99 protein-coding genes, 3 pseudogenes and 1 riboswitch (1 of these 103 only partly in view) are annotated in these 114,921 nt (G+C 73.6%); of the genes and pseudogenes, 47 read left to right on the top strand and 55 right to left on the bottom strand.

From position 1 onward, the window contains the following. Positions 1-2,312 carry the 5' portion of an AAA family ATPase gene (locus tag ABZS77_RS21270; protein WP_354825336.1) on the bottom strand. The gene continues 589 nt to the left of window position 1, outside the view, so 2,312 of the gene's 2,901 nt are visible here — the first part of the coding sequence; its start codon is at positions 2,310-2,312; its stop codon lies beyond the left edge, outside the window. A 191-nt stretch (positions 2,313-2,503) separates the two neighbouring features. Between ABZS77_RS21270 and ABZS77_RS21265 the strand changes: the two genes are divergently transcribed. Further along, positions 2,504-4,567, top strand: a complete 2,064-nt coding sequence (locus ABZS77_RS21265; RefSeq protein WP_354825333.1) for an adenylate/guanylate cyclase domain-containing protein — start codon at positions 2,504-2,506, stop codon at positions 4,565-4,567. 44 nt (positions 4,568-4,611) lie between these two features. Here the strand turns inward: ABZS77_RS21265 and ABZS77_RS21260 are convergent, their stop codons facing one another. The 4 genes from ABZS77_RS21260 to paaK all read right to left on the bottom strand — a co-directional run bounded on the left by ABZS77_RS21260 (position 4,612) and on the right by paaK (position 8,101). Then, complete coding sequence (locus ABZS77_RS21260) at positions 4,612-5,160, bottom strand: YciI family protein (RefSeq protein ID WP_354825330.1); 549 nt, start codon at positions 5,158-5,160, stop codon at positions 4,612-4,614. Between the two features lie 59 nt (positions 5,161-5,219). Further along, entirely contained in the window at positions 5,220-6,038 is an 819-nt protein-coding gene (locus tag ABZS77_RS21255) for a class I SAM-dependent methyltransferase (protein WP_354825327.1), read from the bottom strand. Positions 6,039-6,051: 13 nt separating this feature from the next. Next, positions 6,052-6,654: a dienelactone hydrolase family protein gene (locus ABZS77_RS21250; RefSeq protein WP_354825325.1), complete on the bottom strand. Its 603-nt coding sequence runs from the start codon at positions 6,652-6,654 to the stop codon at positions 6,052-6,054. Positions 6,655-6,793: 139 nt separating this feature from the next. Beyond that, positions 6,794-8,101 carry a phenylacetate--CoA ligase PaaK gene (paaK, locus tag ABZS77_RS21245; protein WP_354825322.1) on the bottom strand — a complete coding sequence of 436 codons (1,308 nt, stop codon included), beginning with the start codon at positions 8,099-8,101 and terminating at the stop codon, positions 6,794-6,796. 244 nt (positions 8,102-8,345) lie between these two features. On the opposite strand from paaK, the gene ABZS77_RS21240 reads away from it, so the two are divergent. Genes ABZS77_RS21240 through ABZS77_RS21215 form a run of 6 tightly spaced genes read left to right on the top strand, consistent with a single transcriptional unit; the run spans position 8,346 to position 13,351 of the window. After that, positions 8,346-9,104 (top strand): class I SAM-dependent methyltransferase, encoded by a 759-nt coding sequence (locus ABZS77_RS21240; protein WP_354825319.1) that lies wholly within the window; start codon positions 8,346-8,348, stop codon positions 9,102-9,104. Positions 9,105-9,110: 6 nt separating this feature from the next. Further along, positions 9,111-9,587, top strand: coding sequence for a CrcB family protein (locus tag ABZS77_RS21235; protein ID WP_354825316.1), 477 nt, complete (start codon positions 9,111-9,113; stop codon positions 9,585-9,587). Further along, positions 9,584-9,946 carry a fluoride efflux transporter CrcB gene (gene crcB, locus ABZS77_RS21230; RefSeq protein WP_354825313.1) on the top strand — a complete coding sequence of 121 codons (363 nt, stop codon included), beginning with the start codon at positions 9,584-9,586 and terminating at the stop codon, positions 9,944-9,946. Before ABZS77_RS21235 ends, crcB begins: the two co-directional genes overlap by 4 nt. A 50-nt stretch (positions 9,947-9,996) precedes the next feature. Continuing rightward, the gene (locus tag ABZS77_RS21225) at positions 9,997-10,521 is read left to right on the top strand and encodes a PadR family transcriptional regulator (RefSeq protein WP_354825309.1); all 525 of its coding nucleotides are present in this window, start codon (positions 9,997-9,999) and stop codon (positions 10,519-10,521) included. After that, positions 10,518-11,198, top strand: a complete 681-nt coding sequence (locus ABZS77_RS21220) for an ABC transporter ATP-binding protein (protein WP_354825306.1) — start codon at positions 10,518-10,520, stop codon at positions 11,196-11,198. Before ABZS77_RS21225 ends, ABZS77_RS21220 begins: the two co-directional genes overlap by 4 nt. Further along, a complete protein-coding gene (locus ABZS77_RS21215) occupies positions 11,195-13,351 on the top strand; it encodes an FtsX-like permease family protein (protein WP_354825303.1) in 2,157 nt (718 codons plus the stop codon). Before ABZS77_RS21220 ends, ABZS77_RS21215 begins: the two co-directional genes overlap by 4 nt. Positions 13,352-13,354: 3 nt before the next feature. Here the strand turns inward: ABZS77_RS21215 and cobA are convergent, their stop codons facing one another. The 13 genes and pseudogenes from cobA to ABZS77_RS21150 all read right to left on the bottom strand — a co-directional run bounded on the left by cobA (position 13,355) and on the right by ABZS77_RS21150 (position 30,394). After that, entirely contained in the window at positions 13,355-15,028 is a 1,674-nt protein-coding gene (cobA, locus tag ABZS77_RS21210) for a uroporphyrinogen-III C-methyltransferase (RefSeq protein ID WP_354825300.1), read from the bottom strand. Next, positions 15,025-15,621, bottom strand: coding sequence for a precorrin-8X methylmutase (locus tag ABZS77_RS21205; protein ID WP_354825298.1), 597 nt, complete (start codon positions 15,619-15,621; stop codon positions 15,025-15,027). The genes cobA and ABZS77_RS21205 overlap by 4 nt, the downstream gene beginning before the upstream one ends. A 23-nt stretch (positions 15,622-15,644) precedes the next feature. Beyond that, positions 15,645-15,815, bottom strand: a pseudogene (locus tag ABZS77_RS21200) (4Fe-4S binding protein); the annotation flags it as partial. Next, on the bottom strand, positions 15,803-17,530 hold the full coding sequence (cobJ, locus tag ABZS77_RS21195; RefSeq protein WP_354825295.1) for a precorrin-3B C(17)-methyltransferase: 1,728 nt from the start codon (positions 17,528-17,530) through the stop codon (positions 15,803-15,805). The gene cobJ and the pseudogene ABZS77_RS21200, both read right to left, overlap by 13 nt. Next, positions 17,527-18,726 (bottom strand): annotated as a pseudogene (cbiE, locus tag ABZS77_RS21190) (precorrin-6y C5,15-methyltransferase (decarboxylating) subunit CbiE); the annotation flags it as partial. The gene cobJ and the pseudogene cbiE, both read right to left, overlap by 4 nt. Positions 18,727-18,731: 5 nt before the next feature. Next, complete coding sequence (locus ABZS77_RS21185; RefSeq protein ID WP_354825292.1) at positions 18,732-19,883, bottom strand: cobalt-precorrin-5B (C(1))-methyltransferase; 1,152 nt, start codon at positions 19,881-19,883, stop codon at positions 18,732-18,734. After that, positions 19,880-20,713 (bottom strand): precorrin-4 C(11)-methyltransferase, encoded by an 834-nt coding sequence (gene cobM, locus ABZS77_RS21180; RefSeq protein ID WP_354825289.1) that lies wholly within the window; start codon positions 20,711-20,713, stop codon positions 19,880-19,882. Before cobM ends, ABZS77_RS21185 begins: the two co-directional genes overlap by 4 nt. Further along, positions 20,710-21,483 (bottom strand): precorrin-2 C(20)-methyltransferase, encoded by a 774-nt coding sequence (gene cobI, locus ABZS77_RS21175; protein WP_354825286.1) that lies wholly within the window; start codon positions 21,481-21,483, stop codon positions 20,710-20,712. The genes cobM and cobI overlap by 4 nt, the downstream gene beginning before the upstream one ends. After that, a complete protein-coding gene (locus ABZS77_RS21170) occupies positions 21,480-22,838 on the bottom strand; it encodes a cobyrinate a,c-diamide synthase (RefSeq protein WP_354825283.1) in 1,359 nt (452 codons plus the stop codon). The genes cobI and ABZS77_RS21170 overlap by 4 nt, the downstream gene beginning before the upstream one ends. Next, positions 22,832-23,443: a cob(I)yrinic acid a,c-diamide adenosyltransferase gene (cobO, locus tag ABZS77_RS21165; RefSeq protein ID WP_354825280.1), complete on the bottom strand. Its 612-nt coding sequence runs from the start codon at positions 23,441-23,443 to the stop codon at positions 22,832-22,834. The genes ABZS77_RS21170 and cobO overlap by 7 nt, the downstream gene beginning before the upstream one ends. A gap of 87 nt (positions 23,444-23,530) precedes the next feature. Next, positions 23,531-25,720, bottom strand: a complete 2,190-nt coding sequence (locus ABZS77_RS21160) for a VWA domain-containing protein (RefSeq protein WP_354825277.1) — start codon at positions 25,718-25,720, stop codon at positions 23,531-23,533. After that, positions 25,717-29,385 carry a cobaltochelatase subunit CobN gene (cobN, locus tag ABZS77_RS21155; protein WP_354825274.1) on the bottom strand — a complete coding sequence of 1,223 codons (3,669 nt, stop codon included), beginning with the start codon at positions 29,383-29,385 and terminating at the stop codon, positions 25,717-25,719. The genes ABZS77_RS21160 and cobN overlap by 4 nt, the downstream gene beginning before the upstream one ends. Positions 29,386-29,683: 298 nt before the next feature. Beyond that, a riboswitch (cobalamin riboswitch) is annotated at positions 29,684-29,813 on the bottom strand. 245 nt (positions 29,814-30,058) lie between these two features. Next, entirely contained in the window at positions 30,059-30,394 is a 336-nt protein-coding gene (locus ABZS77_RS21150) for a hypothetical protein (protein WP_139582023.1), read from the bottom strand. A gap of 128 nt (positions 30,395-30,522) precedes the next feature. On the opposite strand from ABZS77_RS21150, the gene ABZS77_RS21145 reads away from it, so the two are divergent. From ABZS77_RS21145 to ABZS77_RS21125, 5 genes are all read left to right on the top strand, one after another. Continuing rightward, positions 30,523-31,098 (top strand): RNA polymerase sigma factor, encoded by a 576-nt coding sequence (locus tag ABZS77_RS21145; RefSeq protein ID WP_354825272.1) that lies wholly within the window; start codon positions 30,523-30,525, stop codon positions 31,096-31,098. Next, a complete protein-coding gene (locus ABZS77_RS21140; protein ID WP_354825269.1) occupies positions 31,091-31,798 on the top strand; it encodes a hypothetical protein in 708 nt (235 codons plus the stop codon). The genes ABZS77_RS21145 and ABZS77_RS21140 overlap by 8 nt, the downstream gene beginning before the upstream one ends. Before the next feature lie 74 nt (positions 31,799-31,872). Then, positions 31,873-32,403 carry a hypothetical protein gene (locus tag ABZS77_RS21135; protein WP_354825266.1) on the top strand — a complete coding sequence of 177 codons (531 nt, stop codon included), beginning with the start codon at positions 31,873-31,875 and terminating at the stop codon, positions 32,401-32,403. 142 nt (positions 32,404-32,545) lie between these two features. Next, positions 32,546-34,693, top strand: a complete 2,148-nt coding sequence (helR, locus tag ABZS77_RS21130; protein WP_354825263.1) for an RNA polymerase recycling motor ATPase HelR — start codon at positions 32,546-32,548, stop codon at positions 34,691-34,693. 17 nt (positions 34,694-34,710) lie between these two features. Beyond that, positions 34,711-35,376: a hypothetical protein gene (locus ABZS77_RS21125; protein WP_354825260.1), complete on the top strand. Its 666-nt coding sequence runs from the start codon at positions 34,711-34,713 to the stop codon at positions 35,374-35,376. Positions 35,377-35,382: 6 nt separating this feature from the next. Here the strand turns inward: ABZS77_RS21125 and ABZS77_RS21120 are convergent, their stop codons facing one another. Then, entirely contained in the window at positions 35,383-36,279 is an 897-nt protein-coding gene (locus ABZS77_RS21120) for an aldo/keto reductase (protein WP_354825257.1), read from the bottom strand. Between the two features lie 73 nt (positions 36,280-36,352). Then, positions 36,353-37,606: an MFS transporter gene (locus ABZS77_RS21115; protein WP_354825254.1), complete on the bottom strand. Its 1,254-nt coding sequence runs from the start codon at positions 37,604-37,606 to the stop codon at positions 36,353-36,355. A gap of 163 nt (positions 37,607-37,769) precedes the next feature. Here ABZS77_RS21115 and ABZS77_RS21110 point away from each other — a divergent pair, with 163 nt between their 5' ends. Continuing rightward, a complete protein-coding gene (locus ABZS77_RS21110; protein ID WP_354825251.1) occupies positions 37,770-38,759 on the top strand; it encodes a LacI family DNA-binding transcriptional regulator in 990 nt (329 codons plus the stop codon). A gap of 9 nt (positions 38,760-38,768) precedes the next feature. Here ABZS77_RS21110 and ABZS77_RS21105 read toward each other — a convergent pair whose 3' ends face one another. After that, the gene (locus tag ABZS77_RS21105; protein WP_354825248.1) at positions 38,769-39,893 is read right to left on the bottom strand and encodes an FUSC family protein; all 1,125 of its coding nucleotides are present in this window, start codon (positions 39,891-39,893) and stop codon (positions 38,769-38,771) included. 303 nt (positions 39,894-40,196) lie between these two features. Here ABZS77_RS21105 and ABZS77_RS21100 point away from each other — a divergent pair, with 303 nt between their 5' ends. The 16 genes from ABZS77_RS21100 (at position 40,197) to ABZS77_RS21025 (ending at position 54,509) form a co-directional block, all read left to right on the top strand. Further along, the gene (locus ABZS77_RS21100; protein ID WP_354825245.1) at positions 40,197-40,970 is read left to right on the top strand and encodes a DUF3153 domain-containing protein; all 774 of its coding nucleotides are present in this window, start codon (positions 40,197-40,199) and stop codon (positions 40,968-40,970) included. Between the two features lie 146 nt (positions 40,971-41,116). Next, complete coding sequence (locus ABZS77_RS21095; protein ID WP_139583366.1) at positions 41,117-41,461, top strand: hypothetical protein; 345 nt, start codon at positions 41,117-41,119, stop codon at positions 41,459-41,461. A gap of 12 nt (positions 41,462-41,473) precedes the next feature. Further along, on the top strand, positions 41,474-42,082 hold the full coding sequence (locus ABZS77_RS21090; protein WP_354825242.1) for a glycine zipper family protein: 609 nt from the start codon (positions 41,474-41,476) through the stop codon (positions 42,080-42,082). Then, entirely contained in the window at positions 42,079-42,777 is a 699-nt protein-coding gene (locus ABZS77_RS21085) for a carboxypeptidase regulatory-like domain-containing protein (RefSeq protein WP_354825239.1), read from the top strand. Before ABZS77_RS21090 ends, ABZS77_RS21085 begins: the two co-directional genes overlap by 4 nt. A gap of 24 nt (positions 42,778-42,801) precedes the next feature. Beyond that, entirely contained in the window at positions 42,802-44,034 is a 1,233-nt protein-coding gene (locus ABZS77_RS21080; protein WP_354825236.1) for a phage tail sheath subtilisin-like domain-containing protein, read from the top strand. Position 44,035: 1 nt separating this feature from the next. After that, on the top strand, positions 44,036-44,518 hold the full coding sequence (locus ABZS77_RS21075; protein WP_139583370.1) for a phage tail protein: 483 nt from the start codon (positions 44,036-44,038) through the stop codon (positions 44,516-44,518). A gap of 1,279 nt (positions 44,519-45,797) precedes the next feature. Then, entirely contained in the window at positions 45,798-45,977 is a 180-nt protein-coding gene (locus ABZS77_RS21070; protein WP_354825233.1) for a hypothetical protein, read from the top strand. After that, positions 45,977-46,864: a hypothetical protein gene (locus ABZS77_RS21065; RefSeq protein ID WP_354825230.1), complete on the top strand. Its 888-nt coding sequence runs from the start codon at positions 45,977-45,979 to the stop codon at positions 46,862-46,864. The genes ABZS77_RS21070 and ABZS77_RS21065 overlap by 1 nt, the downstream gene beginning before the upstream one ends. Further along, positions 46,861-48,453, top strand: coding sequence for a phage baseplate assembly protein V (locus ABZS77_RS21060; RefSeq protein ID WP_354825227.1), 1,593 nt, complete (start codon positions 46,861-46,863; stop codon positions 48,451-48,453). Before ABZS77_RS21065 ends, ABZS77_RS21060 begins: the two co-directional genes overlap by 4 nt. Further along, a complete protein-coding gene (locus ABZS77_RS21055) occupies positions 48,453-48,791 on the top strand; it encodes a hypothetical protein (RefSeq protein ID WP_354825224.1) in 339 nt (112 codons plus the stop codon). The genes ABZS77_RS21060 and ABZS77_RS21055 overlap by 1 nt, the downstream gene beginning before the upstream one ends. Beyond that, positions 48,788-49,222 carry a GPW/gp25 family protein gene (locus ABZS77_RS21050; protein ID WP_139583374.1) on the top strand — a complete coding sequence of 145 codons (435 nt, stop codon included), beginning with the start codon at positions 48,788-48,790 and terminating at the stop codon, positions 49,220-49,222. Before ABZS77_RS21055 ends, ABZS77_RS21050 begins: the two co-directional genes overlap by 4 nt. Continuing rightward, positions 49,219-51,852 carry a putative baseplate assembly protein gene (locus ABZS77_RS21045; protein ID WP_354825221.1) on the top strand — a complete coding sequence of 878 codons (2,634 nt, stop codon included), beginning with the start codon at positions 49,219-49,221 and terminating at the stop codon, positions 51,850-51,852. The genes ABZS77_RS21050 and ABZS77_RS21045 overlap by 4 nt, the downstream gene beginning before the upstream one ends. Continuing rightward, positions 51,833-52,348 carry a phage tail protein gene (locus ABZS77_RS21040; RefSeq protein ID WP_354825218.1) on the top strand — a complete coding sequence of 172 codons (516 nt, stop codon included), beginning with the start codon at positions 51,833-51,835 and terminating at the stop codon, positions 52,346-52,348. The genes ABZS77_RS21045 and ABZS77_RS21040 overlap by 20 nt, the downstream gene beginning before the upstream one ends. Beyond that, positions 52,345-53,274: a hypothetical protein gene (locus ABZS77_RS21035; protein ID WP_354825215.1), complete on the top strand. Its 930-nt coding sequence runs from the start codon at positions 52,345-52,347 to the stop codon at positions 53,272-53,274. Before ABZS77_RS21040 ends, ABZS77_RS21035 begins: the two co-directional genes overlap by 4 nt. Beyond that, complete coding sequence (locus tag ABZS77_RS21030) at positions 53,271-53,732, top strand: hypothetical protein (protein WP_354825212.1); 462 nt, start codon at positions 53,271-53,273, stop codon at positions 53,730-53,732. The genes ABZS77_RS21035 and ABZS77_RS21030 overlap by 4 nt, the downstream gene beginning before the upstream one ends. A gap of 21 nt (positions 53,733-53,753) precedes the next feature. Then, on the top strand, positions 53,754-54,509 hold the full coding sequence (locus ABZS77_RS21025) for a hypothetical protein (RefSeq protein ID WP_354825209.1): 756 nt from the start codon (positions 53,754-53,756) through the stop codon (positions 54,507-54,509). Between the two features lie 15 nt (positions 54,510-54,524). On the opposite strand, the gene ABZS77_RS21020 is transcribed toward ABZS77_RS21025, so the two are convergent. The 6 genes from ABZS77_RS21020 to ABZS77_RS20995 are packed head-to-tail and all read right to left on the bottom strand — an operon-like array spanning position 54,525 to position 60,378. Then, positions 54,525-55,376, bottom strand: a complete 852-nt coding sequence (locus ABZS77_RS21020; RefSeq protein ID WP_354825206.1) for a PmoA family protein — start codon at positions 55,374-55,376, stop codon at positions 54,525-54,527. Next, on the bottom strand, positions 55,373-55,996 hold the full coding sequence (locus ABZS77_RS21015; protein ID WP_354825203.1) for a hypothetical protein: 624 nt from the start codon (positions 55,994-55,996) through the stop codon (positions 55,373-55,375). Before ABZS77_RS21015 ends, ABZS77_RS21020 begins: the two co-directional genes overlap by 4 nt. After that, the gene (locus ABZS77_RS21010; RefSeq protein ID WP_354825405.1) at positions 55,980-56,870 is read right to left on the bottom strand and encodes a carbohydrate ABC transporter permease; all 891 of its coding nucleotides are present in this window, start codon (positions 56,868-56,870) and stop codon (positions 55,980-55,982) included. The genes ABZS77_RS21015 and ABZS77_RS21010 overlap by 17 nt, the downstream gene beginning before the upstream one ends. Further along, complete coding sequence (locus ABZS77_RS21005; protein WP_354825201.1) at positions 56,870-57,850, bottom strand: sugar ABC transporter permease; 981 nt, start codon at positions 57,848-57,850, stop codon at positions 56,870-56,872. Before ABZS77_RS21005 ends, ABZS77_RS21010 begins: the two co-directional genes overlap by 1 nt. Before the next feature lie 31 nt (positions 57,851-57,881). Beyond that, positions 57,882-59,228, bottom strand: coding sequence for an extracellular solute-binding protein (locus ABZS77_RS21000; protein ID WP_354825198.1), 1,347 nt, complete (start codon positions 59,226-59,228; stop codon positions 57,882-57,884). A gap of 19 nt (positions 59,229-59,247) precedes the next feature. Further along, positions 59,248-60,378 (bottom strand): LacI family DNA-binding transcriptional regulator, encoded by a 1,131-nt coding sequence (locus tag ABZS77_RS20995; protein WP_354825195.1) that lies wholly within the window; start codon positions 60,376-60,378, stop codon positions 59,248-59,250. Between the two features lie 238 nt (positions 60,379-60,616). Here ABZS77_RS20995 and ABZS77_RS20990 point away from each other — a divergent pair, with 238 nt between their 5' ends. From ABZS77_RS20990 to ABZS77_RS20955, 8 genes are all read left to right on the top strand, one after another. Then, positions 60,617-61,945 (top strand): Gfo/Idh/MocA family oxidoreductase, encoded by a 1,329-nt coding sequence (locus ABZS77_RS20990; RefSeq protein ID WP_354825192.1) that lies wholly within the window; start codon positions 60,617-60,619, stop codon positions 61,943-61,945. Between the two features lie 23 nt (positions 61,946-61,968). Then, complete coding sequence (gene uxaC, locus ABZS77_RS20985) at positions 61,969-63,402, top strand: glucuronate isomerase (protein ID WP_354825189.1); 1,434 nt, start codon at positions 61,969-61,971, stop codon at positions 63,400-63,402. Further along, positions 63,399-64,703, top strand: a complete 1,305-nt coding sequence (locus ABZS77_RS20980) for an enolase C-terminal domain-like protein (protein ID WP_354825186.1) — start codon at positions 63,399-63,401, stop codon at positions 64,701-64,703. The genes uxaC and ABZS77_RS20980 overlap by 4 nt, the downstream gene beginning before the upstream one ends. Continuing rightward, the gene (locus ABZS77_RS20975) at positions 64,694-66,187 is read left to right on the top strand and encodes a mannitol dehydrogenase family protein (protein ID WP_354825183.1); all 1,494 of its coding nucleotides are present in this window, start codon (positions 64,694-64,696) and stop codon (positions 66,185-66,187) included. Before ABZS77_RS20980 ends, ABZS77_RS20975 begins: the two co-directional genes overlap by 10 nt. A gap of 28 nt (positions 66,188-66,215) precedes the next feature. After that, positions 66,216-67,409, top strand: a complete 1,194-nt coding sequence (locus tag ABZS77_RS20970) for a Gfo/Idh/MocA family oxidoreductase (RefSeq protein ID WP_354825180.1) — start codon at positions 66,216-66,218, stop codon at positions 67,407-67,409. 14 nt (positions 67,410-67,423) lie between these two features. Next, positions 67,424-68,764 carry a polysaccharide lyase family 1 protein gene (locus tag ABZS77_RS20965; protein ID WP_354825177.1) on the top strand — a complete coding sequence of 447 codons (1,341 nt, stop codon included), beginning with the start codon at positions 67,424-67,426 and terminating at the stop codon, positions 68,762-68,764. A 59-nt stretch (positions 68,765-68,823) separates the two neighbouring features. Then, positions 68,824-69,582 (top strand): HD domain-containing protein, encoded by a 759-nt coding sequence (locus ABZS77_RS20960; RefSeq protein WP_354825174.1) that lies wholly within the window; start codon positions 68,824-68,826, stop codon positions 69,580-69,582. 149 nt (positions 69,583-69,731) lie between these two features. Next, positions 69,732-71,225 (top strand): FAD-binding oxidoreductase, encoded by a 1,494-nt coding sequence (locus ABZS77_RS20955; RefSeq protein WP_354825171.1) that lies wholly within the window; start codon positions 69,732-69,734, stop codon positions 71,223-71,225. A 282-nt stretch (positions 71,226-71,507) separates the two neighbouring features. On the opposite strand, the gene ABZS77_RS20950 is transcribed toward ABZS77_RS20955, so the two are convergent. The 18 genes from ABZS77_RS20950 to ABZS77_RS20865 all read right to left on the bottom strand — a co-directional run bounded on the left by ABZS77_RS20950 (position 71,508) and on the right by ABZS77_RS20865 (position 91,319). Further along, complete coding sequence (locus tag ABZS77_RS20950) at positions 71,508-72,272, bottom strand: BTAD domain-containing putative transcriptional regulator (RefSeq protein ID WP_354825168.1); 765 nt, start codon at positions 72,270-72,272, stop codon at positions 71,508-71,510. Between the two features lie 135 nt (positions 72,273-72,407). Further along, entirely contained in the window at positions 72,408-73,535 is a 1,128-nt protein-coding gene (locus ABZS77_RS20945; RefSeq protein WP_354825165.1) for a hypothetical protein, read from the bottom strand. A gap of 13 nt (positions 73,536-73,548) precedes the next feature. After that, positions 73,549-75,894 carry a hypothetical protein gene (locus tag ABZS77_RS20940; protein WP_354825162.1) on the bottom strand — a complete coding sequence of 782 codons (2,346 nt, stop codon included), beginning with the start codon at positions 75,892-75,894 and terminating at the stop codon, positions 73,549-73,551. 11 nt (positions 75,895-75,905) lie between these two features. Further along, the gene (locus ABZS77_RS20935; RefSeq protein ID WP_354825160.1) at positions 75,906-77,342 is read right to left on the bottom strand and encodes a baseplate J/gp47 family protein; all 1,437 of its coding nucleotides are present in this window, start codon (positions 77,340-77,342) and stop codon (positions 75,906-75,908) included. After that, positions 77,335-77,838, bottom strand: a complete 504-nt coding sequence (locus ABZS77_RS20930) for a hypothetical protein (protein ID WP_354825157.1) — start codon at positions 77,836-77,838, stop codon at positions 77,335-77,337. The genes ABZS77_RS20935 and ABZS77_RS20930 overlap by 8 nt, the downstream gene beginning before the upstream one ends. Position 77,839: 1 nt before the next feature. Continuing rightward, positions 77,840-78,163: a hypothetical protein gene (locus ABZS77_RS20925; RefSeq protein ID WP_354825154.1), complete on the bottom strand. Its 324-nt coding sequence runs from the start codon at positions 78,161-78,163 to the stop codon at positions 77,840-77,842. A 10-nt stretch (positions 78,164-78,173) separates the two neighbouring features. Next, on the bottom strand, positions 78,174-80,201 hold the full coding sequence (locus tag ABZS77_RS20920) for a hypothetical protein (RefSeq protein WP_354825151.1): 2,028 nt from the start codon (positions 80,199-80,201) through the stop codon (positions 78,174-78,176). Continuing rightward, positions 80,198-80,848 (bottom strand): hypothetical protein, encoded by a 651-nt coding sequence (locus ABZS77_RS20915; protein ID WP_354825148.1) that lies wholly within the window; start codon positions 80,846-80,848, stop codon positions 80,198-80,200. The genes ABZS77_RS20920 and ABZS77_RS20915 overlap by 4 nt, the downstream gene beginning before the upstream one ends. Then, positions 80,848-81,348 carry a hypothetical protein gene (locus ABZS77_RS20910; protein WP_354825145.1) on the bottom strand — a complete coding sequence of 167 codons (501 nt, stop codon included), beginning with the start codon at positions 81,346-81,348 and terminating at the stop codon, positions 80,848-80,850. Before ABZS77_RS20910 ends, ABZS77_RS20915 begins: the two co-directional genes overlap by 1 nt. Before the next feature lie 2 nt (positions 81,349-81,350). Continuing rightward, positions 81,351-82,835 carry a hypothetical protein gene (locus ABZS77_RS20905; protein ID WP_354825142.1) on the bottom strand — a complete coding sequence of 495 codons (1,485 nt, stop codon included), beginning with the start codon at positions 82,833-82,835 and terminating at the stop codon, positions 81,351-81,353. Continuing rightward, complete coding sequence (locus tag ABZS77_RS20900; protein WP_354825139.1) at positions 82,832-86,035, bottom strand: hypothetical protein; 3,204 nt, start codon at positions 86,033-86,035, stop codon at positions 82,832-82,834. Before ABZS77_RS20900 ends, ABZS77_RS20905 begins: the two co-directional genes overlap by 4 nt. Positions 86,036-86,037: 2 nt before the next feature. Then, complete coding sequence (locus ABZS77_RS20895) at positions 86,038-86,292, bottom strand: hypothetical protein (RefSeq protein ID WP_354825136.1); 255 nt, start codon at positions 86,290-86,292, stop codon at positions 86,038-86,040. A 32-nt stretch (positions 86,293-86,324) separates the two neighbouring features. Beyond that, on the bottom strand, positions 86,325-86,753 hold the full coding sequence (locus ABZS77_RS20890; protein WP_354825133.1) for a hypothetical protein: 429 nt from the start codon (positions 86,751-86,753) through the stop codon (positions 86,325-86,327). 17 nt (positions 86,754-86,770) lie between these two features. Next, the gene (locus ABZS77_RS20885) at positions 86,771-87,940 is read right to left on the bottom strand and encodes a hypothetical protein (protein ID WP_354825131.1); all 1,170 of its coding nucleotides are present in this window, start codon (positions 87,938-87,940) and stop codon (positions 86,771-86,773) included. Positions 87,941-87,977: 37 nt separating this feature from the next. Next, on the bottom strand, positions 87,978-88,919 hold the full coding sequence (locus ABZS77_RS20880) for a hypothetical protein (RefSeq protein WP_354825129.1): 942 nt from the start codon (positions 88,917-88,919) through the stop codon (positions 87,978-87,980). Between the two features lie 290 nt (positions 88,920-89,209). Continuing rightward, positions 89,210-89,548 (bottom strand): barstar family protein, encoded by a 339-nt coding sequence (locus ABZS77_RS20875; protein ID WP_354825126.1) that lies wholly within the window; start codon positions 89,546-89,548, stop codon positions 89,210-89,212. A 33-nt stretch (positions 89,549-89,581) separates the two neighbouring features. Then, positions 89,582-90,031, bottom strand: a complete 450-nt coding sequence (locus tag ABZS77_RS20870; protein WP_354825123.1) for a ribonuclease domain-containing protein — start codon at positions 90,029-90,031, stop codon at positions 89,582-89,584. Positions 90,032-90,089: 58 nt separating this feature from the next. Then, entirely contained in the window at positions 90,090-91,319 is a 1,230-nt protein-coding gene (locus ABZS77_RS20865; RefSeq protein WP_354825120.1) for a glycosyltransferase 87 family protein, read from the bottom strand. 201 nt (positions 91,320-91,520) lie between these two features. Between ABZS77_RS20865 and ABZS77_RS20860 the strand changes: the two genes are divergently transcribed. Then, positions 91,521-92,309, top strand: a complete 789-nt coding sequence (locus ABZS77_RS20860; RefSeq protein WP_354825118.1) for a hypothetical protein — start codon at positions 91,521-91,523, stop codon at positions 92,307-92,309. Positions 92,310-92,365: 56 nt separating this feature from the next. Here the strand turns inward: ABZS77_RS20860 and ABZS77_RS20855 are convergent, their stop codons facing one another. Next, entirely contained in the window at positions 92,366-93,181 is an 816-nt protein-coding gene (locus tag ABZS77_RS20855; protein ID WP_354825115.1) for a DUF559 domain-containing protein, read from the bottom strand. A gap of 480 nt (positions 93,182-93,661) precedes the next feature. On the opposite strand from ABZS77_RS20855, the gene ABZS77_RS20850 reads away from it, so the two are divergent. The 4 genes from ABZS77_RS20850 to ABZS77_RS20835 all read left to right on the top strand — a co-directional run bounded on the left by ABZS77_RS20850 (position 93,662) and on the right by ABZS77_RS20835 (position 97,428). Continuing rightward, entirely contained in the window at positions 93,662-94,225 is a 564-nt protein-coding gene (locus ABZS77_RS20850; protein ID WP_354825113.1) for a carboxymuconolactone decarboxylase family protein, read from the top strand. A gap of 91 nt (positions 94,226-94,316) precedes the next feature. Further along, positions 94,317-95,480, top strand: a complete 1,164-nt coding sequence (locus ABZS77_RS20845) for a M20 family metallopeptidase (protein WP_354825110.1) — start codon at positions 94,317-94,319, stop codon at positions 95,478-95,480. Positions 95,481-95,527: 47 nt separating this feature from the next. Further along, positions 95,528-96,679 carry a glutamate--cysteine ligase gene (locus tag ABZS77_RS20840; RefSeq protein WP_354825107.1) on the top strand — a complete coding sequence of 384 codons (1,152 nt, stop codon included), beginning with the start codon at positions 95,528-95,530 and terminating at the stop codon, positions 96,677-96,679. Positions 96,680-96,828: 149 nt separating this feature from the next. Continuing rightward, complete coding sequence (locus ABZS77_RS20835; protein WP_354825402.1) at positions 96,829-97,428, top strand: nitroreductase family protein; 600 nt, start codon at positions 96,829-96,831, stop codon at positions 97,426-97,428. On the opposite strand, the gene ABZS77_RS20830 is transcribed toward ABZS77_RS20835, so the two are convergent. Both ABZS77_RS20830 and ABZS77_RS20825 read right to left on the bottom strand, forming a co-directional pair. Further along, on the bottom strand, positions 97,412-98,956 hold the full coding sequence (locus tag ABZS77_RS20830) for an NAD(P)-binding domain-containing protein (RefSeq protein WP_354825104.1): 1,545 nt from the start codon (positions 98,954-98,956) through the stop codon (positions 97,412-97,414). The two genes, ABZS77_RS20835 and ABZS77_RS20830, sit on opposite strands and share 17 nt — an antisense overlap. 59 nt (positions 98,957-99,015) lie before the next feature. Then, the gene (locus tag ABZS77_RS20825) at positions 99,016-99,219 is read right to left on the bottom strand and encodes a hypothetical protein (RefSeq protein WP_354825101.1); all 204 of its coding nucleotides are present in this window, start codon (positions 99,217-99,219) and stop codon (positions 99,016-99,018) included. Between the two features lie 72 nt (positions 99,220-99,291). Between ABZS77_RS20825 and ABZS77_RS20820 the strand changes: the two are divergent. Then, a pseudogene (locus ABZS77_RS20820) lies at positions 99,292-99,509 on the top strand (DivIVA domain-containing protein). A 74-nt stretch (positions 99,510-99,583) separates the two neighbouring features. Here the strand turns inward: ABZS77_RS20820 and ABZS77_RS20815 are convergent. Continuing rightward, positions 99,584-100,219 (bottom strand): lipoprotein, encoded by a 636-nt coding sequence (locus tag ABZS77_RS20815; RefSeq protein WP_354825098.1) that lies wholly within the window; start codon positions 100,217-100,219, stop codon positions 99,584-99,586. A 213-nt stretch (positions 100,220-100,432) separates the two neighbouring features. Next, positions 100,433-102,211: an ABC transporter ATP-binding protein gene (locus ABZS77_RS20810; protein ID WP_354825399.1), complete on the bottom strand. Its 1,779-nt coding sequence runs from the start codon at positions 102,209-102,211 to the stop codon at positions 100,433-100,435. Positions 102,212-102,308: 97 nt separating this feature from the next. Between ABZS77_RS20810 and ABZS77_RS20805 the strand changes: the two genes are divergently transcribed. Next, on the top strand, positions 102,309-102,740 hold the full coding sequence (locus tag ABZS77_RS20805; protein ID WP_354825095.1) for a MarR family winged helix-turn-helix transcriptional regulator: 432 nt from the start codon (positions 102,309-102,311) through the stop codon (positions 102,738-102,740). Between the two features lie 190 nt (positions 102,741-102,930). Beyond that, on the top strand, positions 102,931-104,715 hold the full coding sequence (locus tag ABZS77_RS20800; protein ID WP_354825092.1) for an N-acetylglutaminylglutamine amidotransferase: 1,785 nt from the start codon (positions 102,931-102,933) through the stop codon (positions 104,713-104,715). Between the two features lie 4 nt (positions 104,716-104,719). Here the strand turns inward: ABZS77_RS20800 and ABZS77_RS20795 are convergent, their stop codons facing one another. From ABZS77_RS20795 to ABZS77_RS20785, 3 genes are all read right to left on the bottom strand, one after another. After that, positions 104,720-105,853 carry a glutamate--cysteine ligase gene (locus ABZS77_RS20795; RefSeq protein WP_354825089.1) on the bottom strand — a complete coding sequence of 378 codons (1,134 nt, stop codon included), beginning with the start codon at positions 105,851-105,853 and terminating at the stop codon, positions 104,720-104,722. 66 nt (positions 105,854-105,919) lie between these two features. After that, positions 105,920-107,128, bottom strand: coding sequence for a sigma-70 family RNA polymerase sigma factor (locus ABZS77_RS20790; protein WP_354825086.1), 1,209 nt, complete (start codon positions 107,126-107,128; stop codon positions 105,920-105,922). 2 nt (positions 107,129-107,130) lie between these two features. Further along, complete coding sequence (locus ABZS77_RS20785; RefSeq protein ID WP_354825083.1) at positions 107,131-107,487, bottom strand: YciI family protein; 357 nt, start codon at positions 107,485-107,487, stop codon at positions 107,131-107,133. Between the two features lie 263 nt (positions 107,488-107,750). Here ABZS77_RS20785 and ABZS77_RS20780 point away from each other — a divergent pair, with 263 nt between their 5' ends. Further along, entirely contained in the window at positions 107,751-109,091 is a 1,341-nt protein-coding gene (locus ABZS77_RS20780; protein ID WP_354825080.1) for an FAD-dependent oxidoreductase, read from the top strand. Between the two features lie 105 nt (positions 109,092-109,196). On the opposite strand, the gene ABZS77_RS20775 is transcribed toward ABZS77_RS20780, so the two are convergent. Beyond that, positions 109,197-111,830 (bottom strand): discoidin domain-containing protein, encoded by a 2,634-nt coding sequence (locus ABZS77_RS20775; RefSeq protein ID WP_354825077.1) that lies wholly within the window; start codon positions 111,828-111,830, stop codon positions 109,197-109,199. Positions 111,831-112,057: 227 nt separating this feature from the next. Beyond that, positions 112,058-113,257 (bottom strand): ROK family transcriptional regulator, encoded by a 1,200-nt coding sequence (locus tag ABZS77_RS20770; protein ID WP_354825074.1) that lies wholly within the window; start codon positions 113,255-113,257, stop codon positions 112,058-112,060. A 236-nt stretch (positions 113,258-113,493) separates the two neighbouring features. On the opposite strand from ABZS77_RS20770, the gene ABZS77_RS20765 reads away from it, so the two are divergent. Further along, positions 113,494-114,792, top strand: coding sequence for a sugar ABC transporter substrate-binding protein (locus ABZS77_RS20765; RefSeq protein WP_354825071.1), 1,299 nt, complete (start codon positions 113,494-113,496; stop codon positions 114,790-114,792). The last annotated feature ends 129 nt before the right edge of the window (positions 114,793-114,921 follow it).

Below are 114,921 nucleotides of genomic sequence, written 5' to 3'. Positions count from 1 at the left end.
TCGGCCACGTCCCGCAGCCGGCGGACCGCCGTCGGATCCACCGCCACCGTGCGGCTGGCGTGCGCCTCGGCCTCGGCGCGCAGGCCGTGCCAGACCAGCGCGGACAGGATCGTCACGTCGTCGGAACGGCTCTCGGTCAGGCCGCGCTGCACCGCCTGGCGCGCCACGTCGTGCCGGCCCTCCCACATGGCCAGCCCGGAGCGCAGGGTGAGCAGCGGGATGACGTGCCGCGCCCCGCCGCCCGCGAGCAGCGTCGCCACCGCGTCGAGATCGCGGCTGGCGGCCTCGATGTCGCCGTAGCCCACCGAGAGCCGGCACCTGGCCAGCAGCAGCTCCACGGCGTCCGCACCGGACGGTCGGCGCCGCAGCGCGGCGGCCACCACCTTCTCCGCCTCGGCCCACTGGCCGACCCGGAACAGCCCGTTGATGGCGATGGCGAGCAGCCGCGTCCCCCAGGTACGGCCCAACCCCAACTCGGCCACCCGCTCGGCGCCCCGCCGGGCCACCACCACGCCCTCCTCGAGGACGTTCAGCGGCCCGGTCAGCAGCTCCGCGAGGTGCAGGTACGCGCAGGCGACGTCCTCGGGCTGACCGGCGCGCTCGGCGGTGTCGAGGGCGTCGCGCATCACCGCCAGCCCGGCGTCCGGGTCCTCCAGGTAGGCGTCGCTGAAGCCGAGCGCGGAGCTGGCCAGCACCACCTCGGTGGCGGAGTCCTGTGCGTCGGCCGCCAGCGCCAGCGCCTCGCGGGCCCGCTGGCCGGCGTCGGCGTAGCGGCCCAGGTACAGCAGCAGCTCGGCCAACCGCGCGGCGGCGGTGGCCCGGTCGCGTGATGAGCAGTCGGCCGCCTCGAGGGCCCGCTGGTACTCCTCCTCGGCCAGCGCCGACCGCCCGGCGGCGGCCAGGTAGCGGGCCCGGCGGATGTGCAGCGCGCAGGTCGGCGCCCCGCCCTGCACCTCGGCCAGCTCCTCCAGCAGGGTCAGCGCCCGGGCGTGTTCCCCACAGTGGTGGGCCGCCTCGGCGGCGTTGCCGAGCAGCTCGACGCGGTCCGCGTCCGGTGAGCCGGAGTCGCCGGCCAGCTGCAACGCCACCGACCAGTGCCGGTGCGCCTCGGCGTAGCCGTGCAGCCGTTCGGCCTCCTGCGCGGCGGCCACCGCCGCCGGCAACGCCCGCGCCGGCTCGCCGGCCAGCCGCCAGTGGTGCGCCAGCCGGGCCTGGTGCAGCTCGCCCGGCGCGGCGGTCAACGCCTCGGCGTAGCGGCGGTGCAGGCCGGAACGTTCGGCCGGCAGCAGCTCGTGCGCCAACACCTCGGCCACCAGGCGATGCCGCAGCCGGTAGCCGTCGTCGGCGCCGACCAGCAGCCGGTGCGCCACCGCCGCCCGGGCGGCCTCGATCAGCTCGTCCTCCGGCAACCGCAACACCTGCGCCAGCAGCCAGTGCTGCACCGGCTCGACCCCGGCGGCCACCGCGTGCACCACCGCGTGCGCGTGCTGGGGAAGCGCGTCGACCCGGTCGAGGAAGATCTCCCGCACCGTCTCGGACAACCCGACCCGGCCGTCGCGCAGGTCGCGGGCCAGCTCCTCGATGACGAACGGGTTGCCGCCACTGCGCTGCCACACCTGCTCGGCGGCCTCCCCCGGCAGGGGTCGACCGACCACCGCCGCGGCCAGCTCCTCGGTGCCGGCCCGGTCCAGGGGTGCCAGGTCGAGCACCCGCACCGTGCGCAGCCGACGCAGCTCGGTGAGCACCCGACGCAGCGGGTGCGCACCCTGCAACGACTCGGCGCGGACCGCGGCCAGCACCGACAGTTGCAGGTCACCGAGGCCGGCGAGCAGGTAGAGCAGCAGTTGCCGGGTGCTGCGGTCGACCCACTGGAGGTCGTCCAGGATCAGCACCAGCGGCCGGCCCTCGGCGATCAGGTGCAACCCCCGGGAGACCCGCTCCAGCAGCGCGCCCGCGCCGTCCGGGCCGGCGGTCTCGTCGGCGAACATCTGCAACAGCCCGCGCACCGCCGAGGAGGTACGGGCCTGAGCGGCGGACAGGTCGGCGTCGAAGCGGCGCAACGCCTGCAACAGCGGGTGCAGCGGTGAGGCGTCGCCGATGTCCAGGCAACTGCCGGTCAGCACAAGGGCGCCCTGGTCACGCAGCCGGTCGCCGATCTCGCCGAGCAGCCGGGTCTTGCCCACACCACTCTCGCCGGTCAGGAAGACGGCGGCGGTCTGCCCGTGCGCGACGTCATCGAGCAGCGCGGACCGAACCGTCCGCACCAGCCCGTCCCGACCCACGAGCGGTGCGGTGTCCACATCGCTGGCCATGGCACGCAGCCTAATCACACGCCCCCGTACCGTTCTACGGCCATCCGCCGCTTGTGGTACTCCTCGCGTCGACATTGCGACTAAAGGTTGCGGGTGGCCGACATACGTCGTTCTGCCGATCCCCTGTCGGCCCAGGAGTGCCAATCTCCGATGGTCGTCAACCACCAGCGGGGAAAGGCCGGTGCGCAACCATGACCACCACCATCATCGACACGCACCGGAGCCCGGACGCACACTGGCCGGTACCGCAGGAGAGACGCACCGTCACCGTGCTCTTCGCCGACATCGTCGGCTCGACCGCGCTCGTGGACCGGCTGGACCCGGAGGACGTACGGGAGCTGCAACAGGCCTACTTCGACACCGTCGCCACCGTGCTGCACCGCTGGCACGGGGTCATCGAGAAGTACGTGGGCGACGCGGTGATGGCCCTCTTCGGCGCCCGGCACTCCGACGGCTTCGACGCGTACCGGGCGGTGCGCGCCGGACTGGAGATCCAGGCCGCGCTGGACCGCCGGCCGATGGTCGGGGACGTCCGGCTGCGCGTACGCGTCGGTGTCGCCACCGGCGAGGTCGTCGTCGACCTCGCCAGCGCGGTCAGCGGTGGCCACGGCGTGGCGAGCGGCGCGGTGATCACCACCGCGGCCCGCCTTCAGGAGTACGCCCCACCCGGCTCCGTCGCGCTCTGCGCGGGCACCGCCCGGGCCACCGCCGGCCTGATCGCCCAGCGCCCGCTGGCGCCGGTGCCGGTCAACGGCCGGGTGTCGCCGATGCCGGTCTGGCACGCCGTCGGCCCGGTCCGTGCCGGCGCCGACCGGCACGACGGTCCGCTGATCGGCCGCCGCCGCGAGCTGGCCGCCGTCACCGACCAGGTGCTCCGGGCGATCCGTGAGCGCCAGCCGCAGTGGGTCTCCCTGGTCGGCCCCACCGGCAGTGGCCGCAGCCGCCTTCTGCACGAGCTCACCGGTGCACTGCACACCGTGGACGGTCGCGCGGTGCGCTGGTGCGTGGTGAGCTGCCCGCCGTACCCCGACGAGGTGTTGGCTCCGGTCGCGGAGCTGCTGCGCGGCCTCGCCGGGATCCGCCACGGCGACGGCCCGGCGCTGGTCCGCGACCGGCTGATCGCCGCGCTGACGCCGCTGTTCCCGCCCACGGGTGTCGCGCAGGCGGTTCCGGCGTTGCGGCGGTTGCTGACCGCCCCGGACGGCTCGCCGGAGGCGCTGGCCGGCGCGGCGACCTGCCGTGACGTCCTGCTGCGCCTGGCCGCCGTCCGGCCGCTGGTCGTCGCGGTGGACGACGTGGACCGGGCCGCGCCCGAGGTGAGCCGTTTCCTGCACGCCCTGTTCACCGCCGCCACGAGACGGCGACTGCCGCTGGCCGTGCTCACCGTGCACCAGCCCCAGTGGGCCGACACCCGACCCGGCCCGGCGCGGCGGTTGCCGGTCCGTCCGTTGGCCACCGTGCAGTCCGGGCGGCTGCTGCGCCACCTGTTGACCCGGGCCGGGCAGCCGGTGGCCCTGGTCGACCGGCTGCTGCCCCTGGTGGGCGGCCGTCCGGGGCACGCCGCCGCGTACGTGGCGTCGGTCGCGGCGGGCGCGGACCCGGTGGCGCTCCCCGAGCCGGTACGTCGGGCGGTGGGCGCGGAGGTGGACCACCTCGACGGCGAGCGGCGGGCGGTGCTGATGGCCGCCGCGACGCTGGGCGGGACGGTCTCCGCGGCGACGCTGGACCGCGTGCTGGGTTGGCGGTCCGGGCGGTCCGCGTCGGCGCTGCGTCGCCTGGCCGGCGCCGGGTTGCTGCTCTCCAGGCACAGCGGCGGGTACGCGTTCGCCGCGCCCGCGCTGCGCCAGGTCGCCGCCGAACGGCTGCCCCGCGCGCTGCGGGCCGTCTTCGCCCGCCGGGCCACCGACGCCCCGCGCCTCGACGCGGTCGTCACGGTGTTGAACGCGACGCGGCCGGCCGATCCGACGACCCCGGCGCTCCCGGGCGGGCGCCTGCCCGCGGCGACGATCGCCACCCGACCGGCGGCGACGACACCCCCGGCCGACCGCCGGCTGCGCGCCGTTCCCTCGGCGGCTGACGGACCGCCGGGACGGCCCTGGTCGCCGGACGGTCGCCAGCCCGCGCGGGTCGGTCGGTTCCCGACGCCGATCCGGGCCGCGCCGGACACGTCGGGCGGGACGCGGGGGCTCGCCGAGGTCGGGTACCAGCCCGGCTCGGCGCGCGCCGAGCCACCGGCCCGGCGGGTCGCCGCCTGAGGCTCGGGCCGGTCAGCGGCGCGCGACCCGCCCGCGGGTGTCGGTCAGGGCCGCCCCCCGAACTGCCAGTTGTGCACCTCGACGTCGGCGTACCGGTCCGTGGTGAGGATGGCGCGTGCCGTGTCCGGGTCCGCCGCCCGCAGCAGCACGGCGGTGCCGAGCCAGGTGCCGCCGTCGTCGGACTGCAGGGGCCCGTACGCGACCAGCTCGTCCGTGTTCGACGGCACCGCCAGGTCGACGGGCTGGCCCGCGCCGAAGCCGAGCACCAGGTACCGGTTGCCGCCGGTGCGTCCTGCGGGGAAGTCCCACATCGTGCGGCCCAGCCTGTTGCGCCACCGGCGCAGCAGGACGTCGCGGTACACACCGGCCTGGTAGTTCGGCTCGTCGAAGGCGAACGTGCGGGCGGCGGCCGCGTCGGGGAGGTCGACGATGTGCACGCTGCCGGTGGCCGTGTCCCCGTCGCTGGAGAGGGTCGGGCCGCGGGCGATCATCTCGGCCGCGTACCGGTCCATGTAGGACCAGTGCTCCCCCAGCAGCTCGGCGCGCAGCGCCTGCGAGCCCGGACGGTCGCGGTGGTAGCACAGGAACTCCATGCCCCGCATTCTCGACGGGGTGCCGCGCACCCCTGCGGGCCGGGTGCCGCCGGGCCGTTCTACGGCACGGACGCCGAGGCCAGCAGCGCCGCCGTGGGCAGGGCGAGCAGGCCGTCCGGGGCACGGTACGCGGCGGTCAGCTCGTCGAACGCCGCGCGGATGCGGACGATCGTCTCCGGTGACTGGGCCTCCATCAGCAGGCCCGGCCTGCTGATGCCGTTCGCGGGGCCGCTCCACCAGGCCTCCGGGTCGGTGCGGTGCGCCCAGCTGACCGTCTCGCAGCGCACGTCGGACAGTCCGGCGGTGTGCAGCAGGCCGGACAGACCCTCGGGGGTACGCGCGAAGTCCCGGTCCGCGTCCACCCCGGGCACGACCGCCGGGCGACGTACACCGGCGGCGTCGAAGATGTCATTCCAGAGGCCCTGCGCACGCGGCGGCGGGTGCGGCCACGTCGTCACGGCGATCCGACCGCCGGACCGGACGACCCGTCGAAGCTCGCCGACCGCCGCCGCCGGGTCACCCACGTGATTGATCACGAAGTTCGCCACGGCCGCGTCGAAGCGCCCGGACTCGAACGGGAGGTCGGGCAGGGCCGCGAGGCGGACCTCCCGGGCGTCCGGCAGCCGGCCGCGCGCCATCTCCACCATGCTGGGCTCGGCGTCGACGGCCACGACGGCGGCGCCGCGCACACATGCCAGGGCGGCCACCGTTCCCGTGCCGGTGCCGGCGTCGAGCACCCGTGTGCCGGCACCGACGTCGGCGGCGTCCAGCAACAGCGGCGCGGGTCGCGCGCACAGGGCGGCGAGGCTGCCGGCGTACGCGCTCGCGCGGCCGGCCCAGCGCGACCGCTCATACTCGTCGAAGGCTGTCGTCGTCATGTCGCGCCCCCGCTCAACGGTCCTGATCGGGACGTCCCGAGACCGGACCCGGTGCGGCGCCGAGGAAGGCCAGCACCCGCGGCCAGAGCGCGGCGGTGGCGTCCGGGGAGTGCTCGGCCAGGTCCGGGTCGGTGAACAGGTGCCCCGCGCCCGGGTAGCGGAACACGGTCAGGTCGGCCCCGGCGGCGGTCATCGCCCGCTGCCACTCGTCGACCTCGTCGGCTGTGTCGTACGGGTCCGGGTCGGCGAGGTGCAGGTGCACCGGCAGCCCGGGGCGGACCGCGTCCGGTGCGCCACCGGTGCCGTGCAGCAGGAGCAGACCGGAGGCGTCGGGACGCTCCGCCAGCAACGCCCCGGCGACCCCGGCGCCCATCGAGAAGCCGGCGAGCACCGCCTCCGCCGGCAGGTCGCGCAGGGCGACCCGGGCCCGGTCGAGCACCGCCTCGTGGCCGATCTTGTCGAGCAGCGCGAAGCCGTCCTCGACGGTGTCGGCGGCCGGGACGCCGTACAGGTCGGGGGTGGTGACGCGGTGCCCGGCGGCGCGCAACCGGTCGGCGGCGACCCGTACGGCGGGCCGCAGCCCGTACACGGAGTGGAACAGCACGACGTGTCGCATCCGGTCATCCTGCCGCAGCCGGGCGCGGGCCCGGTGTGGCCACGCGGGACGAATCTCAGACCAGCGCCGCCAGCCGCGCCACCAGGTCTCCGGGCGCCGGCATCGCGGCCATTGTCGACGGCGGCTGTCCCCGGCTCGTTCAGCCGGCAGGGCGCTGGTCGACGATGCGGCGCATCTTGCCCATCGACCGCTCCACCGCGTCCGGGGCGAGCACCTGCACCGCCACGCTCACACCGATGGTGTTCTTCACCAGCTCGACGAGCGTCGCGCCGGCCTGTTCGGCGGCGTCCACGGCGACCCCGGCCCGCCGCTCGACCCGTACGGTGAGGGTGTCCAGCCGGCCCTGCCGGTCCAGGACGCACTGGAAGTGCGGTGACAGCTGCGGGGTCCGCAGGATCAGCTCCTCGATCTGGGTGGGGAAGACGTTCACCCCGCGCACGATCATCATGTCGTCCGTCCGACCGGTGATCTTCTCGATCCGGCGCATCGGTCGGGCGGTGCCGGGCAGCAGCCGGGTCAGGTCACGGGTGCGGTAGCGCACGACAGGCATCGCCTCCTTGGTCAGCGAGGTGAGCACCAGCTCCCCCCGCTCACCGTCGGGCAGCACCGCCCCGGTGACCGGGTCGATGATCTCCGGGTAGAAGTGGTCCTCCCAGACGTGCAGGCCGTCCTTGGCTTCGACGCACTCGGTGGCCACGCCCGGACCCATCACCTCGGAGAGTCCGTAGATGTCGACCGCGTGGATGTCGAGCCGCTGTTCCATCTCGTGGCGCATGTCCTCGGTCCACGGTTCCGCCCCGAAGATGCCCACCCGCAGCGAGGTGGCGCGCGGGTCGACGCCCTGGCGCTGCATCTCGTCGACGATGGCGAGCATGTAGCTGGGCGTGACCATGATGACCTCGGGCTCGAAGTCGCGGATCAGCATCACCTGGCGTTCGGTCATGCCTCCGGAGACGGGGATGACCGTGCAGCCCAGCTCCTCGGCGCCGTAGTGCGCGCCCAGGCCGCCGGTGAAGAGCCCGTAGCCGTACGCGACGTGCACCCGGTCCCCGGGACGGCCGCCGGAGGCCCGGATGGACCGGGCCATCAGACGGGCCCAGGTCCGCAGGTCGTCGCGTGTGTAGCCGACCACGGTGGGCCGGCCGGTGGTGCCGGAGGAGGCGTGCAGTCGGGAGACCCGCTCCCGGGGTACGGCGAACATGCCGAACGGGTAGTTGTCACGCAGCTCGGCCTTGCCGGTGAACGGGAAGCGGGCCAGGTCGTCGAGGTCGCGGCAGTCGTCGGGGTGCACCCCGGCCGCGTCGAACGCCCGGCGGTAGTGCGGCACGTTGTCGTACGCGTGCCGCAGCGACCAGCGCAGCCGCTCCCGTTGCAGGGCGCGCAGCTCGTCGACGCCGGCGCGCTCGACCGGCTCCAGCTCGTCGGGACGAGGGGTGCGGTCCTGCATCGCCTGTCTCCCTTGGCGCGACGGTCCCGGTGGGGCTGCGGGTACCGTACGCCGCCGTCGCCCCGGGTGGGCGGGGCGGCCGGGTGTCGACCGAGGGTGCGCGCGTGCGGGTGAGGGGCGCCGGACCGGGCGGGGTGCCCCGGCCCGGCGTCGCTCTGATCATCGCCCCGCCATCGTCCCGCAATTGCAAAAGATGTGCAACAAGGTCTGGACCCGGAATGATCGAGTAACTAGCCTGAGCATCATGAGTCCTTACATCACGGATCCGTCCGCGTGGCAGGAGAGCTGGGACCGCCAGCAGGAGGCCTACCTACCGGACCGGGAACACCGCCTCACCACGATGCTCGACGCCGTCGACGCCGTCCTCGACGGGCGGCCACCGCGCCTGCTCGACCTGGCCGGCGGCACCGGCACCATCACGCTGCGGACACTGGCGCGCTTCCCCGGCGCCGAGGTGACACTTGTGGACCTCGACCCGGCGCTGCTCGCCATCGCCGACGCCTCACTCGGCGACCGGGCCACAATCGTCACCGCCGATCTCGGCAGCCCCGACTGGAGGGCCGCGCTCCCCCACGACGGGTACGACGCCGTCCTCACCGCCACCGCCCTGCACTGGCTGCCGGCCGAGCGGCTCAGCGCGCTCTACGCCGAACTGCGCGACGTGCTGCGACCGGGCGGGGTCTTCGTCAACGCCGACCACATGCCCGAGGACACCCTGCCGGAGCTGACCAGGCAACTCATGGACCGGGCACGTGCCCGGCGCGACGCCCGGTACGCGGCCGGCTCGGTGCTGTCCTGGTCGGACTGGTGGCAGCGGGCCGGCGCCGACCCGGCGCTCGCCCCGCTGGTCGCCCAGCGGCACGTCATCTACCCGACAGGGCACAGCCCGGAGTGGAACCCACCGGCCTCCTGGCACCTGGCCGCGCTCACCGACGCCGGGTACCGCGAGGTGGGCACGCTGTGGCGCGGCGGCCCGGACGCCGCCGTGGCCGCACTACGCTGAGGACCCGTGTCACAGCCGCCGGACCCGCGCACCGACCCCGACGTCGACCTTCGCGTCCCCGCCGACCGGAGAGAGCTGACCGTCCGACCCGCGACGGTCCTCGCCACCATCGCGGCCGGCGGGGTGCTCGGCGCACTGGCCCGGGCCGGGCTGCAACATCTCGCCCCGCACGCGCCGACCGGTTTCCCGTGGGCGACGTTCGGCGTCAACCTCTCCGGCTGCCTGCTGATCGGCGTACTGATGGCGGCGCTCGCACACGTCGGGGGCGGGCACCCCCTGGTCCGACCATTTCTCGGGGTCGGGGTGCTCGGCGGTTTCACCACCTTCTCCACGTACGCGGTCGACGTCCAGCAGGCGCTTGTCGCGGGTGCGCCGGGCACCGCGCTGGCGTACCTGGCCGCGACACTTGTCGGGGCACTCGTCGCGGTCGGGTTGGGTGACGTCGGCACCGCCGGGCTGCTGCGGCGGCGGGCAGCCCGGTGACGGCACTACTCATCGCCCTGGGCGCGGCTGTCGGCGCGCCCCTGCGCTATCTCACCGACCGGGCCGTGCAGTCCCGGCACGACTCCGCGTTCCCGTGGGGCACGTTCACCGTCAACGTGACCGGGTCGCTGCTGCTCGGCGTCCTCGTGGGATGGCCGGCCGGGACGGCGGCCGGCGCCCTGCTCGGCACCGGATTCTGCGGCGCGCTGACCACCTACTCCACGTTCGGCTACGAGACCCTGCGGCTGGCCAGGGGCGGCCACCGGCTGCTCGCGCTGGCCAACGCGCTGGGCAGCGTGGCCGCCGGGCTCGCCGCCGCCTCGGTCGGATATGCCCTGGCCCGCGTCCTGACCGGCTGACCACACCGAGGGTATATATGCGAGGTATACCCTCGGTGTAGCCTGCTGGCATGAGCGTGCCACTGACCCTGCTCGGCCTCCTCGAACGAGAGCCCAGCCACGGATACGACCTCAAGCGCGACTACGACGCCTTCTTCGGCCGGGGCAAGCCACTGCCGTTCGGCCAGGTCTACTCCACCCTGAGCCGCCTGGCCCGGGACGGGAAGGTGGTGATCAGCGACGTCGCACCCGGCTCCGGCCCCGACCGCAAGCGCTACGTCATCACCGACGTCGGTGCGACCGAGGTCGAGCAGTGGTTGACCCAACCGGTCGACCCGGAGCCGCACCTGCAGACGGTGCTCTTCGCCAAGGTCGTGCTCGCGCTGATGCTCGACCGTCCCGCCGACGAATACCTCGACACCCAGCGCAGGGCGCACCTGCACCGGATGCGCGAGCTCACCGAGATCAAGCGCGCCGGCAGCCTGGTCGACGCGCTCCTCGCCGACCACGGCCTGTACCACCTGGAGGCGGACCTCCGGTGGATCGAGATGACCGGCGCCCGGTTGGACGCCCTACGGAAAGAGGTACGGCCATGAGCGTCATGATCGAGGCACGCGACGTGACGTTCGCCTTCGGCCAGACACCCGCCCTGCGCGGCGCCAGCGTCGACGTGGAGGCGGGCGAGATCCTCGCCGTCATGGGCCCCAGCGGCTCGGGCAAGTCCACTCTGCTGCACTGCCTGGCCGGCATCCTCGTGCCCGACTCCGGCGAGGTCCTCTTCGACGGGGTCCGGATCGACGCGCTGGCCGAGACCCAGCGCAGCAGCCTGCGCCGGGACCGGTTCGGCTTCGTGTTCCAGTTCGGCCAGCTCGTCCCCGAGCTCACCGCCGTGGAGAACGTCGCCCTCCCGCTGCTGCTCAGCGGCGTACGCCGGGCACGGGCGCTGCCGAAGGCCACCGCCTGGTTCGCGCGCCTCGGCCTGGACGGCCTGGAGCACCGGCGCTCGGGCGAGTTGTCCGGCGGGCAGGCGCAGCGCGTCGCCCTGGCCCGGGGCCTGGTCGCCGAGCCGCAGGTGCTCTTCGCCGACGAGCCGACCGGCGCGCTCGACTCGCTCACCGGCGAGCAGGTCATGGACCTGCTGGTCGGCGCCGCCCGCGAGCAGGGCACCACTGTCATCCTGGTCACCCACGAGCCGAGGATCGCGGCGTACGCCGACCGCGAGGTCATGGTCCGTGACGGCCGCGTCAACGCGCCGGACCGGATCGCCTCATGATCCGCTTCGGTCTCCGCCTCGCCGTGGCGGGCGGCCGGGAGGCGCTCACCCGCCTGCTCGTCATCGCCGCCGCCGTCGCGATCGGCAGCGGGCTGCTGCTGACCACCCTCGCCGGGGTCAACGCCACGAACGCACAGCTCACCCGGTTCGCGTCGATCTACCCCAACGCCTCGACGGGCGGTGACGCCGACCCGCTGTGGTGGTCGACCCGGGACGACTACTTCCAGGGCAGGCAGATCATCCGGATCGACGTCGCCGCCACCGGCCAACGGGCGCCCACCCCGGTCGGCGTCCCGACCACGCCCGGTCCCGGCGAGTTCTACGCCTCACCCGCGATGCGTGACCTGTTGGCCGCCCACCCGGCCGACCAACTGGCCGCCCGTTACCCGGGGCGCGACCTCGGCACCGTCGGCCCGGCCGGGCTGACCTCACCGGACACTCTGCTCGCCATCGTGGGTGGCACGCCCGAGCACGTCGCCACACTGCCGAACGTCAGGCGGGTCACCAGTGTCGGCGACACTCCCGCGCTGCCCGAGACCACGGTGAACCTCATCCTGGGCGTGATCGCCGGTGGGCTGCTGTTCCCGGTGCTGATCTTCATCGGGACGGCCACCCGGCTCAGCGCCGCCCGCCGGGAGCAGCGCTTCGCCGCGATGCGTCTGGTCGGCGCGACCCCTCGGCAGATCTCGACGGTCGCCGCCGTGGAGGCGGCCGCCGCCGCCGTCGCCGGCACCGCCGTCGGCTTCGCCCTGTTCTACGCCTTCCGCGGCCCCCTCGCCGGCATCCCGTTCACCGGCATGCCCTTCTTCCCCGACGACATGTCTCTCGGCCTGCTGGACGTCCTGCTCGTGGCGCTCGGCGTCCCGGCCGGCGCGGCGCTCGCGGCGCAGGTCTCGCTGCGCCGCGTACGGATCTCGCCGCTGGGCGTCACCCGCCGGGTCACCCCCCGGGCCCCGCGCGCGTACCGGCTGATCCCCGCCCTGCTCGGTGTCGCTGTGCTGTTCCTCGCCATCGGCTTCCGACCCGAGACGTCCGACGGCCAGGCTGCGGTGTTCCTGCCCGGTCTGCTGCTCATCATGGCCGGACTGGTCTTCGCAGGTCCCTGGTTGACGATGGTCGGCTCCCGGGTGATGGCCCGGTACGCCAGCCGCCCCGCCACGCTCATCGCCGCGCGGCGCCTCGCCGACAACCCGAAGGCCGGCTTCCGGGCGATCAGCGGCATCATGCTCGCGCTCTTCGTCACAAGCGTCGCCGTCGGCGTGATCACCACGATCGTCGACGAACGCGGCCCGGCGCCGGTCGGCTCGACCGACGCGGCAACGGTGACCACCGTCTTCGACGAGAAGACGACGTCGGTGCCGGACACGCTCTTCGCCGACCTGCGGGCGATCGGCGGGGTGCGGTCCGCGACCGCCATCCGCGAGAACCCGGAGTTGACCGCCTCCGGCGAGGTCGGCGTGATCGCGTGCACCGACCTGCCGAGCGTGTACGGCAGGTGCGCCGAGGGCGCGAGCGTCATCGAGGTGCCGTTGGGCCTGAGCCGCTGGCGGGAGTCGGCGTCGTCCGCGACGGTCTGGCCCGCCGCCTCGATCACCCTCGACGATCTCCAACGGGCGCCGGTGGTGTCGATGGTCGTCGGCACGGACGGCTCCGTCGCCGCCGTCGAACGCGTCCGCACAGTGCTCGAGGTCGCCTTCCCGACCTTCTGGGTCGGGCCGAACGTGCCCGGCGACTTCGAGTCGGACTTCGCCGACACGCTGCGCGGCTGGGAACAGCTGGCCAACGTCATCATCATCGCCAGCCTGGCGCTCGGCGGGTGCAGCCTCGCGGTCAGCGTCATCGGCGGCCTGACCGAACGCCGCCGTCCGTTCAGCCTGCTGCGCCTCAGCGGCGCTCCGGTGCGGGTGCTGCGTCGGGTGGTGGCGCTGGAGAGCGCCGTACCGATGCTCGCCGTCGCCGCGATCGCCATCGGGATGGGCCTGCTCGCCGCGCACCTGTTCCTGCGGGCGCAGATGGGCTACACGCTCGTCGCGCCGGAGCCGGGCTTCTACGTGATCGTCGTCGTCGGGCTGGTCGCCTGCCTCGGCGTCATCGCCTCCACGATGCCGCTGCTGGAACGCGTCACCGGGCCGGAGACCGCCCGCAGCGAGTGACCGTCAGTGCCCGGTGGCCGCGACGGCGACCACCGGGCCGACGACGAAGACGGCCGGCGGGCCCACGGACTCGCGGGCGGCGACCACGCCGATCTCGTCCAGCCGGGCCGACACCGACTTCTGGCCGGGTTGCCCGGCGTCCTGCACGGCCAGCACCGGCGTCTCCGGGGCGCGGCCGTGCTCGACCAGTACCGCCGCGATCTTGGCGATGGTGTCGACGGCCATCAGCAGCACGACCGTGCCCCGGGCGCGGGCCAGCGCCGCCCAGTCGACGAGCGAGTCGGGGTGCCCGGGCGGCAGATGCCCGGAGACCACCGTGACGTCGTGCGCCACGCCCCGGTGCGTGACCGGGACTCCGGCGAGGGCCGGTGCGGCGAGGGCGCTGCTCACCCCGGGCACGACAGTCACCGGTACGCCGGCCGCCGTGCAGGCCTGCACCTCCTCGTGGCCGCGTCCGAAGACGTACGGGTCGCCGCCCTTGAGCCGGACCACCCGGCGCCCGGCGCGGGCGTGTGCCACCAGGGCCGCGTTGATCGTCTCCTGGGCCATCGAGGGGCCACGGGGCACCTTGGCGGCGTCGATGACCAGCACGTCGGGGCGCAGCCCGGCGAGCAGCCCCTGCGGGGCGAGCCGGTCGACGACGACCACGTCCGCGGCGTCGAGCAGCGCCTGTCCGCGTACCGTGATCAGGTCGTCGGGCCCCGGCCCGCCGCCCACCACGGCGACCGAGCCAGCGTCGTGGTGGTGGTCGTGGCCGTGATGGTGATGGTGGTGGCCGACCGGGTCGTCGGGGTGGTCGTGCGGGCGTTGCGGGCGGCCCACCTTGTCGGCGAAGCCGGGCATCAGCACCCGGTACGCGCAGGTGTCGCAGTTCATTCGGATGTCCCCGCCCAGCGCCTCGGCGTGGCGTTCGAGGACCAGATCCGCGAGGGCGTCGCAGTCGCCGATCACCTCGGCGACCCGCACGTCGAGGTCGGGGTGCGCGGCGGCGAACTCCGCCGACTGGGCCACGATCCGGTCCGGCAGCACCCCGGCGAACAGGAAGTACGGCGCCACGACGATCCGCCGCGCGCCGAGCCGGCGCAGTCGTTCCAGCACCGCCGGCACCGACGGCTGGGCGAGGGAGACGAAGCCCGGCTCGACACCGGCGTAGCCGCGTCCCTCCCAGAGCAGCCGGGCGACCTTGGCCACCTCGGCGTTGGCGTCCGGATCGGTGGAGCCCCGGCCGATCAACGCGACCCACGTGCCGGCCCGGTCGACCCCCGCGTCGGCCCGCCCGCCGTCGGCAGGCGTCACGCCGGCCCGCCCGGCGTCCACCAACGCCGCGTCGACGCGTTCTTCGAGGGCGGTGTGCAGCAGCGGGTGCGGGCCGAGCGGACGGCCGTAGCGGTAGGTCAGCCCGGGGTGACGCTCCTGCTCACGGGCCATCGCGGCGGGGATGTCGCCCTTGCCGTGCCCGGCGGCGGTGAGCACCAGCGGCAGCGCCACCAGCTTCCGGTGTCCGCGCGCGACGAGCGCGCCGACCGCGTCGGTCAGCGGCGGGCGGGACAGCTCGATGAAGCCGCCCTCGACGTCGCCGACGTCGCCGCGGCGGCGGACCCGTTCGACGAGCGCGGCGAACTGGTCGACCCCGGCCGCGCTGCGCGTACCGTGTCCGACGATCACCAATCCGGTCATGACCTCTCCTCGACGTAGAGCAGGGCGTTGAGGGCGGCGGCGGCGACCGCCGAGCCACCCTTCTCCCCCACGTTCGACACGGCGGGCAGGCCGCTGGCCCGCAGCGCCGCCTTCGCCTCGGCGGCGCCCACGAAGCCGACCGGCAGGCCGACGACCAGCGCGGGAGCGGCGTCCAGGCCGAGCAGTTCGACAAGGGCGGTGGGCGCGCAGCCGACCACCCACACCGCGCCGGGGCCGACCCGGTCCAGGGCGATCCGCGCGGCCGCCGCCGAGCGGGTGATGCCGGCCGAGCGGCCCAGCGCGGCGGCGGCCGGCTCGGCGACCGGGCAGACAAGTTCCAGGCCGGCCCGGGTGATGCCGGCGGCGACCATCGCCACGTCCGTCACCACGGGTACGCCCGCGCGCAGCGCGGCCAGGCCCGACTCCAGGGCCGTCTCGTCGCAGACCAGCTCGTCGACGTACGCGAGGTCGGCGCTGGCGTGCACCACCCGTTCGGTCACGGCGCGGCTCAGCGGCGGCAGGTGCGACAGGTCGACGCGTTCGCGCAGGATGCGGTACGACTCGACCTCGATCGGGTGCGCGACCCGGCTCATCGGTTCTCTCCACTGTGGTCGGACCCGGCCACGCGGATCGCGTCGACCGGGCAGATCTCCAGGCACTCCAGGCAGCCGGTGCACCGGTCGGCGCGGACGGTGAGGCCGCCGGCGACCGGCCGGATCGCGTGCGTGGGGCAGGTGAGCAGGCAGGCGCCGCAGCCCTGGCACGCGCCGATGGTCACGTACGCCACCGGTACCCCCGGGGTGTGACCATCCGGCCGGCGACCAGCCGGGTGTCGGTGCTGCCGACGACCACGACGCCGTACATGTCGACCACGGACGGGTCGAGGGTGGCGAGCGTGGCCAGGTGCACCCGCTCGCCGGGGCGGCTGGCGTTGCGCACCACGCCGACCGGGGTGTCGGGTGGGCGGTGCGCGGCGAGGATGCCGAGCGCCCTACCGAGCTGCCAGTCACGCGCCCGGCTGCGCGGGTTGTAGAACACCGTCACGAAGTCACCCTCGGCGGCAGCCGTCACCCGCCGCTCGATGACCTCCCACGGGGTGTGCAGATCGGACAGGCTCACGTACGCGTGGTCGTGGCCGAGGGGTGCGCCCAGCAGCGCGCCGGCGGCGAGGGCGGCCGTCACCCCGGGCACACCCACCACGTCGACGCGCTCGTCGGCGTACTCCAGGGCGGGGCTGGCCATCGCGTACACCCCGGCGTCGCCGGAGCCGACCAGCGCGACCGCGCGGCCGGCGGCGGCCTCGGCCACGGCGGCACGCGCCCGCGCCTCCTCCGCGCCCAACCCGCTGGACAGCACCCGGGTGCCCGGGCGGAGCACGTCGCGGACCTGGTCGAGGTACTGGTCCAGGCCGACCACCACGGCGGCGCGGCGCAGCTCGGCCACCGCGCGCGGGGTGCGCAGGTCGGCGGCGCCCGGCCCGAGCCCCACCACCGCGAGCCGGCCGCGCGGCGCGTGCCGCGCCACGGCCACGGTCGCCATCGCCGACGCGGTCTTGCCGACCAGCAGCGTGGCGTCGTCGGGCCGGCCGTGCGGGCCGAGCAGCGCGGCGGCCTCCGCCACGCTCGGCGTGCCGACCGCGGCGCGGACCACCTCGCTGGGGTGCGGCACGTCGACCGCCGCGAGCCGCGTCGCCGGCCAGGTCACCAGGGGTACGCCGAGCGCGTCGGCGGTGTCGCGGATGCCCGCCTCGTCGGCCTTGACGTCGGCGCTGGCCAGGCAGCGCAGGCTCGCCGGGTCGAGGCCGGCCTCGGCCAGCACCCGGTGCAGCAGCTCGGCCACCTCGGCGGCCGGTACGCCCCGACTCGCGCCCACCCCGGCGACCAGGGACGGGGGCCGCAGCACGGCGGTTCGCCCGTCCGGGGGCACCACCCGGTCGGTGACCAGCAGCCGGTACCCGTCGTCCGGCGGGTCCTCGGCGGCGGCGCGCACGTTCGGGGGCAGGGCGGGCAGCGGCCAGTCGGCGTCGGCGACCAACCGGACCGGTTCACCGTCCAGGATGGCCCGGGACACCGCGGCGACCGCGCCCCGCACCGGCCAGCCGAGGGTGTCCAGCCCCGGCAGGCCGACCGCGTCGGTGGCGGTGGTGATCACCGGTCGGGCGTCCAGCACGGCGGCGACCCGCTCGGCGAGGGCGTTGCCGCCCCCGGCGTGCCCGCCGAGCAGCGCCACGGCGTGCCGGGCGGCCTCGTCGACGACGACAACTGCCGGGTCGGTGCGCTTGTCGGCGAGCAGCGGCGCGAGTATCCGTACCACCGCGCCGGTGGCCAGGAACGCCACCACGGCGTCGTACTGCGCCCAGGCGCCGCGCAGCGCGTCGGCGACGCTCTCCCCCTCGACCAGGTGGGCGTGCGGCCAGGCGGCGGTGACGGTGTCGGCGTGCCGCCGGCCGGCGGCGGTGGCCGCCACCAGGCCGATCCGGGCCGGCGGGTTCTGGTCGGTCACGGGCGCTCCCCGGTGAGGACGACCACCGGGTTGGCGGCCGCGAGACGGATCGACCCGCCGGGCAGGTCGGCGAGGCGGGCGGCGGAGAGCTGGCAGCCCTCGACCGTGTAGCCGGCGGCGCGCAGCAGGCCCACTGCCGGCGCGACCCGGTCCAGGGCGGCCAGGGTGAGGACCATCCGCTCGGGCCGGCGGGCCGTCACGGCGGTGAGGACGTCGACGCCGCCGCCACCGACGAAGACGGCGTCCGGTTCGGGCAGTCCGGCCAGCGCCTGCGGTGCCCGGCCGATGACCAGTCGGACGTCGACGGCGTGCGCTGTCGCGTTCGCCCGGATGGTCGCGGCGGCGTCGGCGTCCTGTTCGACGGCGAGTACGGCCGCGCCGAGCAGGGCGCACTCGATGCCGACCGAGCCGCTGCCCGCGCCGACGTCCCAGATCAGCCGCCCCAGCCGGGGACGCAGCCGGGCGACGACGAGGGCGCGTACCTCCGACTTGGTGATCATGGAGTCGCGGTGGGCGTACCGGGTCTCGGGCATCGCCCACCCGTGCACCGGGGCGGCGGCCGGCTGGTTGTCCGACCGCATGACGCCGGCGTCGATTCCGTCGGCGAGGCTGAGCAGCACGTGCGGGTCGGACCAGGCCTCGACGGCAGCCTGCTCGGGCGTCACCTCGCGGACCCGTTCGGCGTCGGTGCCCAGGTTCTCGGCGACGAGCAGGCGGCGGGACCAGCCGCGCAGGCCGGTGCCCAGCTCGGCCGCACCGGCGCCGGGCGCGGTGAGCACCGCGACCAGCGGCAGCGCCCGGCAGGCGTTCAGGGCCGACCGGGGGTCGCGCCCGTGCGCGGTGACCACGGCGGCGCCGTCCCAGGGCAGCCCGGCGCGGGCGAACGCGGCGGCCACACTGGACACCGCCGGCACCACCCGTGGCGCCAGCCCGGCCCCGCGCAGCCGCCGGACGATGCCGAACAGGCCGGGGTCGCCGCTGGCCAGCACGACGGCCGGCACGCCGGCGGCGACGGACTCGGTCAGCCGCCGCACGGCGGGCGCGAGGGGGCCGAGGGTGACGGTGTCCGCGCCGGCCGGTACGGGCACCGAGGCCAGGTGCCGGGCGGCCCCGACGACCAGCCCGGCCGCGGCCAGCACCGGCGCGAGCGCGGGGTGCGGTGCGGCGCCGGCGGTGTCCAGACCGACCACCGTCACCGGGGTCACCGGGACCACCGGCCGGACGAGGCGACCACCCGCGCACCGGCGAAGTCGACCATCGCCACGTCGACGGTGACCGTCGGTCCGGCGAAGCGCCGCAGCACCTGACGGACCCGTTGGCAGAGCAGGTCCCCGGCCGGGCCGAGCAGCCCGGCGGTCTCCCACAGCTCGTACGCGTGCCGTCCGGTGTTCGCCCCGGTCACGGCGGCGACAAGCGACGGGTCACCACCGGCCTCGGCGGTCACCGCGCCGAGCAGTGACAGGTCCACAGCGGAGCGGGTGTAGTGGGTCATCAGGATGCCCGCCGCGAGTTTGGCCAGCTTGCCGGCCATGCCGACGAAGACCACACCGGTCATCTCGTCGCCCACGGCGGCGGTCACGGCCGCTCCGGTGAAGTCGCCGACCTCGACGAAACACACCTCGGGCAGCTCCGGCAGCAACGCGCGGGCGGCCCGCTCGGTACGCCCACCCGTGCACAGCACCACGGTCCGCTCGCCCTGGGCGGCCATCACGTGCACCGCCTGCACCACGCTGGCCCGCCAGGAGGCGGTGGAGAACGGTCGGACGACGCCAGTGGTGCCGAGGATCGAGATGCCGCCCAGGATGCCGAGCCGCCGGTTGGTCGTCTTGCGGGCCATGACCTCGCCCCGGGGCACGCTGATCACCACGCGTACGCCGACCTCGCCCAGGTCGACCACCTCCCCCACCGCCTCGCCGATCATCCGGCGGGGAGTGTCGTTGATCGCCGGACCGCCGACGGTGAGCCCGAGACCGGGCTTGGTGACCGTGCCGACGCCCGCGCCGCCGGCCAGCCGCAGCCCGGGCACGTCGGTCCAGTCCACGGTGGCGGTCAGCTCGGCCCCGTGGGTGACGTCCGGATCGTCACCGGCGTCCTTGACCACCACCGCCTCGGCCCGTACCGGCGGGGTGCCGGTCACCTCGCAGCGCTCCACCGGGAAGCGCACCCGCCGCCCGGCCGGCAGACCGATCTCCACCTCCGGCTGGGGCTCACCGGTGACCAGCGCGGTGACCGCGGCCTTCGCCGCCGCCGTCGCGCACGCGCCGGTGGTCCAGCCGGTACGCAGCGCGGTCGGCCGGACCTTCGCGGTACGCGGCAGGTCCGGTTCGCGCAGCGGCGGCTCGGCGTACGTCATGGTGTGCTTGTCTCCCCGGCGCGGGCGCCGGCCTGGCGGCGCAGCTCGGCACGGGCGGCCGGCTCCGCCTTGCGGAAGGTGTGGAAGTGCCCGGGGTGGTACAGGTGTGAGCGGGTGCCCTCGGCGGCCAGCGCCGGCCCGACGAGGAATAGGGTGTGCTTCCACAGCCGGTGCTGCTTGACTGTCGCCTCCAGGGTGCCGACCGTGCACCGCACCACCAGCTCGTCCGGCCAGGTCGCCTGGTACGCCACGACGGCCGGGGTGTCCGCCGGGTAGCCGCCGGCCAGCAGCTCGGCCTGCACCTGCCCGGACCGGGCGGCGGACAGGAACAGCGCCATGGTGGTGCCGTGCCGGGCGAAGTCGCGGACCCGCTCGCCGGGCGGCATGGGGGTCCTGCCACCTTCGAGGCGGGTGAGGATCACCGACTGGGCGACCTCGGGAACTGTCAGCTCCCGCCCGATGATCGCCGCGACGGCCGTGAACGACGACACCCCGGGCACGATGTGGACGGCCAGGCCGAGCGCCCGGCACAGGTCCAGCTGCTCCTGCACGGCACCCCACAGCGCCGGGTCACCGGAGTGGATCCGCGCCACGGTCAGCCCCTGCCCGGCGGCCCGCTCGTAGAGCGGCACAACTCCCTCGATGGGCAGCTGCGACGAGTCGACGATCTCGGCGCCGGGGCGGGCATGCTCCAGGACGTCGGCGTGCACCAGGCTGGCCGCCCAGATGACGATGTCCGCCTCGGCGATCACCCGGGCGGCCCGCAGCGTCAGCAGGTCCGCCGCTCCCGGGCCGGCCCCGACGAACCACACGGTCCCGTCGCTGCTCACAGCTTTCCTCCTCGGTGCTCGCGGCGGGCCGGAACCAGCAGCGTCGACAGGTACGGCAGGTCGTTCCCGGTGGCGTCGACCGGGCCGATCCGTTCACCCGGCAACCCCAGGCTGCGGCCGAGCACCGCGTCGTCGAGCCGGCCCTGTCGGCGCAGCTCGGCGAGCAGTTCCGGGTGCCGCCGCCAGCCTTTGTAGGCGACCACGGTGCCCGGTCCGGCCAGGGCGTCGGTGAACAGCGCCAGGCCGGCGGTGGCCGGCAGCAGGGTGAGCGGTTCGCGTCCCTCGCAGAGCGGGACGCCGCTGCGCGAGGCCAGCTCCTGCATGGCGGTCACCCCGGGCACGGTCGCCACCCGCACCGTCGGGCGCAGCGCCCGGACGCTCTGCGCCAGGTAGCCGAAGGTGGAGTAGACGTTCGGGTCGCCGATGGTGGCGAAGGCGATGGACCGTCCGCCCGCGTCGATCGCCTCGACCACGCTGCGGGCGGCGGCGTCCCAGGCCGCCGCCCGGCGGGCGGTCACCCCGCCCCGGTCGTCCAGGGCGAACGGCAGCCGGCGCAGCCGGTCCGCCGCCACGTGGTCGCGTACGGTCGCCTCGGCCCGCCCGGCGTCCGCACCCGGCGGCGTCGCGGCGGCGGTCGCCGTGGGCTGCACCCGGTCCGCCATCACGGGTACGAAGACCAGGTCGGCCTCGCGCAGCACGCGGACCGCTTTGACGGTGAGCAGTTCGGGGTCGCCCGGCCCGACCCCGACCCCGGTCAGCGTGGCGGTCATCGGCACGCCTCGACGAGCCGGCGGGCCGCGTCGGGGTGCCCGGCCCAGTGGGTGTGCAGGTAGGACCCGTGCACCCGGCCGGTGACGAAGCCGTGCCGCGCGTCGTCCCACCGCCACGCCGGCGTGTCCCCGTGCCGGGGGTCGGTGGTGGTGCGGTGGAACTCGTGGCCGCGTACCTGCTGACCGGCGCGGGCCACCGGGGAGTCGGCGACCGCCACGGCCTCGCGGTAGCCGAGGGTGAGCCGGCCGGTCATCCGGGCGGTCAGGTCCAGCCGGCCGCACATCGGTACGCCGTCCAGGGACCGCCCGAGGTAGAGCAGCCCGGCGCACTCGGCCACGATCGGACCGTCGAAGTCGGCCAGCTCGGCGCGGAGGGTGGCGTTGCCGGCCAGCGCCTCGGCGTACGCCTCGGGGAACCCGCCGCCGACCACCACCGCGCGGGTGCCGGCGGCCAGCGTCGCGTCGCGCAGCGGGTCGACGGTGACCACATCCGCTCCGGCGGCGGTGAGCAGTTCGGCGGTCTCCGCGTACGAGAAGGTGAAGGCCGCTCCGCCGGCGAGCGCGACCCGTGGTCGCCCGGCGCCGGCCGGCCCGCCGACGGCGGCTACCGGGTCCCACGCCGGGGCGGTCAGCGGCGGGGCGCTGCGGGCGAGGTCGAGAACGGCGTCGAGGTCCACTGTGGCCTCGACCAGTTCGGCGAGCGCGGTGACGATCGCCAGGGACTCGGGCGCCTGCTCGGCGACCGGGACCAGCCCGAGGTGCCGGGCCGGCGCGGCCACCTCGGCGGCGCGGGTGACCGCGCCGAGCACCGGTACGCCCACCTCGGCGAGGGCGTCGCGCAGCAGGGTCTCGTGCCGGGGCGAGCCGACCCGGTTGAGGATGACACCGCCGATCCGCACCGCCGGGTCGAAGGCGGCCATGCCGAGGGTCAGCGCGGCGGCCGACCGGCCCTGCGCGGTGGTGTCGAGGACCAGCAGCACCGGCGCGTCGATGAGCCGGGCGACGTGGGCGGTGGAGGCGTGGTCGCGGCGGCCCACCGCGCCGTCGTGCAGGCCCATGACGCCCTCGACCACCGCGACGTCGGCGGGCGTGGGGACGCTCGCGCCGTGTCGCAGCAGGGCGGCGATCAGGTCGGCTCCGACCAGGAACGGGTCGAGGTTGCGCCCTGCCCGCCCGGCGGCGAGGGCGTGGTAGCCGGGGTCGATGTAGTCCGGGCCGACCTTGTGCGGGCTGACCGTCAGGCCCCGGCGGCGCAGCGCGCCGAGCAGCCCGGTGGCCACGGTCGTCTTGCCGTGCCCGCTGGCCGGCGCGGCGATCACCACCCGCGGCAGCGCCCACGGCTCGACGCTCACCATTCGATGCCCTTCTGGCCCTTCTGGCCCGCGTCCATCGGGTGCTTGACCTTGGTCAGCTCGGCCACCAGATCGGCGGCGGCGACCAGGCGCGGGTCGGCGTCCCGACCGGTGATCACGACGTGTTGGAAGCCGGGCCGGCCGGCCAGGGTGGCGACCACCTCGTCGACGTCCACCCAGCCCCACTTCATCGGGTAGGTGAACTCGTCGAGCACGTACAGCCCGTACCGCTCGGCGGCCAGGTCGCGCTGGATCTGCCGCCAGCCCTCCAGGGCGTCGGCGGCGTGGTCGGCGTCGCCGCCGCGCTGGATCCAGGACCAGCCCTCACCCATCTTGTGCCAGGTGACCGGGGCGCCCTGGCCGGTACGCTCGTGCACCTCGCCGAGCGCGCGGAAGGCGTTCTCCTCGCCCACCCGCCACTTGGCGCTCTTGACGAACTGGAACACCCCGACCGGCAGCCCGGCGGTCCACGCCCGCAGGGCCAGCCCGAACGCGGCGGTCGACTTCCCCTTCATCTGTCCGGTGTGGACGATCACCAGTGGCCGGCGCCGCCGCTGCCGGGTGGTCAACCCGTCGGTCGGCACCATGCTCGGCTGTCCCTGCGGCATCAGCCCGTCCCCCGTCCGTGTCCGCTGTCCGTGTCCGTGTGTCCCGCGATCGTGCAGTTTCTGTCGACCATCTGCGCGCTTGGTCCGTTATGCCGCGACAGCGGGTGCACGATCGCGGGGGTGGGTGAGGGCTTCCAGGGGGGTTTGCGGAGCGTTCAGCTGGGTGGCCAGGCGGGCGGCCAGGTTGAGGCGGATTGGGCCGGATTCGCAGTCGACGACCACGCACGACGCTCCGGTGCCCGCCAGGACCGCTGCCGCTGCTGCCGCCCGGTCCAGCGGACGGGTGCCCGCCGTGGCTCTGCCGTCGGTGACGATGAGGACCAGCGGGCGGCGCTTCGGGTCACGCAGGTGCTCCACCCGCAACAGATCCGCCGCGGCGAGCAGGCCCTCGGCCAGCGGCGTACGCCCACCGGTGGGCAGCTCGGCCAGCCGGGTCGAGGCGGCCAGCACCGACGAGGTGGCCGGCAACAGCGTCCGCGCGCCGGTGCCCCGGAAGGCGATCACCGCGACCTTGTCCCGCCGCTGGTACGCGTCGGTGAGCAGGGCGAGCACCGCGTCCTTCACTGTGGTCATCCGCTGCCGGGCGCCCATCGAGCCGCTCGCGTCCACAACGAACAGCACCAGGTTGCCCTCGCGCCCCTCGCGAGCCGCCTCGCGGAGATCGTCGCGGCGTAGTCGCAGCGGACCGGTCAGGCGGCCCCGGGCCGCCTGGTGCGGTGCGGCGGCGCGGACCGTGGCCGGCAGGTGCAGCGCCCCGACCCGACCCGCCGGCACCCGCGCGCCGGTGGTGCGGCCCCGCCCGGTTCGGGCCCGCGACCGCCGGCCGGGCACCCCGTCACCCACGCCGGGCGCGGTGAGCAGCCGCGCCGTCAACCCACCCCGGGGTACGGCCACCGGCTGCGCGCCGCGGGTCGGTTCGTCGCCCCCGGCCGCCGATTGCCGGTCGTCGGGCGTGCGTGCGTCCCGGCCGTCGCCGGCCGGGCGCGGCGGCCAGCCGTCGTCGCCCCGGTCGCCCGGCTGGCGCTGCGGCCGGCCGTCGGCACCGTCCGGCCCGTGGCCACGCGCGTCCGGGCCGGCACCGTCACGCGCCGTCGAGTGCCCGGCCGACTCGGACTCACCGAGGTCGCCGCCACTCGGGCCGGCTCCGTATGGCCCACCCCCGTTCGGGCCGCCTCCACCAGCCGGGCCGCCGCCCTGCGGGTCCCCGCCACCAGCCGGACCGCCGCCGTCGGGGCCGTCGTCGTCCGGGTCGTCGGGGTGGGCGTCCTCGGCCCGCCGTAACGCCTCGTCGAGACGCTTCTCGTCGAGCCCCGGCGTGTCGAACGGATCACGGCGGCGGCGGTGCGGCAGCGCCAGCCGGGCGGCCACCCGTACGTCGTCGATGGTGACCCGGTCCCGGCCGTGCCAGGCGGCGTGCGCGAGGGCGGTACGGGCCGTGACGATGTCGGCGCGCATCCCGTCCACGTCGAACGCCGCGCACACCTCGGCGATCTGCCGCAGCGCCGCGTCCGGCAGTCGTACCCCGGGAAGCCGGCGGCGGGCGGCGGCGACCTGCCGGGCGACGTCGGCGTCGGCGTCGGCCCAGCGGGCGGCGAAACCGGCCGGGTCGGCGTCGGCCGCGAGCCGGCGGCGGACGACCTCGACGCGGACCGCCGGGTCGCGGCTGGCGCCCACCTCGACTGTCAACCCGAACCGGTCGAGGAGCTGCGGGCGCAGCTCCCCCTCCTCCGGGTTCATCGTGCCAACCAGCAGGAACCGGGCCGCGTGGCTGACCGAGACGCCCTCGCGCTCGACGTGGCTGCGGCCCATCGCCGCCGCGTCGAGCAGCAGGTCGACGAGGTGGTCGTGCAGCAGGTTGACCTCGTCGACGTAGAGCACGCCCCGGTGGGCGGCGGCGAGCAGGCCCGGCTCGAAGGCACGTACCCCCTCGCCGATGGCCCTCTCCAGGTCCAGCGACCCGACCACCCGGTCCTCGGCGGCGCCGACCGGCAGCTCGACGAGCCGGGCCGGACGGGTCTCGGCGGGCGCGTCGACCGGGTGCGGGCCGTCCGGGCAGGCCGGGTCCGGGTCGGCCGGGTCACAACCGAAACGGCACCCGGCGACCCGGCGCACCGGGGGCAGCAGTGCGGCGAGGGCACGCACGGCTGTCGACTTGGCGGTGCCCTTCTCGCCGCGCACGAGGACCCCGCCGATCGCCGGGGCGACCGCGTTGAGCAGCAGCGCCAGCCGCATGTCGGCCATGCCGAGCACGGCACTGAACGGGTAGGTGACGCTCATGCCCGGTCCTCCAGGTCACCCTCGCTGGCCAGGTACGTGTCGCGGAGCCGGTCCAGGGTGGCCGGGTCGGGTTCGGCCCACAGCCCCCGGTCGGCGGCCTCGAGCAGCCGTTCGGTGATGCCGCGCAACGCCCACGGGTTGGACCGCTCCAGGAACTCCCGGGTCGTCTCGTCGAAGAGGTACGCGGCGGCCAGGTTCTCGTACATCCAGTCGTCGACGACACCGGCGGTGGCGTCGTAGCCGAACAGGTAGTCCACGGTGGCCGCCAGCTCGAACGCGCCCTTGTAGCCGTGCCGGCGCATCGCGGCGATCCACTTCGGGTTGACCACCCGGGCGCGGAACACCCGCCGGGTCTCCTCTCCGAGCGTGCGGGTCCGTACGTCGTGCGGCATCGCCGAGTCACCCACGTACGCCCGCGGGGCGGTGCCGGTGAGGTGGCGGACCGTCGCCACCATCCCGCCGTGGTACTGGAAGTAGTCGTCGGAGTCGACGATGTCGTGCTCGCGGGTGTCCTGGTTCTTGACGGCCACCGCGATCCGGGCGAAGGAGCGTTCCATGTCGGCGCGCGCCTCCCGCCCGTCCAGGCCCCGGCCGTACGCGTAGCCGCCCCACACCGCGTACACCTCGGCCAGGTCGGCGTCGTCGCGCCAGGTCCGGGCGTCGATCAGGGGCAGCAGACCCGCCCCGTACGCCCCCGGTCTGGAGCCGAAGATCCGGGCGGTGGCGCGCCGCTCGTCGCCGTGCTCGGCGAGGTCGGCGACGACGTGCGCGCGCAGGTAGTTGTCGGCGTCCGGCTCGTCGAGGGCGGCGACCCGCCGGACGGCGTCGTCGAGCAGGGCCACGACGTGCGGGAACGCGTCGCGGAAGAAGCCGGAGATGCGCACCGTCACGTCGACGCGCGGTCGGCCCAGCTCGGCGGTCGACACCACCTCGACGCCGGTGACCCGCCGGGACCGTTCGTCCCAGACCGGCCGGCAGCCCAGCAGCGCGAGTACCTCGGCGATGTCGTCGCCCTGGGTGCGCATGGCGCTGGTGCCCCACACGGTCAACCCCACCGAGCGGGGGTACGCCCCGGTGTCGGCGAGGTGCCGGGCCAGCAGCGAGTCCGCCAGGGCCACCCCGACGTCCCAGGCGTTGCGGCTGGGGATGGCCTTGGGGTCGACGGAGTAGAAGTTGCGGCCGGTGGGCAGCACGTTCACCAGGCCCCGGGTGGGTGAGCCGGACGGGCCGGGCGGCACGAACCGGCCGTCGAGCGCGCCGAGGGTGTTCGTCAACTCGTCGGTGGTCCGCGCGAGTCGGGGCACCAGTTCGGTGGCGGCGAAGCGCAGCACCGCGGCGGCGTCCGGGATCGGCTGGCCGGTCACCTCGGCGACGACGGCGTCGGCCGCGTCGGCGACCCAACCGAGGGTCTCCATGCCGACGACGAGCCGCCGGGCGAGCCCTTCGACGAGGTCGATCGCGTCGGCGGCGGTGTGGGCGGGCCCGTCCACCGCATCGGTCAGCGCGGCCGGCAGGGTGATCCGCTGACCGGGCGTCGCGAGCAGCGCCTTCTCGTCGAGGCCGTACGCGGCGGCGAGCGCCTGCCGCAGACCGGGCAGGGCGTGGGCGCCGCCCCAGATCTGCGGGGCGCGCAGCACCGCGAGGACCAGGTTGACACGGGGCTCGCCGGTCGGCGCGGCGGCGAGGATGTGCAGCCCGTCGCGGATCTGCACGTCCTTGACCTCGCACAGGTACCCGTCGAGGTGCAGCACGAAGTCGTCGAAGTCGTCCGCGTCCGGCATCGCCTCGGCGTGCAGGTCGTGGTGCAGTTCGGCGGCGCGTACGAGGTCCCAGATCTGCGCCCGCACGGTGGGCACCTTGGCCGGGTCGAGCGCCTGCACCGTCGCGTACTCGTCGAGCAGCTGCTCCAGTTTGGCCAGGTCGCCGTAGGTCTCGGCGCGGGCCATCGGCGGCACCAGGTGGTCGATGACCACGGCGTGCGCCCGGCGTTTGGCCTGGGTGCCCTCGCCGGGGTCGTTGACGATGAACGGGTAGACCAGCGGCAGATCCGCCAGGACCGCGTCGGGCCCGCAGTCGGCGGCCAGGCCCAGCCCCTTGCCGGGCAGCCATTCCAGGGTGCCGTGTTTGCCCAGGTGCACCACGGCGTCCGCGCCGAAGCCGCCGTCGGTGACCGGGGCGGCAAGCCAGCGGTACGCGGCCAGGTAGTGGTGACTCGGCGGCAGGTCCGGGTCGTGGTAGATGGCGATCGGGTTCTCACCGAAGCCGCGCGGCGGCTGGATGAGCAGCACCACGTTGCCGAAGCGCAGCCCGGCGAGGACGATGTCGCCGCCGTCGGTGTACAGCTCGCCGGGCGGCTCCCCCCAGTGTTCCCGCATCCGGTCGCGCAGTCCGGCCGGGATCTCATCGAACCACCGCCGGTACGTCTGCGCGGGTATCCGGGCCTCGACGGCGGCCAACTGCTCGGGGGTGAGCCATTCCACGTCGTGCCCGCCCGCGGCGATCAGCGCGTGGATCAGCGCGTCGCCGTCGTCGGGCAGGGGCGCGTCGCCCAGGTGGTAGCCGGCTTCGGCCAGCGCGGCGAGCAGCCGTACCGCCGAGACGGGGGTGTCCAGCCCGACGGCGTTGCCGACCCGGGAGTGCCTGGTGGGGTACGAGCTCAGCACCACGGCGATCCGCTTGTCGCCGTTGGGCACGTACCGCAGCCGGGCGTGGCGTACCGCGATCCCGGCGACCCGGGCGGCCCGCTCGGGATCGGCGGCGTAGACGGAGAGCCCGTCGGCATCGATCTGCTTGAACGAGAACGGCACGGTGACGATCCGGCCGTCGAACTCGGGGATGGCCACCTGCATGGCGGCGTCCAACGGGGACAGTCCGGCGGCGCTGTCGGCCCACTGCTCGCGGGTGCTGGTGAGGCAGAGCGCCTGGATGATCGGCACGTCCAGGGCGGCGAGGGCGCCGACGTCCCAGGCGTCCTCGGCACCGCCGCCGGAGGCCTCGGCGGCGACCGTGCCACCGGCCGCGAGGACAGTGACCAGCAGCGCGTCGCAGCGGGCGAACAGCGCGAGCGGGCCGGCGCTCGCGGTCAGCCCGCGCAGCGAGCCGCAGAAGATCGGCAGGGGGTTGCCGCCGGCCGCCCGCACCGCCTCGACCAGCACGTCGACGAATCCGGTGTTGCCGGCCAGCGCGTGTGCCCGGTAGAAGACGATCCCCACCGTGGGCCGGTACGGGTCGGCCAGGTGCGCGCCGTGCACGCCGTACGCGGGGGTGCGGGCGGGCGGGGCGAAACCCCGACCGGTGAGCAGCACCGTGTCGGACAGGAACCGGGCCAGCTGCCCGAGGTTGTCCGGCCCACCCTCGACCAGGTACGCCAGGGCGTGTGTGGCCACCCCGGACGGCACTGTGGACAGGGCCATCAGCTCCGCGTCGGGCACCGCCTCGCCGCCGAGCACGACAGTGGGCAGTCCGCTGGCGAGCACCGCGGCGAGGCCGTCGGGCCACGCCTGCCGGCCACCGAGGAGGCGTACGACGGCCAGGTCGACCCCGTCGAGCAGGGCGGGCACCTCGTCGGCCGTGAGCCGGGCCGGGTTGGCGAGGCGGTAGTCGGCGTCGCTGGCGCGGGCGGCCAGGAGGTCGGTGTCGGCGGTGGAGAGCAGCAGGGTGCGCACGGCAGGCTCCGGACAGTAACGTCGACACGCTCGCAGGAAGCGGCCTGGCGACGTGGGTGGGCGCGGGTTCGGCGGGTACCGCGATCCGGCCGGCTCACCGGCGCGGGGCCGGCGCCGACGGGCGACGCGGTACGGAACTCAGCGACGAACGGCGCGAGCGCGCGCGGGTACGTGTGCGGGTGCGGGTGCGGCGGAACGGTCGCCGCTCGGGTCACGACGGTGTGCGTCGGTGACAGAGACGTCCTGCGTCATCGGGTCCTCCTCGGGTGTCCACGCCCTGGGGTACATCCGACGGCCGAAGTATCCTGGCTTCCGGATCGACGCTCTCCCCCGGCCTTCCAACCGCAGACACACGGCCGTGACTCACGAGGGGGGATCGCTCCCCGGTGACAGTGGCGGGACCGCGTCGGATTCGCACCGACTTCCTTCACTGCCGTCAGGCCGCGAATGCTGCCACACCGCCGCGCCGCCGGTCAACGCACCCTGCAGGCCACGAGCCGTGGGTCAGTCCGACTCGCGCGGTCCTGCGGCGATGTCGTGAACGGTTCAGCACGCCGGGACGCGTGGTGCGTGACGCACGGCGCGGTGGCACCCGGCACCCGGCGCCCGGCACGGCGGCACAGCACGCGGCGCGCCGCGCGGCCCGGCGGGGCCTTCGCCGACGGCGGCCCGCTCAGCGGGCGTGGCGCTCCGGGTGTGCCCGACTCCACACCCGCATCCGCTCGGGGTAGCCGGTGCGTCCCGCCTCGTACAGCGGCACCGCGTGCTTGCGGGCGATGGCGCCCGCCGCCCGTGGCGTGCCGGTGCGGCGGCGGATCCACTCCCCGTCGTGGGCGATCGCCACCACTGTCGTGTCGGTGGCGGTGGTCTCCGGCTCCAGGTAGAACTCCACCCCCCGCCGGCTGGCGACGAACGCCTCCAGCGCGGCGAGGTCGTCGCGGGTCGCCTCCCGGTCCAGCTTCGTCGGGGTCGCCTCGGCGCCCCGTGCCCGCCGACTGAACCAGCCCATGGCCCCACCCCTCTCCTCGACGCTCCCCCCAGTGCAGCACCAGTTCCTGGCAAAGCCCTGCACGCCGGATGGGAGCAAGCTGACCCCGTACCGGATGGAACCCGCGATCCGCGTGCGGTGTCATGAGGGTGATCGAACCGGAGGTTCCCCTGGACGACCACGTGCTCGTCACCCGCGCCCGGGCCGGTGACCTGGAGGCGTACGACCTCCTGGTCGCCCGACACACCGCGTCCGCGTACCGGACGGCGGTGCTGCTCGGCGCGGGTTCGGACTCCGAGGACATCGTCCAGGAGGCGTTCGTGAAGGCGTACCGCAAACTCTCCCGCTATCGCGGCGACTCGTCCTTCCGGTCCTGGCTGCTGGCGATCGTCGCCAACGAGACGCGCAACCTGCACCGCTCACGCAGCCGCCGCGACGGCCTCGTCCTGCGGGCGGCGGCGGCCGGTCCGGCGTCGGAGGCCGTCGAGGACGGGGCGGTCGACGCGGTCCTCGCCGGGGAGCGGCGCACCGCGCTGGTACGGGCGCTGCGCCAACTGCCGGTACGCGACCGCGAGGTGATCGTCTGCCGGTTCTTCCTCGATCTCAGCGAGGAGGAGACCGTGCGGGCGTTGGGCTGGCCCCGGGGCACGGTGAAGTCGCGGACGTCACGGGCGTTGGCGAAGCTGCGGGGCCTGCTGGACCGCGAGGAGGTCCGACATGGGTGACCTCGAGAGGGAACTCCGCGACCTCTCCACCTGGCTGGAGACAACCGACCCGCCCGAGGTGACCGCACGCGTGCACGCCCGCCTCGCCGCGCCCCCGCGACGCCGGTGGCGGGCGTACGCCGCCGCGGCACTCGCCGCCCTGCTGGTGGCGGTGCTGCCGCCGACACGTACCGCCGTCGCCGACGCCGTAGGCGGCCTGCTGCGCTTCGCGGGCGTCACCATCGCCCCGTCGTCGGGTCGGCCCGCCGGCACTCCCTCGCCGTTGCCGTCGCAGCGGACGTCCGCGCTGGACGAGGCGCGACGGGCGGTGCGCTTTCCGATCCGCGTACCGGCGAAGCTGGGCCCGCCCGAGCGGGTGCTGGTCGCCGATCCGGACGCCACCGGCGCCCACCGGGTGGCGACGCTGCTCTACCGGGGCGGCGCGCTGCGCGTCGACGCCTTCGACGGCCGCCTCAACCTGTCCTTCCACAAGGAGACCGTCCGGCCGGACGCGGAATGGGTCCAGGTCGACGGGGACTTCGCCGTCTGGGTCGGCGGCCCGCACGTGCTGTCCTACGTGGACCGGTCCGGTCAGGTGCACGGGGAGACCGCCCGGCTGGCCGCCTCGACCCTGATCTGGCAGGCGGACGGCGTCAGTTACCGGCTCGAGGGGGATCTCACCAAGCTGGAGGCGATCGACATCGCCCAGTCGATGAGCTAGGAACCCGCCGACCCCGAGCGGTGTCGTGAAGGTGCGTCACACGACGCGGTTCCATCGACGTATCGGAGGGCGACATGGCTGCCTGGGTCAGGTTCACGTTGGGGTCGGTGCTCCTGCTGGCGGGGTGCACGACCGGCGACCGACCCGCCACGTCGGCGACGCCCGCCACCTCGGCCACCTCCGCCACGTCGGCCCCATCGGCGGCACCCGCAGCGGGACCGACAGGCGGGGGCTGCCACTCCCGGGTCGAGACGGGGGCGCTGCCCGACTGGGCGGACACCGGTTTCCACGGCGACGCCCGCGTCCCGCACGTCTTCGGCGCGAAGGGCGACATCGTGGCCGTGCTGTTCACCCACCCGCTGGCGCAGGCCCGGCGGGACGGATCGACCAACAAGATCCTCTGGGTCGCCCGGACCACCGATTCGTCCAGCCTCATGATCACCGCGACGCTCGACGGCACCGACACCCGGGTGACCCACGAGGTCGGCGGCGGCCCGGGGCCGTCGATCATCGACATGCCGCAGGCCGGGTGCTGGCACCTCGATCTGCGCTGGGCGGGGCGCACCGACACGATGGATCTGGTCTACGCCGAGCGGACGCCCTGACGAGGCCGCCGGGACAGGAGAGCGGGCACCGTTCTCCCCGCCATGTCCAACTTATACCGCATAGGGGGACTTGCCGCAAGGCCCGGTACCTGCCGCAGAATAGCGCCCGTCAAGGCCATGACCTGCGGAAACAGGAGACGGCGTGAGCCAGCGGAGCACCGTGTTCGACCTTCCCGACCACCTCTCCCCCAAGGCGGACCCGACGCTGATCGCCCGCGACGAGCAGCACTTCACGGCCATCGCGGAGAGTCTCGACCGGTCGATCACCGACCTGTCCGACCGGCTCGACGCCGAGCGCCGGGCACCCGCCGGCAAGGGGCGGCAGGCGGTGTCCCGGGACGAGGAGGTCCGCCGGCTGACCGCCCGCCTGCGGGCGCTGCGCCGCTTCGGCCTGGACCTGTGCCTGGGCCGCATCGTCCACGCCGACGACCCCGAGCCGGTGTACGTCGGACGCTTCGGCCTCACCGACGGCGCGGGGCGTCGGCTGCTGCTGGACTGGCGGTCCCCGGCGGCCGAGCCGTTCTTCGGCGCGACCCACGCCAACCCGATGGGACTGACGAGCCGCCGCCGCTACCGCTGGACGCGTGGCCGGATCAGCGACTACTGGGACGAGGTGTTCACCCCGGACGGCCTGGAGGGGCACGCCGCCCTCGACGACCAGTCGGCCTTCATCGCCACCCTCGGCGGCACCCGGTCGGCCCGGATGCGCGACGTGCTCGGCACCATCCAGTCCGACCAGGACGCCATCATCCGGGCGGGCTCCGCCGGCGCTCTCGTCGTCGACGGCGGGCCGGGCACCGGCAAGACCGTCGTCGCCCTGCACCGGACCGCGTACCTGCTCTACTCCGATCCCCGCCTGGGCCAACGGCGCGGCGGCGTGTTGTTCGTCGGGCCGCACCAGCCCTACCTGGCGTACGTGTCCGACGTCCTGCCCAGCCTCGGCGAGGAGGACGTGCAGACCTGCACCCTGCGGGACCTCGTCCCCCAGGGCGCCGCCGCGGTGGCCGAGGCGGACCCGGAGGTGGCCCGGCTGAAGTCCTCCGCCCGCCTTGTGACGGCGATCGAGGAGGCCGTCCGGTTCTACGAGGAGCCGCCGGACCAGCCGATGACGGTCACGACCGGCGACGCCGACATCCGGCTGGACGCGGACGACTGGGCCGAGGCGTTCCGGGCGCCCGGACCGGGCACCCCGCACAACGAGGCGCGCGACGAGATCTGGGAGGAACTGCTCACGATCCTGCTGGAGAGGTACGACGGCGACGACCCGGACGAGGTGGTCCGCGCGTCGCTGCTGCGCAACAGCGAACTCCGTACGACGGTCAACCGGGCCTGGCCGCTGCTCGACGCGACCGACCTCGTCGCCGACCTCTGGTCGGTGCCGGCGTACCTGCGCAGGTGTGCCCCCTGGCTCGGCCCCGACGACCTCGGCCGGCTCCGGCGGGCCGACACCCGGGCCTGGACCGTGGCCGACCTGCCGCTGCTGGACGCGGCACGACAGCGGCTCGGCGACCCGCAGGCGTCGCGGCGCAACCGCCGGCACGAGGCGATCGTCGCCGCCGAACGCGCGCGGATGGCCTCGGTCGTCGACGAGCTCATCGAGGCGCACACCTACGACGACGGTGAGGGCGTCCTGTCCAGCCTGCGTCAACTGGACCTCCAGGACGCCCTCGTCGACGAGTCCGCGCTGCCCGGCGTCGATCCGGACCTGCTGGCCGGCCCGTTCGCGCACATCGTCGTGGACGAGGCACAGGAGCTGACCGACGCCGAATGGCAGATGCTGTTGTCGCGCTGCCCGTCGCGGAGCTTCACCATCGTCGGCGACCGCGCGCAGGCCCGGCACGGGTTCACCGAGTCGTGGCAGGGCCGGTTGGCGCGGATCGGCCTGGACCGGGTCGAGGTGGCCTCGCTGAGCATCAACTACCGCACGCCTCGGGAGGTCATGCGGGAGGCGGAGCCGGTCATCCGGGCCGTCCTGCCGGACGCCAACGTCCCCACCTCCGTGCGCGGCAACGGGATCGCCGTCGTCCACGGGTCGGTCGCCGACCGGGACGCCGTCGTCGGCGACTGGCTCGCCGCCCACGCCGACGGGATCGCCTGCGTCGTCGGCGACCCCACGTTCACCGGGACGGCCCGGGTCCGGTCGTTGACCCCGGAGCTGGCCAAGGGCCTGGAGTTCGACCTGGTCGTCCTCGTCGACCCGGATTCGTTCGGCGACGGGATCGAGGGTGCGGTCGACCGTTACGTCGCGATGACCCGGGCGACCCAGCGACTGGTCGTCCTCACGGCGTGAGTTCTAGGCTGCGGGGCGTGCCCCGGGACGTACGGGAGGCGGCGGCCCGCGACAACGCCGAATGGTGCGCCGCCCTGTGCGCCAGTCACGGGTTGGCCGGCCGGATCGACGCCGACGCCTGGTCGGTCCCCCGCCGCTCCCCACAGTGGTATCCGGACGCGGTCACCCTGCGCCCCGGCGCCGACCCCGACGCCCTGCTGGCCCGGATCGAGGGCGGTCCCGGCGCGTCTGTGAAGGACAGCTTCGCCGACCTCGACCTCTCCGGCCACGGCTTCGAGGTGCTCTTCGACGCCCGGTGGATCCACCACCCGCCCACGGACGGACCGACCGGCACGCCACTCACACGGGTCGACACGGCGCGGCGGTTGGCCGTCTGGGCGGCGGCGCACGGCGGTGGGGCGCTGTTCCGGCCGGGGCTGCTGGCCAATCCCCGGGTACGGGTGCTGGCCCGCCACGACGAGCGGGGCGCGGTCACCGGCGGCGCGGTGGTCAGCGGGGACGGCGTCCACGGAGTCTCCAACGTGTTCAGCCGCACCGGGAACCCCCTGGACATCTGGCGGGGTGTGCTCGACACCCTGCCCGGCGTACCCCTGGTCGGCTACGAGTCCGGCCCCGACCTGGCCGTCGCGGTCGAGGCCGGCTTCGCCCCGCTGGGTCCGCTGCGGGTCTGGCACCACCCCTGACCCGGGTCAGCCGAGGCGGGTCAGGTCCTGCGGGGTCAGGCGCAGGGACGCGGCGGCGATGTTCTGCTCCAGGTGGGCCACGTCCCCGGTGCCGGGGATGGCCAGCACGTGGGAGCCCTGGTGCAGGGTCCAGGCGAGGCGTACCTGATGGGGGGTGACGCCGTGGGCGTGGGCGACCGCCTCGACGGCCTCGCCCTGGTCGGCGCTCGCGCCCTTCTCCCGGCCGGTGCCGGCGACCGCGAAGAACGGCACGTACGCGATGCCCCGCTCGCCGCAGGTCCGGACGAACGGGTCCTGCTCCCGGTACGCGTCGATTCCGTAGTTGTTCTGCACGCAGACGACCGGCGCGATGCCGGCCACCTCGTCCAGGTGCTCGGGCCGGACGTTGGAGAGCCCGAGGTGCCGGATCAGCCCGGCGGCACGCAGCTCGGCCAGCGCGCCGAACCGGTCGACAAGCGGCACCGCCCCGGGTCCCCGGCCGAGGCGCAGGTTCACCACGTCCAGCTGGTCGAGGCCGAGCCGGCGCAGGTTCTCCTGCACCTGCGCCCGCAACTGGGCGGGAGTGAACGCCTCGGTGAACCCGTCCTGCGGGTCGTACCCGAAGCCGACCTTGGTGACGATCACCAGGTCGTCCGGGTACTGGGCGAGCGCCGCGCGGATCAGCTCGGTGGCGTAGCGGGCCGGGCCGGTCCCGACGCGCAGCGTCCCACCGGGCGAGACGTAGAACGCGGCCGTGTCGATGTGGTTGACGCCCAGCTCCACGGCGCGGCGCAGCAGCGCCACGGCGCGGTCGCGGTCGGGGTTGGCGGTGATCCGCATGGAGCCGAAGCCCATCCGGTGCACCGTGCGGTCGCCGAGGGTCCAGGTGCCCGCCGCGGCGGCGGCGATCTCGTCGGTTGGCATCGGGCGACCGTAGCGAGGCGGGGGGCGCGGCGCAGTCGGCCGCGCACCCGATACCGCTGAGCTGCCGGCTCGGTTAGATTTCTGAGGTGGGACGGGCGTGCGGCGGACGCAGCACCGGCACCAGCAGCAGGGTCGGCACCAGCAGCAGCGGCACCACGATCAGCGCGCGCAGGGTGCCGACGTGGTCGCCGAGCAGCCCCAGCAGCGGAGGCCCCGCCAGGAACGCCGTGTAGCCGATCACCGCGACCACGCTGACCCGCACGGGCGCGTACGCCTCCTCGTCGGCGGCAGCGCTCATCCCCACCGGGAAGCCCAGCGACGCGCCGAGGCCCCACAACGCGACGCCGGCGATCGCCAGCGGCCCGGAGCCGGCCAGCACCGCCAGGCCCGCGCCGAGCACGGCGAGCCCGATGGTGCCGCTGAGCACCGGTACGCGACCCCACCGGTCCAGCGCGACGGTCCCCGCTGTGCGCCCGAGGGTCATGCCGACGACGAAGACGGCGAAGACCGCCGCCCCGGCCGCCTCGCTCAGGTCCCGTCCGTCCACGAACGCGACAGCCAGCCAGTCGTTGGCGGCCCCCTCGGTGAACGCCGCCACCAGCACGAACAGGCCGATCAACAGGGTGCGCGGCTCCCGCCAGGCGGCCAGCTGCGCCCGGCGACGGCCGGCCGGGGTGGCGTCCGCCGGGTCGCCGTCCGGGTCGTGGGCCGACGACGGCAGGTACGTCCGCGCGGCGAGCGCGGTGCCGGTCACCACCACCAGCGCCACCGCGCAGAGGTGCGCGCCGACCGCCACGTCCAGCCGGGCCGACACGGCGCCGAGGCCCGCGCCGGCCACCGAGCCGAGGCTCCACCCCGCGTGGAAGCGGGGCATGATGGTCCGTCCGAGCCGCCGTTCCACCGCCGCGGCTTCGATGTTCATGGCCACGTCGCAGGCGCCGGACCCGTAGCCGAGGGCCACCAGGCCGATCGCGACGACGACGAACGACCCGGTCAGTGTCGCGCCCAGCCCTGCCACGGTCAGGCCGATCGCGACCAGCACGGTGGCCAACGTCACGGTGCGGGCCGCCCCGAACCGCTGCGCGAGCAGGCCGGAGGTGGGCATGGCGAGCAGCGCGCCGACGCTCATCGCCAGCAGGAGCAACCCAAGCCGGCCGGCCGAGAGGTCCAACGCCTCGCGGACCGCCGGCACCCGGGAGAACCAGCTGCCGACGGCGAAACCGTTGAGGGTGAAGGTGACGGCCACGCCGTTGCGGGCGATCCGGACCGCCCGCGAGGGTGCCGGAGCGACGTCCGGGATGGCGGGTCGGCTGGTGGGGGCGCTCACGACGGCTGGTCCTCTTCCTCGACGGTGATCTCCTGGCACGATCGCACACCTGAGAGCGCTACCACCACAAGCGGCCACCGCCCCTCACCGGCGACGATCCGGACGGGGGATGATGCGAACATGCGTTCGTCCGCCCGGACGGACCGCGACGGGGAGGCGACGCATGACGACAGCGGCACAGCGGGCGGCGACCCTGGACGACGTGGCGCGGCTCGCCGGGGTGTCCCGATCCACCGCGTCGCGGGTGATCGCCGGCACCGGGTTCGCCTCACCGGAGGCCCGCGACCGGGTCGCGACGGCGGTCCACCGGCTCGGCTACGTGCCCAACCCGGCGGCCCGCGCACTGGTCCGCGGCGCCGGCGTACGCCTGGTGGTGGCGGTCACCGGGAGCAGTGCCGAGGTGCTTGACGACCCGTACGTGCACCGGGTGGTCGGCTCGGCGGCCCGGGTCTGCACGCCCGCCGGCGTCGGGGTGGCGTTGTACTGGCTGCCGCTCGACGATCCGACCGGCCTGGACCAGCTCGCCCGGGACCGCAGCGTGTGCGGCGTGGTGCTGGTCAACACCACCGAGGAGCTGCTGGACGCCGTACCCCGGTCGCTGCGTGGTCGGGTGGTCTCCATCGGCGTCGGCTCGCCGAGCGTGCCGTCGTTCGACGTCGACAACGCCGCCGGGGCGGGCGAGGTGCTGCGCCACCTGTACGACACGGGACGCCGCCGGATCGCCATGGTCACCGGCCCGCAGTGGCTGCCGTGCTCGCGACGCCCGGTCGAGGCGTACCGGACGCTGATGCGCCAGGCGGGTCTGCCGGAGCGGGTGCTGCCCGGGGACTTCTCGGCGGCGAGCGGGCGCGCGGCGGCCCAGGGCGTGCTGCGCCGCTGGCCGGACGTCGACGCCATCTACGCGATCAACGACGAGACCGCTCTCGGCGTGATCGCGACGCTGCGGGACGAGGGGGTACGCGTGCCGGGCGACGTCGCGGTGGCGGGCTTCGACGACATCCCCCTCGCGGCGATGACCGCCCCGTCGTTGACCACCGCCAGTCACCCGGTGGGGCAGATCGCGACCGCCGCCGCGACCGCCCTGCTTGACGGGCGCCCGGCCGCGCCGGTGACGCTCTTCCCGTCCGCCATGGTGGCCCGGGCCAGCGCCTGACGCCGACGGTCAGAGGGTGGGCAGGCCGAGGGCCTCGTCCACGCGGGTCAGGACGGCGACGTCGTCGTCCGGGTTGACCCCACGGAGCAGGTCGATGGCCGTGGCCCGCACCTGACCGATGATCATGGCGAGGGGGAGCGTCTGCGTCGGGCCGAAGAGCTGCCCGGCGGTGTGCACGGCGGCGAGCGCCGCCTCGTCCGCCCGCGCGGCGTGCCGGTCGGCCAGGTCGTCCTGCCCGTTCAGGTCCGCGGCGAGCGCCCCGCCGGCCTCGCGGACCGCCTCGGCGAGGCACCGCAGCGCCACGCCCAGCTCCGGCGACACCGGTGTGTGCAGCCGACTCAGCGTCACCCCGGCGCGGGCCAGCACCCGGACGTTGCGGACGGCGTAGTCGATCTGCCGGATGGACTCGTCCACCGACCGCAGCCGCCCGATGTGCCGACGTCGACGGACGTTGAGCCGCAGCGCCTCACCGGCGGCGAGCACACCCTCGCGGAGTCCGTCGACCCGCACGTCCATCCCCCGGGCCTGCGTCAGCGCGGCCATCGCGGCCGACTCGTCACGGTCGTCCAGGGCGTCGGCGATCCCGCCCAGCAGGCCGGCCAGTTCGTCGAACGTCCGGCGCACCTCGGCGACAAGCGGGGCCAGCGGACGCCGGGCGTCGACCAGCAGGCTGGCCGCGAGGGCGACGGTGCCGCCGATCAGGGCGTCGACGAAGCGGAACGGCACCAGCGACCCGTCCGGTGGTGCGACCACCACCAGGTACAGCGCGGACACGGCGGCCTGCACCAGCGTCACACCGGTGGCGCCGAAGGCGACCGCGAGCAGGACGGTGAGCAGGATGACCGTGAACACCGTCCAGGTGCTGCCCGGCCCCAGCGCCTGCACCACCAGGTCGGCGACCAGCACCCCGGCGGCCACCCCGAGGACGACCTCGACGGCCCGGCGGATGCGCTGCCCCCGGGCCTGACCGAGGACGATCAGCGCGGCGGCCGGCGCGAAGAACGGCTGCGGGTGCCCGAGCAGCCGGGTGGCGAGCAGCCAGGCCACGGTCGCGGCGACGGTGGCCTCCAGCACCGGCCGCCAGCCGTGCCGCAGCCGCCCGCCGGCCACCCGCAGGCCACTGAGCCGCAGCATCCACCCACCTCCCGTACGCGCTTCACCCGGCACGACAGGCGTCGCGCCACCTGGCTCACGCGACGTGATCGTCTCCCACGGCGGGGCGGGCCTGGTCACCGGGCTGCGGGGCAACGGCCCCCGGTACGCGGACCGGCGATCACCAACGGGCGGAGAAAACCGAGCTCGACCCAAAACTCCAGAGTAGTTCTGTGTGCCGTTGGCGGCATCGGGTGAAGCCGACAGTTCGCCGGTACAATCGGCGACTGCCTTGTGACTGATCGCTGACTGCTGATGGTGAAAGCGATCACACACACTGATCCCATGAACAGGAGAGTCAACCGCGGTAGGGCACTCCGCGTCGCGGTGTGTCTCGTTCTTCTCGCCGCGCTCAGCGGCTGCATGCAACTCAACATGGGGCTCACCGTCAACGCCGACGACACGGTCGACGGGCAGTTGTTGCTGACGGCCCAGAAGTCGGTGCTGACCTCGCGGAACAAGAACGTCGCGGTCGCCTTCGCGGAGCTGCGGCAGAACATTCCCGCGCTGCCCGCCGGAGAAGAGGTCGGGTACGAGGACGACAAACTCTTCGGCACCCAGATCGCCTACCGCAAGGCGCCGCTCGCCGGTTTCGACACGGAGAGCGTGAAACTGGTCCGCGACGGTGATCTGTACCGATTCTCGCTACCGCTGGATCCGAAGAAATACGGCGGAAAGGTCGCCGAGCAGAATCCACAGAACCAGCAGGCGTTCCTGAAGTTGATGTCGTTCGAGATCTCGGTGACATTTCCCGGCCGGGTGATCGACAGCAATGGCACGGTCAACGGCCGGTCGGTCAGCTGGAAGGTCGACTCCAACCAGGACAAGCCCGCCGAACTGCGTGCCGTCGCCGAGGCGCCGCCCCGGCCCTCGACCTCGCCGGCCGCCGCCGCTGCCGAGGGCGGGTTCCCGTGGCTGCTGGTCGTCGGCGGCGTCCTGGTCGTGGTGCTGCTCGCCGCGGTGGGCGTACTCCTGCTGCGTCGCCGCCGTCCGACGGCGCCGGCCGCGCCCGGTCCGACCTCGCCGGGCCCACCCCCGGGCGCGGCGGGGCCCGGCTGATCCATCCGGTGGCCGGCTCCGGCCGGCCACGCCCGGCCCCGGCCGCCCCGCGACGACGGCGACCGGCCCCGGCGCTCCCCCTCGGACGCGCCGGACCTCACCACCACCACATCCCGGTCGCACCATCGCAGAAAAGGGGGATCGCCGTGAACGATCTCTTCACCTGGGCCGCCCTGGGCAGCCTCGCCGGCGCGAGCGCCGCAACCCTGCTGGCCACCAACGTCATCGGCGGGCTGATCGGGCCCAGCGGCGACAAGCTCCGCAAGTGGATCGCCATCGCCATCGCGCTGCTGCTGTCCTACGTGACCGCCGCGTTCGCCGACGACGCCGGCGGCGAGAAGTGGATCATCGCGTTCTTCAACGCGTTGGTGATCTTCTCGGCCGCGCTCGGCGTCAACCAGTTCCCGCCCGGCAACCGGCAGGCGACCCAGGCGTCGCCGACCCAGGTCGCGCAGGGTCGTGAGCCCCGTGTCTTCCGCTCGTGGGTCTGAGGAGATGTCGTCATGATCTTCGGAATTCTCAGCGCGACGGTCCTGGTGGGCACCGGCGCCACCTTCGGTCTCCTGGCCGGCGGCCCGGTCGGCCTGCTCGTCGGCGCCGTCGTGGGCCTGCTGGTCGGCGCGGTGTTCGGCTGGGCGGTGGCCTCCGCCGGGGTGTACGCCCCGGACGCCCGCGGCATCTTCCTCTTCGTCGTCGACCACACCTGGAGCCTGCTGAACACCGTGGTCGGGGCCGTCTACCTGGCCGTGCACCTGATCTTCGGGCACTCGCTGGACCGACCCACCTCGCTGGGCAGCGGCCGGGTCAGCGTGGTGGAGGGCGTCTCACCGCGCTACGCCACCACCATCGGCACCGTCTGCGCCGGCTCCAGCTCCGGCATCCAGCGTCACGAGGACGTGCACATCTTCCAGGCGCGCCTGCTCGGGCCGCTCTACATCCCGCTGGTGCTGGCGAACTACGTGCTGTTCACCATCGCCCCGATCTGGCTGCTCTACCACGACCACACCAACGCGCCGATCAACCGGTTCACCCGCTACTTCGAGATCGGCGTCTACCCGCACGTGTGGAACGAGGCCATCGCGTACCGGATCCAGGGGACGCCGCCGCGATGACCACCGACGGGCGCGGACCGATCGGGACGGCCACCGCCGCGCTGGCCACCTGGCTGACCAGCGCGGCGGGGCAGGCCGTGCCGATCGGCCCGCCCCGCACCGGCGGCGACGCCGACGGGCTCACCCTCTGGCCCCTGGAACTGCGCCCGGCCCGACAGACCCGCTCCAGCGGCGCGGTCCGCGAACCCTACCGGTTCACGATCCGCTACCTGCTCTGCGTCACCGGGCCGGCCGGGCTGGACCGCCTCGACCGGGTACTCACCGCCGCGACCAGCGAGGGCAGCTACCCGGTGGTGCTGGAGGCCGGCGACGCCACCCTCTGGACCGCGCTCGGCGCCGCGCCCCGACCGGCGCTGCTCATCGACGTACCCGCGCAGGTGGACCATCCGACCCCGGCCGCGCCACCCGTGCTGCGTCCGCTGCGGCTACGCCAACTCGAGGTACGCGCCCTCACCGGCCGGGTGGTCGGCCCCGAGCAGCAGCCACTGGCGGCGATGCGCGTCGACCTTCCCGGCAGCCCGTCCGCCACCCACACCGACTCCGACGGCCGGTTCCTGATCGTCGGCGTCCCGCACGACCCGGACAACCCCGCACCGGTACGGCTGCGACTCACCGGCCGAGGACTCGTGCTCACCGCCGACGTCGACGCGGACGACGACGACATCGTCATCGTCTGCGCGCCACCGACCCACTGACGCCCACCCCGCACAGGAGGACCGATGCCCAGCTACTTCTCCCCCGGCATCTACGTCGAGGAGGTCCCCAGCGGCGCCCGACCCATCGGACCGGCGAGCACCAGCATCGCCGCGTTCGTCGGTGTCGCGCCGAACCGCGGCGCCCACCTGGGCAAGGCGGTACCGGTCAACAACTGGACCGAGTTCCTGCGGCTCTTCGCCGACGGGGACCAGGTGGAGAGCACCCCGCTGGCCCGTGCGGTCTTCGGCTTCCTCGACAACGGCGGCGCCCGCTGCTGGGTGGTCAACGTCGGCGACGGCGGCGCGATCAGCGGCACCGGCAAGCAACGCGGCGGCCTGCAACTGCTGGAGGCCATCGACGAGATCTCCATCATCGCCGCGCCCGGCTTCCACGACGTGGTGGCCCACGAGGCGCTGCTCAGCATGGCCGAACGCACCCGCACCATGGTGGCGATCTGCGACCCGGCCCCCGACATCGACGACATCTCCGCGTTGACCCGCGTCGCCACGCCGTCCTCCGGAAAACCCCCGAAACCCGCCGAGGGTACGGGCAGCGCCCCGGCCGGCCCCGGCGGCGGTGAGGGGCCGGCCGCGTACCGGCCCCGGCAGTCCGAGTTCGGCGCCTTCTACTACCCGTGGCTGCGGGTCCGTGACCCGATCAGCGGGGACCTGGAACTGACCCCGCCGAGCGGTCACCTGGCCGGCATCTGGGCCCGCACCGACGCCCTGCGCGGCGTGCACAAGGCACCCGCCAACGAACCTGTGCGCGGCGCCGTCGACCTGGGCTACCTCGTCACCCGACCCGAACACGACGTGCTCAACCCCAAGGGCGTCAACGTGATCCGCTACTTCGCCGGCGAGGGCATCCGCGTCTGGGGCGCCCGTACGCTCGCCGCCGAGGCCAGCGAGTGGCGCTACCTGAACGTCCGGCGGCTCAGCATCGCCATCGAACAGGCCATCGCCAACGGCACCCGCTGGATGGTCTTCGAACCCAACGACTTCACCCTCTGGCGCTCCATCCGCCGCGACATCGGGGCGTTCCTGACCCGCGTGTGGCGCGACGGCGCGCTGCTCGGACGCAGCCCCGAGGAGGCGTTCTTCGTCAAGTGCGACGAGGAGACCAACCCGCCGGACGTCCGCGACGCCGGAATGGTGATCGCCCACATCGGCATCGCCGTCGTCAAGCCCGCCGAATTCGTGGTGTTCAAGCTGAGCCAGTGGGCCGGCGGCACCGAGACCGAGACGATCGGAGGCTGACATGCCCACCACGGCCGCCCCGCAACCAGGCGCACCGGTCGACCCGTACCGGGCGTACAACTTCAGGCTGCTCATCAACGGCGTCACCAACGGCCACTTCACCGAGATGAGCGGGCTGGAGGTGAACATCCCCGGGCAGCCGTACCGGGAGCACGGCGTCGGCCGGATGCGGATGGTGCCGGGGCAGGCCGAGTACGAGCCGGTGACCCTGCACTTCGGGCTCACCACGTCCCGGGAGCTGTGGGACTGGGTCAACGCCACGGCCCAGGGCACCGTCAACCGCCGCAACGTCTCGGTGGTGCTGCTGGACTCCGTCGGCACCGCCGAGGTGCTGCGGTGGAACCTGATCGACGCCTGGCCCACCCGGTGGCGCGGGGCGCACCTCAACACCCTGAGCCACGAGATCGCCATCGCGTCGCTGACCCTGCGCTACGAGGGCCTGGAGTTGGAGACCGGCGGTGCGACCGCGCCGACACCCGCGTAGCTGGCTGGCCCACCGGCTGCGCTCGGCGGCGGGTGCGGCGCAGCGTCTCGCCGCCCGGGTCGAGTCCGCCGGTGTCGAGTCCGCCCGGGTCGAGTCCGCCCGGGTCGAGTCCGCCGGGGTCGCGGCGCGTCCGCCGGAGGTGCCGCGCCGCTTCGGGGAGCCGCCGCGGCACTGGCTGGACCTGGTGACCGCCCACGCGCCAGGTCTGCTGCGCGATGTCGACCTCGGGCCGCCGGCTGCCGACACCGAGCCGCGCGGTGACGGTGGGCCGCACGACGACCGGCTCGCCGGGTTCGGAGCGGCGGCACCGCTCCCGCACGGCGGCCCCGGTCTCCGGGCCGGTCCGTCCGATGCCGGGACCCGGCCCTTCGTCGACCGGCCACCCACGGTCGGCACGAGCGGCGTGTTCGGCACGAGCGGCCTGCCCGGCACGGGTACCGCGCCCGACACGAGCGGCGTGCCCGACGCGGGTGCGGCAGCCGGCGACAGGGGGACGTCGATTGTGTCCGCGCGACCCGCCCAGCCCGGTGCGAGCGACCGGCCCGTCTCCGGTGGGGCCAGCCGCTCTGCGCGGACCGACGCGGCGGGCTGGCCGGCGCGGACCGGCACGGTGAGCGGCCCCGCCCGGACCGGCGCGGCAAGCTGGCCCGCGCGGACCGGAGCGGTGGCCTGGCCCGCACGGACCGGAGCGGTGACCTGGCCTGCGCGGACCGGAGTGGTGACCTGGCCTGCGCGGACCGGAGCGGCGAGCGGCTCCGGGGAGGCCGACGCGGGCGGCGACCCGGGAACAGCGGGCGGCCCGGAGACGCGCGTCGTCGGGGCTGACGGGCCACGGCCGTCGGCACGCTCCAGCGTGGCGCAGCACGCACCGTGGGCGGGGCGGCCCGGAGCGTCGGACGCCGACCACGGTGTCGAATCCTCGCCGCCGGTGGATCCGGGCCGAGGGCGGACAGCGAGCGGGCCGGATCGGAGGCCTGGCACGGGGTTGCGAGAAGGCGGCTGGCGGGTCGGCGGTGCCGGCCCGATCAGCAGCGGCGAGGCCTCCGACGGGCACCGCCGAGGGACGCGGTCCCCCCACCCGGGGGCGGTGGTCCGACCCGTCACGAGCTGGCACCCCGACTCCCCGTCCCACCCGCCGGCCAGGCCCGCCGCAGTCATGGCGGATCCCGGCCTCCTCGACGACGGCCTCCCTGCACGATCTCCCACCGCCGTCGAACGCTCCGGAGGGCGCGGCGGAGGGCGCGACGCCGGCCCGCACGGCGGGACCGCGTGGGACGGCGTGGCCGTACCCGAGCCTCGCAGCGGGCAGTGGCCCGTCGGACCCGAGTTCACGCCCGGGGCGTCGGCCGTCGACCCGTGGCCGGCGCTGCCGGACGACGAACCCCTGTGGACGGTGGCGGCGTCGGCACCGGACGCGGCGCGGCTCGCCCGCCTCGATCGGGAACAGGCGGGCGACTGATGGAACGCGTGGCCTTCCTCATCGACTCCTCCGGCGAACGGGTGGACTGCCTGCTCAACCCGGAGACCGTGCAGGTGACCCGGCTCGCCGGTGTACGCCGTCGGGGTGTCGCCGACGGGCAGCTCACCGGGGTCGGGCTGGCCGACGACCCGCTGGTGTTCACCGGCGGTGGCCGTACCGAGTTGGTGCTCGACCTGCTGTTCGACGTCGACTTCGTCCAGGCGCAGGTCCGGCCGACCGACGTACGGGTGCTGACACGTCCGCTGTGGATGCTTGCGGAGAACTCCACAGCCGAGCACGGGTGGCTACGGCCGCCGCTGGTTCGGCTGGTCTGGGGCAAGACCTGGAACGTGCCGGGTGTGATCGTGGCGGTGGCGGAGCGGTTCGACGCGTTCACCGGCACCGGGTCGCCCCGGCGGTCGTGGCTGCGGCTCAAGCTCGTCCGGGCGGCCGAGACGGCCGACCAGGCGCAGGCCGGGTTCGCCGAGGAACTGGCCACCGCGGGCACCCCGACCGCCGCACCGGGCAGCGCGGTGGTCGCCGCCGGTGACGGCGCGGCCGAGCCGGGCCGCTCCGGAGTGCGCTTCGACCTGCTGGCCAACGACGCGCTCGGCTCGCCGTTGCGCTGGCGGCTGCTTGCCGAACACAACCGGATCACCGACCCTCTCGCGGTGCCGGCCGGCACCACCCTCGCCGTTCCGCCCCCGGCCGGCGGCACACCCACGGCGGCACCGACCGGATTCGCGCGGGCGGTCGCCGCCGGCACGTCGTTCGTGGGCGCCACGGTCGCGGCCGCCGTGGGCTGGGCCGGCGCGACGCCCGCCCCGGCCGGCGCCGCGCCGACCGGCACCGGTCCGACCGGCACCGCTCCGGGAGGTACGCCGTGACCAGCGTCGCGCCCCGGGCGCTCATCGTCCTGCTGGACGGCGTCGAACTGGCCGCCTCGGCCCACCAGCGGCTGCGCTCCCTGCGGGTGGCGGCACGGCTGGACCAGCCCACCCAGGCCGAGCTGGTGCTCGCCACCACCGCCGGGGTCGGTGCGTTCGACCCGGCGGTACGCCCCGGGACGACGCTCGACGTACGCCTCACCGACCATCCCGACGCCCTGTTCGCCGGGGAGGTCACCGCCGTCGAGGTCGAGTACGCGGCGGACGGCGCGGCGCTGTTGCGGCTGCGGGCGTACGACGCGCTGCACCGGCTGCGCAAGCGTCAGGGGTTGCGGGTCTTCACGTCGGTGACCGCCGCCGACCTGGCCGGGGAGCTGTGCGGCGAGGTCGGGTTGGACGTGGCGGCGCAGGCCGACGGCCCCCGGTTGGAGCGCCTGCTCCAGCACCGGCACAGTGATCTGGAGCTGCTGCGCGAGGTGGCCGGGCGGGCCGGGCTGCACCTGGCCGTCGACGGTGACACGGTCCGGCTGGTGACCCTGGCCGGCTACGGCGAGCCGGTCGCGCTGGCCCTCGGCGCGGGTGTGCACAGCCTGCGCCTGAGCACCAACGCCGACCAGGCGAGCGGTGCCAGCGCCGCGCTGGGCTGGCATCCGCAGCGGGCGGAGCCGATCAGCCAGCAGGCAGACGAGGCGCGCTGCGGCCGACCGGCCGGTGACCGTCCGGACCCGGCCGACGTGGGTGCCGGCGGGGTACGCACCGCCGTCGACCAGCCGGGGCGCAGCGACGACGAGTTGGCGGCGCTGGCCCAGGCGCGACTGGACACCCGGGCGGCGGCGCTGGTCACCGCCGAGGGGGTGGCCGAGGGCGATCCGGCGCTGCGACCCGGCCGGCGGATCGACCTGGGCGGGGTGCCCGAGTCGGTCGCCGGGGCGTACGTGCTGACCGAGGTGGTGCACACCGTGGACGGCGACGGGCACCTGACGCGGTTCTCCACGGTGCCACCGGCGGCCCCGCCGTCCGCCACGACAGGCGCGGTGGTCACCCTCGGCACGGTCACCGACGTCGCCGACCCGGACGGGTTGGGTCGGGTCCGCCTGACCCTGCCGACGTACGGGGACCTGGACGCCGGGTGGCTGGGCGTGCTCTGCCCGGGGGCGGGTCGCGGCAAGGGCCTGGTGGCGCTCCCCGACCCGGACGACACCGTGCTCGTGGTGCTGCCCGGCGGTGAGCCGGCCTCGGGCATCGTGCTGGGCTCGCTGTTCGGCGCCGTCGAGCCGTACGACGCGGGCATCGACGACGGCCGGGCCCGCCGCTGGACGCTGCGGACCGCCGGCGGGCAGTCGATCGTGGTCGACGACGTGCGGCGCAGTCTGCGCCTGGGCGTCGAGGGCGGCAGCTTCCTGGAGCTGACCCCCGAGCTGGCCACCCTGCACGCCGCGTCCGACCTGGTGATCTCCGCGCCCGGGCGGGCCCTGGTGGTACGCGCCCGCAGCGTGGACTTCCTGCACGCCGAGTCGACCGAGGACCCGAGCACCGCGGCGCGGCAGGCCCGTTCGCTCGCCCGCGCCCACCACGAAGGAGGCGGCTGATGCGCTGGATCCACCGCGACTCGGTGATCACCTGCGACCACGACGGCCGCGTGGAGAACCGGCCGTCGCAGCAGTGGGTGACGGTCACCGCCGTGCCGGTGCTGGTCGACGACGACCCGGAGGGACGGAAGATCATCGCCTGTCCGAACTACGGCCCGACCATCAAGCCGTGCACGAGGACGGAGTCCCTGCGCGTCGGCTACAGCGACTGGCTGCGCATCGACGGGCACCGGGTGGTGCTCGACAACCTGGAGGGATTCACCAACGGGACACCACCCAACGCGGTCCATCACACGGTGCGCGACCCCGCTCAGGGGTTCCTGGGGGCGGACCGGTGAGGGCCTTCCGGTTCGTCGGCGCCGGCTTCGACGCCGGCCGTACCGGTGGGTTGGCGCTCACCGCGGCCGGGGGCCTGGCGATGACCGACGGCGACGAGAGCGTACGCCAGGCGTTGTTCCTGCTGTTGTCGACGACGCCCGGTGAGCGGCTGATGCGGCCCGGGTACGGCTCGCGGCTGCACCGGCTGGTGTTCGCGCCGAACGACGACACGACCGCGGGGCTGGCCATCCACTACGTCCGGCAGGCCATCGCCCGGTGGGAACCCCGGGTCGAGGTCATCGACGTCGACGCCGGGCCGGACCCGGACGACGCGTGGCGGCTGGTGATCCGCCTGGACTACCGGGTGCGGGCCAGCCTCACCCCCGGACAACTGGTCTTCTCCGTGGACCTGCTGCCGGCCGACGAACCCGAGCAGGGAGGCTCGTCATGACGCTGCCCGTGCCGCACCTGGACGACCGTGGATTCCTCGACCTCGTCACCGAGGCCCGGGAACGGATCCAACAGTCCTGCCCGGCGTGGACCGACCTGTCCGCGCACGACCCGGGGATGGCCCTGGTGGAGGCGTTCGCCCACCTGACCGAGGTGATGATCTACCGACTGAACCAGTTGCCGGAGAAGGCGTACGTCTCGTTTCTGAACCTGCTCGGGGTGGCCCGGCACGCGCCGACGGCGGCCTGGGCGGACGTCCTGTTCACCCGCGCGGGCACCGACCGCGCGGCGGTGCGGATCCCGGCCGGGCTGCGGGTCGCGGCAGCCCGGGGCGCCGACCCCCGGCCCGTCGTGTTCGTCACCACCGAACCGGCGGTGCTGCCCGCCGGCGAGGCGTCGGTGCTCGTGCGGATGCACCACTGCGAGCCGGTCGAGGCCGAGTTGCTCGGCGTCGGCACCGGCCAGCCGGGACAGGTGCTGCGCGCGGCCCGCGCCCCGCTGGCGCACACCGCCGAGCCGCTGGACCTGCTGCTCGGCGTCGAGGTGCCGGCCGGCACGGTGGAGCTGGGCGCGGCGGCCCGGGAGCACGACGGCCGCACGTTCGAGATCTGGCGACCGGTGGACAGCTTCGCGGGTCTCGGCCCGCAGGCCAAGGCGTACCTGGTGGACCGGTGCTCGGGCACCGTCACCTTCGCCCCGGCCCTGGACCTGCGCTCCCCCGGAGAGGCCACCACGGGCGCCCCGGTCACCGTGGCGGCGGTGCCGCCGGCCGGGCGCCAGGTCCGGCTCTGGTACCGGGCCGGCGGGGGGCCGACCGGCAACGTGGCGGCGGGCACGCTGAGCAGCCTGCGCGACCCGCTGCCCGGGGTACGGGTGGACAACCCGGAGCCGGCCGCCGGTGGCCGGGACATGGAGGCGTTGGAGTCGGTGCTGCTGCGCGGCCCGTACGAGTTCTTCGCCCAGCAACGGGCGGTCACCGCCCGCGACTTCGAGGTGCTGGCCACCAGCTCCGGCGCGGTGGCGCGGGCGCGGGCGTTCACCCGGGCGGCGGTGTACAGCTTCGCCCGCCCGGGAGAGGTCGAGGTGGTGCTGGTGCCGTACGTGCCGGAGGCCGCCCGCCCGGGTGGTCGGCTGCCGGTGGCGGTGCTGCGCGAGCACGAGGTGCCCGAGGCGCGGCACCTGGTGGAGACGGACCTGGAGCAGCGCCGGATGGTCGGCATCCGGTCCCGGGCAACCTGGGCCCGGTTCAAGGCGGTGTCGGTACGCGCCCGGGTGGTGGTGCGGCGGGAGGAGGACGTCGACGCGGTCCGCCGGCGGATCCACGACCGGCTGCACCAGACGTTGAGCCCGCTGCCCACCGCGCTCAACCCGACCGGTTGGCCGTTCGGGGAGCCGCTGCGGGCGTCGAACGTGTACCGGATGCTGGAGCACGCCGAGCCGGGCGTGCGGTACGTCGAGTCGGTCCGGTTCGTGGTGGACGAGGCGCCGGACGCCGACGTCCGCGCCCTCGCGGTCGACCAGTACCAGCCCCGCACCTGGTACGCCGGCCGTGGTGCGGTGCTGTTCCGCTCCAGCAACGCCGGGGCGGGCTGGGAGCCGACCGGCCGGTTCGACGGCGAGACGGTGCTGCGGGTGGCGCCCGCGCCGGCGCCGGTGCGGCCGGGCATCGTGCCCCGGGCCGGCGCGGTGGCCGTGGTGACGCTGCGCGCGTCCGGCGGTTCCCGGGTGCACCTGAGCACCGACCTGGGTGAGACGTGGTCGCTGCTCACCGACCTGGACTCGCGCATCTCCGACGTGGCTTGGTTGGACCGCGACGGCGCGGGAGCGCTGCTGGTGGCCACCGACACCGGCCTGTACGAGGTGTCGCTGCTGCCCGGGGCGGTGCCGTTGCAGATCCTGGTGGACCCGTCCGACGCCGACCGGGGGTTCTACGCGGTGCGCGCGTTCGTCTCCGAGCGGGGCGCGCCAGGTGTGGCGGTGGCGGCGCAGGCCGGCTTCGGGGTGTACCTGTCGACCGCCGGCGGCCGGCCGGGCAGCTTCACGCACATCGGGCTGGCCAACGTGGACAACCGCGTCCTCGCCGTGCAGTACGACGGACCGGCCACGCTGCTGTGGAGCGGCGCCGGCGAGCCGGACCCGAAGAAGCCCGGTCAGGGCTGCCACCGCGCCCGGCTGTTCGAGTCGGACGTGAAGTGGCAGTCCGTGCAGGCCGGCTGGATCGGCGGCACCTGCCGGGAGCTGGCGTTCGCCGGCCAGCAGGCGGTGGCGGCCACCCAGAGCGGCGGTGTGGTGCGGCTCGACACCCTGGCCGCCCAACCGCAGTGGCTGCCGGTGTCGGTCAACTGCGGCCTGCCGCTGCGCGACCGCACCCGGTTCGTGCCGGTGGACGCCATCGCCGTGGCCGGCCCGGCGACCGCGACCGGCGGCACGGGCGGCGGGACGGCCGGCGGCGACCGGCTGATCCTGGCCGGCGGCGAGCGGGGTGTGCACCGCAGCGTCGACGCCGTCGAGTGGACGCCCAGCGCCAACCAGGCCACCGCCGACGTGGTGACCGTTCCGGACACGTGGCTGCTCTGCTCCGGCGAGCACGACATCGAGGTGGTGCGTCAGGATGCGACGCTCGGCGATTGAACGGCTGCTGCCCGCCGCCTACCAGCGGGCGTGCGTGCCGGGCAGCGTGCTGTGGGCGCTGCTGGACGTGATGGAGCACCTGCACGCCCCCGACGAGGCGATCCTCGCCGAGGTGGATGCCCTGTTCGACCCGTACCGGGCGCCGGAGCACCTGGTCGTGCGGTTGACCCGCTGGGTGGCGATGGACCACGTGGTGGCGTCACCCCGACCGGACGCCCCGCTGCCGCTGCCGGTGGGCCGGCTCCGGGACCTGGTGGCCAACGGCGCGTTGCTGGCCCGCTGGCGCGGCACCCCGTACGGGCTGCGTCGTGCCCTGGAGCTGGCCAGCGGGTCGACGGGGTTCGTCATCGACGAGCCCACCGAGCGGCCCTTCCACATCGTGGTACGGGTGCCGGCGTCCGCCGCCGGCCAGCTCGCCGTGCTCACCCGCATCGTCGAGGCGGAGAAACCCGCCTCGACCACCGTCGACATCGTCGTGGAAGAGGAGTCGTCATGACCACCGAGTGGGCGGTCGTCGCCGCCGCCGAGCAGTTCACCCTCGACCCGCGCAACAGCGGCGAGCTGACCTTCACCGTCTCCAACCCGGGCAACGCGCCGGACACCGTGGTGTTCGACGTGGCTCCCGGCGACGGTTCGCAGCGGGCGTGGTTCACGGTGGCCGAGCCGCAGCGGGTGGTACCCGGGCAGGGCTCGGTGTCGTTCCTGGTCAAGGTGGCCGTGCCGGCCGGCACCCCGCCCCGGCGCTACGACATGACCGGGTTCGCGTACTCGGCGAACACCGCGCCAGAGGAGAGTTCCCGGTCCAGCGGCCGGGTCACCTACGAGGTGAAGGCGGTCGCCCCGCCCCGGCGTACCCCGTGGTTGTGGATCGCCGTCGCGGCCGTGATGGTGCTGGTGGTGGTGACCGTCGGGGTGGTGCTGGTGACCCGCGACGGCGACCCGGCCCCCGGCGAGCCGCGGGTGGTCACCGTCGAGGCGGAGAGCCTGGTGGACGGCGCGGTGATCACGTCGCCGCAGAAGAGCAAGGCGGCCGTGGGTGCGCAGCCCAACTGCTGCGGGGTGACCTGGTCCGGGGACAGGCAGCTCTTCTTCACGGGCCTGGCGATCGGCGACCAGGTCACCGTGACGGTGCAGATCCCGGCCGACGGCACCTGGCGGTTCGCCACGGTGCGGACCACGGCCCCCGACTACGCCAACACCGTCTTCACCATCGACGGCAGCCAGGTGGGCGGCACGTTCCTCGGCTTCACACCGAAGGTGCAGAAGACGGACTTCCTGGACGTCGGAACGGTCCGGCTGGCCAAGGGACCGCACCAGGTCACGCTGCTGGTGGTCGGCAAGACACAGGGCACGAACTCCTACTTCGCCGGGGTGGACACGATCCGGTTCACCGAGCTCGTCGCGCAGGCCGTCGCGCGATGAGCGGACGGCAGAAGGTTCTGCTGGGGCTGCTCGCCGTCGCGCTGGTGGGCCTGTTCGTGGTCGCGGTCGGCGCGGGCGACGACGACCGGGGCGACCCGGGGGCGCGGCACGGCCTGGTGGACCGGTTGGGCGCGCTGGGCGGCGGACGCTCCGCGGTGGACCCGGCGACAGTCGACGCCGACTGCGCCGACGACGCGGGCCGGCTGGTGTTCTCCGGCGGCTGCGTGGTGCGGGTCGCCGACCCGGGCGGGCTGCGCACGCTGGTGCTACGCAGCGCGGCACCGTTCACGGTCGTCGCGCCGGCGCCCGGGGACGCCGACCTGACCATCCGCGACGACGTCGAGCCGGCCCCGGACGGCACCGGGGCGGTGGCGAAGGTCGCCGTCGACCAGGCCACCGAGGTGGGCCTGCGCTGTCCCGGCCTGGGCGGCTGCACCGTCCTCGTGGCCACCTCGTGACCGAAGGGGAGGGACACCGCCGTGGGTGACCTGCGCAAGCCGTTCCTGCTGCTGGCGATGCTCGCCATCGTCCTGGCCCTCGGGGTGGAGCTGGGCGCCGGGCTGCTGCTCGGCGGCGCCGACGCCGGTTCGGCGCTTGCCGACAGCGCTGGCGCGCTCGACGTGCAGATCGACGACGTGTCCGGGGTGAGCGAGCCGTCCGGTCGGGGCACCGGCTACCTGGCGCTGGTCGACGCGGTGGCGGTCTGGAGCACCGGGCTGTTCTGCCTGGGCCTGCTCCTGCCCGAACGCGTCCAGGGCCGGGTGCAGGGCGTCGCCAGCCTGATCTTCTCGATCATCCTGATCATCGTCGGGCTCGTCGCGCTGGTCGTCGCGTTCGTGGAGCTGTCCATCATGGTGTCGCTGTTCCTGGCCGTCCCGTTCGGCACCCTCGCGTACCTGGCCCTGTGGGGGTTCTTCCCGGTCGGCGAGGCGTCCGTGCTGCTGGGGCTGGTGCTGCTGCTCAAGCTGCTCTGGGCGGGGCTGCTGGTGCTGGCGCAGCCGCGCTTCCTGCAGAACAAGGGCCTCGTCCTGCTGATCCTCACCACGCTGCTGTGCACCGTCGTGCTGGAGTTCCTGCACAACCTCGTACCGGTGATCCTGGTCAGCATCGTCGACGACGTGGCGGCGCTGGTCTTCGCGGTGGTCGCCATCATCTGGGGGCTGGTGCTGCTGATCGGTTCGATCCCGGCGATCGTCAAGGCCGTCCGGGTGACCGCCGCCCTGCCCACCCGCTGAGGAGGGTTCGGTGTGTCACGGCGTACCCGCGACCAGGGCCCTGGCCCGGTCCCGGTCGATCGTCCCGTCCAGCACCCACACCCGGTAGCGGCCGTGCCGGGTCGCGCCGGCCGGCACCACCGCCGGCCGGTCGAACGCGAACGCCACGCAGACCCCCGGGTACATCGCCGTCCGCACGAACCACCGGTCGCCGGGACCGAGGCCCGCGAAGACCAGGGTGTACGCGCCGCCGCCCGGCCCGGTGCCGGTCAGCGCGAGCCACGGCGCCGCACTGCCGTTGACCGCCTCCTCCCCCGTGGCGTCGGCCGTGAACACCGTCGGCTCGCCGTCGGCGGCGGCCCGCCAGAAGAACCCCCCGTAGCCGGCCCCGCCGGGGCGACCATTGGTGGCCGGGCTGCCCAGGTGCACCGCCCGGTCGGCGGGGGCGGTCAGCGCGGAGTCCAGGTCGAGGCGCCAGACGTCCGGCGCGAGGGCCGACGCGGCGAGCCGACGCCGCTCGGTGAGCAGCACCCGTCCGTGCGGGTCGCGCCAGTGCAGCTCGTGCGCCAGCCGGTCGTCGGCCCGCTCCCACCAGCCGGTGTGGGCGATGACCCCGTGGTCGTCGCGCCAGGTGTAGCCGACGTCGCGGACGTACGTGCGCCCGCCCCAGAGGTTGGTGCCGTCGACGTCCTGCACGGCCAGGGAGGCGCCGAGGTGCCAGACGTGGTCGGCGGGCAGCGCGTCGGTGACCACGGTGCCGGCACGGGTGCGCACCGGGTGCAGGTACGGCCGGGGTCCGTGCCGCGCGTCGAGCGCCGGGTCGAGCACGTACCGGGCCACCTCCGTGGACCCGAGCAGGAGCAGCGCCGTCTCCCAGTCCCCGTTCATGGCAGGCCCGCGCGGGCGGGGGCCGCCAGCCGGCGGGCGACGGCGTGCAGGGCGGCCACGGTGTAGCCGGCGAGGATCGGCACCGCCACCGGCGTGACGAGGACGGCGAGCGCTCCGGCCAGCACCGCCACCCCGCTCAACGCCGCCCACCGCGCGGGCGCGTCCAGGCAGGCGCGGGCGGCGGTGCGCGCCGCGGTGCGCCAGCGGGCGCCGCCGCCCACCTCGACCACGACCAGCCCCGCGTACCCGGCCAGGGCGGCCGTGACAAGCACGGTCACCAGCAGCGCCGGCGGGCCGCCGGGCACCCGGCCGGTCGCCAGCGCGGCCAGGTCGGCGGCGAGCAGCCCGGCCACGGCCAGGGCGACGAGGCTCACCGGTACGCCTGGCAGCACCGCCCCGCCGAACCGGCGCAGGGTGGTGCGCGCCGACGGCCACCCGCCGGTACGCGTCCAGGTGTGCACGGCCGCGCTGGCTGTGCCCGCCGCGGCGGCCGCGGTGAGCAGCGGCGCCGCCGCGAGGGTCAGCAGGATGCCGAGCAGCGCCAGGTCGGCGGCGTCGCGGGCGACGTCGCGCCACTCCCGCCGCCCGCCGGCGTCGGCGGTTTCAGCCCTTGATGCCACTGGTGTTGATCCCCTCGACGAGCATCCGTTGGAACGCGACGAAGAACAGGAAGACCGGCAGCAGGGACAGCACCGACATGGCGAACATCGGGCCGACGGCGCTCTGACTCGTCGAGTCGATGAACAGGGTCAACGCGACAGGCACGGTGTAGTCCTCCAGTTGGGACAGGAAGACCAGCTGGCGGAAGAAGTCGTTCCACGTCCAGATGAAGGAGAAGATCGCGGTGGTGACCAGCGCGGGGCGGCTCAGCGGCAGGATGATGTGCCGGAAGATGCCGAACGGGCCGGCGCCGTCGATCCGGGCCGCCTCGTCCAACTCCCGGGGTACGCCCCGCATGAACTGCACCATGAGGAAGACGAAGAACGCCTCGGTGGCCAGGAACTGCGGGATGAGCAGCGGCAGGTACGGCCAGTCGCCGCCGACCAGCCCGAGCGTGCGGAACAGGATGTACTGGGGCACGATCAGCACGTGCTGGGGCAGCAGCAGCGTGCCGATCATGACGGCGAACCACACGCCCCGCAGCCGGAACCGCAGCCGGGCGAAGGCGTACGCGGCCAGCAGGCAGGAGAGCCCGTTGCCGACGACGGTGAGCAGGCTGACCATGGCGCTGTTGAGGAAGAACCGGCCGAAGCTGACGTCGAAGTTGGACCACCCGGCGGTGTAGTTCCCCGGGGTGAACCGCTCCGGCAGCAGCCCCACGTTGTTGACGATCTCCTCCTGGGACTTCACCGACGTGCCGATCATCCAGATCAGCGGGTAGAGCACCACGGCGACGATCGCCACCAGGATCAGCAGCCGAAGGAGGGGACGGCCGCCCGGCCGTCGGCGCGTGGTCGGCGTCGGTACGTCCGCCGTCGGGGTCACCGCCACCATCACCGGTCCTCCCCGTCGGAGTAGTGCACCCAGAACCGTCCGGTGCTGAAGAAGATCACGGTGATCACCGCGATGGCGAGCAGGAACACCCAGGCCATGGCTGACGCGTAGCCCATCTCGAGGTCGGTGAAGCCGGTGATGTAGAGGTTCAGCGTGTACATGAGGGTGGAGTCGACCGGGCCGCCGGTGCCGTTGCTGAGCACGAACGCGGCGGTGAAGCCCTGGAATCCGTTGATCGTCTCCAGCACCAGGTTGAAGAAGATGACCGGGGAGAGCATCGGCAGGGTGACGTTGCGGAACTGCCGGAACCGCCCGGCCCCGTCGACCGAGGCGGCCTCGTACAGCTCGGTGGGCACCTGCTTCAGGCCGGCCAGGAAGATCACCATCGGTGCGCCGAACTGCCAGATGGCCAGCACCATCAGGGTCTGAAGTGCCCAGTCCGGGTCGTTGACCCAGGGCTTGCCCTGGATGCCGAAGAGGCTCAGGAACGAGTTGAACGCGCCGTCGCGGTTGAACATGTTGACCCAGACGATGGCCAGCGCGACGCTGCCGCCGAGCAGCGACGGCAGGTAGAACAGCCCGCGGAACAGCCCGACGCCGCGCCAGGCGCGGTTGAGCAGCAGCGCCACGCCGAGCGCGGCGGCGAGCTTGAGCGGTACGGCGATCAGCGCGAACGTCGCGGTGACCCGTACGGCGTGCCAGTACGACGGGTCGGCGGTGAACATCCGCTCGTAGTTGGCCAAGCCCACCCACTGCACCTCGGAGAACGGGGTGAGGATGTCGTAGTTGGTGAAGCTCAGGTAGAGCGACAGCAGCATGGGGACCGCCGTGACACCCATCAGGCCGATGAGCCACGGCGACAGGAAGACGTACCCCGCCAGACCTTCGCTGTGCCGGAGGCCGGGCCCACGCCTCGCGGCGTGGGCCCGGTCGGTTCCGGGACCGCGTCGGGTCGGGTCGGGTGCCGTGGTCAGCGCCACGAGCAGCTCCTCTCCTCGCCTGGTGGGGCGGTCAGGCGATGGCGGCCTTGCACGCCTCGACGAACTGGGCGGCGGCCGCGGCGGGGGTGGCCCGGCCGTACTGGGCGTTCTCGGCGGCCTTGATCAGCTCGGACTTGACCTTGCTGTGGCCCTTGATCGGCACCTGCGGGGACTTGCCGAACTTCTGGGTCAGCTCCGCCTCGACGGCGATGGACTGCTTCATGGCCGGGTCGGTGGTGTCGTCGCTGACCACCCGCCGCAGGTCCAGGTTGGACGGCAGGCCGCGGTCGGTGCCGAGCAGCTTGACCGCCTCCTGGTCGTTGTTCAGGAAGTTGATCACGTCGACGGCGACGTCCCTGTGCTTGCTGCCCTTGAACACCGACCAGTACATGGAGGCCCGGGCCCACTGCGCGCTCGGGTCACCCGGGTAGGCGACCACGCCCAGCTCGTCCTTGGTGTTCTTCTTCAGATCCGGCATCTGGTTGGCCCAGACCCAGGAGGTGGCCGACTTGCCGGTGACCACCAGCTGCTTGGTGACGTCGCTGGAGTTGCCCTCGTGGATCACGTCGGCGGTCGGGGTGGCCCTGCGGTCCCGGGCGCCCTTCCACAGGTCGAACCACTTGGTCACGTCCTCGGCGGTGAAGCCCAGCTCCTTGCCCTGGTACAGGTCCTTGCCCTGCTGGCGCAGCCACACCCAGAACGCCTTGTAGTCGGCGCTCGGGTCCTGGGTGCCGGGCACCTTGGTCTTGGCGGTGACCTGCTCGGCCCAGGCGATGTGCTGCTCCCAGGACATCCCGGTGGTGGGCTCGGGCAGGCCGTTCCTGGTCAGCAGCGTCTTGTTGTAGACCAGACCCTGGGTGTTCTCCCCGGCGGCCAGCCCGGCGAGCTTGCCGTCGACCACGCCGTACTGCCAGAGGCTCTCGGGGAACTTGGAGGTGTCCAGCTTGCCGGACTTCTGGTAGGAGGTCAGGTCGAGCGTGGTGCTGCGGGCGGCGTACTCGGCCAGGTAGTTGTCGTCGATCTGGAACAGGTCCGGCGGGTTGCCGCCGGCGGTGAGCGTCGCCAGCTTGTCGAAGTAACCCTGGTTGGCCTGCCAGGTCGTCTCGAAGGTCACGTTCGGGTGCTTCTTGGTGTAGAGGGCGAGGGCGTCCTCGGTCAGCTTGGCCCGCGCGTCGCCACCCCACCAGAAGATGGAGAGCTTGACCGGGGCGTTCGGGTCGGCGGCGGAGCTGTCGTCTCCGCACGCGGCGGCGCCGAACATCAGCGGCGCGGCGACAGTGGCGGCGAGCAGGCCGCGCAGCAGCCGCCGCCTGGGCAGCGCGGTACGGTGATGACGCCCGGCGGGCGTGTCAGTGGTGGGGGGCGTTGCGGGGTGCATGAGCGCTCACTCCTCGGCATTAGGAGGCGACGGCGTCACCGGTGGCCGCGGTCGGGGTGCCCGGGCCCGCAGGGCAATGCGGGTCCGGGCCTTTCGATGCGGCCGCGGGACGTGCCGGTCGGGCCTGCGGGCCCGGGCCGGTCGAGTCGCGGATGACCAGGTCGGTCTGGAGCATTACCTGTGCGGTGGTACGACGGACGCCGAGTGCCGTGCCGGCGCCGAGCCCCCGCGCACCGCGCGGTGACTCGATGTCCTGTTGCAGCAGCATGTCGACGGCCGTTCGGCCGGCGGCCGCGGTGGGTGTGGCCACCGTCGTCAGTTTGGGTCGGGTGAGCCGGCTCAGGGCGATGTCGTCGACCCCGACGACGCTCACCTCCTGCGGCACCCGGACCCCGAGCGCGTCGAGCCCCTCGATGAGGCCGATCGCCATCAGGTCGTTGTAGGCGAGCACGGCCGACACTCCGCTGCGCCGTACCTGCTCGGCGACGGCGGAGCCGCCGGTCTCGGTGGGGGCGTTCGGGCCGAGCATGGTCAGCTCGGCGCCGCCGGCGCGGGCGGCCGCGCCGGCGGCGCGACGCATCTCCCGGTTGGTCCACGAGCTGCGCGGCCCGCCGAGCAACGCGATGCGGTGGTGGCCGAGGCCGATCAGGTGCTCGATCGCCGCGCGGGCGCCCTGCCCGACGTCCATCAGGACGCAGGGCAGGCCGGTCACCTGGCGGTTCACCACCACCAGCGGCACCTCGCGGCTGAGCTGTTCGATGAGGCTGTTGCTCATCCGCGGGCTGCACAGCAGCACCCCGTCCACCTGCTTGGCAAGCGCGTGGACCAGTTCCTCCTCGGCGGTCGGGTCCTCGTTGGTGTCGGCCACGAAGACGTGGTAGTCGCGGTGCCGCGCCTGGCTCTCCGCGGCCTTGATCAGCGGCGGGAAGAACGGGTTCGCGATGTCGGCGATGATCAGCCCGATGTTGTGCGTACGGCCGGTGATCAGGGCGCGGGCGGCCCGGTTCGGCCGGTAGCCCAGGTCCTCCGCGCAGGCCAGCACGCGGACCCGGGTCTCCGGGTTGACCAGGTGCGGGGCGGAGAAGGTGCGGGACACGGTGGAGATGTGCACACCGGACGCCCGGGCGACGTCCCGGATGGTGACTGGCACGGCGGCCCTTTCGTCCGATGTGGCGGCGGTCACGTGGGTGTCGCCAATTAATGCAAACGGTTGCTCCAGTGTCAACGGTGGATGATTACGGTTCTGTTGCGCCGACGCTCCCGGTGGTGATCTACGAGCCCACAAAGAGGGACATTTACCGCCGCTTGCGCGTCCGCCGTTGACGTCATCGGATCGACCGTGGTTACTTCACTGCAAACCTTTGCAGGATCACCGGGGAGGCCACCGAATGTCATCGAGAGCCGGCGGACGGATCCGGTACGCCGTCGTGGGCACCGGCGCGCGGGCCGAGATGTTCGTCCGCGCCCTGGTACTCGACCACCCCGACACCACCGAGCTGGTCGCCTTCGCCGACGTCAACCAGGCCCGGATGGACGCGCACAACCGCTGGCTGGCCGAGCTCGGCCACCGTCCGGTGCCGACGTACCAGGCCCGCGACTTCGCGGCCATGCTGGACTCCGAACGCGTCGACGTCGTCCTGGTCACCAGCGTGGACGTCACCCACGACGAGTACGTGGTGGCCGCGCTGCGGGCCGGCCGGGACGTCGTCACCGAGAAGCCGATGACCGTGGACGCCCCGCGCTGCCGGCGCATCCTCGACGCGGTGGCCGAGACCGGCGGCCGGGTGACCGTCGCCTTCAACTACCGCTACAACCCACTGCACGAACAGGTCCGGCGGCTGCTCGCCGACGGCGCGGTCGGCGAGATCGGCTCGGTGCACTTCGAGTGGCTGCTCGACGTACGCCACGGCGCCGACTACTTCCGCCGCTGGCACCGCGACAAGGCCACCTCCGGCGGGCTCATGGTGCACAAGGCCAGCCACCACTTCGACCTGGTCAACTGGTGGCTGGCCGCCACCCCCGTCGAGGTGTACGCGGCCGGTCGGCTGTTCTTCTACGGCGACGGTGGCCGCCGGCACGGCTACGCCCGCGACTACGAACGGGCGCACGGCTCCCCCACCGCCGCGGACGATCCCTTCGCGTTGCGGCTCGACGCGCACCCCCGGCTGCGCGAGCTGTACCTCGATGCCGAGGCCGAGGACGGCTACCAGCGCGACCGCAACGTCTTCGCCCCCGGGGTCAGCATCGAGGACGACATGGCGGTGCTCGCCCGCTACTCCACCGGCGCCACGATGACCTACCACCTCACCGCGTACGCGCCCTGGGAGGGCTACCGGGTGATGGTCAACGGCAGTCGCGGCCGGCTGGAGCTGGAGGTGACCGAGAACGACTTCGTCGACCGGGGCACCGCGGGCGCGGTCAAGGGCGCCGCCCTGCACGGCGCCGAGGCGCCCGCCGAGGGCGGTGGCGCGACGCTCACGCTGCGTCCGTTCTGGGAACCACCCCGGCAGATCCCCGTCGAGGGCCGTACCCGGCACGGGCACGGCGGCGCGGACGCCCGGATGACGGGCGTGCTCCTGGGCGGCCGACCCGACCCGCTGGACCGCGCCGCGACCGCCGACGACGGCGCGTTGGCCCTGCTCACCGGCCTGGCCGCGAACCGGTCCTTCGAGACCGGCCAACCGGTCCGGGTCGCCGACCTGCTCACCCTCTCCTGACCCCCGACGAGGAGCCCCGCCCCGTGCCGACGTCCGACCACACCGACCTGCTCCTGCCGTCCGATCCCGGCCAACGCGCGCTGGCCCGGGAGCTGTACGCCCTCGCGGCGGAGCAACCGATCATCTCGCCGCACGGGCACGTCGACCCGGCCCTGCTCGCCGAGGACCAGCCCTTCCCCGATCCGGCGCGGCTGCTCATCGTGCCCGACCACTACCTGACCCGGATGCTGCTCAGCCAGGGCGTACCCCCGGCCGACCTGGGTGTGCCCACCCGCGACGGCAGCCCCACCGAGAGCGACGGCCGGGTGATCTGGCGGCGGTTCGCCGCGCACTGGCACCTGTTCCGGGGCACCCCGTCGCGGCTCTGGCTGGAGCGGACGTTCCGCACCGTGTTCGGCGTGGACACGCCGCTGAGCCCGGCCACCGCCGACACCCTCTACGACGAGATCGCGGCCCGCCTCGCCGAACCCGACTTCCGGCCCCGGGCGCTGTTCGAGCGGTTCCACATCGAGGTCCTCGCCACCACCGAGTCGCCGCTGGACGACCTCGGGCAGCACGCCAAGCTGGCCGCCGACGGCTGGGGCGGGCCGGGCGGCCGCGTCGTCACCACGTTCCGCCCGGACGACGTGGTGGACATGGAGTTCGAGGGCTGGACGACGAACGTGCGGCGCCTCGGCGAGCTGGCCGGCGAGGACACCGGCACGTACACCGGCTACCTGGCCGCGCTGCGCGCGCGCCGCGCCGCGTTCATCGCCGCCGGGGCGACCTCGTCGGACCACGGGCATCCCACCGCCCGCACCCTGGACCTGACCCCGGCCGAGGCCACGCGCCTGTACGACCGGGGCCTGCGCGGCGAGGCCGACGCGGCCGACGCGGAGGCGTTCCGGGCGCACATGCTGATGGAGTTCGCCCGCATGTCGCTCGACGACGGCCTCGTCATGCAGGTGCACCCCGGCGCCGTGCGCAACCACAACCGCTCGCTGCACGCCCGGCACGGCCGCGACGTCGGCGGCGACGTCCCGCAGGCCACCGAGTACGTGCACGCGCTCGCGCCCCTGCTGGACCGGTACGGCAACGACCCCCGGCTGCGGCTGGTGCTCTACACCCTCGACGAGGACACGTTCAGCCGCGAGCTGGCGCCCCTCGCCGGCGGGTACGCCGCTCTGCTGCTCGGCGCGCCCTGGTGGTTCCTGGACTCCCCCGAGGTGCTGCGCCGGTTCCGGGAGACGGTCACCGAGACCGCCGGCTTCTACAACACCACCGGGTTCGTCGACGACACCCGGGCGTTCTGTTCCATCCCGGTCCGCCACGACGTGGCCCGCCGGGTCGACGCCGGCTTCCTGGCCCGGCTCGTCGCCGAGCACCGGCTGCCGATGGACGAGGCCGCCGAGACGATCGTCGACCTGGCGTACCGGCTGCCCAAGCGGGTCTTCAACTTCGAAGGGGTCAACCAGTGAGTGTCACCATCACCTCCGTCGAGGTGCACGACGTGCGGTTCCCGACCGCCGCCCGGGGCGACGGCTCCGACGCCATCAACCGGGGTGACTACTCGGCGACGTACGTCGAGCTGGGCACCGACGCCGGGCCGAGCGGCGCCGGGTTCACCTTCACCAACGGCCGGGGCAACGAGATCACCTGCGCGGCGGTGCGGGCGCTGGCCCACCACGTACGGGGACGCACGATCGAGGAGATCGTGGCCGAGCCGGTGGCGTTCTGGCGCTCGCTCAGCGCCGACGTGCAGTTGCGCTGGCTGGGGCCGGAGAAGGGCGTCATCCACATGGCGACCGGCGCTCTGGTCAACGCGGTGTGGGACCTGCGGGCCACCCTGGCCGGCAAGCCGATGTGGCGTTTCCTCGCCGAGATGCCCACCGACGACCTCGTCGCCAGCGTCGACTTCCACCACATCACCGACGCGCTCACCCCCGACGAGGCGGCGGCGATCCTCGACAAGGGACGCGACGGGCTGACCGACCGGCTGGCCACCCTGGAGCGCGACGGCTTCCCCTCGTACACCACCTCGGTCGGCTGGCTCGGCTACCCGGACGACAAGGTGCGGGCGCTGACCCGGCGGGCGTACGACGACGGCTGGCGGGCGATGAAGATGAAGGTCGGCGGGCCGCTCGCCGACGACCTGCGCCGGGCGCGGATCATCAGGTCCGAGATCGGTCCGGACGCGCTGCTGATGATGGACGCCAACCAGGTCTGGGACGTCGACGAGGCGATCACCGCGATGACGGCCCTCGCGGAGGTCGACCCGTACTGGATCGAGGAGCCGACGCACGCCGACGACATCCTCGGTCACGCCCGGATCGCCCGCGCGGTGACCGACCTGACCGGCGGCCGGTGCCGGGTGGCCACCGGCGAGGTCGCCGCCAACCGGGTGATCTTCAAGCAGTTGCTCCAGGCCGAGGCGATCGGCGTCATGCAGGTCGACGCGTGCCGGGTCGGCGGCGTCAACGAGGTCCTGGCCGAGCTGCTGCTGGCGGCGAAGTTCGGGGTGCCGGTGTGCCCGCACGCCGGCGGGGTCGGGCTCTGCGAGTACGTCCAGCACCTGGCGATCTTCGACTACCTGCGGGTGGGCGCCAGCCTGGACGGACGGATGATCGAGTACGTCGACCACCTGCACGAACACTTCGTCGACCCGGTGCGTACCCGCGGTGGCCGGTACCTGCTGCCCGAGCGGCCCGGCTACAGCGCCACAATGAGGCCGGCATCGGTCGCCGAGTTCCGCTTCCCGGACGGTCCGGCATGGCGGTGACCGTCGGCGCCTCCCGGCTCGGCCTGGGTGTGCTGCGCCAGCTGCCCGTCGAGGCCCGCCCCCTGATCCGGCCGGGCACCGTGCCGACCGGCGTCGTCCACCTGGGACTGGGCGCGTTCCACCGCGCGCACCAGGCCGTCTACACCGAGGCGGCGGTCGGCGCGGCCGGCGGCGACTGGGGCATCGTGGCGGTCGCCCCGCGCAGCACCGCGTTGGTGGAGGCCCTCGCCGCGCAGGACAACCTGTTCAGCGTCAGCACCCTCTCGGCGGCCGGCAGCACCACCCGGGTGGTGGGCGCGCTGAGCGGCGTACGTCACGCGGCCAGCGACCCGGACGCGGTGGTGGCGTTGCTGGCCGACCCGGCGGTGCGGGTGGTGACCCTGACCGTGACCGAGAAGGCGTACCAGCTCGACCCGGTGACCGGCCAGCTGTCCCCGGACCCGGCGCTCGCCGCGGACCTGGCCGGCGGCCGGCCGCCGACCACCGTGCCGGGGTTGCTGCTGCGCGGGCTGGCCGCCCGGGCCGCCGCGGACGCCGGACCGGTGGCGCTCGTGAGCTGCGACAACCTGCCCGCCAACGGCCGACGGCTGCGGGGCCTGGTGGACCAGGCGGTCGGCCGCGCCGCCGGGGTGCCCGCCGGCCTGGTCGACTGGGTCGCCGGCAACGTCACCTGCCCGGGGACCATGGTGGACCGGATCGTGCCGGCCAGCACCACCGACACGATCGACGCCGCCCGCCGGGCTCTGGGCGTCACCGACCTGGCGGCGGTCGCGGCGGAGCCGTACGCCCAGTGGGTCATCGAGGACGACTTCCCGGGCGGACGGCCGGGCTGGGAGCACGCGGGGGCGGTGCTGACCGACGACGCCGGCCCGTGGGAGCGGTTGAAGCTGCGCGGCCTCAACGGCGTGCACTCGGCCGTGGCGTACCTGGGGGCGTTGGCCGGCCGGGAGACGATCGCCGACACCCTGGAGATCCCACACCTGACCGACGTGCTGCGCCGCCTGATCGCCGAGGACGTCGCGCCCAGTTTCACGCCGCCCGACGGGGTGCGGGTGGTCGACTACGGCGAGCAGGCCCTCGCCCGGTTCGCCAACCCGGCGATCCGGCACCGCACCCTTCAGGTGGCGATGGACGGCTCGCAGAAGTTACCGCAGCGGGTCCTGCACACCATCGCCGACCTGCGGGCCAGCGGCCGGTCCGCGCGCTGGGGCGCGCTGGTCGTGGCGGCCTGGCTGCGCTTCGCGCTGGGGTACGCCGACGACGGCCGGCCGCTTCCGTTGCAGGACCCTCTCGCCGGGCCGATCCGGGCCGCCCTGGACGCCGGCGCGCAGAGCCCCGCCGGCGCGGTGGACGCGGTCTTCGCGCTGCGCGAGGTCATCCCGGCCGAGGTGGCCGACGACGACGAGGTACGCGCCGAGGTGACCGCCTGGTTGACCGCCCTCGCCCGCCACGGCGTCGAGGCCACCCTGGCCGGTGCCCGGTGAACGGGCAGCTCCCACCGGTCGGTGCCCGGTGAACGGGGAGCCGACGCGGGTGGCGGTGATCGGGGCGAACGGGCACGGCCGGTGGCACCGGCGGGTGATCGCGCCGTTGCACGCCGACGGCCGGTTGCGCCTGGTCGCGCTCGTCGACGTCGAGCCGGTGCGGGACGACCCGGAGGCGCCGCTGCCGCCCGGTGTGCGGGTGTTCACCGACCATCGGGCGATGCTGGCCGCCACCCGGCCGCAGGTGGTGGTCGTCTGCACCCCGCCGCACACGCACCTGCCGATCGCCCGCGACGCTCTCACCGCCGGCGCGGACCTGCTGCTGGAGAAGCCTCCGGTGCTGTCCCTGGCCGAGCACGACGAGCTGACCTGGGCGCTGACCACCGCCGGGCGGGTGGCCCAGGTCGGTTTCCAGGCGCTCGGTTCGGCGGCGCTCACCGCGTTGACCGACGCGCTTGCCGCCGGCCGGCTCGGCACGGTCAGCGGCATCGCCACCGTCGCCGCCTGGCAACGCCCGGACGCCTACTACGCCCGATCGGCGTGGGCCGGCCGCCGGACGGTGAACGGACGGCCGGTGCTGGACGGCGCTCTGGCCAACCCGCTGGCGCACGCGGTGATGCAGTGCCTCGCCGTCGCCGAGTCGCTCGGCGGGGCGCCGCCCTGGCCGGTGGCCGTCGAGGTGGAGCGCTACCGGGTCCGGCCGATCGAGGTGGAGGACACCGCCGTGCTGCGCGTCCGGTTCCGCGCCGGCCCTCCGGTGCTGGCCGCCGTCACCCTCGCCGCCGAGGAGTTCGTGGCCGGCGAGGTGGTGGTGACCGGCAGCGGGGGGCGGGCGGTGCTGGAGTACCCGACCGACCGGCTGCGGATGCCCGGGGACGTGGTCACCCGCCGGGTCCCCGGCCGTCGGGGCCTGCTGGAGAACCTGCTCGCGCACCGGGCCGACCCGCTCGGGGTGCCGCTGATCGCGCCGCTGGCCCGTACCGCCCCGTTCACCGCGCTGCTCGACGCGCTGTGGGCCGCGCCGGAGCCGCGACTGCTCGACGGTGACCTGGTCGTCGACGTGGGCGACGGCGGCGAGCGGGTGCGCCACCTGCGCGGCGTCGTGGACGTGCTGCGGCGGTCCGCCGAGCAGGGGGCGCTGCCCAGCGAGCTGGGCGTGCCGTGGGCGGTGCCCGCGTACCGGGCCGAACTGACCGACAGCCGCCCGAACCACCACCACTGACCTGGGAGAGATCGATGCGCAGAATCCTCGCGGGCGCCACGGTGACCGCACTGCTCCTCGTCGCCGCACCGGCGGGCGCCGCCACCCGACCCGACCGGCTCGGCTGGTCGGCCCAGCAGATCGGACGGCAGACCCTGCCCGACCGGGACGGCTGGGCGGCCGACGGTCCCGGCACCACCGGCGGGTCGGCGGCCACACCCGAACGCACCCGTGTGGTCAGCAGCCGGGCCGAACTGGTGGCCGCACTGGGCGGCGACAACGCGGGCAACGCCACCGACGCCACCCCGAAACTGATCTACGTGAACGGCGCCGTCGACGGTTTCGAAGGACCCGACGGCAGCCCGCTGGACTGCGCCGACCTGGCCGACCCCGGGTACCGGCTGGACGCCTACCTGGCCGCGTACGACCCCGCGGTGTGGGGTCGGGTACCGCCGGCCGGCCCGCTGGAGGAGGCCCGGGTCCGGTCGGTGGCGAACCAGACCCGCCAGACGCAGATCAACGTCGGGCCCAACACGACGATCGTCGGGCTGCGCGGCGCACGGCTGACCGGGCTCACCCTCATGGTCGACCGGGCGTCGAACGTCATCATCCGCAACCTCACCTTCGTCGACGCGCGGGACTGCTTCCCCGCATGGTCACCGACCGACGGCGAGGCCGGCAACTGGAACAGCCAGTACGACCAGATCTCGGTACGCCGCAGCGAGAACGTCTGGGTGGACCACAACACCTTCACCGACGGCGACAACCCGGACAGCGCCCAGCCGGTCCGCTTCGGCCGGCCGTACCAGGTGCACGACGGGTCGCTCGACATCACGCACACCGCCAGCGGGGTCACCGCCTCGTGGAACCGGTTCACCGGCCGGGACAAGCTGATGCTGATCGGCTCGTCGAACACGGTCGGCCCGGACGTGGGACGGCTGAGGGTCACCCTGCACCACAACCTCTTCGACGGCGTCCTGCAACGACTGCCCCGGGTGCGTTTCGGCCAGGTCGACGTCTACAACAACCACTACCGGCTCGGCGGTGACGACTTCCAGTACGCGCTGGGCGTCGGTGTGCAGTCGGCGATCTACGCGCAGAACAACTTCTTCACCCTGGACGCGACGGTCGACCCGGCCGACCTGCTCTACGACTGGGGTGGCACCGCGCTCACCGAGCGGGGCACCTGGGTACGCCAGGGCGGCGGCGCGGCCCGGCCGGTGGACCTGCTGGCGGCGTACAACGAGGCGCACGACCCGGACCTGGGCGCGGACGCGGGCTGGACGCCCACCCTGCGCCACGGCCCGGTCCTGCCCGCCCCGCTGGTCCCTCTCGTGGTCGGTCCTCTCGCCGGCGCCGACCGGCTGCCGATGTGAACAGCCGAACCGCCCGTGCCGGGGTCATCGAAGTGATGATGATCGGCTATAAGTGACGCATGGACTTCCCGCCGCACCTGGGCAGCATGCCGATGCACGCGATCACGGAGATCCACGGTGAGCCGGGTCTACTGGAACGTTTCCGGTTGGAGATCCAGCAGTTCGACGCCGACGCCCGCACGAGGCTCACCGCCGCCCTGGATCTCGCGGCCGACCTGCACCGCGACGATCGGCGGGTCCGCGAGCCGTACCTCAACCACCTGCTGCGGGTGGCCATCCGGTTGATGCACCACTACCAGGTGCGCGACGTGGACGTGATCGTCGCGGGGCTGCTGCACGACTCGGTCGAGGACCACCCGGCCGAGCTGGCCGACGGCGACGCGGGCACCGACCAGGGCGGCACCGATCAGGGCGGCACCGACCGGACCGGGGCCGCGCTGGCCGCGCTCGCCGCGCGGTTCGGGCCGCGGGTGGCCGCCCTGGTCGCCGCCGTCACCAACCCGGTGTACGACCCACGGCGCGACCGCAACGAGCAGTACCGGGAGCACCTGGCGGCCAGTCTGGAGGGGGAGCCGTGGGCGCGGGTGATCAAGGTGTCGGACTTCACCGACAACGGCGTGGGCGTGATCCACACGGTGGGGCCGAAGGTCGTCTCCTCGGCCCGTAAGTACCGGCCGCTGGTGCCGCTCTTCCGGGACCTGATCGGCCGGCCGGACACTCCGCTGTCGCCGGCGGTGAAGGGGCACATCTTCAGCCAGCTCGACCTGGCCGAGGAGCGGTTCAGCGCCATCCTCGACCAGCCGGCCCTGCCCACCTGACCAGGTCAGGGCCATCACCCGACAGGGTTCTGCGACAAGTTCTCGGATCTTCGGGGAGTTTCACGGCTTACGGTTGGTTTGCGCCAGATGCGTACCAAGGCACCTCTTGGGCGAAATGACTGGTGCAATCCGATCGAGAGGACTTGGCCATGCGCGACCTTTCACGACGCGATCTGCTCAAGGCGACTGCGGTTGGCGCCGGAGCGGTCGCACTGCCGGGCATGATGGTCGGCGGCAGCTCGGCGCTCGCCATGGACGGCCCCGGCCCGTCCGACGCGACGTACCCGCCGGCGAAGCTGACCGGCCGGATCGTCCGCCCGCAGAGCCCGAACTACGCCGAAGCGAGCCTCGGCTGGGACGAGCTGTTCGTGCGCTACCCGCTGGTGATCGTCTTCGCCCAGGAGACCCAGGACGTGGTCAACGCCCTCACCTGGGCGCGGCAGCACGACGTCGCGTTGCGGGTGCGCAGTGGCCGGCACAGCCTCGAAGGCTGGTCGAACGTCGACAACGGCATCGTGATCGACGTCAGCGAGCTGAAGGACGTCCACATCGACACCGCGACCCGTACGGCGAAGGTCGGCGCGGGGCTCAACCAGTTGGAGGCGGTGACGACGCTCGGTGAGTACGACCTCGCGGCGACGACAGGTACGGAGGGAACGGTCGGACTGTCCGGCGCGACCCTCGGCGGCGGCTTCGGGTTCCTCACCCGCTACCTCGGCATGGCCTGCGACAACCTGATCGGCGCGGAGATCGTCGTGGCGTCGGGCGTGAACGGCGCGAAGGTGCTCAACGTGGACCCGTGGAACCACGCGGATCTGCTGTGGGCGCTGCGCGGCGCCGGTAACGGCAACTTCGGGATCGTCACCTCACTCACCTACAAGGTGGCCCCCCTGAAGAGCGTCGCGTACCTCCAGGCGACCTATCCCGGCCTCGGCGACCTGCACCGGGTCTTCGACGCCTGGCAGCGCACCACACCGTTCGCCGACCCGCGCCTCGGCAGCCAACTCGAGGCCCACCCCGACGAGATCCTGGTGTTCGGGGTCCTCGCGGAGGGATCGGAGGCCGAGATCCGCAGGATGATGGAGCCGATCCTCTCGATCGGCAACCCCGAGGTGACGGTGCAGGTCGGCGGCTGGGGCGAGACGTACGCCGACTTCCAGATCCCGAACGAGGACGAGCCCGCGAAGTGGAAGTTCTTCTCGCAGTTCACCAGGGAGCCCTTCCCGGCCGAGGCGATCAGCATCGTCCGCAAATTCCTGGAGAACTCCCCGTCGCCGGACAGCAACTTCTTCACCCAGGCCTTCGGCACGGGAGCCCAACGGCAGGAACCCTTCGGCGGGGCGGCGTTCCCACACCGTGACGCGCTCTTCTACTCCGAGCCGGGCGCCGGCTGGGGCACCCGCGGCGAGCCCGACAGCGGCGACGCCGTCACCCCGATCGCCCAGACCTGGATCGCCGAGTTCAGCCAGGCGCTGCGGCCCTTTGTGGACGGCGCCTACGTCAACGTGCCGAACATCGGCATGGCCGAGTGGGAGACCGCCTACTGGGGGCGCAACGTCGACCGGCTGCGCAGGATCAAGGCGAAGTACGACCCGCACAACGTCTTCCAGTACGAGCAGAGCATCCCGCCCGCGACGCACTGACCAGCCGGACCAGGCCGACCAGCCTGATCGGGCCGGACCAGCCGGACCGGGCCGGGCCGGACCAGCGACGCGGGAGGCACGCCACCGGCCCGGCCGGATCTCCCCCACCCCCTTTGCTCTGCACCCGTGGACGCACCACTTACAGACCGTGAGCGTCGCGCCCGTGGGTGCAGAGCAAAGGGGTGGAGGTCCGGGGGTGCGTCAGGCCGGCCGGGGCGGAGTGTGGGCTGGCGGGACACCGGGATGGGCCCTACGGCCGGTCGGCCACGGAAAGGGGGACGGTCACGCAGGGTGAAGACCGGCGCGAACGAGACGTTCCAGCCACGGGGTCGGTGCGACGCCCAGCTCGCGGCCCAGGTCGGCGCGGAACAGCTCGAACCGCCGTACCGCCTCGTTGATGTTGCGCTCCGCCAGGTGCACCGCGATCAACGTGCGGGTGGCGCTCTCCCGCAGCGGCTCCAACTGCACGGCGGTCAACGCCACCTGGACGGCCTCGCTGAACCGGCGCTGCGCGGTGAGCCGCTCGGCGAGCGCCTCCAACGCGTACAGCTGCGTCTGGCGCAACCGTTCCCGCTCGGTCAGCACCCAGTCGTCGTACCAGCCGGGCAGCAGTTCACCGGTCGCCAGCGCCGGCACGCCGGGGCCGACGTCGACGGGTGACCCGCCGGCCAGCAGGGCGGTGGCCGCCGCGCCAAGGGTGGCCACGTCGCTGGTCACCCCGGCGGCCAGGGCCAGCCGGTCGTCCTCGTCCACCAGGGGCTCGGGAGTCACCCGGTGCAGCCGCCAGAGCATCGTGCGCAGGTTGGCCCGGGCCCGGTCCTCGTGCGAGCCGGGCCAGAGCGTCCCGGCAGCCTCCGAGCGGGCACACCGCTGACGTACACCGAGGTAGGCCAGCAGTCGACGGGCGCCCTGCGGCACCGCCACCACCCGCCCGTCGCGTTCCAACCCGAACCCGCCGAGCAGCCGCAACGCGTACCGGGGAGGCTGCCCCGCCTCGATCTCGGGTGCCTCGGTGCGAAGGTCGTTCGTAACCTCGTGAGCAGCCATCCATGCGCCTTTCGCACCCGGTCCCCGTGGCAGTTCCACGCTCGGGTGTGGACGGTCGGCGCACCAGCGCAGTGTCGTCACACCGACCCGGCGAACGGTGTGGATCAGCCGTTCGCCGGAACCGCCACCGACCGTTCAGCGCAGCTTGCTCAGCGTCCGGGCGTAACCCGTCCACTCGGCGGCGTCGCCGACGTCGGCGCGTACCCCTGCCTCCTTCATGACGGCGAGCACCTGCTCGGCCGGCGCCTCGGCGAGCTTGCCGAGGGTGCTGATCCCGGCGCGGGCCAGCGCCGCCCGCGCCTTGGTCGGCACCCCGGCGAGCATCGCGATGTCGGCGTCGGCGACGTTCTCCAGCTCGGACTCGATGCCGAGCGCGGCGGAGACCGCCGACTGGGCGCCGACCGTGGTCCGCACGATCACCGCCTCCCGCTCGCTCACCTCGGCGAACATCGCGTCGAGGCTCGGGTAGGCGGTCTCCGCCGGCAACACCTTGAGCACGTCGCGGACCGTCCGCCCGTCGGCCACCTCGTCCTCGCCGAAGAGGCGGACGAACTCGCCGAGCTTCACCTCGCGCGGGAAGCGCTGCCGGACGTCACCGTGCTCGGCGGCGTAGCGCTCCAGGTAGGCGGCACCCCGGACCTTCGGGCCGGCGACCACGTCCACACCGAGGGTCTCCACGGCGGGCAGCACGATGGTGCCGGCCTTGGTCTGCCAGATGCTGACCTTCTTGTCCATGAACATCGTGGTGCCCATGTACTTGCCGAAGTCCAGCGTGCCGATGTAGTTGGGGATCTGCTCGATCGCGTACGGGCCCGGGATCACCTTGTTCTCGTGCACCGTCGAGTGCAGTCGGTTGATCTCGGCGCGGATCTCGTCGAGCAGCCGGCGCAGGCTCACCCGCATCGCGGCCATGCAGGCGAACGCCTTGGCCACGTCGGTGCCGAGGTGGTCCAGGTCGTGCTCGATGCGGTGGAACCGTTCGTTGAAGCCCTGCTCCCCCGGGGTCTGCCCGGCCTGCACCACGTCCTCGCCGTCGACCCAGTCGGCGTGCGCGAACGTGCGGGCGAACGGCGGCGGCGCGCAGCCCGGCTCCACGGCCGGGAACGGCTCGGCGTAGCTGAACACCCGCTTCGCGGTGCCCACGTTCTCGTAGATCCAGGAGGAGACCAGCACGCTGGCGTCCGAGGCCGGGATGCCGTGCTTGGTGAACGCCTCGTACAGCTCGGTGACGGTCACCCCGTCATAGTTGATCTCGCTCGCCATTGTGGTGTCCCTCTCAGAGCTGGTCGTACACGCCGCGGTTCCGGCGCTGCTGGAAGGTGCGGAAGGTGCGGGCCACCGCCGGGCGCAGCGGCTCGGCGGTCCCGTCGTCGTCGAGGTCGACGTGGTCGCGCCGGACGCCGAACGTGTTGATCTCCACGCCGAGCGGGCAGACACGCGTCAACGCGTTCATCAGCCGCTCGTACTGCGCCAGGTTCAGGGCCACCCCGTCGGGCAGCTCCACCCGGAACTCGTACGGGTCGGTCCGGCCGGTGCGCACGTAGGAGAGCGCCACCACAGCGACCAGCCCGGCGTGGGTGGGGCGCAGGGCGGTCCGCGCGCCGACCGCCTTGATCTCCGCCGTGCCGCCGCCGAGTCCCACGGTGTACCAACGGAACCCGGTGGCCCGGCGCTCGGCCAGGTTCAGCCCGGCCTGCGGCAGGCCGATCACGCTGCACACCACCAGCACCCGGTTGCCGGTGTCGACAAGTGGCAGCGCGGCGGCGAGGTGCCGCTCGCGCAGCAGCCCGACCAGGCGGGCCAGTCGGTCCCCGGCCGCCGGCTGCCCGGCGATCAGTGCGGACGCCAGCGCCGCCGGCAGTTCGATGGTCTCCACCAGCTCGTCGGGGAGCCGGTTCAGCGCGGCCACCACGGGTGCGGGGTCGTGTACCGCGGGAAGGCCCGCGGCGGCCAGGACCTGGTCGACCGGCTGCCCGGCCGGCCGGGTCGGTACGGCCGCCCACCGGGCGCGGGCCGCCGCGTCGGTCAGCGGCGTCCAGGCCGGCTCCCCGCCGCCGGTCCAGTCCGACGCGGCGGCGGCCAGACCGGCGAGCAGCAACGCGTTGCCGCCGGGGTCACCGGGTGCGTGGAACTGCGCCTCGACCGGGGCGTCGGCCCCGACCGGGGAGGTCAGCGGCGCGTTCACCGCCAGCCCTCGGGTCGGCAGGTGCGACAGGTACATCCTCGTGGTGCTGATCCGGTGGGTGGTGGGCAGCCCGCACGCCCCCCACAGCCAGGCCAGCTCGCCGTCGGCACCGACACCCGGCACACCACGCGCGCGCACGGCGGCGATCAGTGCCTCGGCGGTCCGGTCGGCGGTGACCGCCCGCCCGGTGTCCAGCACCCGGTTGCGCAGGTCGGTGGCCTGCGCGGGGGTCGGCCAGCTCACGTCGACGCCGAGGCCCAGCTCGTAGCGGCTGCCACCGGTGTCGTCCTGTGCGCGGGTCACCTGCCAGACGATCGACGAGCCGAGCGCCCGGCACACCCGCCCGGCACGGTCCAGGGCGGCGGCCAGCGGCGGCGCGACGCCGTGCGAGCTGTCGAAGGCGTACGACTGGCGCAGGCTGGCCCGCAGCGCGGTGACCTCGGCCAGCCGGCTGGCCGGCAACGCCCGGCCGGCGTGTGTGGTGTTGTTCGGTGGGGTGTTCGCCGGCAGGACGAGGCGGTCGCGGCGCAGTTGGGCGAGGAAGTTGGTGCGGTGCTGCGGATCGCCGACGGCGACCAGCCGGATCGCCACCGCGAACCGGTCGTCGTCCTCGCGCAGGGTGAACCGGGCGCCGCCGGGCAGGTCGGCGAAGAGCCCGGCGTTCGGGTCGGTGTCCGCGCCCGGCCCGTTGAGCAGGCGGCGCACCGCGCCCGGGGTGGGCAGCAGGAACCGCCGGTAGAGCCCGAGGCGGTGGGCGTACGCCGCGTCCGGCTCCCGGGCCGGCGGGGCGAGCCGGCGGGCGTACACCTCGCCACTGGCCGGCTCGTGCACCAGCTCGTCGACGAAGCGGGCCACCCCGACGTCCGCGCCGATCCGGTCCAGCGCGTCACGCCGGGCGTGCGCGAGGGTCCGGTACGCGTGCGTCTCCCGGGCCGCGCGACGCAGCCGGTGCTTCTCGTACGACACCAGGTAGAGCAGCCGGCCCAGGTTGCCCTCCAGCACGGCCAGCTCGACCAGGGCGGTCAGCCCCGTCCCGGTGACCGCCGTGGCGGCACCGCCGTCGACGGCCCGCTCGGCGGCCACGGTGAGGGTGAACGGGGCGACCAGCGGCTCATCGGCGGTGTCCGGCACGTACGCGGGCACCGACGCTCCGGCGGCCGACCAGGGCGCGAAGGTCACCGGCGGGAGGACCCGCTCGCCGGCACCGCCCGGGTCCAGGGTGACGGTCAGCCGGACGGTCTCCTCGACCAGGTCCCGGCGCAGCACGACGGTGAGCAGCGGGTGTCGACTGGTCCAGTCCACCGCGGCGGCGCCGGTGCCGGCGATCGGCACCACCACACGCCGGACCGTGCCCGGGTACGGGCCCTCCAACTGGTCGACGAGGTTGCGGTCGACGGACGGGTCGGCCCCGTCGACGGGTACCCGGATGTCGGTCACCGTGCCCCCACTCAGACGATCCGGAACGGCCGGGGGTCGTCCCGGTCGACGTAGACGGGCACCTGATTGGCGGCGAGCACCGCGTTGTCGCCGACCGGCAGTCGCTGTACGCCGTCGCCGGTGGGCGTGCTACCGGTCACCACGACCGCCGAGTCGGCCGGGAAGCGCACCAGCCGCAGTGCCCGGACGTCCGCGACGCCCGGCTCGTTCATCAGCGTCCAGATCACCTCGGCGGCGCGGACCGGCTCGCCGAAGGGCAACTCGTCGACGTAGCGGCGCAACCGGGCGTGCAGGCGGGCGCGCAGCTCGGTGGCGGCGGTCGACGCGTTCACCGTCTCCTTCGAGCCGGTCGGCAGCGGCAGGCCCCGGATCACCAGGTCCGCCTCGACGCCGATGCCCACCTCGTCGGCCCGGTCCACCGAGGCGAAGATGCCCACCGGGCGCAGGTCCTCGATGACCGACTCGACGGCCGCGTGCAGCCCGTCCGGGCCGTCCCAGATGGCGGCGGCGGTGGGCGCCACGAGCACCGTGACGTAGTAGGGGTTCCCCAGGTCGCGTTCGGTGCTGAAGACCCGTTCGATGAAGCTGAAGTTGCCGAAGATGGACTGGTTGAGGTCCAGCCCGCCCCGGCCGTCGAAGACCTGCACCTGGCGTACGCCCGGGACGGTCGCCACGGCCAGACCGATCGCCTCGGCCGTCCAGATCGAGCGGGGCGCGGCCAGCAGGAGTTGCCGGTAGCGGGCGTCGGAGACCTGCTGCTCGCCCCCGGTCAGCGCGACGGTGTGGGTGATCTCCACCAGTTCCTTGCCGGCGGCCTGCTCGGCGTCGTCCAGGTCGGCCAGCAGGGTGTCGGCCCGGTTCCACCTGTCGATCTTCTGGCTGGGCTGGGTGGGGTCGAGGTTGTGCGCGGGGCCCGGGTAGAACGCGGCGACGGCCGGTTCCCGTTCCCCGACGGCGGCGGAGAGCACCACCGTCTCGTCAAGCGCGACGTGGTGCCCGCCGGGCGTGGACAGCCGCGCGCCCCGGGGCAGGGTGAGCTGGGTACGGCCGGTCGGCAGCGCGGCCTTGAGTTTCAGCTTCACCGTCCCCTTCGCCTGCAGGTACGGGCGCGGTGTGCCCAGTTCCTCGCCGAGGCGGGTGAGCGCGTCGGCGGTCGCCGAGACGACGTACGAGTTGTCGTAGACCGCGCCGAGGGCAGCCCACAGTCGGGCGTCCTCCAGGGCGGCCAGTTCGAGCACCTTGCGCAGGACGGCACCACTGGTCAGGTCGACGTCCTCGCCGAAGAGCAGTCGGGCGGTGGCGAGTTTCTCGGCGAGCAACCGGGCGAAGGACTTCGGCACGAAGCCGGTCTCGACGATGCCGAAGCCTGTCGAGCCGGTGGCCCGCAGCGCGGCGGCGTCGACGGCCAGGACGTCGGCCAGCTCGGCCGGGACTGTCGGATCAGACACTGGGCAGCTCCCCGAGGTGCACCGAGAGGCGGTCGTCGGTGATGGTTTCGAACTGGACCTGCACCTGGAGGGTGCGTGCGGAGCGCAGCGCGGCGGCCGACGCGTCGTCCGCCCGGCCCGCGCCGAGCCGGCCGTCGTCGAGGTTCACGTCGACGATCCTGCGGACGCGGGGGTCGCGGTCGAGCAGCGTGATGATGCCGATGCGTACCTGCTCGCGGATCAGGTTCGGCTCGATCTGCTCGGCGAGGGCGTTGAGCCCGTCGAAGCCGAAGGTGGCGTCGAAGACGTTCGAGCCGCGCAGGGTGGTCAGCGCCACCGCGAGGCTCTGCGCGACGTTGTCGGTGCCGGCGACGAGGGCCAGCACCCGCCCGTTCGGGCCGTCGTCGAAGACGACGTCGCGGGCCACGTCCACGCCCGGCATGGTGGGTTCGAAGGCGAGGCCCCAGCCGAGGTAGCGGCGCTGGGCGGCCTGCCGTTCCCGCTCGGTGCGGTCCATCTCAAACCGCCTTCAGCTTGCTCTGCCCGGCGTTCGCCGCCAGGCCTGAGGTGCTGCCGTTGGTGGCGCCCGTGAGGGTGCTCAGCGCGACTCCGGCCCCGCTGACCACGAGCTTCTGGGCGGCGCCGGTCGCCGACATCACCTTCTTGCACTGCATGGTGGAGTTGCTGTCGGTGATCGTGCACCCGGACACCGACTTGCCGGTGATGCCGTCGAGGCGGGTCACCTCGTCGCCGGCCACGATCAGCTTCGACTGCCCGGCCGGGGAGACCTTTCCCTGGCTGGGGCAGTGCACGTTGCTCGACGTGGTGAGCACGAAAGCCATGTCGCCCTCCTCAGTGGACGTTCATCGCGTTGCTGACCTGGACGTCGACGTCGTCGGCGGCGATGGTGACGGTGCCGCCGCTGATGTTCACCGCGCCGTTGCCCGCGTCCAGGTCGATCCGGGTGGCGGTGATGGTGATCGAGCCGTCCTGCTTCATCACGATCGACGACCCGCCGGCGGCGTGCTCGATGGTGATGCTGTCGGCGTCGTCGGCGCGGGCCGGTCGCTGGCCGCGCCCCTGGAGTTGGGCCCGGCCCACCCGCACGGTCAGCTCCCCCAGCTCGATGACCCGGTTGCCGTCGCCGTCGGTGAGGTCGTGCGCGACCTTGCCGTCGTGGTCGGCGGGCACCACCGTGTCGCCGACCGATGAGCGGCTGTTGGCGGCCACCCCGACCGGCAGGGACAGCCACCAGTCCCCCGGCTGGGACACCGGGGCGTGCCCGGTGGGCCAGAGCGCGCCCACCTCCACCGGGTCGTCGGGGGCGCCGTTGCGGTAGGCCAGCGCCACCCGGGTGCCCGGATACCGGGGCAGGATGAGGCCGCACCCACCCCACGCGAACGGGGTCAGGTAGGTCACCCCGGGTAGCGGCGCGGGCTGCTCCCGGCGGACCGGGAGGCGGCGGGCGCCGTTGGGCCGACCGTCCGGGCGGGCCAGTCCCTCCCACACCGTCTCGGTCTGCGCCGGCGGCTCGACCGCGCCGCTGGCGTTGGTGGCGGCGGCGCGTACCTCGCCGATCTCCAGGCCGCGCGTCTCGCCCCGGGCGGCGCGGGCGGCCCGGCGCACCGCCTCGGCGGCGGCCACCCCGGGCGAGGACGCCGGGCCGGCCGGTTCGGCGGCGCCCACACCGGACGCGTCAGTCCAGCTGTCCCAGGCCTGCGCGGGCGACGCGACCTCGACGCCCTGCACCACGGTGACGAACCCGGCGGTACGCGAGAGGGTGTGCCGGGCCGCGCTGAGGTAGAGCAGTGTCGCCCCCGCGCCCAGCTCCCCGGCCGACGGGGCGAACGGCGCCGCGAACGAGCCGAGCAGCGCCGCGCCGACGCTGCCCAGCGTGGTGGCCTCGTCGACCGCGGGCGGGTCGAAGCGCACCAGGTCGCCGGGTTTGAGGTCGGGGCGGCCCTTGAGGGTCAACGTCCACGCCCGACGGCGCGGCGGCGCGGTGCCACCGGCCTCGGTGGCCGCGTAGGGGTCGCTGGTCTGGCTGCCGTTCTCGGTGCACTCCAGCAGGCCCGTGGCGAGGGTGAGTGGCTTGGGCTCACCCTGCGGGTACGGGATGGGCCGCTTGCCGACGTGCACGGTGCCGTCGCGGATCAGCAGCATCCCCCGCCCGTACGCGTTGAGTGACTGCTGCAACGCGCCACCGAGACGGTCCAGGGCGGCGCGGTAGAGCAGCCCGGCGCCGAACGCGACCCGCTCGTCGCCGGCCGCCTCGGTGGCGCCGGAGGTCATCGTGCCGTCCGGGTTGGCGCCCCAGCCGGTCACGTCGACCCGGGTCCGCTCGGCGATGGCCCGGATCGCGGCGGTGAAGGTGGCCGCCTCGAACCGTTCCGCGACCCGCTGCCCGAGCCGGGCGTACGCCTGCTCGACGAGGGTCAGCTCGGTGTCGTACGTCCGCTCGCCGGTGAGCCGGCGCACCCTGGTCACCCGCAGCACGGCGACGAGCGCCTGGGTCAGCTCGGCCGGGGTGGGGCCGGCGTTGACGCCGACCAGGTTGGTGAAGAACGCGCCGACGGAGGTGTTCGCGTCACGCCAGTACAGGTGCAGCTTCGCCACCAGCGGCGGCTGCCCCTCGGCGGTGCGCAGCGCCGCGAAGTGCTCGTCGATCAGCCCCTGCACGGTGATCGTGTACGCCCCGGGGCCGAGCCCGTCGGGCAGCGCCGCGTCGATGGCCGCGTAGTAGTCGGCGCTGGACAGGGTGAGCGCCGCGTCGGGGCTGAGCCCGGTCGGGGTCTCCCGGTGGAACGTCACGGTCCAGCCGGCGTCGTTGCCGACGGCGCCCTGGCGTACCTGGCCGCTCTGGAACGGCGTGAGCGTCATCGCAGCACCCTTCGCATCTTCTTGTCGAGCAGGTAGCGGTAGCGCAGCTTGCCGGGGCCCAGCTCGGATTCGACGCGTTGCGCGGGTGGGCGGCGACGCCAGACGAACTCGTTGATCGGCGGCGGTCCGAAGTGGTCTGCGGCGTGGTCGGCCCGCCGCCAGGCGAGCGTCAGCGACGAGCCGTAGTCGCCGGAGCCGCGGACCGTTCCGGCGTGCAGCAGCCAGGCCAGCACCAGCAGTTCCACGGCGACCGGGGCCGCACCGGTGGTGTCGACGGTCGTGCCGGCGTCGGGGCAGACCCGGCGCAGCCCGGCGGCGAGCGGCACCGAGCCGAGGATCCGGGTGCCCTGGCGCACGACCAGGCGCAGCGGTACCCGTCCGACGAGCGCCGGGGGCGGGGGTGTGGCCGGCGGCGCGGGTCGGGGCGCCAGGTCGTCGGCGGACGTGCTGACCACCGCCAGGGGGTCGGTGTTCAGCCACTGCCGGGCCAGCCCGGTGGGCAGGATCAGCACCGCGTGTACGCCGGCGCCCAGCTCGACGCGGTGTGGCAGGCCGGCGGTGAGGCTCTGCCGTACCTCGGTGAACCCGTCGGGCGCCTCGACGGGCGTCTCCGGCAGCAGGTAGCGGTCGATCGGGAACTGTGGCATCAGTTGCCCAACCCGTCGGCGAGCGCGCCGACTCCGATGCTTGCCACGTCGAGCAGCTTGCCGAGCAGGCTGGGACGGGGCACGTGGACGAGGGTGATGGTGGTGTCCAGGACGTCCCGGCGGGCGGCCGAGGCGTTGAAGGTCAGCGACTGCACCTGCATGTCGGTGCGGATGGTCATCGACGTGACGAGGATCAGCCCGCCGAATCTCCCCCCGGAGTACGCCGCCAGGGCGGTGCCGCGTTTGCTCGCCTCGGCCATCGTCTCCAGGGCGAACTTCCAGGCGTAGCGTTCCGCGCCGACCAGGACCCCGGTCAGGGTGATGGTGTCGTCGTGGGTGGCCACGATCGCCTTGTGCGCGGTCGAGCCGATGGGCGGCAGGTGGTACGTCTGGGCGAGGGAGATCGCGGTGACCGCCCAGAGCGGGATCGGCAGCACACCGTCGCTGATGATCGCCGACGGCACCGTGCCGTACCGCATGAAGCTGCTGGTGATGGCCATGCTCAGCGCCCTCCGGTGGGTGGCAGCGGCACCGGCGCGCCGGTGGGTTCGACGGCCAGGCCCAGGTCGCGCAGCGCCTGGGTGATCTCGCGGACCTCGCCGGCGGCGCTGGTGACGCGCAGCCGCAGCCGGCGATCCTCCAGTGCCCGGCTGATCCGCGCGGGTCGGGTGGACGCGGAGCCGCGCCGGTTGATCCGGTCGATCTCGGCTGCGGCGTCCTCCATCCGGGAGATCGCGTCGAGGATCCGCGGGTCGGGGGTGAAACCGGGGTCGTCGCGGTGCAGCCGGGCGATGGCGTCACGGAAGTCGGCGGCGTCGCGGCGCAGGTTGGTGACCAGGTTGTCGGTGAGCGCGCTGACCCCACCGACGCTGCTCGCGCGGTGCGACTTGTCGTCGATCAGCCACACCCAGCCGTCGTGGCCGATGCCGACCAGGTCGGTGCCGGCGACCTTGACGTTGGCGTCGGGGCCCTTGAGGAACAGCTCGATGCTGCTCAGCGAGAACGCGGCGGTGTACTCGCCGAGCACGCCGCGGCCGTAGGTGACCATGTCGTGGCGCAGGTAGGCGCGGAAACCGGGGCCGTCGTCGGCGCGTCCGCCCCGGTCGCGGAAGCGCCGCCACAGGGTCGCCAGGGCCTCCGGGTTGTGCACGGCCAACTGCTGGGTGAGCCAGATGTCGCCGCTGGCCACCACCGCGCGCAGCTCCGGGTCGGCGATGCGGGCCAGGGCCTCGGTGAGCCGTGCATCGTTCATGTGCAGGCCCTTGGAGCGGGCCTTGCCGAGTTCACCCACTGCGGTCCGCAGCCGGGCGACGTCGTCGGGGGTGAACCGGCCGCCGAGCCGGGTCTCCAGGTCCGTGACGGCGGCCCGGCTGCCGCTCTCGGTTTCGGCGGCCACCGCCCGCCACAGCGCCTCCGGCTCCAGCTCGGCGGCGCGGCGCAGCGCGGCCTGCTGGTCCGCCGGCATGGCCCGGAACGCGTCCTGGACCACTGCGGCGGGCTCGACGTGCCAGCCGGCCGCACTGGTACCGCCGGCGACCTCGAACTCGCGCAGCAGCGAGTCGGCGTACTGGGCTGCGTCGTCGGCCAGCCGCAGCGGCGCGTCCCCGACGATGCCGTCGCGCGGGCGGCTCAGCTCGCGCATCTCGGTGTTGAGCTGGTCGAAGCGCTCACCGAGCGTCTCCAACCGCACCCCCTCGGGCAGGGTGCCGCCCTCCAGCACGTGGTCGAGGATCGCGGCGATGTTGTCGCGCAGCACGGCGATGCGTTCCAGCCGATTGAGCGCGTTGTTCAGGTGCAGGTCGCCGACGTCGTCGACGACGCGGCGGATGAGGTGCTCCAGCAGCCGCCGGGAACGCACGTCGCCGGCCTCGCTGTGCGCGGCGATGGTTCGCATGAAGCGTTGCAGTCGTGGGTTGGCGTCGGCGGCGGCGTGCACGGCGGCGGCGTCGAGGAACCGGCCGGCACGGAACCGGCGTGGCCCGGTCACGGCCGCACCACCGGGACGCGGGGTCCGGCGGCGGCGCCACCGGGCTGGGAGTCCAGCACCATGAGGATGAACCGGGCGCCCTCGGGGCCACCGACCGCGCCGCTGAGCATCGCCTCGCGTTCCACGTACGCGAGGATCGGCTCCATCAGCTTCTGCACCACCCGTTCCAGCACCTCGTTGAGCAGGATCTCGGTGAGGAACGCCTCGAGCAGGTCGCGGGAGGCCGCCTCGATGATCTGCCGGGTGACCCGGCGTACCACGTACCCCCGGGCGGCGCGCAGCCCCGCGCGGACGCCGAACCGCAGGGCGACCCGGCCGCCGCGCACGGCCGCGCCGCCGATGGTCCCGGCCTCCGGGATCAGCGACAACGCCAGTCCGAGGTACGCGGCGAACAGCTCGACCTCGACCTCGGTGCGGGTGAGCACCAGCTCCGGGTCGAGCATCGAGGAGTAGAGGCGCTCGCGCTGGTGGGCGTGCGCCACGTCGACGGCGGCGACAGCCACCCCGACCACGAACCCCAGCGGCGGGCAGAGGATGGACAGCGCGATGATCCCCACCATGACGCCGAACGCGCTCAGCGCCTCGCGGCCCAGTTCGGTGCCGAACAGGTCGTCGACGCCTGTGGCGTAGTACAGGTTGCCGCCGAAGAACTCGCCGATCTGCTGGTGGGTGACCAGATGGATGCCCTGCAGGGCGAAGCGTCCCCGGGGGATCGTCGCCGACGGGATGTGCTCGCTGATCCGGCTCGACCGGAACGCGAACCGGGCGTCGGTGCGGGCGCGGCCGAGCATCTCGGTGTTGTTGCGCCGCATGTCCCGCAACACCCGCCGCAGCTCGTCGCGGATCGCGGACCGGTCGCCGGCGAAGCGGGCCAGCACGTCGGGCACGTCGGTGATCTGCTTGACCAGCGGGTCGATGCCCTCGGCCTCGCCACGCTGGATGACAAGCGCCTGTTCGATCTCGGCGAGGGTCCAGAGCACGGCGTGCGAGTCGCGGATCCGGGTGGTGCCGTCGCGTTCGACGATCTCGCCCGCCGCGCCCGGACTGGTCAGGGCCGCCTCGGCGGCCAGGAAGGCGCTGGAGAGGGCACGGGCTGCCCCGTACCAGGCGGTGGACGGGTTGACCGCGCTGAGCGTGGCGACGGCGCCGCCGCCCAGGTCGGTGTGCGCCTGCGTCCACCGGGCGGCCTCGTGGCGGCGCAGCCGCTCGCGCAGCCCCTGAAGTTCGGCGTAGTCGGTGAGCTGCGAGACGATCAACCGCTCGAAGATCGGCGCGTACCTGTCGAAGTTGGCGATCCGCGCGTCGATGCCGGTACGCGAGGCGAGCAGCAGCTGCACCAGCATGGCCTGGCTGCCGACCATGAAGAGCCGCCCCACCGCCCCCTTCACGGCCGGGCTGAACGCCTGGACGAAGTGCAGGTTCCAGGACGCGGACGTGTCGATCCACCCGCCCTGGATCCGGGCGAAGTGCTCGGGCCGGCTGTAGCGGTCCATCACCAGTTGGGCGAGGCGGTCCAGGCGGGGCACCACCCCGGCCAGGTGGCGCAGGAACTGCACGGCGGGTGAGGCGACCGGCCGGAAGTCCAGCGGGCCGAGCCCTCCGGAGCCCTGCGGCACGGGCCTGGTGAACGCCTCGCGCTCGGCCGAGCCCACCAGCAGGCTGATCGCCGCGGCCCTTCCACGCAGCATGGCGGCGGCCTGGAGGCAGAAGTTCGCCGGGTAGCGGCACGGCTCGCCCATCTGCAACCGGAAGGCGATGTCGTCCATGAGGCGGCGCAGCTCGTCACCGTCCGGGCCGAGCGCGGCCAGCTCCGGCTCGCCGTTGAAGGGGGCGCAGGCGCGCAGTTCGGAGTGTTCACCGGTGACGGCGGGGAACCGTCGACCCTCGGTACCGGGTGGGGCGCTGGGGCTGCTCGGGTCGAAGACGAAGCCGCCCCGCCGGGCACCGCCGGTGCCCTCGCCGGTGCCGCCGGCACCGCCACCGGGGCCGGTGCCCGCGCCGAGACCGCCGGTGCCGCTGCCCGCGCCGGTACCGGGTCCGCCGCCCGCGCCGGACCCGCTGCCGGTGCCGGACCCGCTGCCGGTGCCTCCGCCGGGGGGCGCGTTCGGGTCCGGTGGGGCCGCCGGTCGCTGCTCGACGCTGATCGGCAGGAGGTTCGCCGTGCCGGTCCAGTGCAGCGTGCTGTCGGTCTCCTCGGTGCCGACCAGCAGCAGGGAGACCCCACCGATGCTGACCACCACGAGGCAGGTCGGCACCGCACCACCCACCGAGGCGAGGATCGCGTCGACCCGCCGGGTCACCTCGGCGTCGACGGCCCGTTCGATCTGCGCCTGGTACTCGTCGACGCTCGTGGTCTCGCCGCGCGGCTGGGCGGTGCGCAACCGTTGCCGGATGTCGGCGCTCAACTCCTCGTCCACCATCGACACCAGGGCGCCGCGATCGGCCACCGGCCGCCGCTGCACCGTGCCCGGTTGCGGGCTGGGCATCCGCTCCTCCACCTCGAAGTGCGGCTGCGGGGTGGCCCGGAACACCGTCTCGCCGAACCGCTCGAAGGTGAGGACCGACCACGGCGTGGTGTTCACCATGACCGCCCAGACCGGGCGCCCGTCGCTGCCGATCACCCGGGCGATGATCCCCTGCGGGGTTCCCGACGGCAGGCCGCCGTGCTGGCGTACCGCCTCACGGCCCAACTCGGCCAGGTGGCCCGCCAGGTAGCTGGCCGGGCGCAGCAGCCACTGGTAGGTCACCCGGGGCGGCTCGTCGCCGTCCACCGGCACCTCGGCGGCGTCACCGCCGTCGTCGTAGGACGGCACCCGGTAGACGGCGAGGAGGTGGCGCATCCGCTGCGGGTCGAGCACCTCGGCCGCCGGCCGGCTCAGTGGCGCGGCCACCCCGGCGGGCAGCCCCGGGTCCAGCCGCGCGGCGGTGACCACCTCGTCCACGCGCCGGCGCAGCCGGGCCTCGAAGGCCCGCCGGTCGTCCGGGGACACCGCCCGCGCCGCCGTGCCGGTCCAGCGGAACTCCGGCGCGTCGGCGCGTACCTCCAGGTAGCCACCGCGCGGCGCGACCACCTCGCGGCGGGACCGTTCCAGCGCGCGGCCCAACGCCGCGGCGAGCGCGTCGGTCACGGCGGCCGGCCGCTCGGTCACCGACCGGGCGTCCAGCCGGATCCGCACCGGCACGTACACCGAGATCGCCATCGTCAGTACCGCCCGTCCAGGTGCTCGGCGAGCCGGGCCAGCGCCAGGTCGGCGAGCGCGTCGGCGTCGAGGGCGCCGCCGGCCGCGACCACCTCGATCTCCACCGGGAAGTGGTACGCGATGACCGCGCGGTCGTCCTCGGCGACCTGCTCGGCCTCCGCCTCGCTGCCGGCGGCCGGCAGCACCAGTTCACCCGCGTGCACCAGGGCCAGCCCGGTACGGGTGACCCGGGCGGCGCGGCCAGCACCGGTCGCCATCTGCTACCTCCGGTCGGTCGTCGTCGGCGGGGTCACGGGAGCACGGACTGGTCGCCGGTCTTCGGGTCGACGGTGGCGGCCAGGCTGAAGCCGCTGAACGTCGCCGCCGGCGCGCCGGAGATGGTGGCGGTGGTGGGCGTCGCGCTGGTGATCAGGCAGTCCCGCAGGACGAAGGACGAGAACGACCAGTCGTCGCCCGTGTGTTCCAGCAGGGCGATGTCGAACAGCTCGCCGTCCAGGGCCAGTTTGGTGAGCCGGCCGGCGACGTCCCCGATCGCCTTGACGGTCATCGTGAAGTTCATCGACACCGGCGCGTGGATGGCGCCCAGGTGGGTCACCTCGCACGAGTGCAGCGCCTCGACGTTGAGCGAGAAGGACGGGCTGAACGAGTCGATCGGGCTGATCAGCACCGTCTCGGTGCCCTTGGTGTACTGCACCGCGAGGCGGGTCTTCCACTCCATGGTCTGGTTCCTCCGGGTCAGAACTTGGCCACGAGCGTGACCAGCAGGCGGCTCACGGCCGGGCCGTACGTGACGGTGACGACCAGGTCGACGGTGCGGTCGGCCCGGGCGGCGGTGACGATCGAGGTGTCGGTGGCGGTACGGGCGGCCTCGGGGATGCCGAGGATGTCCAGCACCGGGATCTCGACGCGGTAGTCGTCGATCACCGCCTGCCGCTTGAGCGGGCCGAGGATGCCGTCCACCTGGGTCTTGAGCAGGGTCATGCCCGGCTTGGTGATCCGCGCGTCGCCGACCAGGCCGATCAGGCCGGCGCGCAGCATGAACTCGATCGCGTCGAGGGTGCGGACCAGGTCGACGTGCAGCAGGCTCGCGTCGGACGTGAACAGCCGCCCGTCGGCGAAGTGCAGGCTCTCCCCGGTGATCAGGGTCGGGTCGATGATCGGCGTGAGGTTGGCCTCGGAGAGCCCCTTGATCTCGGCCGGGCTGTACTGCTCGGCCACTCCGATGGCGACCCCACGGATCTTCTTGAGCACGATGCTGTGGTGCACCGGCAGGCCGGCCACGGCGGCCATCGCCGCGGTGGCGGCGTCGCCGTCCGCGCCCCGGGCGGCGATCATCACCATCCGGCTGGTGCTGCTCTTGAGCGGGTTCGCGGCGGTGATGATGTCGGCGACGTAGCCGGGGCTCTTGTCGGTCGCCGGGTTGACCATGGCGAAGCCGATCCGCCGCTGGCCGGCCGCGGACATCGTCTCCACGTGCGCCTTGAGCGCGTGCAGCCCGGTGGGCGCTCCCGCGCCGGCCGGGTTGCCGACCGTCGACTCGTTCGCCAGCGACACCATCGTCACGTCGTCGGCGGCTTCCAGGCCGCCGAGCGCGGCGGCGTAGTCGTCGCCGGCGACCTTCACGCCGTACACCTTTGCCGGTCGCGGGTCCTGCAGGAACGCCAGTTCCAGGGAGTTGTAGAGGGCGTTGCGGACCACGTTGCCGGCCTGCCGGCGGGCGAAGTTGGTGACCGCGTCGTCCAGGGTCTCGATCCGGACCGGCGTGTTCGCCGGCGCCGAGCCGCCGTCGGCCGTGGACGGCGCCTTGCCCACCACGGCGATGACGCCCGGCGACCGTTGCGCCAGTGGCGCTGGCGGCGGCACGATCCGGACCTCGATGTACGGGAATGCTGCTGTCGGTGCCACGGGTCCTCCCGGACGAAGTTGCTGCTGGTCTGAGTTCTCAGGTCGGCACGGCGGCGAGCCCGATGCCGCTGCGGGCGAGCCACTGGCCGGCGCGGGCGAACCGGGCGGCCCTCTTCTGCGCGTCGGTGCCGGTGTCACCGCCCGGCCAACCGTCGTCGTCGAACGTCTCGACGGGGACGACCCAGACGGCGACCACCCGGTGCCGCCGTCGTACGTCGTCCGGCGCGGGCAGGTCCAGGCCCAGCTCCTCGGCGCGGGCGCGTATGAGGCGGGTCTCGACGAGCAGGTCCGCCAGGGAGAAGCCCTTGTCGCGGATCAGCACGGCGGCGGCGAACGGCAGCGGACGCGGTGTCGGCGGGGCGGCCGGCGGGGCGGCGTAGCGCAGTTTCACGGTGGCCCCGGCGGCCTGCCCGCGCATTCGTGTCACCAGGTCGCCGGCGGTCGCGGCGCCGACGCCGGCGAGCAGCCGGTCCAGGTGCTCGTCGGTGAACGCCGCGGGCTGGTGCAGTCCGGCCCGCAGTCGGGCCGCCAGTCTGCTGCGGCGCTCGGTCTCCAGCACCGCCGGGTCGGCCGGCAGCGCACCCAGGTCGGCGATGATCTGCGGGTCGACGTCGAAGGCGGGCACCGCCACGTCGAGGTCCTCGACCCGGTCCCGGGCGGCGCTGGTGCGCACCACCAGGCTGCCGCGCCACAACGCGTCGATGCGCAGCGCCGAGCCGCCCAGGCCGTGCAGGCGGACGCGCAACTCGGTGCGGGTGGTGCCGCCGGAGCCCAGCCACTCCCCCTCGGCCACCGTGACCGGCGCGGCGGCGAAGCCGAGGGTCAGCTCGTCGAAGACCGCCGCGTACGGCGCGGCGACGGGCATCGCCTCGGTGTCGTACGCGGCCTCGACCAGGTGGGCCAGCGACGCGTCGTCGAAGAGCGCGGCGCGGGTGCCCGGGTCGGCCAGGCGCACCAGTACCCCGTCGACGAAGTCCACCGCACCGGCCTCCCCGCTGCCCGCTCCGGTGCACGCTGCCCGGCTCGGCACGAGGATCGCGAAGGACCCGTCACCCGAGCGTCACCGCCACCGTCACCGTGCCCCGACGCGGTCCAGACTGTCGGGAACTGAGCACCGACACAGCCGGCTACCGCCCTCGGCCGCCTGCCCCTCGGGCGGGGCTCGGTCCGGCGGGGGTGGCGGCGGGAGGCGCAACCCGGCGCGGAGGGCGGGTCACTTCTGAGGGCGATATACCTCAGAGTCATATTCATGCCTCAGAGTCATAGCGTTCACCGGCGTAGCCGCCTCCGGCCGCCGCCTGCTTCGTCCAGGACGACGCGCAGGGGGTGCGGGGCGGTGCTGGCGAGGTCGTCGAGCACGGCGAGCAGCAGGGCGTACTGGTCGGCGGGTTCGTCGGCGAGCAGCTGACCGGCGTCGGTGACCAGCAGGGTGAGTGGGCCGGCGTCCAGCCGGTCCTGGAGCACGTCGGCGAGGGCGTCCCAGGTGCTCCCCAGGTGGGCCGGCAGAGCCAGCACCTCGGCCAGCGCGGCGAACAGCGCGGGCCGGGTCCGGGCCGCCGCCCCGGCCAGCACCGTCGCGCCGGCCAGACCCTCATCCTCATCGACCATCGTGTGCCTCCCGGACCGGCCGCCGCCGCTCGGTCAGAGCCGGTAGAAGTCGGTGTAGTGGTTGGGCGAGAACCAGGTGACCCCGGTGCTGCGGTTCACCACGATCCGGTACGCGTCGCGGGCCGCACCCTGGTTGCGCGGGTAGACGTCGTACTCGTAGTAGGTGGCGTTGGTGGGCAGTTGTCCCTCGTAGTTGTAGAACCGGCCGCCGGCGAAGTTGGACAGTCCACCGCTCCAGGAATACCAGCCTCGGCTGGTCGGGAAGCCCTTTGCGGACCATCCCGAGCGGGCGGTGCGGGCGTCGGCGCAGCGGCTGACGGTGCACGAGCTGTAGACCGCCGCCGAGGCGGAGTCGGTGAGCCGGGGGGCCACCACGGACGGGCCGACCAGCGCGGCGGCGACCATGGCGAGGAGCAGGGCGACGGTGGTGGTACGCCGGCGGATCGCGCCGAGCGTGGCCAGCGGGGACACGGGGGTGGACAAGGTTGCCTCCAGACCATCCGATCCATCGATCCGCGTGATTGTCGGATCGGACCCAGTCTCACCGCTGACGCTCGACGGCGACACCCCTTTGCGGCACAACGTCTCCACAATGCTCGGTTAACCCCGGATGATCGGTGCCGACGGCCCGCCCGACCGGCACGAGCACCAGCATCCCGACGCTCACCCACAGGTACGCGTTCGCGCCGACGAAACCCACCGGCCCCGCCCAGCCGTCACCGAACACCCAGACCAGCCCGCTGCACAGCACCGCGTACCCCACCACAGCGCCGCCCAGCCGCCACCGCGCCGCCCGGTCCACCGGCGGCCAGGGCAACGTCGACGCGACGAGCACCACAAGCCCCGGCACCAGCCACACCAGGTGGTGCACCCAGGTGACCGGGCTGAGCAGGCACGCGGCGACACCTGTCAACGCGAAACCGGCCCGCTCGTCCCCCAGCCGTACGGCCCGACGCACCCGCACCGCCCAGATCACCAGCACGGCGGCGGCCAGCACCAGCCACAGTCGCCGGTCCGGGTGCGCCGGGTCGAGCCGGGCCACCAGGCCGAGCAGCGACTGGTTCGCCACGTTCTCCAACCGCCCCACCCGCTCGGTGTCCCACAGCGTCTCGGTGAAGAACGTGCGGCTGGCGTCCGGCGCGAGCACCGCCGCGAGCACGGTTGCGCCGGCGGCGGCGCCGACGGCCGTGCCCGCCGCCCGCCACCTCCCGGCCACCAGCAGGTACCCGACGAAGACCGCAGGGGTCAGCTTCACCGCCGCGGCCAGCCCGGTGCCGACGCCGGCCAGTCGACTCCCCCGCTCCAGTAGCCACAGGTCCAGGTAGACGAGCGCCACCAGCAGCAGGTTGACCTGCCCGAAGCTCACCGTGTCCCGGATCGGGTTGAGCCCGGCCAGCAGGCAGCACGTGAGTGCGAGCGCGTACCAGCGGCTCCATCCGTGCCGCCGCGCCACCGGGTCCACCAGCAGGCGCAGCAGGAACGCCACGGCCAGCACGGTGAGCAGCAGATGCGCCACGATCGTCGGATACCAGGCCAGCGTTGCCATCGGGGCCATGCTCACGGCGGCGAACGGCGGATAGGTGAAGCCGTACCCGTTGTGGGTGGTCCACCCGTACAGGTCGCCGCCGCGCACCCAGTGCCCGACCGCACCGTGGTAGACCCCGATGTCGAACCAGCCCCGATGCCCGGGCAGCAGCACGATCACCACCGCGAGCACGGTGACGAGCCCGGCCACCAGCGCCACCCGCCGCCCGGTCCGCGGTCTGCTCACCGGACCACCACCAGCGTCACCGACTCATTGTGCGCGCCGAGGACCGGACCCAGGGGGACACGAGGGTCGGCCGCCCGGCACCCGGCCTCCGCAGGCCGCGCCGGTCACCGTCGCCGCCGGGAGGACCACCGGCGTGGCGGCGGGCATATCGGTCACCGGTTGTTAGCGTGACGTGCGGATCCGTGACCATGGAGGGGTGCCATGACGGACGCCCCCGATGGGAGGCCGAGACCCGCGGACCAGTGGCGGCACCGGGGCGTACGCGGGCTCACCGTCGTCCGGGACGCGAGCGTCCGCGGGTGGCGGTGGTGGGCACGAAGCTGGGACCGGCTGGTCGCCGCCCTCCAGGACGAGGCGCCGGTGGGATCCGGAGCCGACCCGTCGCCGTCCGGCCCCCTCGTCGAACAGCGCGACGCGCCCCGCCTGATCACGGTCCCCGCCCGGGGGTACGTGTACTCGTTCCACATCCGCGCCACGTTCGCCTGGTCGTCGCCCGCGAGCCTGCGCTCGGAGGTGCTCAGCTGGTACGTGCAGTACTTCCAGCCGCACGCCATCCAACGCCTCAGCCGGCTCGCCGCCGACGCCGCCCGGGACCTGCCACCACACCGGGCCGGCGACCTGGAGGTGGCGTTGCAGCAGGCCCTGGCCGACGAACCGGAGTGGACCTACCGGCGCGGCGAGATCACCATCACCTGCCGACCCGACGCCGCCGTCCGGCTCGACGACCGCATCATGCCGGCGCTCCAGCCGCACGTCGACCGGATGGTGAAGCTGGAGTACCAGTTCGACGAGCAGATGCGCAGAGCCCGGTACGCCGAGGAGTTGAGTCGACGATGGGTGTCCATCCTGACCGACGACGCCGACGACCAGGAGGTGGCCGACGCCCGCAACCACCTGCTCAGCACCCAGCGCGAAGCCGCACGATGGATCAGCGAACTCCTGCACCACCACAACGAACACCCCGCCACACCCATGCCCCCCGTTTCATGATCACTTGATGCTGAGTAGTTGTGCGGAGCCGTGCGCAGCTACAGAGCATCAAGTGATCATGGGTGAGGGCGGCGGTTGGCGAGAATGGCGCGGGTCTCCTGGCGGACCTGGGCAGGGTCGGCCAGGAGCCGCCGGTGGCTGAAGCGGACGACGAGGATTCCGACGGTGGCGAGCAAGGCGTCGCGGCGCAGGTCGATCTCGCGTTCCGCCGGGTCGCCGTGGCTTGTTGCGCCGTCCAACTCGATGTCGACCCGCTCGGTCTCGGCGAACATGTCGAGGTAGATCGTCCGAGCACCGACCCGTACCCGTGCCTGCCGAGCGAACGTGGGCATGCCCGGGCCGATGAAGACGTGGTCGTGGCCCCAGATCTCCAACGGGCTGCGGCAGCCGGCAGCGAGCCGGTCGAGCAGCCCCCGCATCGCCGCCCGGCCGGTCAGTCTCGGCACCTCCGCGAGTGCGGCGACGAGACGCTGCGGCGTGGTCAGGCGATCGTTGACCGCGCGGATCACCAGTCCCGGCCGGTCGACCGCCGGCAACAGTGGCCAACAGTCCACCAACGTCCGGTCGAGCCGGGTGACAGGCATTCCTCCCCGAACCACCGCGTCCGGTGGCCCAACCGTGAAACCGGCGCGGTGACGCACCAGCAGATGCGGTCGACCACGTAAGCCCGACCCGACGGGCAGGTCGAGATGCAACGGCTCCCCGGGTGGCTGACGGCGCAGGCCCCACACGTCGAGGGCGGTCAGTCGGCTGAGCGCGCCGCGTCCGCCTCCGTACACCAGCACAGCGCGGCGAGCCAACTCCGGCTCGACCCGCGCGAGTATCGGCAGCTCACTCTCGGCATCGCGAACGAGCGCGGCGTCGACGAACACCTCCGGCAGGAGCCGGAGCAGCCGACCAGACCGACAAGCGCCCTGAAGTGTCCACGGCGGCGCCACTCGGAGAACGTCCCGTCTCGCGGCCAGGCCGCCACTCCGATCGAGAAGGGATTGCAGGCGAGCGTCCACCGGCCCACCCTGCCGTCGCACACCGCCGCCGGTTGGGCCGCTGTGGACAGCGAAAGCACCTGTGGACGGCGCCCCGACTCCGGTGCGGCTGTGCTACGCGCCCGCCAGACGCCGTACCACTCTCAGGGCCGGAGATCCGCCCAGGCGCACTCGGGCGGCACCCCCGAGGCCCGCGCTCGGCGGACAAGCGGCTCATCGATAAAAAGAGCACGAAGGAAGGAACCCGAACGACGTACGGGATGAGATCGTGGCGTCACGGCGTGTGCCGCGCCGTCCCCATCGGACAGTCGTCCGCGCTGAGGCGTCGTCCGGTCGGGTCCGGTCAACGGTTGGAGGACATGACACATGGCGCACATCGATCTCGGGGTGGACGAGAAGCAGTTCCCTGGCATCACCGGTCCGATGACGTACCGCCCGGAGACCGCGAAGCCGCTCAACGAGCTGGCCGAGGTGCTGTTGCGTTCCCCGAACTCGCTTCCGCCAGGTGAGCGGGAGTTGATCGCGGCGTACGTGTCCGGGCGTAACGAGTGCACGTTCTGCTGCGCGTCGCACTCGGCGTTCGCGGCGGCGCAGCTCGCCGAGGGGATGGCCCTCGTCGATCAGGTACGCGCGGATCTCGACAGCGCTCCGGTCTCGGCGAAGTTGCGGGCGCTGCTGCGCATCGCGGGCGCGGTGCAGATCAGCGGCCGGAACGTCACCACGGAACTGGTCGAGGGCGCCCGCGCGGAGGGCGCCACCGACGTGGAGATCCACGACACGGTCCTGATCGCGGCCGCGTTCTGCATGTTCAACAGGTACGTCGACGGTCTGGGGACCTTCGCGCCGACGGGTCAGGACGCGTACGCCGAGACGACCCGTCGGATCATCGAGGTCGGTTACGGGTCGGCGGCCGGAACTCCGGCAGCCTGAGCACGGTCGAGGGTGACCGCGGCCCGATTCCTCTGCGACGGTCGATGGAGATGCCTGGCCAGGCCCATCAGCCGTGCAGTCGGAGGGATCGATGGATCACCCACGCAGTCTGCTGAACGCCGCCCAGCGGCTTCACACCGACATGGTCGACCGGCTGGGCACGCTCGTCGCACGCGAGTCGGCACCGGGCTCGTTGCCCCATCTGGAGTCCTGTGCCGACCTGCTCGCCCGCTGGGGGCAGGAGGTGCTCGGCCGGCCGGCCCGTCGGGTCGTGGTCGACGGCCTGCCACACCTGCTGTGGCCGGCCGTCGACCAGCGGGTGTTGCTCCTCGGGCACTTCGACACCGTGTTCCCGGTCGGCACGATCGCGGCCCGGCCGTTCACCGTTCGCGGGGATGTGGCGACCGGGCCGGGCGTATGCGACATGAAGGCCGGCATCGTGCAGATGTTCACGGCGCTGCGCCTGGTCGGCGACACGTCGGCGGTCGGTGTGCTGCTCACCTGCGACGAGGAGTCGGGGTCGGTGTCGTCCCGTCAGCTCATCGAACGTGAGGCGCGGCGGTCGGGTGCGGTTCTGGTCCTGGAGGCCGCCACCCCGGACGGCGATGTGAAGGTCGCCCGCAAGGGTGGGTCGGTCTACCGGCTCATCGTCTCCGGTCGCGCCGCGCACGCGGGCGTGGAGCCGCAGCGCGGGGTCAACGCCACTGTCGAGGTCGCCCACCAGGTGCTCTCGCTGGGTGCGCTCGGCGCGGCGGACAGCGGCGGCACCTCGGTCACCCCGACCCTGCTCTCGGCCGGCACGACGACGAACACGGTGCCCGAGCGCGCCAGCCTGGCCGTGGACGTGCGGGCCTGGACCAGGGACGAGCTGGAACGCGTCGACCACGCCATCCGTGAGCTGGCGCCGGTCCTGCCCGAGGCGACGCTTGACGTGCAGGGCGGGATCAACCGCTATCCGATGTCCGCGGAGTTGTCGCGGCCGCTGCTGGAACTGGCCCAGTCGATCGCCGGCCAGCTGGGCATCACGGGCCTCGTCGGCGCGTACGCCGCTGGCGCTTCCGACGGCAACTTCACCGCCGCGTTGGGGGTGCCGACGCTTGACGGCCTGGGCGCGGTCGGCGGTGGGGCGCACTCCGCCGAGGAGTACGTCTGCCTGGACCGGATGCCCGAGCGGGCGGCGCTGCTGGCCGGACTCGTCGACGCGCTGTCTACGGTGGAGCGTTCCGGCCGGCGATCCATCGACGGGATCCCGTAACGTGGTCACCGTCGGCGAACGACCGGCAGCGAGGGGTCGTCGTCGGCATGACTACGGGACAGCGTTCGGGATCGTCAATTCCCCTGCTCGGTGTCGAGGAGGAGTTCCTCGTGGTCGACGCCGACCGGGGCGAGGTCGTGCCGTGGGCGGCGACGGTCGTCGACGGTGCCCGCCCGACGCTCGGCGCACGGGTCGGTGGTGAGATCACCAAGCTCCAGGTGGAGACCCGGACCGACCCGTGCCTCGATGTCGACGACCTGTCGGCGCAGCTCACCGAGGCCCGCGCCGCCGTCCAGGGCGCGGCCCGGTCCGCCGGCCTGCGGGTGATCGCCAGTGGCTCACCGGTGCTCGGCCGCGCCGTGCCGCCGCCCATCACCGAGGGCCCGCGTCAGGACCGGGGCACCGCCACCTTCCGGGGGCTGCACGACGAGGTGGCGATCTGCGCCGTGCACGTCCACGTGCAGGAGCCCGACCGGGACCGCGCCGTGCTGATCGGCAACCACCTGCGCGCGCATCTGCCGGTGTTCGTCGCCCTGACGGCCAACTCGCCCTACTGGTCCGAGCGCGACACCGGCTACGCGAGTTGGCGGACCGTGACGTGGGGGCGCTGGCCGGTGGCCGGCCCCCCGCCGTTCCTGCGGTCGGCGCGGCAGTACGACGACCACGTGGACATGCTCCTCGACGCGGGCGCGCTCGTCGACCACGGCACGATCTTCTGGGATCTGCGCCTGTCCCGGACGCACCCCACGCTCGAGGTGCGGGTCGCCGACGTACCCGTCACCGCCGTCGAGTCCGCGGCGCTCGCCGCCCTCGTGCGGGCTCTGGTGGTGACCGCCGGGGAGGCCGTCGACCGGGGCGACGAGGGACCGGAGCTGGCCCCGGAGCTGATGCGGCTGGCGTACTGGCGGGCCGCCCGCGACGGGATGGGCGGGCACGGTGTGGAGGTGGGCACGGGCCGGTTGCTGCCGGCGGCGGTCCTCGCCGATCGGCTCATCGAGCGCGCCGGACCGGCGTTGGACGAGACGGGCGACAGGGAACGGGTGCGGGCCTGGCGCACCGGGCTCGCGGTGGACGGCGACGGGGCGACCCGTCAGCGGGCCGCCGCGGCGCGGCGCGGACGGCTGACCGACGTGGTCGACGAGATCGCCACCTGGACCGCGCCCGGCGTCCTGACGGGCCAAGAGAGCACGCCGGCGTAAGGACACCACGCCGGTTCTCCGAGATGCTGGGGGGACCCGGGCGGGCTTTGCCGCGGACCCGGGACACCCGATCAGGGAGGCCACAGGTGAACGACGCGGACCTGCTATCGACGGTCCCCATCCGGCACCGACGGCGGCCCGCGGCGGAGATGGTGCGCGAGGCGGAGGCGTTCGCCGACCGGATGGCACAGCGCCGTTCCGTGCGGGACTTCGCCGCCGACGCCCTGCCCGACGGGGTGATCGAAGCCGCGGTCCGGGCCGCGTCGACCGCGCCCAGCGGCGCCAACATCCAGCCGTGGCGGTTCGTCGTGCTGACCGACCCGGCCCGCAAGCGCCGGCTGCGTGAGGCTGCCGAGGCCGAGGAGCGGGAGTTCTACGACCGCCGCGCGTCACAGGAGTGGCTCGGTGCGATCGCCGGGCTCGGCACCGACTGGCGCAAGCCGTTCCTGGAGACCGCACCGGCCGTCATCGTCGTGTTCGAGGTGCACCAGGGGCCGCGCAGCCCGAAGCCGTACTACGTCAAGGAGTCCGTCGGGATCGCGGTGGGTCTGCTGATCACCGCGCTGCACCACGCCGGCCTGGTCACGCTGACCCACACACCCAGCCCGATGCGGTTCCTCAACGAGGTGTGTGAGCGTCCGCCGGAGGAGCGCCCCTACGTGGTGATGCCCGTCGGGTATCCCGCGCCGGACGCGCACGTCCCGGACCTGACCCGCAAACCCCTCGACGAGGTCATGGTGCGGTGGTGAGGTCCGTGGTGAGGAACTCGACAAGCGGCTCGACGTGCCGGTCCGGGCGTCGCCACTCGGCCAGCAGGTCCTCCAACAGGTGCTGCTCGGCGACCAACTCGGCGCCCCGGTAACGCCGGATGACCGGATGGATGAAGGCGCTCTCCCGGGCCCGGTCGGGGATCGGGTGCCGCTCGATGGCGAAGACGTCGCCGTACTCGTCGCGGCCCCACCGCAGCGCGAGGGTGTACCACTGGGTCGCGCCCGCGAAGCGCTCCACGGCGTAGTCCTCCGGCAGGTCCTCGTAGTGGTGGAAGTCGCCGGTCGCGTCGTCGCGGACGAAGACGTCACACAGGTACTCGAACTGGGTCCACAGCGCGGAGGACCAGTTGACGCGGTCGAGCATCAGCTTGGCGAGCGACGCGGCGTCGGCGGGCGTCGTCGCGTACGACAGCGGCACCTCGTCGTACCGCTCGCGCAGGATCCGGGTGAACGTGCGCAGGTTGTACCGGAAGCCGTCGATGAACGGCGACGACGCGTGCTTGACGTCCCGGTCCTGGGCGATGGTGCCGGCGAAGTACAGGTCGTCGACGTTGCGGGACTGCCAGTCGGGGCGTAGCCCGGGCATCCGGCCGTCGCGCACCATGTCGGGGCGGGCCGACTCGTCGAACAGGCTGGTGTCCATCCGGAAGCCGGTGCACCGCAGCACGGTGTGGTAGTCGAGTTCGGCCGTCTCGCCCTGGGCGTGGGTGTACGTGATCGACACCCGGAACCGCCCGTCGACGGGACGGATCTCGTCGATGGTGCAGTCCAGCACCGAGTGCAGGGTCTTGAACTGGTAGCTGTCGAGGATCGCGCCGTACTGGCCCCGGACGTCGCCCGGATGTTTGGTGTTCCACGCCAGGCGCAGGGGCTGCCGGCTGGCGAGGTGCACCATGGACGCCCGGCCGAGGATGGACGACGCGGTCTCGAAGGCGGAGTTGCCCTTACCGATGATGAGGACCCGCTGGTCCTCGTACGCCGTGGGGTCGACGACCATGTCCTCGTACCCGATGGCGTGTTCGATGCCCTTGATGGCCGGCACGAAGGGCCGGCCCCAGCCGGTCGCGACGACGAGGCAGCGCGCCCGCACCTCCCCCTGGTCGGTGCGCACCGTGAAACCGTCGTCGGTCCGGGTGATCCGCTCGACAGTCGTGCCGAAGCGGATGTTGAGCTGGTGGACGCGTTGGAACTCGGCGAGGTAGCGGACCAGGTCGTCGGCGCCCGGCAGGTACTCCTTGCTGAATCGCGGGAACAGCAGGTCCGGGTCGTCGTTGAGCAGCGAGTTCCAGTCCCAGCGCAGGCGGATCTCCGGATCGGTGCTGTCGGTGTGGACCTTGTTCAGCGAGATGAGCCGGCGGTGTCGGGGAAACCGCCGAAAGAAGTCCCCGGGCTGGTCGCCTCGTTCGAGGGTCAGGTAGTCGGCGCCCTGCTGCTGGAGGTAGTAGCTCAATTGGAGTCCGGCTGGTCCCGCGCCGACGATGACGTACCGGTGTTCGCTGCTGACCATCCTGCGACCCTTCGACGGAGAGATGAATCCATCGACCATGGGATGCCAAGCGATCTGTGTCAATCCCGATCGTCGCCGCGCGAGTGCGAGGAGAGACCATCACGCCGCAAGCCCAACGCCCGGCGGGAGTCCCGGAACAGCTGGATACCGTCTCCGGGCCCGCTCCGGACCTCGATCCGCCGGTCCACGTCGAGGTAACTGGACGCCGCGACGGAGCCCGTCTCGAAGATGTCGTTCGGGCAGGCGACGACGGCTTTGTCCACGACGCTGGTCAGCTCGCCAGGAGCGGCGTGTATCGAGGAAGCCAACCCCACCCTGGCGGCTACCCTGCCGGGTTGACGCCGTACGAGGTGCGGACCCACGAGTTCGCCGCGCGTCGGCGCGGCGTCGACCCGATGAGGTACGCGAGTTCCAGGCCCGCGTGGCTGACGAACTGAGCACGCTGAACGAGACGGTACGGCTGCTCAGCCGGGAGAACGACCGGCTCGGACGGGCGCTACGGGACTGGCAGCGCATGCACGCGCGAGAGTGCCGGCCACCCGGCCACTGGTGACCACGCGTCCGTAGCCAGGCGCGAGATCTTCGTCCAGCTCGCCGGCCTCCGCCCGTCGACAGCGGCTTGAGGGCTCACGCGGGCTTGATGCTCTGCTTCGCCAACTGGTAACCGGGCAGGAGCGACTGGAACTCGTCGGCGTCCATGCCACCGATGGTCAACAACGTGTCCCCTTCAACCGCCGAAACGGCGATCGCCAGGTGCGGATTCGGTTTGCCGTCGAGGTCAGCTTCCACGTAGGACGCCTCGGTCGAGTCGAGAGGACCGGCTTTGACCCGGCGGTAGTTGGCAGCTGGGTCCTTCGCGTACTCGGTGACGAAGTTCTCGGCATCGTTCTTTCCGCCGCTGGGCAGGCTCTCGTCGATGGTCCACACCCGGAGGAATCCGACCAGACCGGCCGGCTTGGCGTCGATCTCGCACCGCAGGGTCGATCGACCCACCACGAGCTGCGCCCGCCCGGAAATTTTCGTCACCTTCAAGCCGACCGGGACCGAGAACGTAACCGGTAGCTCGCATTCGCTGCCCTTTGCGCCCACCGTGGTGCCAGCCCCGGCCGGGGCGACCTCGTCGTACCACGGCGGGCCGGCCACGATCGGTGAAGCTGTCGGACGTGCCGACGGCGAGGACGCTGGGGTTTCGTTCCCGCTCTCGGCACAGCCGGCCGTCACGGTGAGGGCGAGCGCGGCCACCATGGAAACCCTTCGGATCATCTCGGTAACGTCCCCTCGTCCCCGTGCCGTCGACGTGACGGCTGACGGATGTTATCCGAGACGCGCCGGGAAGGCCGCGAGCACGGCCACGGCTTCGCTGCGGACCTGGGCTGGTGCCGCCATGGCGCTACCAGGGAACCAGTCGGCCCCACTTCCACACTCGACACCGCACCGCCGGGTGGTCGTCGGACCAGGCCCGCCGGGACACCCGGCTCAGGCGGCCAGGGTGGCGTAGCGGCCGTTACGGTTCAGCAGGCTGTCGTGGTCGCCGGACTCGACGATCCGGCCGTGGTCGAGCACCGCGATCTGGTCGGCGTCGCGGATGGTGGAGAGCCGGTGGGCGATGGTGATCGTGGTGCGTCCCTGCGCGAGCACGTCGAAGGCCCGTTGCACGGCCCGTTCGGTCTCGGTGTCCAGCGCGCTCGTGGCCTCGTCGAGGACCAGGACGCGCGGGTCGCGCAGCAGCGTACGGGCGATGGCGAGGCGTTGCTTCTCGCCGCCGGAGAACCGGTGGCCGCGCGAGCCGACGACCGTGTCGTACCCGTCGGGCAGCCCGGCGATGAGGTCGTGGATCTGGGCGGCGCGGGCCGCGTCCTCGATCTCGGCATCGGTGGCGTCCGGGCGGGCGTAACGCAGGTTCTCCCGCACGGTGGTGTGCAGCAGGTACGTCTCCTGGCTGACCACGCCGACGATGGAGGCCAGGTCGGCCAGGCGCAGGTCGCGCAGGTCGACACCGTCGATGGTGACCCGGCCGGCGCTCGGGTCGTGCAGCCGGCTGATCAGCCCGGCCAGGGTGCTCTTGCCGGAGCCGGTCTCCCCGACCAGGGCGAGGCTGGTGCCGGCGGGCACGTCGAGGGTGATCCCGGCGAGGGCGGCGGTGTCGCTGCCCGGGTAGCCGAAGGTGACGTCCTCCAGTCGCAGGTGTCCGCGTACCCGGGAGGGGTCGACGCGGACCGGCTCGGCGGGGTCGGCCACGTCGACCGGCAGGTCGAGGTATTCGAAGATCCGGGCGAACAGCGCCAGCGACGCGGTGAGCGAGACGCCCACGTTGAGCAGACCCATCAGTGGCCGGAACAGGCCGCCCTGCAGGGCGGTGAAGGCGACCAGGGTGCCGATGCTCAGGGTGCCGGCGGTGCCGGGCAGGCCGGCGGCGAGGTAGATGACGGCGGGTACGGCGGCGAAGATGATGCTCATCGAGGCCATCCGCCAGCGGCCGGCCAGCTCGCTGCGCAGTTCCAGGTCGACAAGGCGCTCCGACGAGGCGGTGAACCGGTCGATCAGCGCGGGGCCGGTGCCGAGGGTCTTGGCGAGCTGTACGCCGCTGATCGACAGGCCCTCCTCGACCGTGACGTTGAGGTCGGCGAGTTCGCGCTGGCGCTGGGCGGTGATCTCGCGGCGCATCCGGGCGACGCGGCGGGTCAGCCAGATGGCCGGTGGCAGCACGACGAGGGAGACCAGGGAGAGCTGCCAGGAGAGCGCGACCATGGCGACGGCGGTGGCGACCACAGTGGTGAGGTTCGCCGCGACGGCGGTGGCGGTGGAGGTGACGACCGACTGCATGCCGCCGATGTCGTTGGTGATCCGGGACTGCACCTCGCCGGTGCGGGTGCGGGTGAAGAAGCCCAGTGACTGGCGCTGGAGGTGGCTGAAGACGTCGGTGCGCAGCCGGTGCATGACCCGCTGCCCGACCTGGGTGGAGATCCAGGTCTGCACGACGCCGAGGGCGGAGGTCACCGCCGCGACGGCGACCATGCCGAGGACCAGCCAGACCAGCAGTGTCACGTCGCCCTGCGGGAGGGCAGTGTCGATCGTTTCTCGCAGCAGGAACGGACTGGCCATCGCGATGATCGAGGAGAGCACGATGATCGCGGTGACGATGGCAAGCGCGGGTCGGTGGGGGGTGAACAGGCGGCCGATGCGGCGCAGGGACACCTGGCGGGCCTGCGCCTTCTCTTCGTCGCTGACGGTGCGGTGGCCGCGGTCGCGGCCCATGGGGGTGGGTTCCAAAGGGGGACCACCTTTCGTGGGATGACATGCTGAGGTTACCTCAACATGAGGGTACAACCGGATCGGCTGCTACCGTATTCCGGTGATCGGGAACACCGCCGACAGCGCGGACGACGAGAGCCTGGCGGAGACGTTCTGGGCCGTCGCGTCCCGTCTGCGCCGTCAGACGCGCGATTCGCTGGCGCCCTGGGATGTCACCCCCAGCCAGTCCCGGGCGCTCGGCGTGCTGGCCCGACACGGCGAGGTACGCCCCGGCACCCTCGCCGAGTACCTGCGCATCGCACCCCGCTCGGCCACCGAGGTCGTCGACGACCTCCAGGCCCGAGGCCTCGTCGAGCGCCGACCCGACCCAGCCGACCGGCGGGCCACCCTGGTCGCGCTCACGGCGGAGGGCGACCGGGTCAGCACCGCCATCCGGGCCGCCCGTCGGGCCGAGGCCGACCGCTTCTTCGGCCACCTGCCCGACGCCGACCGCGCTGAGCTGGCCCGCATCCTGCGCACCCTGCGCGCCTGATGCAAGGAAGGGCACCTTATTAACGCCTGGTGTATAGGAAGGTGCCCTTCCTTGCACGGCGGCCGCCGGTTTACCCACCCCGCACCCGGGTAGCCAGCGGCCCCGTCGGCTCGGCGAGGGCTGGCCGGGCCCACGACGACAGGAGGATTCTCGTGCCGCCGGTGTCCCACCTGACGCATCGCCCCGCCTGATGTGCGGGATCAGCGGGGAGGCGCGGTTCGACGGCCGGCCGCCCGACGCGGCGGCGGTCACCCGGATGACCGAGGCGATGCGCTCGCGCGGTCCGGACGACGAGGGGTTGTTCACCGACGGCTGGGTGACTCTCGGGCACCGCCGGCTGACCATCATCGACCTGTCCGACGCGGGCGGGCAGCCCATGGTCCGCGACGACCTGGGTCTGGCGCTGGTCTTCAACGGGTGCGTCTACAACTACCCGGAACTGCGTGAGGAGCTCCAGAACGCGGGCTACACCTTCGGATCCACCAGCGACACCGAGGTGATCCTGGTGGCGTACGCGCACTGGGGTGAGCGGTTCGTCGACCACCTGGTCGGCATGTTCGCGATCGGGTTGGTGGACCGGAACCGGCGACGCCTCGTCCTGGCCCGCGACCGGCTCGGCATCAAACCGCTGTACCTCGCCGAGACACCCGGCCGGCTCCGGTTCGCCTCCACCCTGCCGGCGCTGCTGCGTGCCGGCGACGTGGACACCGGCATCGACCCGGTGGCGCTGCACCACTACCTGTCCTGGCACTCCATCGTCCCCGCGCCGAGGACCGTGCTGCGCGGCGTCCGCAAGCTGCCGCCGGCCACCCTGCGGGTGATCGAGGCGGACGGGCGCAGCCGCGAGGAGGTGTACTGGCGGCCCGACTACGTCCGCGAGCCGGCCGACGCGGGGCTGGACGCCGCCGACTGGCGGGCCGCTGTCGGGGACGCGCTGCGCACCTCGGTACGCCGACGGCTGGTCGCCGACGTGCCGGTGGGGGTGCTGCTCTCCGGCGGGCTGGACTCCAGCCTCATCGTGGCCCTGCTCGCCGAGGCCGGCCAGGAGCACCTGCGCACCTTCAGCATCGGGTTCGACAGCCGGGGCGACGAGTCCGGCGACGAGTTCCACTACTCCGACCTGGTGGCCCGGGCGTACGGCACCGACCATCACCGGATCCGGCTGGCCGACGACGATCTGGTGCCGGCCGTACGCCGTGCCGTGCTGGCGATGACCGAGCCGATGGGCAGCCACGACGTGGTCGCCTTCCACCTGTTGTCGGAGCAGGTGGCGCGGCACGTGAAGGTGGCCCAGTCGGGGCAGGGCGCGGACGAGGTGTTCGCCGGCTACGGCTATCACCAGCCGCTGGTGGAGGCGCCCCGGCACAGCGCCGCCGAGACGTTCGCGGCCGCGTTCTTCGACCGGGACCACGACGAGCTGCGTCGCATCGTCGGCCCGGCGTACGCGCTGGGGCACGACGCCAGCCGGGACCTGCTCACCGAGCACCTGGCGGCGCCCGGGGCGCAGACCGCGCTGGACGCCGTGCTGCGCCTGGACACCCACCTGATGCTGCCGGACGACCCGGTCAAGCGGGTGGACAGCATGAGTATGGCGTGGGGCCTGGAGGTGCGCACCCCGTTCCTGGACCAGGATCTGGTGACCCTGGCGGCGCACTGCCCGCCGGAGCACAAGGTGGCCCACGGAGGCAAGGGCGTCCTCAAGGACGTCGCCCGGGAGGTCCTGCCGGCGGAGGTGATCGACCGGCCGAAGGGCTACTTCCCGGTGCCGGCGCTGCGCAACGTGGACGGGCCGGTCCGCGAGCTGGTCGCCGAGGCGTTGCAGGCGCCGGCGGCCCGCGAGCGGGGGCTGTTCCGGGACGGGTACGTGGCGCGGCTGCTCGCCGAGCCGGACCGGGCCGAGGCGGCGGCCGGCAGCAACAAGCTGTGGCAGTTGGGCCTGCTGGAGCTGTGGCTCCAGACCCACGACATCAGTTGAGCGGTCAGCCGGCGGCGGTGCGGACCACGAGGTCGTCGATGACGGCGCGCAGGTCGCCGGTGCGCTCCAGCACCCGACGTTGCCGGGTCGCACCGGTGCCGTCACGGCGCAGCCGGGCCAGTTGCGCCAGCACGTACCCCAGGTCGCCGTGGCGCAGCAGGGCGGGCGCGATCACCGCCATCAGGTCGTCGACCAGGTCCCAGGCGGGCCGGGCGCCGCCGGCGCGCAGGTCGATGAGGTCGCCGTCGAGGCCGTCGTGGGCGGCCCGCCAGTGCGCCGCGGCGACCAGGCAGTCCCGCACCGGCGGGGCGGTCACGCCGGCGCGTACGTCGTCGGCGAGGGTGGCGACGAGAGAACGGACCAGCGCGGCGACCAGCACCGCGTCGTCGACGTCCGGGCAGACGTCGCCGACGCGCACCTCCACTGTCGGGTACGCCGACGACGGCCGGGCGTACCAGTAGACCATCGCGGCGTCGAGCATGATGCCGGCGGCGATCAGCTCGTCGACGGTGCGGTCGTAGTCGGCGGCCGAGTTGAAGTACGGCGTCGGTCCGATGCTGGGCCAGCGTTCCAGCTGCATCGACCGCCAGCTGGCGTGCCCGGTGTCGTACCCGTCGTGCAGCGGCGAGTTGGTGGTGACGGCCTGCACCACGGGCAGCCACACCCGTAGGTGGTTGCAGACCTGCACGGCCAGCTCCCGGTCGGGCAGCCCGACGTGCACGTGGCAGCCGCAGACCGCCGGGTCGTGCGCCACTGGACCGTACCGGCGGGACATCGCGTGGTAGCGCGGTTCGTCGGGCACCGTCAGGTGCGGCTCGGCGACCGGTGTGGCGCCGACGGCCACCAGCCGGGCTCCGGCCGCCTCGGCGGCCTCGACGGCGGAGCGGCGCAACGTCACCAGGTGCGCGCGCAGTTCGGTGAGGTCGGCGCAGACCGGGGTGACCATCTCCACCATGCTGTGCCGGAACTCCTGGCGGCTCTGGTCCCGGGCCGGGCCGCGCAGCGCGGCGAGCACCTGGTCGGCCACCGGCAGGTTCCGGCCGCTGTCCGGGTCGAGCAGCAGGTACTCCTCCTCGACGCCGAGCGTGAGGGTGGTCAGGTCCGGCACGGTGTCGGCGACGGTCGGACGGTACGCCATGGCCCCTCCCCCATCCACTGCTGCGGCGGCGCCTCGGGTTCCCGGCCGCCCGCGCGGCAAACGCGCTCAGGACCCCGCCAGGGCCGTCGCGCGTGCGGTGAGGAAGGCCCGTTCGGCCGCGTTGTCCGTCCGGGTGACGGCTGTCCGGTACGCCTCGACGGCCTCGCCGTCGCGGCCGAGTCGGGCCAGCAGGTCGGCGCGGACCGCGTGGTACACGTGGTAGGTGGCCAGGTCGAGGCGGTCCACCTCGGCCAGCGCCACCGCCGCGCCGGTGACCTCGGCGAGCGCGACGGCCCGGTTCAGTGCCACCACCGGGCCGGGGGCGACCACGGTGAGCTGGTCGTACAGCTGGAGGATCTGCGCCCAGTCGGTGTCGGCGGCGCGCGGGGCGACGCTGTGCACGGCGGCGATGGCAGCTTGGATCTGGTACGGGCCGGGCCGGTCCCGGCGCAGGCAGCGGCGGACCAGCGCCTGCCCCTCGGCGACCAGCTCGGCGTCCCACCGGCTCCGGTCCTGCTCGGGCAGCGGAACCAGGTCGCCGTCGGCGGTGGTCCGCGCGGCACGACGGGACTCGGTGAGCAGCATCAGCGCGAGCAGGCCGAGTGCCTCCGGCTCGTCCGGCATCAGCTCCACCAGCAGCCTGGTCAACCGGATGGCCTCGGCGCACAGCTCGGCGCGGGCCAGGTGCCGGCCGGCGCTGGCCGTGTGCCCCTCGTTGAAGATCAGGTAGAGCACCGCGAGGACGGCGTGCAGCCGGTCGGGCAGGTCGGCGTCCCGGGGCACCCGGTACGGGATCGCGGCGTTGCGGATCTTCGACTTGGCGCGGACCAGTCGCTGCGCCATCGTCGGCTCGGGCACCAGGAAGGCCCGGGCGATCTCGGCGGTGCTCAGGCCGCCGAGCAGGCGCAGGGTGAGGGCGACGCGGGCGGTCGGGGCGAGCGCCGGATGGCAGCAGGTGAAGATCAGTCGGAGCCGGTCGTCGCGCACCGGTCCCTCCTCGACGGGTGGGTCGGCGGCGTACAGCAGTGCCGCCTGGGCGTGCCGGTCGGCGCGGGACGCCTCCCGGCGCCGCCTGTCGATGGCCCGGTTCCGGGCCGTGGTGATGATCCAGCCGGCGGGACTGGGCGGCGAGCCGCTTCGGGGCCACTGCGCGACCGCCACGGCGAAGGCGTCCTGGACGGCCTCCTCGGCGAGGTCGATGTCGCCGAGGAGGCGCACCAGGACGGCGACCGCGCGGCCGTACTCCGCGCGGAACACCGCCTCCACGTCGGGCACGGTCAGTCGCCGGCCCCGCCCTGGAAGGGGCGGACCTCGATCGGCAGGGTGGTGGCCAGCGCGTAGCGGCGAGCCCAGTGCAGGGCGGCGTCCAGGTCCGGCACGTCGATGATGGTGATGCCGCCCAGGTGCTCCTTGCCCTCCACGAACGGTCCGTCGGTGATGAGGACCTCGCCGTCGCGCGGGCGCAGCACGGTGGCCGTCTCCGGGCCGTGCAGGCCCTGCCCGAAGACCCACGACCCGGTGGACGCCAGCTCGTCGCGCAGCTCGCCGAGCTGGCGCATCACCCCGGCCAGGAACTCCCGGTCCGGCGGCAGCTCACCCTGCGGTTGGTGAAGGCTGAGCAGGTACAACGTCATCGGTCCTCCTCGTGGGCGGCCGGCCCGTCGCCGACCTCTCATCCTCCACACGATCGGCCGCCGGCCGGATCGACACGTCCGTGGAAAATCTTCGGCGGCCGGCCCGGCCCAGCCCGGTGTCGGCGCCCCCCTTTGCTCTGCACCCATGGATGCGACGGTCCGCGGGCCCGGGTGTCGCCTCGGCGGGTGCAGAGCAAAGGGGGTGGGACAGGGATGCGGTCCGGCGGTGCCGCGACCGCAGCCGCCAGCCATACCCGCGACGGTTGCGGGTAGAAGCCGGTGTGGTCGACGGCATCCGGGTGGTCGTGGTCGGCGCCGGCTTCTCCGGCCTCGCCGCCGCGCTCGCGCTCGCCCGGGCCGGCGCCGACGTGCGGGTTCTCGAGGCCCGCGACCGGGTCGGCGGACGGGCGCTGACCCGATGGCTGCCCGAGCTCACGCAACTCGACCTGGGGGCGCAGTGGATCGGTCCGACCCAGGACCGGATGTACGCGCTGGTCGCCGAGCACGGGCTGGCCACCTTCGCTTCGGCGTCGGTCGGAGCGCCCACCCTGCTGTGGGCCGGTGCGCGCCGGGCCGAGCCGCCGGCGCAGGTGGGTCGGGTGCTCGGCCTGCTCGACGAGTACGCCGCACGGCTGGACCCGGCCACGCCCTGGGCGGCACCGGAGGCCACGCGGTGGGACCGGACGACCCTCGGCGGCTGGCTGGCCACCACGGCCGGGGACGACGACACCGCGCACTACCTGGGGCGACTGCTGGCCGGCGGGCTGCTGGCCACCGGTGCGGACGAGCTGTCCCTCTTGCACCTGCTGTTCTATCTGCGCAGCGCCGGCGGAACAGGACCGCTGCTGGCCATGGCCGGCGGCGCGCAGCAGGACCGGATCGTGGGCGGCCCGCCGGCGCTGGCCGAGCGGATGGCGACCGCGCTGCCCGCTGGCGCGCTGACGCTTGCCGCGCCGGTGCGGGCCATCGAACAGGCCGTCGACGGCGTGACGGCGTGGACCGACACCGGCCGCGTCGACGGCGATGCCGTGGTGGTCGCGTTGGCCCCGGCACTGGCCGGCCGGATCCGGTACGACCCTGCGCTGCCCCCGTTGCGCGACGGGCTCACCCAGCGCATGCCGATGGGGACGGCGCTGAAGGTGCACGCCGTCTATCCGGAGCCGTTCTGGCGTGCCGACGGGCGCTCCGGGGTGGCCACCAGCAGCGCCGGTCCGCTCACCGAGACGGTCGACAACTCCACCCCGACCTCGCCGCTGGGGGTGCTGACCGGGTTCAGCTACGCCGGAGACGCCGCCACACTGCGCGGCATGTCCGCCGCCCGACGTCGGAAGTGCCTGCTGGAGGCGTTCGCAAGCGTGGTCGGTCCGCGCGCCGAGGACCCGGTGGACCTCGTCGAGTACGACTGGTCGGCCGAGGAGTGGACCCGGGGCTGCTTCTCCGGTTCGCTCACCCCGGGCACGTGGGAGACGTACGGCCCGCACCTGCGGGCGCCGGTGGGGCGGGTCTACTGGGCGGGCACCGAGACGGCCACCCGGTGGAGTGGCTACCTGGAGGGTGCGGTGCGCGCCGGTGAGCGGGCGGCGGCCGAGGTGCTGGCCGGTTGACGACCGCGGCCGGCCCGGTCTCGGCGGGACCGGGCCGGCCTCGGCCCACGGTGCGACCCGGCCGACCCGGTCCGTCGAAGGTCCGGGCCGGCGCGGGCGCCCCGGTCAGGGGTAGGTGGTCAGGTACACCGTCTGGTTGGCCGCGTTCGCGGTGCCACCGGCGTTGTTGATCACCCGGTTGATGGTGCCGACGCCACCGAGCGAGACGGTGACCATGTTCGTGAAGCGCACGTTCGGGTTGACGGGCACCTCGAACGACCGTTCCTCGACCACCGCGGGATTGACGTTGAAGTAGCTGTAGCTGCCCAGCCCGAACGCCTGGTGGCTGGTCACCGAGTCGGCCACCTTGTACGCGGCGTACCCCCGGGTCGACCCGTTCATCCAGGCCGCCTGGTTGGGCGGGTCGTACGGCAGTTCGTTCTGGTAGAAGTACGTCCGGCCGCCGTTGCCGTTCCAGATGGTCTGGTACTTCTGGTAGTGCTCCACGAAGAGGCCGTACATGGTGACGTTGTCACCGTTGACGGTGAGCCCGGTGTCGGCGGTGTTCAGCGTCCACCCGGTGGGGACCCCCTGGGCGGCGTGGTCGGCCCGCCACAACCACATGTGGTCACCGATCACGTTGTCGCTGTTGACGGTCAACGTGTTGGTGGCCTTGCCGACGTGCGGTCCGCCGATGCGGAAGAACACGTCGTGCAGCGACGTCGGGTTGCCGGCGTGGCTCGCGGACGACCCGGCCGGCCCGACCTCCATGAGCACCGGCGAGTTCGTCGTGCCGGCCTCGAACATGAGGCCCGCGACCTTGACGCCGTCCACGTCGGCCACCCGCATCCCGACGCTGCCGTTGTCGGCCTGGATGGTGGCCAGGCCGAGGCCGAGGACGACCGTGTCGGCGCGGTTGACCTGGATCGGCTCGGTGACGTGGTGCACGCCCGGGGTGAAGAGCAGGTGCCGGCCCTGGGCGAGGGCCGCGTTGATGGTGGCCGCGCTGGTACCGGGCTGGACGACGTAGAACTGCGACAGCGAGATGGACGAGCCGGCGGGGGTCTTGTTGTACCAGCTCGTGCCTGTCGAGTTGGTACGCAGCGCCGGCACGAACACCCGGTACTCGCCGCTGCCGTCGACGTACAGGAACGGCTTCTCCCGGACCTGCGGGGTCTGCGCGATGACGGTGTGCGACGGGTTGGGGAAGCTCGGTGCCGGAGCGCCGTTGACGCCCTGGAACACCATGTTCCACACCGAGCCGGTCCAGCCGTTGCCGAACTCGCTGTTGCGCGAGTACCACTGCTGCTGCGAGCCGGAGACGACCAGGCCGTCGACGCGGGTGTCGGCCATCAGGCCACCGCTGGACCAGCCGTCGCCGCCGTTCCAGAGCTGGATCTGGTTCTGCGCGCCGCGCAGGTGCATCCGCCGGTACGGCGCCGCCTGCGACACCGCCCAGCGTTCCACGCTCACCCCGGCGGGCAGGGTCACCGAGAGGTTCTCGGCGGCGCGCCAGAAGTTCTGGGTGGCGTTGCCGCCGAACCAGGCCGCCTCGACCCGGACGTGCCCGTTGAGGTTGACGTCGTCGGGGCTCATGCCGAGGCCGGCGACCTGGGTGAAGAAGCCGAGGTTGACGTCGGCGGTGTAGGTGCCCGGCTTGAACAGCACGGCGTAGCGCTGCGGGCCGAACTGGTTGGTCTCCTGCTGGGTGAAGAGGGTGTTCAGTCGACTCTGGATGGTCGAGGTCGGCGTGCCCGGGTCGAAGACGAACGTGTTCGCGCCGAGGTTGGGGTTGTACGGGTCGGTCGTGCCGACCGGCGGTTCGGTGGTGCCACCTGTGGTGTTGACCGCCAGCTCCCACAGCGAGTAGCCGTAGGCGGTGCCCCGGGCGGTGCCGTACATCCGCAGGTAGCGCCCGCTACCGGTGACGGTGAGGTTCTGCGTGCCGCCGGCGCCCGTGGTGGTCGAGTAGATCGTGGTCCAGGTGGTCCCGTCAGCGGAGGTCTGGAGCTGGAAGGACCGGGCGTACGCGGCCTCCCAGGTGAGCGTCACCCGGCAGATCGTCCGCGTGCTGCCCAGGTCGACGCGCAGCCACTGCGGGTCGCTGGCGGCGCTGGCCCAGCGGGTGCCCGGGTTGCCGTCGACGGCGGCGGACGCCGCGAGGCCCGCGTCCTGGGTGGACGAGGCGGTGGCCGGGCTGCCCTGCGCGACGTTGGTGCTGCCGCAGGTGGGCGTGGTGCCGCCGCTCTCGCCGTAGACCTGGAACTCCCAGAGCGAGTAGCCGTAGCCGGTGCCCCGGGCGGTGCCGTACATCCGCACGTACCGGCCGGCGCCGGTGACTGTGAGGTTCTGGGTGCCGCCGGCGCCGGTGGTGGTCGAGTAGATGGTGGTCCAGGTGGTGCCGTCGTCGGAGGTCTGGAGCTGGAACGCCCGACCGTAGGCGCCCTCCCAGAGCAGGTTGACCTGGGTGATGGTGGCCCGCGCGCCCAGGTCGACCTGGAGCCACTGTGGATCGCTGAACGCGCTGGCCCAGCGGGTGCCGGTGTTGCCGTCGACCGCGGCGGCGGCCGGGGTGCCGGCGTTCTCGGTGGACGAGGCGGTGGCGGGACGGCCCTGCGAGAGCAGGGTGGGCGCGGCCTGCGCCGGGGTGGAGCCGCCGGGCGGCGTGAGCGCCGCGACCAGGGCCACGGTGAGTCCGACGAGGAGGTGCCGGATGGGGCGCCGGGGGCGCGGCCGTACGGATGTAGCGCGAGATGTCATGACATCGCCTGTCGATAGGGGGTTACGGGGTGCCGCGCGGATGGGATCGGCTCGCCCCGTGGCGCCGTGGGTGGTGCCGCCGATGCGGCGTCGCGGGTCGGGGAGCGCTCTCGTAGGAGTGTTGCGGCGAGATTGCGACGGCGTCAAGACATCGATCTATAACTCTGTTATTTATCCCGAGGATCAGTTTTTGTGTAATTTGCTGGGCGGTCGCGCGGTCGCCGCGCTCAGCGGCGGACGCCGCCCTCGGTGAGGAAGCGGGCGATCGGGAGCGTCGCCGCGCCCAGGGCCACCGCGTCCACGCCGAGCCGGCACGGCTCGATCGACGCCTGCTCGTACGGCTGCCGCAGCGCCTGCCGACCGGCGGCCTCGCGGACGGCCGGCAGCAGGTCGCCCAGCGCCATGGCCGCCCACCCGCCGAGCACCACCCGTTGCGGGTTGAACAGGTTGATCAGGTTGGCCACACCGGCGCCCAGGTAGCCGGCGGTCTCGTCCAGCACCCGCCGGGCGGTGGCCGAGGTGTCGGCGGCGGCGACAAGCGCGGCGAGCTGGGACTCCTCGTCCTCGCCGGGCACCGCGCGACCCCGACGCGCCTCCCGGTAACGCTCGATGATCGCCTCCGCGCCCACGTACGCCTCGAGGCAGCCACGGGCACCGCACCGGCAGGCCCGGCCGCCGTACACCAGGGTGGTGTGCCCCCACTCCCCCGCGCTGCTGGACGCCCCCCGGTACGTGGCGCCGTTGGTCACGACCGACGCGCCGACGCCGGAGCCGACAAGCGCGAAGACGGCGTGCCGGGCGCCGCGCCCGGCGCCGAACCACATCTCGGCCTGGCCGAGGGTCTTCGCGCCGTTGTCGATGTGCAGCGGCAGGTCGGTGCCCGCGCCGATCAGGCGTTCCAGCGGCACCCGGTCCCAGCCGAGCGCCTGGGCGTGCACGACGGCCTCGACGCCCTGCTCGACGACCCCGGAGACGCCGATACCGACGCCGAGCACGTCGGAGGTGGGGACGCCGGCCTCGCCGGTCACCGCGTCGATGCCGGCCAGCACGTGCCCGGCCACGACGTCGGGTTCGGTGCGTGCCGGGTCGAGCGGGTACTCGATGCTGGCCAGCAGGGTCATCGCGAAGTCGAACAGCTCGACCCGGACCCGGGTCTCGCCGACGTCCACGCCGACCACGAAGGCGTAGCGGGGCGCGATCCGCAGCAGCATGCTGGGCCGGCCGCCGTCGGACTCGGCGGCTCCCGCCTCGGCGACCAGCCCCTCGTCGATCAGGTCGGCCACCACGTTGCTCACCGCCGGCTGGCTGAGCCCGGTGCTGCGTACCAGGTCCTGGCGGGTGAGCGGGCCGTCGAGGAAGAGCCTGGTCAGCAGGGCGGACCGGTTGCGCAGCCGCACGCTGCGGTTGGTGGCACGCGCCAGCTCCACTGGTCACCTCGTTCCCGTCGGCCGTTCGAGGCGACTGTAACCGCCTCGTGCTTGACGACCCACCGACCAGCAACTTTAATGACGACATAAATTAAGCCGTGATGTAACTCCCGGGAAACGCCGACGGACCCCGACGGCGCACCCCCGAACCCTGTCCGTAGCCGGCCGCCCGTCGCCCCGACCCCTATCGACGACGGACTCCGGCGGACCCCCACCACGCACCGGAAGGGCAGACCGTGTCGAGACGACACCTCGGGATACTGGCCGCCGCCGTACTGGCAGCCGCTTCGCTCACCGCCTGCGGCGGCTCCGGCGACGACTCCGCCGCATCGCCCAAGACGCTCACCTACTGGGCCAGCAACCAGGGCGCCAGCCTGGAGGCGGACAAGACCACCCTCCAGCCCGAGCTGGACAAGTTCGAGAAGCAGACCGGGATCAAGGTCACCGTCGAGGTGGTCCCCTGGTCGGACCTGCTCAACCGCCTGCTGGCCGCCGCCACCTCCGGCAAGGGCCCGGACGTGGTCAACATCGGTAACACCTGGTCGGCGTCGTTGCAGGCCACCGGCGCACTCGTCGAGTTCGACGACGCCACCCTGCAGGCCGTCGGCGGCAAGGACCGGATCGTGCCCGCCGCGCTCGCCGCCGCCGGCGCCCCCGGCAAGCCGCCGGCCGCCGTGCCGCTCTACAGCATGGCGTACAGCCTGTACTACAACAAGAAGATGTTCGCCGACGCGGGCATCACCGCGCCGCCGACCACCTGGGAGCAGGTCGCCGAATACGGCAAGAAGCTGAGCACCGGCGGCAAGTGGGGCCTGGCGATCGAAGGGGCCAACCCGTCGGAGAACGCCCACCACGCCTTCACCTTCAGCCAGCAGTACGGCGGCGAGTGGTTCGACTCGGCCGGCAAGCCGACCTTCGACACCCCGCAGAACGTCTCGGCCATCAAGCGCTACATCGACTTCATGGCCGCCGACAAGATCACCAACCCGAGCAACGCCGAGTACGCGCAGAACCAGTCGGTCTCGGACTTCGCCAACGGCAAGGCCGCCATGCTGCTGTGGCAGTCCGCCGGGTCGAACCTGAAGACGCAGAACATGCCCGCCGACGCGTACGGGGTGGCCCCGGTGCCGTTCCTGGCCAGCCCGCCGGCCGGCGGCAAGAAGGTCAACAGCATGGTCGCCGGGATCAACATGGCGGTCTTCAAGCACACCAAGAACAAGGACGGCGCGCTGAGCTTCGTGAAGTTCATGACCAGCGACGAGGAGCAGACGATCCTCAACAAGACGTACGGCTCGCTGCCGGCGGTGAAGACCGCGGGCGCCGACCCGGCGTTCACCGCCCCGGAGCAGAAGACCATCCAGGAGACCCTGGTCACCACCGCGGCGCCGCTGCCGCAGGTGCCCGAGGAGAGCACCTTCGAGACCCTGGTCGGCACCGCGATGAAGGAGCTGTTCGCCGACGCGGCCAGCGGTAAGCCGGTCACCGAGGCATCGGTGAAGGCCAAGCTGACCGACGCGCAGCAGAAGATGCGCTGACCCAGGCGTCGCCGGTGGCCGGGGGGGGGGGGGGGGGGCGGCCCCCCCCCCCCGGGGGGACGCCCCCCAGTAAAACAACCACAAACAAAAAACAAAAATCAATATTTTTATAGGTTAATAATTATGTGG

Source organism: Micromonospora sp. NPDC005298, assembly GCF_040607375.1.
GTDB lineage: Bacteria > Actinomycetota > Actinomycetes > Mycobacteriales > Micromonosporaceae > Micromonospora.
The sequence above is the reverse complement of the archived record's forward strand: the minus strand, read 5'-3'. Positions and strand labels throughout refer to the sequence as shown.

Coding starts and splice junctions, on each gene's coding strand:
- ABZS77_RS20990 (WP_354825192.1), top strand. CDS start 60,617: ATGTCATCGAGAGCCGGCGGACGGATCCGGTACGCCGTCGTGGGCACC.
- ABZS77_RS21075 (WP_139583370.1), top strand. CDS start 44,036: ATGCCCACCACGGCCGCCCCGCAACCAGGCGCACCGGTCGACCCGTAC.
- ABZS77_RS20945 (WP_354825165.1), bottom strand. CDS start 73,535: ATGGCGAGCGAGATCAACTATGACGGGGTGACCGTCACCGAGCTGTAC.
- ABZS77_RS20895 (WP_354825136.1), bottom strand. CDS start 86,292: ATGGCGACCGGTGCTGGCCGCGCCGCCCGGGTCACCCGTACCGGGCTG.
- ABZS77_RS20920 (WP_354825151.1), bottom strand. CDS start 80,201: ATGACGCTCACGCCGTTCCAGAGCGGCCAGGTACGCCAGGGCGCCGTC.
- ABZS77_RS20975 (WP_354825183.1), top strand. CDS start 64,694: ATGGCGGTGACCGTCGGCGCCTCCCGGCTCGGCCTGGGTGTGCTGCGC.
- ABZS77_RS20795 (WP_354825089.1), bottom strand. CDS start 105,853: ATGGCGTACCGTCCGACCGTCGCCGACACCGTGCCGGACCTGACCACC.
- ABZS77_RS20830 (WP_354825104.1), bottom strand. CDS start 98,956: ATGGTCAGCAGCGAACACCGGTACGTCATCGTCGGCGCGGGACCAGCC.
- ABZS77_RS21255 (WP_354825327.1), bottom strand. CDS start 6,038: ATGACGACGACAGCCTTCGACGAGTATGAGCGGTCGCGCTGGGCCGGC.
- ABZS77_RS21160 (WP_354825277.1), bottom strand. CDS start 25,720: ATGAGCGTCACCTACCCGTTCAGTGCCGTGCTCGGCATGGCCGACATG.
- ABZS77_RS20900 (WP_354825139.1), bottom strand. CDS start 86,035: ATGGCGATCTCGGTGTACGTGCCGGTGCGGATCCGGCTGGACGCCCGG.
- ABZS77_RS21250 (WP_354825325.1), bottom strand. CDS start 6,654: ATGCGACACGTCGTGCTGTTCCACTCCGTGTACGGGCTGCGGCCCGCC.
- ABZS77_RS21135 (WP_354825266.1), top strand. CDS start 31,873: ATGGCTGCCTGGGTCAGGTTCACGTTGGGGTCGGTGCTCCTGCTGGCG.
- ABZS77_RS21010 (WP_354825405.1), bottom strand. CDS start 56,870: ATGGTGGCGGTGACCCCGACGGCGGACGTACCGACGCCGACCACGCGC.
- ABZS77_RS21065 (WP_354825230.1), top strand. CDS start 45,977: ATGGAACGCGTGGCCTTCCTCATCGACTCCTCCGGCGAACGGGTGGAC.
- ABZS77_RS21260 (WP_354825330.1), bottom strand. CDS start 5,160: ATGGAGTTCCTGTGCTACCACCGCGACCGTCCGGGCTCGCAGGCGCTG.
- ABZS77_RS21030 (WP_354825212.1), top strand. CDS start 53,271: ATGAGCGGACGGCAGAAGGTTCTGCTGGGGCTGCTCGCCGTCGCGCTG.
- ABZS77_RS21045 (WP_354825221.1), top strand. CDS start 49,219: ATGACGCTGCCCGTGCCGCACCTGGACGACCGTGGATTCCTCGACCTC.
- ABZS77_RS20915 (WP_354825148.1), bottom strand. CDS start 80,848: ATGCCACAGTTCCCGATCGACCGCTACCTGCTGCCGGAGACGCCCGTC.
- ABZS77_RS21140 (WP_354825269.1), top strand. CDS start 31,091: ATGGGTGACCTCGAGAGGGAACTCCGCGACCTCTCCACCTGGCTGGAG.
- ABZS77_RS20955 (WP_354825171.1), top strand. CDS start 69,732: ATGCGCGACCTTTCACGACGCGATCTGCTCAAGGCGACTGCGGTTGGC.
- cobO (WP_354825280.1), bottom strand. CDS start 23,443: ATGCCGCAGGGACAGCCGAGCATGGTGCCGACCGACGGGTTGACCACC.
- ABZS77_RS20960 (WP_354825174.1), top strand. CDS start 68,824: ATGGACTTCCCGCCGCACCTGGGCAGCATGCCGATGCACGCGATCACG.
- ABZS77_RS21150 (WP_139582023.1), bottom strand. CDS start 30,394: ATGGGCTGGTTCAGTCGGCGGGCACGGGGCGCCGAGGCGACCCCGACG.
- ABZS77_RS20845 (WP_354825110.1), top strand. CDS start 94,317: ATGGATCACCCACGCAGTCTGCTGAACGCCGCCCAGCGGCTTCACACC.
- ABZS77_RS20950 (WP_354825168.1), bottom strand. CDS start 72,272: ATGGCTGCTCACGAGGTTACGAACGACCTTCGCACCGAGGCACCCGAG.
- ABZS77_RS21000 (WP_354825198.1), bottom strand. CDS start 59,228: ATGCACCCCGCAACGCCCCCCACCACTGACACGCCCGCCGGGCGTCAT.
- ABZS77_RS20775 (WP_354825077.1), bottom strand. CDS start 111,830: ATGACATCTCGCGCTACATCCGTACGGCCGCGCCCCCGGCGCCCCATC.
- ABZS77_RS20925 (WP_354825154.1), bottom strand. CDS start 78,163: ATGGCTTTCGTGCTCACCACGTCGAGCAACGTGCACTGCCCCAGCCAG.
- ABZS77_RS21085 (WP_354825239.1), top strand. CDS start 42,079: ATGACCACCGACGGGCGCGGACCGATCGGGACGGCCACCGCCGCGCTG.
- ABZS77_RS21035 (WP_354825215.1), top strand. CDS start 52,345: ATGACCACCGAGTGGGCGGTCGTCGCCGCCGCCGAGCAGTTCACCCTC.
- ABZS77_RS21120 (WP_354825257.1), bottom strand. CDS start 36,279: ATGCCAACCGACGAGATCGCCGCCGCCGCGGCGGGCACCTGGACCCTC.
- ABZS77_RS20860 (WP_354825118.1), top strand. CDS start 91,521: ATGACGGACGCCCCCGATGGGAGGCCGAGACCCGCGGACCAGTGGCGG.
- ABZS77_RS21055 (WP_354825224.1), top strand. CDS start 48,453: ATGCGCTGGATCCACCGCGACTCGGTGATCACCTGCGACCACGACGGC.
- ABZS77_RS21185 (WP_354825292.1), bottom strand. CDS start 19,883: ATGACGTACGCCGAGCCGCCGCTGCGCGAACCGGACCTGCCGCGTACC.
- ABZS77_RS21215 (WP_354825303.1), top strand. CDS start 11,195: ATGATCCGCTTCGGTCTCCGCCTCGCCGTGGCGGGCGGCCGGGAGGCG.
- ABZS77_RS21090 (WP_354825242.1), top strand. CDS start 41,474: ATGATCTTCGGAATTCTCAGCGCGACGGTCCTGGTGGGCACCGGCGCC.
- cobA (WP_354825300.1), bottom strand. CDS start 15,028: ATGACCGGATTGGTGATCGTCGGACACGGTACGCGCAGCGCGGCCGGG.
- ABZS77_RS21220 (WP_354825306.1), top strand. CDS start 10,518: ATGAGCGTCATGATCGAGGCACGCGACGTGACGTTCGCCTTCGGCCAG.
- ABZS77_RS21265 (WP_354825333.1), top strand. CDS start 2,504: ATGACCACCACCATCATCGACACGCACCGGAGCCCGGACGCACACTGG.
- ABZS77_RS21020 (WP_354825206.1), bottom strand. CDS start 55,376: ATGAACGGGGACTGGGAGACGGCGCTGCTCCTGCTCGGGTCCACGGAG.
- ABZS77_RS20835 (WP_354825402.1), top strand. CDS start 96,829: ATGGTGCGCGAGGCGGAGGCGTTCGCCGACCGGATGGCACAGCGCCGT.
- cobI (WP_354825286.1), bottom strand. CDS start 21,483: ATGACCGCCACGCTGACCGGGGTCGGGGTCGGGCCGGGCGACCCCGAA.
- ABZS77_RS21080 (WP_354825236.1), top strand. CDS start 42,802: ATGCCCAGCTACTTCTCCCCCGGCATCTACGTCGAGGAGGTCCCCAGC.
- ABZS77_RS20875 (WP_354825126.1), bottom strand. CDS start 89,548: ATGGTCGATGAGGATGAGGGTCTGGCCGGCGCGACGGTGCTGGCCGGG.
- ABZS77_RS20815 (WP_354825098.1), bottom strand. CDS start 100,219: ATGATCCGAAGGGTTTCCATGGTGGCCGCGCTCGCCCTCACCGTGACG.
- ABZS77_RS21170 (WP_354825283.1), bottom strand. CDS start 22,838: ATGGTGAGCGTCGAGCCGTGGGCGCTGCCGCGGGTGGTGATCGCCGCG.
- ABZS77_RS20965 (WP_354825177.1), top strand. CDS start 67,424: ATGCGCAGAATCCTCGCGGGCGCCACGGTGACCGCACTGCTCCTCGTC.
- ABZS77_RS20890 (WP_354825133.1), bottom strand. CDS start 86,753: ATGGAGTGGAAGACCCGCCTCGCGGTGCAGTACACCAAGGGCACCGAG.
- paaK (WP_354825322.1), bottom strand. CDS start 8,101: ATGCAGGACCGCACCCCTCGTCCCGACGAGCTGGAGCCGGTCGAGCGC.
- ABZS77_RS20800 (WP_354825092.1), top strand. CDS start 102,931: ATGTGCGGGATCAGCGGGGAGGCGCGGTTCGACGGCCGGCCGCCCGAC.
- ABZS77_RS21205 (WP_354825298.1), bottom strand. CDS start 15,621: ATGAGCCGGGTCGCGCACCCGATCGAGGTCGAGTCGTACCGCATCCTG.
- ABZS77_RS21110 (WP_354825251.1), top strand. CDS start 37,770: ATGACGACAGCGGCACAGCGGGCGGCGACCCTGGACGACGTGGCGCGG.
- ABZS77_RS21240 (WP_354825319.1), top strand. CDS start 8,346: ATGAGTCCTTACATCACGGATCCGTCCGCGTGGCAGGAGAGCTGGGAC.
- ABZS77_RS20810 (WP_354825399.1), bottom strand. CDS start 102,211: ATGGGCCGCGACCGCGGCCACCGCACCGTCAGCGACGAAGAGAAGGCG.
- ABZS77_RS21100 (WP_354825245.1), top strand. CDS start 40,197: ATGAACAGGAGAGTCAACCGCGGTAGGGCACTCCGCGTCGCGGTGTGT.
- ABZS77_RS20910 (WP_354825145.1), bottom strand. CDS start 81,348: ATGGCCATCACCAGCAGCTTCATGCGGTACGGCACGGTGCCGTCGGCG.
- ABZS77_RS20785 (WP_354825083.1), bottom strand. CDS start 107,487: ATGACGTTGTACCTGCTCAGCCTTCACCAACCGCAGGGTGAGCTGCCG.
- ABZS77_RS20840 (WP_354825107.1), top strand. CDS start 95,528: ATGACTACGGGACAGCGTTCGGGATCGTCAATTCCCCTGCTCGGTGTC.
- ABZS77_RS20850 (WP_354825113.1), top strand. CDS start 93,662: ATGGCGCACATCGATCTCGGGGTGGACGAGAAGCAGTTCCCTGGCATC.
- ABZS77_RS20930 (WP_354825157.1), bottom strand. CDS start 77,838: ATGGACCGCACCGAGCGGGAACGGCAGGCCGCCCAGCGCCGCTACCTC.
- ABZS77_RS21105 (WP_354825248.1), bottom strand. CDS start 39,893: ATGCTGCGGCTCAGTGGCCTGCGGGTGGCCGGCGGGCGGCTGCGGCAC.
- ABZS77_RS21225 (WP_354825309.1), top strand. CDS start 9,997: ATGAGCGTGCCACTGACCCTGCTCGGCCTCCTCGAACGAGAGCCCAGC.
- ABZS77_RS21040 (WP_354825218.1), top strand. CDS start 51,833: ATGCGACGCTCGGCGATTGAACGGCTGCTGCCCGCCGCCTACCAGCGG.